95 protein-coding genes, 1 pseudogene and 3 riboswitches (1 of these 99 running past the window's edge) are annotated in these 115,343 nt (G+C 49.8%); of the genes and pseudogenes, 28 read left to right on the top strand and 68 right to left on the bottom strand.

The annotated features are described in order from the left end of the window. Positions 1–1,344, bottom strand: partial view of an extracellular solute-binding protein gene (locus tag ACYUJT_RS00480; protein ID WP_460317943.1) — the 5' portion only. The gene continues 183 nt to the left of window position 1, outside the view; the window shows 1,344 of its 1,527 coding nt (coding positions 1–1,344); it begins with the start codon at positions 1,342–1,344; its stop codon lies off the left edge, out of view. A gap of 222 nt (positions 1,345–1,566) precedes the next feature. Between ACYUJT_RS00480 and ACYUJT_RS00475 the strand changes: the two genes are divergently transcribed. From ACYUJT_RS00475 to ACYUJT_RS00440, 8 genes are all read left to right on the top strand, one after another. Next, on the top strand, positions 1,567–3,897 hold the full coding sequence (locus ACYUJT_RS00475) for a helix-turn-helix domain-containing protein (RefSeq protein WP_460317942.1): 2,331 nt from the start codon (positions 1,567–1,569) through the stop codon (positions 3,895–3,897). Between the two features lie 110 nt (positions 3,898–4,007). After that, complete coding sequence (locus ACYUJT_RS00470; RefSeq protein WP_460317941.1) at positions 4,008–5,003, top strand: LacI family DNA-binding transcriptional regulator; 996 nt, start codon at positions 4,008–4,010, stop codon at positions 5,001–5,003. 130 nt (positions 5,004–5,133) lie between these two features. Next, entirely contained in the window at positions 5,134–6,546 is a 1,413-nt protein-coding gene (locus tag ACYUJT_RS00465; protein WP_460317939.1) for a tagaturonate reductase, read from the top strand. Between the two features lie 14 nt (positions 6,547–6,560). After that, the gene (locus tag ACYUJT_RS00460) at positions 6,561–8,048 is read left to right on the top strand and encodes a UxaA family hydrolase (RefSeq protein WP_460317937.1); all 1,488 of its coding nucleotides are present in this window, start codon (positions 6,561–6,563) and stop codon (positions 8,046–8,048) included. A 46-nt stretch (positions 8,049–8,094) separates the two neighbouring features. Beyond that, on the top strand, positions 8,095–9,495 hold the full coding sequence (gene uxaC / locus ACYUJT_RS00455) for a glucuronate isomerase (RefSeq protein WP_460317935.1): 1,401 nt from the start codon (positions 8,095–8,097) through the stop codon (positions 9,493–9,495). Between the two features lie 14 nt (positions 9,496–9,509). Beyond that, entirely contained in the window at positions 9,510–10,331 is an 822-nt protein-coding gene (locus ACYUJT_RS00450) for an alpha/beta hydrolase (RefSeq protein ID WP_460317934.1), read from the top strand. Next, positions 10,331–11,029 (top strand): rhamnogalacturonan acetylesterase, encoded by a 699-nt coding sequence (locus ACYUJT_RS00445; RefSeq protein ID WP_460317933.1) that lies wholly within the window; start codon positions 10,331–10,333, stop codon positions 11,027–11,029. The genes ACYUJT_RS00450 and ACYUJT_RS00445 overlap by 1 nt, the downstream gene beginning before the upstream one ends. After that, positions 11,026–11,868, top strand: coding sequence for a sugar phosphate isomerase/epimerase family protein (locus ACYUJT_RS00440; RefSeq protein ID WP_460317932.1), 843 nt, complete (start codon positions 11,026–11,028; stop codon positions 11,866–11,868). The genes ACYUJT_RS00445 and ACYUJT_RS00440 overlap by 4 nt, the downstream gene beginning before the upstream one ends. 148 nt (positions 11,869–12,016) lie before the next feature. Here the strand turns inward: ACYUJT_RS00440 and ACYUJT_RS00435 are convergent, their stop codons facing one another. Next, positions 12,017–12,586: a helix-turn-helix domain-containing protein gene (locus ACYUJT_RS00435; protein WP_460317931.1), complete on the bottom strand. Its 570-nt coding sequence runs from the start codon at positions 12,584–12,586 to the stop codon at positions 12,017–12,019. Between the two features lie 113 nt (positions 12,587–12,699). On the opposite strand from ACYUJT_RS00435, the gene ACYUJT_RS00430 reads away from it, so the two are divergent. Together ACYUJT_RS00430 and ACYUJT_RS00425 are read left to right on the top strand one after the other, a co-directional pair. Then, positions 12,700–13,284: a LysE family translocator gene (locus tag ACYUJT_RS00430; RefSeq protein WP_460317930.1), complete on the top strand. Its 585-nt coding sequence runs from the start codon at positions 12,700–12,702 to the stop codon at positions 13,282–13,284. 604 nt (positions 13,285–13,888) lie between these two features. Next, the gene (locus ACYUJT_RS00425; protein WP_460317928.1) at positions 13,889–14,557 is read left to right on the top strand and encodes a phosphatase PAP2 family protein; all 669 of its coding nucleotides are present in this window, start codon (positions 13,889–13,891) and stop codon (positions 14,555–14,557) included. Between the two features lie 115 nt (positions 14,558–14,672). On the opposite strand, the gene ACYUJT_RS00420 is transcribed toward ACYUJT_RS00425, so the two are convergent. From ACYUJT_RS00420 to ACYUJT_RS00405, 4 genes are all read right to left on the bottom strand, one after another. Next, the gene (locus ACYUJT_RS00420) at positions 14,673–15,554 is read right to left on the bottom strand and encodes a DUF6612 family protein (protein WP_460317927.1); all 882 of its coding nucleotides are present in this window, start codon (positions 15,552–15,554) and stop codon (positions 14,673–14,675) included. Between the two features lie 1,171 nt (positions 15,555–16,725). Then, positions 16,726–21,729, bottom strand: a complete 5,004-nt coding sequence (locus tag ACYUJT_RS00415; protein WP_460317925.1) for a choice-of-anchor I family protein — start codon at positions 21,727–21,729, stop codon at positions 16,726–16,728. Positions 21,730–21,909: 180 nt separating this feature from the next. Then, a complete protein-coding gene (locus ACYUJT_RS00410; RefSeq protein ID WP_460317923.1) occupies positions 21,910–22,803 on the bottom strand; it encodes an SGNH/GDSL hydrolase family protein in 894 nt (297 codons plus the stop codon). Between the two features lie 148 nt (positions 22,804–22,951). Beyond that, a complete protein-coding gene (locus ACYUJT_RS00405; protein ID WP_460317921.1) occupies positions 22,952–23,932 on the bottom strand; it encodes a DMT family transporter in 981 nt (326 codons plus the stop codon). A 128-nt stretch (positions 23,933–24,060) separates the two neighbouring features. Beyond that, a riboswitch (FMN riboswitch) is annotated at positions 24,061–24,213 on the bottom strand. Between the two features lie 243 nt (positions 24,214–24,456). Between ACYUJT_RS00405 and ACYUJT_RS00400 the strand changes: the two genes are divergently transcribed. Together ACYUJT_RS00400 and ACYUJT_RS00395 are read left to right on the top strand one after the other, a co-directional pair. Beyond that, entirely contained in the window at positions 24,457–25,209 is a 753-nt protein-coding gene (locus ACYUJT_RS00400) for an ABC transporter ATP-binding protein (protein WP_460317919.1), read from the top strand. Beyond that, positions 25,197–25,952, top strand: coding sequence for an ABC transporter permease (locus ACYUJT_RS00395; RefSeq protein WP_460317918.1), 756 nt, complete (start codon positions 25,197–25,199; stop codon positions 25,950–25,952). The genes ACYUJT_RS00400 and ACYUJT_RS00395 overlap by 13 nt, the downstream gene beginning before the upstream one ends. A 96-nt stretch (positions 25,953–26,048) precedes the next feature. Here the strand turns inward: ACYUJT_RS00395 and ACYUJT_RS00390 are convergent, their stop codons facing one another. The 18 genes and pseudogenes from ACYUJT_RS00390 to ACYUJT_RS00305 form a co-directional block, all read right to left on the bottom strand. Then, positions 26,049–26,894: a MetQ/NlpA family ABC transporter substrate-binding protein gene (locus ACYUJT_RS00390; RefSeq protein WP_460317916.1), complete on the bottom strand. Its 846-nt coding sequence runs from the start codon at positions 26,892–26,894 to the stop codon at positions 26,049–26,051. A gap of 61 nt (positions 26,895–26,955) precedes the next feature. Beyond that, positions 26,956–27,639, bottom strand: a complete 684-nt coding sequence (locus tag ACYUJT_RS00385; RefSeq protein ID WP_460317914.1) for a methionine ABC transporter permease — start codon at positions 27,637–27,639, stop codon at positions 26,956–26,958. Next, complete coding sequence (locus ACYUJT_RS00380) at positions 27,632–28,396, bottom strand: methionine ABC transporter ATP-binding protein (RefSeq protein WP_460317912.1); 765 nt, start codon at positions 28,394–28,396, stop codon at positions 27,632–27,634. Before ACYUJT_RS00380 ends, ACYUJT_RS00385 begins: the two co-directional genes overlap by 8 nt. 229 nt (positions 28,397–28,625) lie before the next feature. Beyond that, the gene (locus tag ACYUJT_RS00375; protein ID WP_460317910.1) at positions 28,626–29,369 is read right to left on the bottom strand and encodes a stalk domain-containing protein; all 744 of its coding nucleotides are present in this window, start codon (positions 29,367–29,369) and stop codon (positions 28,626–28,628) included. Positions 29,370–29,619: 250 nt separating this feature from the next. Beyond that, complete coding sequence (locus ACYUJT_RS00370) at positions 29,620–31,899, bottom strand: outer membrane protein assembly factor BamB family protein (protein ID WP_460317908.1); 2,280 nt, start codon at positions 31,897–31,899, stop codon at positions 29,620–29,622. A gap of 96 nt (positions 31,900–31,995) precedes the next feature. After that, positions 31,996–32,325, bottom strand: coding sequence for a thioredoxin family protein (locus ACYUJT_RS00365; RefSeq protein ID WP_460317906.1), 330 nt, complete (start codon positions 32,323–32,325; stop codon positions 31,996–31,998). Between the two features lie 20 nt (positions 32,326–32,345). Beyond that, positions 32,346–32,483 (bottom strand): annotated as a pseudogene (locus ACYUJT_RS00360) (SDR family oxidoreductase); the annotation flags it as partial. A gap of 13 nt (positions 32,484–32,496) precedes the next feature. After that, complete coding sequence (locus ACYUJT_RS00355; RefSeq protein WP_460317904.1) at positions 32,497–32,790, bottom strand: SDR family NAD(P)-dependent oxidoreductase; 294 nt, start codon at positions 32,788–32,790, stop codon at positions 32,497–32,499. Between the two features lie 68 nt (positions 32,791–32,858). After that, positions 32,859–33,683 carry a carbohydrate ABC transporter permease gene (locus tag ACYUJT_RS00350; RefSeq protein WP_460317902.1) on the bottom strand — a complete coding sequence of 275 codons (825 nt, stop codon included), beginning with the start codon at positions 33,681–33,683 and terminating at the stop codon, positions 32,859–32,861. After that, complete coding sequence (locus tag ACYUJT_RS00345; protein WP_460317900.1) at positions 33,680–34,573, bottom strand: carbohydrate ABC transporter permease; 894 nt, start codon at positions 34,571–34,573, stop codon at positions 33,680–33,682. Before ACYUJT_RS00345 ends, ACYUJT_RS00350 begins: the two co-directional genes overlap by 4 nt. Before the next feature lie 127 nt (positions 34,574–34,700). Further along, a complete protein-coding gene (locus tag ACYUJT_RS00340; protein ID WP_460317898.1) occupies positions 34,701–36,017 on the bottom strand; it encodes an ABC transporter substrate-binding protein in 1,317 nt (438 codons plus the stop codon). Between the two features lie 491 nt (positions 36,018–36,508). Continuing rightward, positions 36,509–38,344: a cache domain-containing sensor histidine kinase gene (locus tag ACYUJT_RS00335; protein WP_460317896.1), complete on the bottom strand. Its 1,836-nt coding sequence runs from the start codon at positions 38,342–38,344 to the stop codon at positions 36,509–36,511. Further along, complete coding sequence (locus ACYUJT_RS00330) at positions 38,344–39,900, bottom strand: response regulator (RefSeq protein ID WP_460317894.1); 1,557 nt, start codon at positions 39,898–39,900, stop codon at positions 38,344–38,346. The genes ACYUJT_RS00335 and ACYUJT_RS00330 overlap by 1 nt, the downstream gene beginning before the upstream one ends. Positions 39,901–39,984: 84 nt before the next feature. After that, positions 39,985–41,130: an ABC transporter substrate-binding protein gene (locus tag ACYUJT_RS00325; protein ID WP_460317892.1), complete on the bottom strand. Its 1,146-nt coding sequence runs from the start codon at positions 41,128–41,130 to the stop codon at positions 39,985–39,987. A gap of 138 nt (positions 41,131–41,268) precedes the next feature. Then, entirely contained in the window at positions 41,269–42,231 is a 963-nt protein-coding gene (gene yjfF / locus ACYUJT_RS00320) for a galactofuranose ABC transporter, permease protein YjfF (RefSeq protein WP_460317890.1), read from the bottom strand. Next, a complete protein-coding gene (locus ACYUJT_RS00315) occupies positions 42,224–43,261 on the bottom strand; it encodes an ABC transporter permease (protein ID WP_460317888.1) in 1,038 nt (345 codons plus the stop codon). The genes yjfF and ACYUJT_RS00315 overlap by 8 nt, the downstream gene beginning before the upstream one ends. After that, entirely contained in the window at positions 43,258–44,778 is a 1,521-nt protein-coding gene (locus ACYUJT_RS00310; protein WP_460317886.1) for a sugar ABC transporter ATP-binding protein, read from the bottom strand. The genes ACYUJT_RS00315 and ACYUJT_RS00310 overlap by 4 nt, the downstream gene beginning before the upstream one ends. 91 nt (positions 44,779–44,869) lie before the next feature. Continuing rightward, the gene (locus ACYUJT_RS00305) at positions 44,870–45,928 is read right to left on the bottom strand and encodes an ABC transporter substrate-binding protein (RefSeq protein WP_460317883.1); all 1,059 of its coding nucleotides are present in this window, start codon (positions 45,926–45,928) and stop codon (positions 44,870–44,872) included. A gap of 279 nt (positions 45,929–46,207) precedes the next feature. Between ACYUJT_RS00305 and ACYUJT_RS00300 the strand changes: the two genes are divergently transcribed. The 4 genes from ACYUJT_RS00300 to ACYUJT_RS00285 all read left to right on the top strand — a co-directional run bounded on the left by ACYUJT_RS00300 (position 46,208) and on the right by ACYUJT_RS00285 (position 51,387). Further along, the gene (locus ACYUJT_RS00300) at positions 46,208–47,977 is read left to right on the top strand and encodes a cache domain-containing sensor histidine kinase (RefSeq protein ID WP_460317881.1); all 1,770 of its coding nucleotides are present in this window, start codon (positions 46,208–46,210) and stop codon (positions 47,975–47,977) included. A 3-nt stretch (positions 47,978–47,980) separates the two neighbouring features. Then, positions 47,981–49,720 carry a response regulator transcription factor gene (locus tag ACYUJT_RS00295; protein WP_460317879.1) on the top strand — a complete coding sequence of 580 codons (1,740 nt, stop codon included), beginning with the start codon at positions 47,981–47,983 and terminating at the stop codon, positions 49,718–49,720. Beyond that, a complete protein-coding gene (locus ACYUJT_RS00290; RefSeq protein WP_460317878.1) occupies positions 49,692–50,672 on the top strand; it encodes a sugar ABC transporter substrate-binding protein in 981 nt (326 codons plus the stop codon). The genes ACYUJT_RS00295 and ACYUJT_RS00290 overlap by 29 nt, the downstream gene beginning before the upstream one ends. Positions 50,673–50,748: 76 nt before the next feature. Then, positions 50,749–51,387, top strand: a complete 639-nt coding sequence (locus ACYUJT_RS00285) for an NAD(P)-dependent oxidoreductase (protein WP_460317876.1) — start codon at positions 50,749–50,751, stop codon at positions 51,385–51,387. Positions 51,388–51,506: 119 nt separating this feature from the next. Here the strand turns inward: ACYUJT_RS00285 and ACYUJT_RS00280 are convergent, their stop codons facing one another. Beyond that, positions 51,507–52,064 (bottom strand): glutathione peroxidase, encoded by a 558-nt coding sequence (locus ACYUJT_RS00280; protein ID WP_460317874.1) that lies wholly within the window; start codon positions 52,062–52,064, stop codon positions 51,507–51,509. Between the two features lie 586 nt (positions 52,065–52,650). Here ACYUJT_RS00280 and ACYUJT_RS00275 point away from each other — a divergent pair. Beyond that, entirely contained in the window at positions 52,651–52,854 is a 204-nt protein-coding gene (locus ACYUJT_RS00275) for a hypothetical protein (protein ID WP_460317872.1), read from the top strand. Between the two features lie 8 nt (positions 52,855–52,862). Here ACYUJT_RS00275 and pgmB read toward each other — a convergent pair whose 3' ends face one another. From pgmB to ACYUJT_RS00225, 10 genes are all read right to left on the bottom strand, one after another. Continuing rightward, on the bottom strand, positions 52,863–55,871 hold the full coding sequence (gene pgmB / locus ACYUJT_RS00270) for a beta-phosphoglucomutase (RefSeq protein ID WP_460317870.1): 3,009 nt from the start codon (positions 55,869–55,871) through the stop codon (positions 52,863–52,865). Between the two features lie 53 nt (positions 55,872–55,924). Continuing rightward, positions 55,925–57,016: a carbohydrate ABC transporter permease gene (locus tag ACYUJT_RS00265; protein ID WP_460317869.1), complete on the bottom strand. Its 1,092-nt coding sequence runs from the start codon at positions 57,014–57,016 to the stop codon at positions 55,925–55,927. After that, positions 57,017–58,099 (bottom strand): carbohydrate ABC transporter permease, encoded by a 1,083-nt coding sequence (locus ACYUJT_RS00260; protein ID WP_460317867.1) that lies wholly within the window; start codon positions 58,097–58,099, stop codon positions 57,017–57,019. It abuts the gene before it with no gap. Between the two features lie 498 nt (positions 58,100–58,597). After that, positions 58,598–60,007 carry an ABC transporter substrate-binding protein gene (locus ACYUJT_RS00255; protein WP_460317865.1) on the bottom strand — a complete coding sequence of 470 codons (1,410 nt, stop codon included), beginning with the start codon at positions 60,005–60,007 and terminating at the stop codon, positions 58,598–58,600. A gap of 259 nt (positions 60,008–60,266) precedes the next feature. Continuing rightward, positions 60,267–61,271 carry a LacI family DNA-binding transcriptional regulator gene (locus ACYUJT_RS00250; protein WP_460317863.1) on the bottom strand — a complete coding sequence of 335 codons (1,005 nt, stop codon included), beginning with the start codon at positions 61,269–61,271 and terminating at the stop codon, positions 60,267–60,269. Positions 61,272–61,470: 199 nt separating this feature from the next. Then, positions 61,471–63,255 (bottom strand): cellulase family glycosylhydrolase, encoded by a 1,785-nt coding sequence (locus ACYUJT_RS00245; protein ID WP_460317861.1) that lies wholly within the window; start codon positions 63,253–63,255, stop codon positions 61,471–61,473. A gap of 289 nt (positions 63,256–63,544) precedes the next feature. Next, complete coding sequence (locus tag ACYUJT_RS00240; RefSeq protein WP_460317860.1) at positions 63,545–65,098, bottom strand: hypothetical protein; 1,554 nt, start codon at positions 65,096–65,098, stop codon at positions 63,545–63,547. Further along, entirely contained in the window at positions 65,095–67,434 is a 2,340-nt protein-coding gene (locus ACYUJT_RS00235; protein ID WP_460317858.1) for a C40 family peptidase, read from the bottom strand. Before ACYUJT_RS00235 ends, ACYUJT_RS00240 begins: the two co-directional genes overlap by 4 nt. Positions 67,435–67,475: 41 nt before the next feature. Then, entirely contained in the window at positions 67,476–67,829 is a 354-nt protein-coding gene (locus ACYUJT_RS00230; protein WP_460317857.1) for a DL-endopeptidase inhibitor IseA family protein, read from the bottom strand. Positions 67,830–68,075: 246 nt separating this feature from the next. Further along, the gene (locus ACYUJT_RS00225) at positions 68,076–69,776 is read right to left on the bottom strand and encodes a hypothetical protein (RefSeq protein WP_460317856.1); all 1,701 of its coding nucleotides are present in this window, start codon (positions 69,774–69,776) and stop codon (positions 68,076–68,078) included. A 203-nt stretch (positions 69,777–69,979) separates the two neighbouring features. Between ACYUJT_RS00225 and ACYUJT_RS00220 the strand changes: the two genes are divergently transcribed. After that, positions 69,980–70,216, top strand: coding sequence for a hypothetical protein (locus ACYUJT_RS00220; protein ID WP_460317855.1), 237 nt, complete (start codon positions 69,980–69,982; stop codon positions 70,214–70,216). A 103-nt stretch (positions 70,217–70,319) separates the two neighbouring features. Here ACYUJT_RS00220 and tyrS read toward each other — a convergent pair whose 3' ends face one another. The 6 genes from tyrS to ACYUJT_RS00190 form a co-directional block, all read right to left on the bottom strand. Beyond that, positions 70,320–71,579 carry a tyrosine--tRNA ligase gene (gene tyrS / locus ACYUJT_RS00215; RefSeq protein ID WP_460319711.1) on the bottom strand — a complete coding sequence of 420 codons (1,260 nt, stop codon included), beginning with the start codon at positions 71,577–71,579 and terminating at the stop codon, positions 70,320–70,322. A gap of 366 nt (positions 71,580–71,945) precedes the next feature. Further along, positions 71,946–72,227, bottom strand: coding sequence for a hypothetical protein (locus ACYUJT_RS00210; protein ID WP_460317853.1), 282 nt, complete (start codon positions 72,225–72,227; stop codon positions 71,946–71,948). Beyond that, on the bottom strand, positions 72,228–72,527 hold the full coding sequence (locus ACYUJT_RS00205; protein WP_460317852.1) for a DUF2089 family protein: 300 nt from the start codon (positions 72,525–72,527) through the stop codon (positions 72,228–72,230). Positions 72,528–72,760: 233 nt separating this feature from the next. Beyond that, positions 72,761–73,342 carry a hypothetical protein gene (locus ACYUJT_RS00200; protein WP_460317850.1) on the bottom strand — a complete coding sequence of 194 codons (582 nt, stop codon included), beginning with the start codon at positions 73,340–73,342 and terminating at the stop codon, positions 72,761–72,763. Between the two features lie 400 nt (positions 73,343–73,742). After that, entirely contained in the window at positions 73,743–74,222 is a 480-nt protein-coding gene (locus ACYUJT_RS00195) for a GyrI-like domain-containing protein (RefSeq protein ID WP_460317849.1), read from the bottom strand. Positions 74,223–74,305: 83 nt separating this feature from the next. Next, positions 74,306–75,208: a helix-turn-helix transcriptional regulator gene (locus ACYUJT_RS00190; protein ID WP_460317848.1), complete on the bottom strand. Its 903-nt coding sequence runs from the start codon at positions 75,206–75,208 to the stop codon at positions 74,306–74,308. Positions 75,209–75,334: 126 nt separating this feature from the next. On the opposite strand from ACYUJT_RS00190, the gene ACYUJT_RS00185 reads away from it, so the two are divergent. Next, on the top strand, positions 75,335–77,716 hold the full coding sequence (locus ACYUJT_RS00185) for a polyprenyl synthetase family protein (RefSeq protein ID WP_460317847.1): 2,382 nt from the start codon (positions 75,335–75,337) through the stop codon (positions 77,714–77,716). A 107-nt stretch (positions 77,717–77,823) separates the two neighbouring features. Here the strand turns inward: ACYUJT_RS00185 and ACYUJT_RS00180 are convergent, their stop codons facing one another. Beyond that, on the bottom strand, positions 77,824–78,213 hold the full coding sequence (locus ACYUJT_RS00180) for a (deoxy)nucleoside triphosphate pyrophosphohydrolase (protein ID WP_460317845.1): 390 nt from the start codon (positions 78,211–78,213) through the stop codon (positions 77,824–77,826). Positions 78,214–78,327: 114 nt separating this feature from the next. Continuing rightward, positions 78,328–79,302 (bottom strand): EamA family transporter, encoded by a 975-nt coding sequence (locus ACYUJT_RS00175; protein ID WP_460319710.1) that lies wholly within the window; start codon positions 79,300–79,302, stop codon positions 78,328–78,330. 84 nt (positions 79,303–79,386) lie between these two features. Beyond that, positions 79,387–79,499: riboswitch (purine riboswitch) on the bottom strand. 224 nt (positions 79,500–79,723) lie between these two features. Here ACYUJT_RS00175 and ACYUJT_RS00170 point away from each other — a divergent pair. Beyond that, positions 79,724–80,269 carry a sigma-70 family RNA polymerase sigma factor gene (locus tag ACYUJT_RS00170; RefSeq protein WP_460317843.1) on the top strand — a complete coding sequence of 182 codons (546 nt, stop codon included), beginning with the start codon at positions 79,724–79,726 and terminating at the stop codon, positions 80,267–80,269. Continuing rightward, entirely contained in the window at positions 80,262–81,554 is a 1,293-nt protein-coding gene (locus tag ACYUJT_RS00165; RefSeq protein WP_460317841.1) for a DUF4179 domain-containing protein, read from the top strand. The genes ACYUJT_RS00170 and ACYUJT_RS00165 overlap by 8 nt, the downstream gene beginning before the upstream one ends. A 112-nt stretch (positions 81,555–81,666) precedes the next feature. On the opposite strand, the gene ACYUJT_RS00160 is transcribed toward ACYUJT_RS00165, so the two are convergent. Together ACYUJT_RS00160 and ACYUJT_RS00155 are read right to left on the bottom strand one after the other, a co-directional pair. Beyond that, the gene (locus ACYUJT_RS00160; protein WP_460317840.1) at positions 81,667–82,695 is read right to left on the bottom strand and encodes a Gfo/Idh/MocA family protein; all 1,029 of its coding nucleotides are present in this window, start codon (positions 82,693–82,695) and stop codon (positions 81,667–81,669) included. Between the two features lie 47 nt (positions 82,696–82,742). Further along, a complete protein-coding gene (locus ACYUJT_RS00155; RefSeq protein ID WP_460317838.1) occupies positions 82,743–83,639 on the bottom strand; it encodes a sugar phosphate isomerase/epimerase family protein in 897 nt (298 codons plus the stop codon). 128 nt (positions 83,640–83,767) lie between these two features. Between ACYUJT_RS00155 and ACYUJT_RS00150 the strand changes: the two genes are divergently transcribed. Continuing rightward, entirely contained in the window at positions 83,768–84,685 is a 918-nt protein-coding gene (locus ACYUJT_RS00150) for an AraC family transcriptional regulator (RefSeq protein WP_460317837.1), read from the top strand. Positions 84,686–84,924: 239 nt separating this feature from the next. Here ACYUJT_RS00150 and ACYUJT_RS00145 read toward each other — a convergent pair whose 3' ends face one another. Together ACYUJT_RS00145 and ACYUJT_RS00140 are read right to left on the bottom strand one after the other, a co-directional pair. Continuing rightward, positions 84,925–85,143: a hypothetical protein gene (locus ACYUJT_RS00145; RefSeq protein WP_460317835.1), complete on the bottom strand. Its 219-nt coding sequence runs from the start codon at positions 85,141–85,143 to the stop codon at positions 84,925–84,927. Then, on the bottom strand, positions 85,095–85,436 hold the full coding sequence (locus ACYUJT_RS00140) for a DUF1492 domain-containing protein (RefSeq protein ID WP_155609639.1): 342 nt from the start codon (positions 85,434–85,436) through the stop codon (positions 85,095–85,097). The genes ACYUJT_RS00145 and ACYUJT_RS00140 overlap by 49 nt, the downstream gene beginning before the upstream one ends. A gap of 184 nt (positions 85,437–85,620) precedes the next feature. Between ACYUJT_RS00140 and ACYUJT_RS00135 the strand changes: the two genes are divergently transcribed. Then, on the top strand, positions 85,621–85,833 hold the full coding sequence (locus ACYUJT_RS00135; RefSeq protein ID WP_460317833.1) for a hypothetical protein: 213 nt from the start codon (positions 85,621–85,623) through the stop codon (positions 85,831–85,833). Positions 85,834–86,207: 374 nt separating this feature from the next. On the opposite strand, the gene thiE is transcribed toward ACYUJT_RS00135, so the two are convergent. The 5 genes from thiE to ACYUJT_RS00110 all read right to left on the bottom strand — a co-directional run bounded on the left by thiE (position 86,208) and on the right by ACYUJT_RS00110 (position 90,798). Continuing rightward, positions 86,208–86,891: a thiamine phosphate synthase gene (gene thiE, locus ACYUJT_RS00130; protein ID WP_460317832.1), complete on the bottom strand. Its 684-nt coding sequence runs from the start codon at positions 86,889–86,891 to the stop codon at positions 86,208–86,210. Continuing rightward, positions 86,888–87,700: a bifunctional hydroxymethylpyrimidine kinase/phosphomethylpyrimidine kinase gene (gene thiD, locus ACYUJT_RS00125; RefSeq protein WP_460317830.1), complete on the bottom strand. Its 813-nt coding sequence runs from the start codon at positions 87,698–87,700 to the stop codon at positions 86,888–86,890. The genes thiE and thiD overlap by 4 nt, the downstream gene beginning before the upstream one ends. Beyond that, entirely contained in the window at positions 87,697–88,542 is an 846-nt protein-coding gene (gene thiM, locus ACYUJT_RS00120) for a hydroxyethylthiazole kinase (protein ID WP_460317829.1), read from the bottom strand. Before thiM ends, thiD begins: the two co-directional genes overlap by 4 nt. 66 nt (positions 88,543–88,608) lie before the next feature. Beyond that, positions 88,609–89,298 carry a thiaminase II gene (tenA, locus tag ACYUJT_RS00115; RefSeq protein ID WP_460317828.1) on the bottom strand — a complete coding sequence of 230 codons (690 nt, stop codon included), beginning with the start codon at positions 89,296–89,298 and terminating at the stop codon, positions 88,609–88,611. Positions 89,299–89,457: 159 nt separating this feature from the next. Then, positions 89,458–89,561, bottom strand: a riboswitch (TPP riboswitch). A 64-nt stretch (positions 89,562–89,625) separates the two neighbouring features. Continuing rightward, the gene (locus ACYUJT_RS00110) at positions 89,626–90,798 is read right to left on the bottom strand and encodes an SEC-C metal-binding domain-containing protein (protein WP_460317826.1); all 1,173 of its coding nucleotides are present in this window, start codon (positions 90,796–90,798) and stop codon (positions 89,626–89,628) included. Positions 90,799–91,268: 470 nt separating this feature from the next. Between ACYUJT_RS00110 and ACYUJT_RS00105 the strand changes: the two genes are divergently transcribed. The 3 genes from ACYUJT_RS00105 to ACYUJT_RS00095 all read left to right on the top strand — a co-directional run bounded on the left by ACYUJT_RS00105 (position 91,269) and on the right by ACYUJT_RS00095 (position 93,924). After that, positions 91,269–91,661, top strand: a complete 393-nt coding sequence (locus ACYUJT_RS00105) for a hypothetical protein (protein WP_460317824.1) — start codon at positions 91,269–91,271, stop codon at positions 91,659–91,661. Continuing rightward, the gene (locus ACYUJT_RS00100; RefSeq protein ID WP_460317823.1) at positions 91,661–93,244 is read left to right on the top strand and encodes a DUF2339 domain-containing protein; all 1,584 of its coding nucleotides are present in this window, start codon (positions 91,661–91,663) and stop codon (positions 93,242–93,244) included. The genes ACYUJT_RS00105 and ACYUJT_RS00100 overlap by 1 nt, the downstream gene beginning before the upstream one ends. 152 nt (positions 93,245–93,396) lie before the next feature. Next, positions 93,397–93,924: a hypothetical protein gene (locus ACYUJT_RS00095; RefSeq protein ID WP_460317822.1), complete on the top strand. Its 528-nt coding sequence runs from the start codon at positions 93,397–93,399 to the stop codon at positions 93,922–93,924. Between the two features lie 1,057 nt (positions 93,925–94,981). Here ACYUJT_RS00095 and ACYUJT_RS00090 read toward each other — a convergent pair. After that, complete coding sequence (locus ACYUJT_RS00090; RefSeq protein ID WP_460317821.1) at positions 94,982–95,854, bottom strand: DUF6612 family protein; 873 nt, start codon at positions 95,852–95,854, stop codon at positions 94,982–94,984. Positions 95,855–96,066: 212 nt separating this feature from the next. Here ACYUJT_RS00090 and ACYUJT_RS00085 point away from each other — a divergent pair, with 212 nt between their 5' ends. Then, complete coding sequence (locus ACYUJT_RS00085; RefSeq protein WP_460317820.1) at positions 96,067–96,672, top strand: SLOG family protein; 606 nt, start codon at positions 96,067–96,069, stop codon at positions 96,670–96,672. Positions 96,673–97,194: 522 nt separating this feature from the next. On the opposite strand, the gene ACYUJT_RS00080 is transcribed toward ACYUJT_RS00085, so the two are convergent. From ACYUJT_RS00080 to ACYUJT_RS00030, 11 genes are all read right to left on the bottom strand, one after another. Beyond that, complete coding sequence (locus tag ACYUJT_RS00080; protein ID WP_460317818.1) at positions 97,195–97,695, bottom strand: CYTH domain-containing protein; 501 nt, start codon at positions 97,693–97,695, stop codon at positions 97,195–97,197. A 53-nt stretch (positions 97,696–97,748) separates the two neighbouring features. Further along, complete coding sequence (locus ACYUJT_RS00075; protein ID WP_460317816.1) at positions 97,749–98,348, bottom strand: response regulator; 600 nt, start codon at positions 98,346–98,348, stop codon at positions 97,749–97,751. Then, positions 98,345–99,481, bottom strand: coding sequence for a sensor histidine kinase (locus ACYUJT_RS00070; protein WP_460317814.1), 1,137 nt, complete (start codon positions 99,479–99,481; stop codon positions 98,345–98,347). The genes ACYUJT_RS00075 and ACYUJT_RS00070 overlap by 4 nt, the downstream gene beginning before the upstream one ends. Before the next feature lie 113 nt (positions 99,482–99,594). After that, complete coding sequence (gene desA / locus ACYUJT_RS00065; RefSeq protein WP_460317813.1) at positions 99,595–100,647, bottom strand: Delta(5) desaturase DesA; 1,053 nt, start codon at positions 100,645–100,647, stop codon at positions 99,595–99,597. A gap of 233 nt (positions 100,648–100,880) precedes the next feature. Continuing rightward, on the bottom strand, positions 100,881–102,050 hold the full coding sequence (locus ACYUJT_RS00060; protein WP_460317811.1) for an aminotransferase class I/II-fold pyridoxal phosphate-dependent enzyme: 1,170 nt from the start codon (positions 102,048–102,050) through the stop codon (positions 100,881–100,883). Positions 102,051–102,127: 77 nt separating this feature from the next. Continuing rightward, a complete protein-coding gene (locus ACYUJT_RS00055; protein WP_460317810.1) occupies positions 102,128–103,576 on the bottom strand; it encodes an aminotransferase-like domain-containing protein in 1,449 nt (482 codons plus the stop codon). Between the two features lie 548 nt (positions 103,577–104,124). Next, positions 104,125–105,177, bottom strand: coding sequence for a putative RNA methyltransferase (locus ACYUJT_RS00050; RefSeq protein WP_460317809.1), 1,053 nt, complete (start codon positions 105,175–105,177; stop codon positions 104,125–104,127). Positions 105,178–105,455: 278 nt separating this feature from the next. Next, complete coding sequence (gene htpG, locus ACYUJT_RS00045) at positions 105,456–107,330, bottom strand: molecular chaperone HtpG (RefSeq protein ID WP_460317807.1); 1,875 nt, start codon at positions 107,328–107,330, stop codon at positions 105,456–105,458. A gap of 113 nt (positions 107,331–107,443) precedes the next feature. Beyond that, positions 107,444–108,301: an RNA polymerase sigma-70 factor gene (locus tag ACYUJT_RS00040; protein WP_460317806.1), complete on the bottom strand. Its 858-nt coding sequence runs from the start codon at positions 108,299–108,301 to the stop codon at positions 107,444–107,446. Between the two features lie 14 nt (positions 108,302–108,315). Continuing rightward, the gene (locus tag ACYUJT_RS00035) at positions 108,316–109,515 is read right to left on the bottom strand and encodes an NAD(P)/FAD-dependent oxidoreductase (RefSeq protein WP_460317805.1); all 1,200 of its coding nucleotides are present in this window, start codon (positions 109,513–109,515) and stop codon (positions 108,316–108,318) included. Positions 109,516–109,699: 184 nt separating this feature from the next. After that, entirely contained in the window at positions 109,700–109,969 is a 270-nt protein-coding gene (locus ACYUJT_RS00030; protein WP_460317803.1) for a NifU N-terminal domain-containing protein, read from the bottom strand. Between the two features lie 157 nt (positions 109,970–110,126). On the opposite strand from ACYUJT_RS00030, the gene ACYUJT_RS00025 reads away from it, so the two are divergent. Next, positions 110,127–110,519 carry a hypothetical protein gene (locus ACYUJT_RS00025; protein WP_460317801.1) on the top strand — a complete coding sequence of 131 codons (393 nt, stop codon included), beginning with the start codon at positions 110,127–110,129 and terminating at the stop codon, positions 110,517–110,519. Positions 110,520–110,634: 115 nt separating this feature from the next. Here the strand turns inward: ACYUJT_RS00025 and ACYUJT_RS00020 are convergent, their stop codons facing one another. The 4 genes from ACYUJT_RS00020 to ACYUJT_RS00005 all read right to left on the bottom strand — a co-directional run bounded on the left by ACYUJT_RS00020 (position 110,635) and on the right by ACYUJT_RS00005 (position 114,974). Further along, positions 110,635–111,666 (bottom strand): LacI family DNA-binding transcriptional regulator, encoded by a 1,032-nt coding sequence (locus ACYUJT_RS00020; protein ID WP_460317799.1) that lies wholly within the window; start codon positions 111,664–111,666, stop codon positions 110,635–110,637. Positions 111,667–111,776: 110 nt separating this feature from the next. Then, a complete protein-coding gene (locus tag ACYUJT_RS00015) occupies positions 111,777–112,613 on the bottom strand; it encodes a carbohydrate ABC transporter permease (protein ID WP_460317798.1) in 837 nt (278 codons plus the stop codon). After that, complete coding sequence (locus ACYUJT_RS00010; RefSeq protein ID WP_460317796.1) at positions 112,613–113,455, bottom strand: carbohydrate ABC transporter permease; 843 nt, start codon at positions 113,453–113,455, stop codon at positions 112,613–112,615. The genes ACYUJT_RS00015 and ACYUJT_RS00010 overlap by 1 nt, the downstream gene beginning before the upstream one ends. 127 nt (positions 113,456–113,582) lie before the next feature. Further along, entirely contained in the window at positions 113,583–114,974 is a 1,392-nt protein-coding gene (locus tag ACYUJT_RS00005; protein WP_460317795.1) for an ABC transporter substrate-binding protein, read from the bottom strand. Between the last annotated feature and the right edge of the window lie 369 nt (positions 114,975–115,343).

Below are 115,343 nucleotides of genomic sequence, written 5' to 3'. Positions count from 1 at the left end.
TGTGTCAGAGCTTAAACGAACCGTCGGATCCGTAACCAGGAAGGATTCATTGTCTTTGCTGAGGCGTTCCGCTATCGCGGTCAGTTCTTCCTTCTGCACTACCTCCAAAATGTTCTCGTTGCTAATATTGGCAATCATCAAAGAATAGAGCGGGTTGACCTCATCTACACGCAGCCTGGAGGTCTCCTCGGGGAGAATAACCTTCCCGTCCACGATTTCGTAATGGCGTCCCTCGACCCCATACATCATGAGGTTAGCTACATCTGTATCCATAGTCCGGTCGAAAAAGGCGAGCACCTGCTTCAACTCTTCTTCTGTGGCTATCGCTTTTTTGGAGAAAAGATATAGTCCGTTATAGTTAGGAATGGACCAAACCTTGTAGCCTTTCGGCCCTTTGATCCGGTTGATCAGCGCCAGCTTGACCTTAGGATTCACTGCATGCGCTTCAATGGACAGACGCTGAATGTCCGTCATGCTGCCGATGTAAACGCCTGCAAAACCTCGGATAAAGCTGTCTCGCTGCAGCTCTTTGCTGGTAAGGGCAAAGTCCTGGTTAATCAATCTCTCGCCATACAATTTCTTCATGAAATTCATCGTGTCCATGTATTCTTCCGTCTCAAACTCAGGAATGAACTCGCCGCCCACCAGCTCCCAATTGTTCGGAGTTCCGAAATAAGAGCTCAGCGTCTTAAATACCCCGTATACTAGATCATTCCGGTCGACTAGGCCGATCGTGTCCTGCTTCCCGTTCTGATCTGGGTCATTATACGTAAATTGCTTCAACACTTCGTACAGCTCATCTAACGAATGAGGCTCCTTCAGGTGAAGATTCTCCAGCCAATCCTTGCGGATAATAATCCCTTGCCTTGAGGACGGGCGCTCGGTGTACAATCCGTATATTTTGCCTTCTACGGCCGTTTGCTGCAGTATCGAAGGGCTCAGCCTTTTTAAGTTGGGAAATTCGTTGAGATAAGGCTCGATCTCCCAGAACTCCCCGGATTTTATGGCATTTTTGACCAGGCCATAATCAGTAAACTTTACGAATGTAACCTTTGCCAACGAGTTGGTCGTGAGCGCCGTATTCATTTTATCGGTGTATACCCCTTCAGGAACCCAGCGGATATCAAGATCCACCCCCGTCAATCCCTCCAGCTCGGCAATTACTTCTTTGGAGGGCTGCTGCGGAAAATGTAAAGGTGCTATAATCGATATATAGGGACGTTGATCCCGGGCTTCCTTTTGAACCGACCGAACATCGCTGCAACCAATCAATAAGGTGAAAAAGAGCATGATCGGCACATACAACATGCGTCGCGTTGTCCTTCTCGTTGACACTCTAGGCATTCCAGTTCCCCCCAAAAGTAATGTAAAATTTGTCTTCCCGCTCTCACCTGAAGAAATTTACAATACAACCTATTACTTGAAATCATTCAAATTTATAGCCATAATTAGAGGAAATGATTATTGCGTTATGAGATGATTATTGTTATTATTCATCAAAATGCAGGTTATACTGACTACTTCTACACGAGCAGAGGTGCAAGTTTTGTGAGACCACTAAGTTTCTTGAGTAAACTGACGCTTTTCGCCTTTGTCATCAGTACGCTTCCCGTGTTGTTCATCGGTTCATTTTCATATTTGACGTCTTCTAACGAGATTCAAAAAAATGTGAACAAAAGTAAAATGGAACTTATCCTGCAAATCAATTCAAATGTAGAGCATAAATTAGCAACAGTCAATCAAACTTTAAATCAAGTCGTTAACTCCAGCGTATTAAAAAGGGCACTTGACAATCCGTTAAATGAGAGCGATTTCATTTTGTATAACGATCTGAGAAACGAAATCCGCAACATGCAGTCCTTTGATACAAAGCTCGAGGACGTCGTTCTCATCAATCAGCGCAAAAACTGGATGATCAAAAATTCCGGGCTGTACCGTCTGGATCAATACAAAAATTATGAACAGCTTGCTAATTTGATTAACACTCCGGATAATACGTCTTGGGTCATGACCCCCTCCGCTTGGTTCTATAGCGAGGAAAGCCTGAATGTTGCGAACTGCGATTACAATATTAGCCTGATCAAAAGGCTTCCGACATCCAAGCTGCATAAATACGGGCTAGCGATGGCCAACATCCCTGTCTGCAGCTTGAAGGACTTCATCAACTCGGAAATCCAGCCTTTCGACAGCATTATGATTGTGGATGAACATAACCGTATTCTTCTTCATCCAGATAATTCAATGATTGGCAAACCTGTAAGTGAAAGCGGATTCAATGAAATCTCCACGATTTCCGATTCCCCTGCGCTTTCAGGGCAATTCAAAACGTTCATCGATAAAAAAGATTATTCGGTTACTTACCTGAAATCACAAATGAACGGCTGGGTCTACCTGTCGGTAACCTCCATTGAGAGCATGACCAAACAATCGGGTAAAATCGGTACGTTAACGCTGTATGTCTGTTTATTTATGCTGCTATTGTCCATCTCGATAGCCTGGCTCGGTTCCCGCCGCATGTATTCGCCGATCGAGAGATTGCTTAACCAGATGGGACAGCGCAAATCAGACATCAGATCCAAGCATGCCAACGAGTTTCAAGTGATTGGGGAGCATGTTCAGCATCTCTTCCAATCCAAATCGCAGCTGGAGAAGGAAGTCCGCCAGCATATTCAGCAGGTTCGTACCTTCTTCCTGATCAAAGCGTTTAATGGACATCTCAAGAAAAGAGAATTGATCGAGGAACTGGAGCAGTTTGGTTACCTGACTCAGGTTGAGGAATGGAAAACGATGGCTGTATTTACCTTGTCGATCGATTTCTGCGATGATTCCGCTTATGAGAAACAGGATCTGAATCTCCTGCTGTTCGCTGCCCATAACATGATTGAGGAACTGATGCCTTCCAGCCAGCGGCTTGCCCCGGTCATGATTGACCAAACGGTAGTAACTTTGATCGGCAGCACCGATGCGGACGAGAGTTCGTTCCACCAGACGCTGTATTCGCTTACGGAGAAGCTGCAGCAGGAAATCAACAACTATTTGAAGCTGCAGGTCAGCATCGGCCTAAGTTTGCCCTTCCATTCCGTGCATAAGATATCGACCGCATACCGGGAGAGCCTGGAAGCCTTAAAGCATCGGATCAAGCTCGGCAAAGGCGTCATCATTCAGTATGAGAACATTAACTCGGGCAAGCATTATTTGAACTTGAATTATCCGACTCATAAAGAAAATGACTTGATGGACGCGATCAAGCTGGCGGAAACCGATAAAGCGAAGGAACTTGTGCGCCTGTTGTTCAAATCGATCTTTACGCTGGAGCTTACGCCGCAGGAGTATCAAATTCCGCTGACTAGGCTCTTGAACAACTTGCTGATTATGATGCAGGAGTCGGGAATCAGCCTGAATCAAATTTATCATGCGAACGGCTCCTTATTCGAAGAGATGCTGGATCTGCATACCGTTGCGGAAATCGAGGACTGGTTCTGGACCGTAGTTATCCATCCGATGATCAAAATATTCAACAGCAGGCAAAATGCCCAATATCACAACATTTCTGAGAAGATCATCGATTTGGTTCAGCACTATTACGATACGGATCTTACGCTAGAAGAGTGCGCATCCAGGCTCCATTATAACGCCAACTATATTAGCAGCATTTTCCGCAAGGAGACGCAGTACAATTTCAGTGAATATCTGACGATGTACCGATTCAAAATGGCCAAGAAATGGCTTGAGGAAACAGATATGCCGATTAAGGATATCGCCGCCAAGCTAAGGTATAACAATTCTCAGAACTTCATCCGGTCGTTCCGGAAGCAGGAAGGCATGACGCCGGGGCAGTATCGCGATGGCCATGCCGCGTCCAAGAAGCAGAATTCAGGATTGGACGAAACGATGTAATCTGCACAAAATTTTCACGTGTGCATAACATAAAACGCTTGATTTATATGGCGTGCGGATATACAATGAAATCGTTAACAATTACTGAGATTCAAAAATAGTGAGGTTCTATGATTACAATTAAAGATATTGCCCGGGTAGCCGGTGTATCTCATACGACCGTCTCCCGGGCGCTAAACGGCAACCCTCTGATCAAGAAGGAGACCCGGGATCGCATTGAGAGGATCGCCGCTGAACTGAATTATGTGCCGAACTACAACGCTAAGAGCCTGGTGATGAAGAAATCCTATACAATCGGCCTCTTCTTCTCCAGTATCGACCAAGGAACCTCGGCCAGCTTTCTCGTGGAAGTCATCAAGGGAATCAACCATGTGCTGGACGAGAATTACAACCTGTCCGTGAACGGAATCGATAGCATCCACAATCTGGACAGCATCATCCCCCAGCGCTTTGACGGCATTCTCGTGATGAGCCAGAGCGATGCGGACAACGCCTTCATCTACCACGTAAAGAAGATGGGCATTCCCTTGGTCGTCCTGAATCGGCAGTTGGAGGATCCAAGCATCATGAACGTTATCGCGAATGACCGCGAAGGCGTCAAGGAAGCGATCGATCATGCGATTTCCCAAGGCCACCGCAAGCTGGCGATGATCGAAGGCAAGACAGGCTTCAAATCCTCCACCGAACGCAAGCAGGGTTTCCTGGACAGCATGATGGAGCAAGGCCTGCCGCTTGTTGCAGATTATTTCGTTAACGGCGATTACAGCATCGAGAGCGGCTACACGGCGATGTCCCGCTTGTTAACTTTGCCTGATCCGCCTACGCTCGTGTTTTGCGGCAATGATGACATGGCGATCGGCGCGATGAATGCTTGCTTTGCCGAAGGTATTCCCATCCCGTCTCAGTTGTCGCTCATCGGATTCGACGACATCGTCTTCGCCCGCTACACGAACCCTGCCCTAACAACGGTTCGGAGGCCGATTGCCGATATTAGCGAGCTAGGGACCAAGAAACTGATCGAACTAATGCAGCAGCCCGACAGCAAACCGGAGCAATTGTTCGTCAAGACGGCGTTAATGGTCCGGCAAACGGTAGCCACAATTTAAGCCTTATAAGTCTAAGGCGGCAAATCTTCACATATTTATTCTTAAAAAAAAGAGATTACTCTTTTTTTTAAATACAATTGTTAACGTGTGCATTATGACGTTAATCACAAAAAGGAGACAACGATCCATTATGACACAACAACAACTTTCCAGAACTACCTTTCCTGACTTGCCCGTGTATCCAGAAAAAATGATTCAATTCGGCGAAGGCAACTTCATGCGCGCCTTCGTGGATTGGCAGCTGCAGCAAATGAACAAGAAAGGATTGTTCCAAGGCAGCGCCGTACTCGTTCAGCCGATTGAGCAGGGCCTGGGCGAGATGCTGGCGAAGCAGGACTACCTGTACACTGTGCTGTTAAATGGCATTATGCAGCAGCAAACAGTAAACGACCATGAGATCATTACTAGCGTCAGCCGTGTCATCAACCCTTATTCCGATTACGAAGGTTATCTCGCATTGGCGGAAAACGATGAGCTTGAATTCATCACATCCAACACGACAGAGGCCGGGATCGCTTACCGTCCTGAAGACCGCCTTGCCGACGCTCCTCCAAAGAGTTTCCCTGGAAAATTGACGGCGCTGCTTCATAAACGTTTTCAGTTAGGCAAAAAAGGCTTTACTATCATCCCTTGTGAACTGATCGACCGCAACGGCGAGAAGCTGAAGGAAATCGTACTGCAATATGCGAACGATTGGCAGCTAGGCGATGCTTTCATTCAGTGGCTCGAGCAAGAAAACACCTTCTGCTGCAGCTTGGTTGACCGGATCGTGCCGGGCTATCCGCGCGATAAAGCAGAAGCTCTGGCGGAGGAACTGGGCTATCAGGATAATTTGATGGTTACGGCTGAGCCGTTCCTGTTCTGGGTTATTGAAGGACCTGCCTCCTTGTCCGAGCGCCTGCCACTGGCTAAAGCCGGATTAAACGTTGTCGTTACCGATGACATGACTCCTTACCGGGAGCGCAAGGTTCACCTGCTCAATGGACCGCATACGGCCATGGTTCCGCTGGCCCTGTTGGCCGGACTGGAGACCGTAGAGGACGTCATGAACGATGCTACGTACTCCCTCTTTGTAAAGAAGCTGATCGAGGACGAGTTGATCCCAATGCTCGATCTGCCGAAGGAAGAACTGCAATCCTATGCGGAAGCCGTGCAGGAGCGCTTTAAAAATCCGTTCATCCGTCATGAGCTGACTTCGATTTCATTAAACAGCATTTCCAAGTTCAAAACGAGATTATTGCCTGTGTTGCTTCGTTATCAACAGGAAAAAGGAGAGCTTCCAAAGCTCACTACCCTCTCCTTTGCCGCTTTGCTGTTCAGCTACCGCGGCGACAAGATCGAGCGCCAGGACGGCGCCGAGGTTATTGCTGTCTTTGACGAAGCTTGGAGCCATCCAGAATCGTTAGCAGCAACGATCCTCAAAGACGAGAGCTTATGGGGCGAAGATTTGACCAAGGTACCAAACCTTGTGCAAGCCATCGAAGGATATTTGCAGCAGTTGGAAGCATCCGGCAGCCGGGCTGCACTACAACAATTGATTTAGGAGAGATGATGAATATGCAACGACTAACGAAGATGAATCCCCGCGATACCGTAGCCGTCGCTTTAAGACCGATCAGCGCAGGGGAAGAGCTGAATTTCGACAATGAGGTACTCAAGGCGCTCGAGGATATTCCGCAAGGCCATAAAATCGCCTTAACCAGCTTCGAGCCTAACGATGTAGTAACCAAATACGGATACCCAATCGGGCATGCCACTTCCGCAATTCAGCGCGGCGGATGGGTGCATACGCATAATTTGGCGACGAACCTGGCGGGCGAAGAGGAATATGAGTATGTTCCAGATCTCCATCCGGTGACGCACCCGAAACGCGATTTGACCTTCCAGGGCTATCGCCGCAAGAACGGCAAAGTCGGCATCCGCAACGATCTGTTCATCGTTCCTACGGTAGGCTGCGTCAACGGGGTTGCCGAGCTGATGATTAAGGAGTTCAAGGCGATCCATCCGGATCTCGGTACCTTTGACAATATTACTGTATTGAAGCATCCTTACGGCTGCTCACAGCTCGGAGACGATCACCGTATGACGCGCAGCATTCTGGCGGATGCGGTCTATCATCCGAACGCCGGCGGCGTACTCGTCTTTGGCCTCGGCTGCGAGAACAACATCGTCGCTGAATTCCGCAGCATATTGGGCGATTATGACGAAGAGCGCGTCAAGTTCCTCGTTGCCCAAGAAGTCGGAAATGAAGTAGAAGCCGGCTTGCAGCTGCTGGAGGAGCTTTATGTTGCGGCGCAAAATGACCACCGTGAGCCTGTACCGCTTGCTGAGCTTAATGTCGGCCTTAAGTGTGGCGGTTCCGACGGCTTCTCAGGCATTACGGCGAATCCGCTGCTCGGCGCATTCTCGGACTTCTTGATCTCTCAGGGCGGAACATCCGTATTGACGGAAGTGCCCGAAATGTTCGGCGCAGAGAAAATGCTGATGGGCCGCGCAGAGAACAAGGAGGTCTTCGAGGATATCGTACACTTGATCAACGATTTCAAGCAGTACTTCCTGTCCCACGGGGAATCGGTCTACGAGAATCCTTCCCCGGGTAACAAAGCCGGCGGCATCAGCACACTGGAGGACAAATCACTTGGCTGTACGCAAAAGGCCGGAACTGCTGCGGTCGTCGATGTATTGCAGTACGGCGAGAAGCTGCGCAAGAAAGGGCTTAGCCTCCTGCAGGCACCGGGGAACGACCTTGTCGCCTCCTCTGCTCTCGCTGCCTCCGATTGCCAGCTCGTTCTGTTTACGACCGGCCGGGGAACGCCGTTCGGCAGCTTCGTGCCGACGATGAAAATCGCTACCAACAATGACATTTATAATAACAAGAAGCACTGGATGGACTTCAATGCCGGCCAGTTGCTTGATACGCCGATGGAACAAGTCCTCGAGGAATTCATCGATTACGTAATCGACGTAGCCAGCGGCCAGCCAACTCGCAACGAACAGAACGAAGTGCGCGAGCTGGCGATCTTCAAAACCGGCGTCACGCTGTAAATGGACTTATAGGATATCTCGAATAACCATAAAGGAGCCAAGCGGTATGTTTCTAAACGATAACTTCCTGTTAACGACAGATATGGCCGAGTCGCTGTTCCATGACTACGCTGACAATATGCCGATCATCGACTATCATTGCCATCTTGACCCGAAGGAAATCTACGAGAATAAGAACTTCAAGAATATTACCGAAGCGTGGCTCTACGGGGATCACTACAAATGGCGCCTGATGCGCGCCAACGGCGTGCCGGAATCCCACATTACCGGAGACGCATCGGACTACGATAAATTTCTCGCTTGGGCAAGAACCGTGCCGAAAACGATCGGCAACCCGCTGTTCAGCTGGACTCATCTGGAACTGCGCCGCTTCTTCGGCATCGATGAGCTGTTAAACGAACAATCCGCACCGCGAATTTGGGAGAAAGCGAACGAGAAGCTTGCCTCCCCGGATTTCCGGCGCCGCAGCCTCATCAAGGCTTCCAAGGTGAAGATCATTTGCACGACGGATGACCCGGTTGACTCCCTGGAGTATCATCAAGCCCTGAGCAAAGAGGAGCAAGACTTCCAGGTGTTCCCGACCTTCCGTCCGGATAAGGCGCTTAACATCGACGCACCGGGCTTCAAGGACTGGATCGGACGCCTAGAGCAGGCAGCCGGCACTTCAGTAGCTTCGTATCCCGACTTGGTCCACGCGCTTAAGAATCGCGTGCAGTTCTTCCATGAGCACGGCTGCCGCCTGTCGGACCATGCCCTTGACGTGCTTCGTTATCAAGCCGGGGATGCGGGCGCCGTAGAGCGTATTTTTACGAAAAGGCTAGCTGGGGACGATCTTTCCAAAGAAGAAATAACGATTTATCGCACAGAGCTTCTGTCCGCATTGATCGGCATGTACCATGAAATGAACTGGACGATGCAGCTTCACATCCATGCATACAGAAACAACAACACGCCGATGTTCAACAAGCTAGGTCCTGATACCGGCTATGACGGCATTAACGACCTGTCGCTCACCGAGTCGCTCTCGCAATTGCTGGATCGCGCAGAGAGCACGCAAGGTCTGCCGAAGACGATTCTGTACTCCTTGAATCCGAACGACTACCCGGCGATGCTGGCTTTGATGGGCTGCTATCAGAAAGATACGCCAGGCAAGCTGCAGCTAGGATCGGGCTGGTGGTATAATGATACTCGTAGCGGAATGCGCCATCAGCTCACAATGTTTGCCGATAACAGCGTATTGGCCAACTTCGTCGGGATGCTAACCGATTCGCGCAGCTTCCTGTCCTACACCCGCCACGAATATTTCCGCCGAGTCCTATGCGAGCTGATCGGCGAATGGGTGGAGCGCGGAGAAGCGCCAAATGACGTTGCGCTGCTCGGAAAGCTGGTTGAGGACATTTCCTATAACAACGCAGCTAACTATTTTGGCTTCAGTTCTGCCAAGTAAAGGAGACGGCGCTCATGCTTTTGGTTTGCGCAAGCAACGAGCAGTTAATTAAAGAGGAAGGGAAGTTTCCGCTGGAAACCTCCCTTCTCTTTCTCTATCCTGTAACAGAGTCTAGCGGGGACTCAGACACCACGGACACGGAGCACAGTATGGCTGAGGATAGCGGCGAAGCCCGTCCCTTCATCCTCGTATTGCCCGGTGGCGGTTATGAACATTTGGCTGGCCATGAAGGCGAGCCAATCGCCCGCTGGCTGAACAGCCTGGGCATTCATGCCGGTGTGCTGCATTATCAGGTGGGCGATTTCGAGTTTGCCAACCTGATCAAGGATGTAGAGGATGCCCTCAAATGGGTGCGGGAGGCGCCTAAAAATTGGAATGTTATCCCTGACCAAGTCGGGATAATCGGTTCCTCTGCGGGAGGTCATTTGGCTTCCATTGCTGCGACTACAGGATCGGTGAAGCCGAATCTGCTGCTGCTCTGCTATCCTGTAATCTCGCTCCATGAACCGTATACCCATGAAGGCAGCCGGCGGAAATTTCTGGGGGCAAGTCCTGAGAAGGAATTACTGGATGCCTGGTCATCCGATCAGCGTGTTACAAACGACACTCCTCCTACTTTCATCTGGATGACGGCTGATGACAGCGTCGTGCCCGTCGAGAACAGCTTGCTATTTGCGGGGGCCCTGTCCCGTCATAAGGTTCCTTTTGAACTGCATGTATTCGAGGAAGGACGCCACGGCCTCGGCCTCGCGGACGATCATGCCCACGTGCGGCAATGGCTCCCTCTTGCCGAGAATTGGTTGAGTCAACACCACTATGTAAAGAAGGGATTATGATGAGCCATACCTTGTTTATCGCCGGCGATTCCACCGCCGCTCTGAAAGGGGCTGCCGAGAAGCCGATGACCGGCTGGGGCGAATATTTGCAAGGGTTCTTCCAATCCTCCATTCGCGTGGATAACCGGGCCATTAACGGACGAAGCACGAAATCGTTCCTGAATGAAGGACGGCTTGCGGATATTGAAAGCGATTTCGGAACTGGCGACTACCTGTTCATCCAATTCGGACACAATGACGGTAAAATAGAAGACCCGAGCCGTTACGCCGACCCGCAGCAGGAATACCGCTTAAATTTGCAGCGTTTCATTAACTCCGCCCGCGAGCGGGGCGGTATACCTGTGCTGCTGACCTCCGTCAGCCGCCGCCGCTTCTTGGAAGATGGCACCCTTGACCCATTCGCAGTAGGCGAGTATCCCTCCGCGATGAAGGAAGTCGCATCAGAGACTGGCACGCCGCTGCTTGATATTTATGCGGCTTCGCAGCAGCTTTACCAATCATTAGGGGCAGAAGGTTCGAAGCAGTTGTTTATGCACCTGCCGGAGAAGGCCCATCCGAATTACCCATCCGGCATTATCGACGACACCCATTTCTCGGACGAAGGAGCACGGAAAATCGCCAGGCTCGTTGCACTAGCCATCCGGCAATCAGCTGAACTATCTGCTCTAAAGCAGCATTTAAAAGGAGAGATCACATGACGGTTCCCTTTCATCTCGGCGTTCGCGCCCATGATTTCGGAGAAATTCCATTGACGGATCTTATTCAGAAGCTGCAGCAATACGAGTTCTCGCATATTCAATTTGCGATTAAGAAATCTTTTCCGGAAAGCGCTCCCCGCCTTTCCGCTTTGAGTCCGGGGACAGCGACTTACTACGGCAACGCCTTCCGGCGGGCAGGCATTCAAATTGCCGTGCTGGGCTGCTATGTCAATATCGTAGCACCCGATCCGCAGACGGAAGCCCAAGCGCTGGCCGACTTCAAGACCAATATCCGCTTAGCCAGAGATTTTGGTGCCAGCCTTGTAGGCACGGAGACGGGCAGCGTCGGCAATGGCTATACGACCGACAACTTCACTGAGGAAGCCTTCCAGAGGGTCATCCCTGCGGTACGGGAAATGGTTGCCGAAGCTGAACGCTTTGGCGTCACGGTAGGCATCGAAGCGGGGATAAATCACCCCCTTCACACCGCCCCATTGGCCCGGCGCTTGCTGGATGCGATTCCTTCGAACAATTTGCAGATCATTCTCGACTGCGCAAACCTAATGTCGCCGGACAATTATATGCGGCAAGACGAAGTGGTTGCCGAAGCGCTGGAGCTGTTGGGTGATCGTATCGCAGTCCTCCATTTGAAGGATTTCGTCGTGAAGGACGGACGAATCGAAATAGTTCCCGTCGGCCAGGGCATGCTCAAATTCAAGCCGATTCTCCGCTATATGAAATACGAACGGCCTCATATCCAGGGCCTCATGGAGAGTACGACCGAACCGCATTTGGCGGGGAGCGTCGAGTTTCTAAGAAGGTTGTATGAAGAAGTGTAGTGTAAACAGAAGCCTTGAAGTGTCAGCACCACTTTTGAACATAAAACCATGGCGCGAGTAGTCGCGTTAAGCACGTCAAAACCCCCGGTTCAGCCCGCGTTAGCGGTAATCTGAACCGGGGGTTTTTGTAGGGTCTTGTGAGCCTAACTTAAAGCTCATGTGACGGCGGTGCATAATAGATCGTCATGCTTAGCCGGACTAGCGATTTTCCAGCATTAACATAAGTATGCGGCCTGTCTGCCCTAAACCTGATGGAATCACCCTGCTGCAATTTATATTCATCTTCATTAACGCGGAGGATAAGCTCGCCATCATAAACCATGATGTATTCCTCCGTTGCCTCTCTGTGGGCCTCCGACTGCAACGTCCCCTCGGGCTCAATTTCTACCTGGTAAAGTTCAAAGCGCCGATCCTCCTGGAAAGGAAAGCAGGGATACACTTTATACTTCCCGTTATCCTCCGTCAATGCTTGTAATTCATTTCGTATAACGACTTCCGTCTCCGGCTGGGACTGTTGGACGAGCGCAGTAAAAGAAACCTTCAGTCCATTAGCGATTTTCCAAATGGTCGTAAGGGTCGGGCTTGATTCGCCACGCTCGATTTGTCCGATCATCGTCTTGCTTACGCCGCTCAGCTGAGAAACCTTCTCCAAGCTTAACTTTTCCTTTTCTCGAATGGCCTTTAAATTTCGCGCAAGAATAAGATGGATTTCCTCCATATGCCTCCCCCTTATATACAATATAACGTCCGATATGTATAATATAGAGCACAACGGTCGTTATAGCGTCCGTTAAGTATATCTTAACATATAATCTTGCGAAGGAGATCTTTATGCCCGTCATTTCGTTTTTGCTTTTTGTATTCATATCCAGCTTCACCCCAGGCCCCAACAACATTATGGCTATGGCCATGGCTCATCGGGGACTAAAAAGAACCGTGAAATTCAGTATGGGCGTGGGCAGCGGATTTTTCATAATCACCTTGCTATGCTGCAGTTTCTTTAACCTCCTGCTTGCCAGCGTATTGCCCGTGATTGAACTTCCTTTAACCCTGCTTGGCGTAGGCTACATGCTGTTTTTGGCTTATAAAATATTGACCAGTAAAGATATGGGAGAATCAAGAGATAACAGAGAAAGCAATCTCTTCATCACCGGCGCCTTGCTGCAATTCGTCAATCCGAAAGGCATCTTATTCAGCATTACCTTAGTGGGGACCTTTATCGTACCCTATTACACCTCGTACTTAAGCTATTTTCTTCTCTCCGTATTGTTAGGTGTCACAGGTTTCCTGAGTACCTTCACCTGGAGTCTATTCGGCTCTATTTTGCAAAAGGTCATCATGCGCTACAGACGGCCGTTTAATCTGATCATGGCTGTTTTATTGGTTTACAGCGCTTTTGCGATACTTGTTAAGTAGTGGGTAGGGGAGATTTTGCGAAAAACAATAAACAGGTCGATTATGGTGATTTCCATAATTGACCTGCCTATTGTAACTCTAACTTAAATTGGTTATAGACACTTGTTACAATACCACATTGAATCATATAGCCTACTTAAATTTTTTTCTAGATCATTCAACGTATCTTCTATCCATACAATCATTGTGAATGGATTTGTAGAAAAGGAAATACAAACTGTAATATGATTTCTTCACTTTGATATATTTCATCAATAACTAATGCATTAAAATATACTTCATTTCTATCATCCAAATCCAACTCCTATATTGAAACTCAGGTTACGAATCACCTCTAATTTTTTAAGAGCTTTATTTCCACCATTATGAATAATTTCATACCTGAATAACCCGTATTACACATTTCGGCTTACTTTTTAGGGAAACTTACCCATAAATAATAAACTCCCCCTTTTTAGTGCTTAAGAACCATAAGTTGTTTTGAGATTTCATTAATGATTTCTTAAACAAATCTTAGACAATTTTTAATGGTAATCTTCCTGCACATTTGATATACCTATGGAGTAGCATATATACAGAAAATGGTGATAAGGGGTCGAATGGATTGAAGAGGAAGCTTGCGGATTACAAGCCGCTATTATGGATTTTGGCCATTCCGGTGCTTAATATTTTTTATGGGGTATTGAATCACGGCAATACGACGGTGAGAAGCCTGATGATCCCTTGGGATGACCACATCCCTTTCATATCTGCTTTTATTATTCCGTATATTCTGTGGTATCCTTTCATCATCAGTATGCTCTTCGCTTATTTCATTAAAAATAAAACAACGTACTATCGCACGCTGCTCACGCTTTGCCTGGGACTCGTCGCCAGTTATATCACTTTCTTTTTCTACCAGACGACTGTAGGCCGCCCGGAAATTACCGAAACGGGGTTGACCTACTGGCTGGTCAATTTCATTTACATGACGGACGGGCCGTACAACTGCTTTCCCAGCATTCATGTCCTGACCAGTTATTTAATGCTTAAAGGGCTGGCCGAATGCAATTGGTCCGCTTTGTCCAAGTGGACGATTATTATTGCGTCCTGGACGATTACGGCTTCCACGGTGTTCGTTAAACAACATGTACTCCTGGATATTGTTGGGGCCATCGTGCTGGTCGAAGTGTTGTATTTCGTGGTGCGAAGATGGGTTTTCGCGGTGAGCCCAAGCCCTTCCCCAGCCAATCCGATCGTACGGGAATCGGCCCGCGAAATTTCGAACAGCTAATAGGTATCGAAAAAAGATTAATGTCTATCGACGTATATACCAAGAAGACTCCAGGTACTTATACTTTCTAATATCTTCACAAAAAAACGCACCCCGTAATGGGGTGCGTTCTAATTTATGGGGCTGCCAACACTTCCTGCGGTATGTTGATTTCTTTAATTTCACCATAATTGGAGTATTTGCTCCGCCTTTCGGTTTCAATGGAAAACGTGTTACCTGACATCGTTACATCCATGTCCGTGGATAAACTGATTTCGACCGGGTAATAAGTGTCTTTGTGAACGGTGTACACTAAGTTTGCCTTTCTGATTTTTAAATCAGAGTAATTATCCATCAGCGGCTCTCCGTGAACATTGGTCTGGTTTCTGTAGCTTTCGGCGAACTTTAACAATTGGCTGTCGTTTAGCTTAGCTCGAATAACATAGTGCTCCCCTTCTTCACTGACTTCCATGGCGTCCTCCACGGATCGATACGGCTCGAGCTGCCGCCAGGGATAGCCTGCTTCCTCCATACTTGGCATCGCTTTGACTCTCATCTCTTCATTCATCTTCATCCAGTCTTTCCCTAACTTCATGTATATGGCATCTTTCGTTACGTACTGTTCCATATTCATGGACATGTCCTCGGTGTGCATTTTCGTCTGGGTGCTTGAATGGATCTGAAACGGCTCTTTAATGATATCGCTTCTCGTCAACGAATCGACAATTTGTTCCGTAGATGCCGTATTCGAAACTCTGTTAACAATAATCTGATACACATCCTCTTCGGTCGAGAAGCTATTGAGTTCCTTTCCAGCCTCGTTCATCCGTTGTATAAGCACTCCCACCTCCGGTAAGCTTGGATTCGAAGTGGTGGTATTCACATTCGAGTCTTTGTTGCTCTCGCTCCCCCCAACTGTTGTTGGATTAACCGCCTCTAGATTTGAGTCCGCTGTGCAGCCTGAAACGACCACCGCCGCGATGAGACCCGTCAATAAAATCGCCATCCATTTGTTCAAGGTAAATATCCTCCTACAGTAAAAGACATTTTTCCAGTTCTTAACGATCATTTCTATTTAAGGTAACCATACGCCCTATCGTTGTCAATAACAAGAAAGATCCTTCACCATCTCGCTAGCAAACCATTGCTGCTGCACATAAGTGGCAAACTATGATACTGAACCTACACGAGACGTGAGGACGTGGCGAAAGACCGTGGCGTAAGGCTGAAACGTGAGACCGAACGTGAGACGCAGGCACAAGACCGAGAGCGTGGCCGAGACGTGGCTTAGAACGTGAAACTAGCGCGACGCACAGACATGAGACTGTAACTAACTTAGACTGTAACTGAGACGTGACTTGGATCGAGAATGTGACTTAGAACGAGAAATTGCGCGACGCACAGATATGAGACTGTAACTAACTTAGACCGTAACTGAGACGTAACTTGGATCAAGAATGTGACTTAGAACGAGAAATTGCGCGACGCACAGATATGAGACTGTAACTAACTTAGACTGTAACTGGGACGTGACTTGAATCGAGAATGTGACTTGGAACGTGAAACTAGCGCGACGCACAGACATGAGACTGAAACTAACTTAGACTGTAACTGAGACGTGACTTGGATCGAGAATGTGACTTAGACCGTAACCGAAACTTTTTAACGATTCTCACGATCACTATTTGTCTAAAAATAGCCTCTGTCAGAATGTAACGACACTAGGGAACGCTATTTCAATCTTTACTGCTCCAAGCAGAAAATAAACCGTAAATAGCGTGGCTGACAGTCGTTAGATGTAAAATAAGCGCAAATTGGTACAAATAACGTGGATGAGAGTCGTTAGATTCGAGCTACGAGCTAATTGGCTCACGGGCGGCTAACGAGCTAATTGGTTAACGGGCGAGCTAACCCCAACAGTCGGGTACCTCCTTCGAAATGCATAGTAGATCGTCCACACGGCCAAACCCCTGACCTTATCACTGTCGCCCTTGCAAAAAATAAGCTTCAGCCACAAGAACAGAAACCAAAAAGGACGCCTCCCGGCGTCCTCTCGTGTGCCCAATCCTATGCTTCTTATCCACTTGGTTCTGTTCCCTGTGCTTCCTATCCACTTAGTTTCGTTCCTAATGCTACCTACCCACTTGATCTCCGTTCCCTATACCACCTACCTACTTGATCCCCGTGCCCTATGCTGCATCCACAAATTTAAGCTCTCGGAGCAAATTCAGCAAGATCACTGCAGCTTGGGCGCGAGTTACCTTCCCTTGTGCCTCGAACTTGCCCTGCGGGTTGCCTTTCACGATTCCACGGTCCGCCAAATAGGCGGCCCCGGGCTGCACCCAAGCAGGAATGGCGTGCAGATCCTTAAATATCGCCAACGAGCCCGGCACATTACTTCCATCGCTGCCGTCCACAAGTCGGAGCGCATGGGCGACCATGACGACCATCTCGGCGCGGTTTAACTCTTTCTCCGGATTGAAACGGCCGGATTCATCGCCGGTCACAATACCGTACTGTGCAGCAGTGCCGATCTCCCCGGCAAAAGGCGTATTTGGCCCGACATCAGCAAATTGGCTGTCCCCGATTGCTGTAACCGAGGCCAATCCCAGACCCCGTATTAGCAAAGCCGTAAATTCGCCTTTGTTCACCGCTTGCCCCGGGGCAAAGGTAGATTCGTCCGTCCCCATGACGATCATTCGCGAAGCCAAGCCCTCGATGGCCTGCTCGGCCCAATGCCCATGAATATCCGCAAACGATTTGCGGTGTTCCAGCACAGCATAAATGCTGTTGCCGGGGCGTTTGATTTCAAGTGCTATTCCTTCATCCGTGCGTATTCTCACCGCAGGCACGAAGAGCAATTCATCCGTCGTTTCATCATATTGCACCGCCGTTAACGGCTTATCGGCAAAGTGATCGGGAATGTCAATCGTCCGACTGACATAAGTTAGCCCGAAATAACTGATCTCCCGCTCCTCGTCTTTCCCGGATAAGGTCACTTTAAAGTCAATGACCGTACCCTGCACGATTGCCGCTCCCTGTGCCGCAGCTTTACCGTTAATCTGCTGCAACTTCTCCCCTGCAACGGGGGCCAGGATAACATTGACCGAAACACCCCCATCCCCCAAATCCAGTGCGCCGTTAGCACCCTCTAACTGCTGCAAACCTAGCACATGCAGCGGAAGTCGGTAACTCGCCGATGCGGTACGGATGACCAAGACAAGATTCTTGTCTCTAGCGGCCGCCGATGCCAGCGCCTCTGCCGGAAGTGAGACCTTCACTGCCTGCAAAGCGGAACCCGATCCCGCAGCGCTCTTATCCTCCGCCTGTATGATGATCTCACGGTTCCCTTTCTCAGCGGCCGCCAGAACGGCTTCAACGTCAGACAGCCGCGCGGTAATCCGGATCATTTCCGTGCCGTCCGCTGTTATTTCTTTCGTCCGCTGCAGCTGTTCACCAGACAGTACATGCCCACCCTGACTGCCGTTTCCACCGGCGCCATTAGCCTTATCCGGCTCATTCTTGCCAGTTCCCTGGCTCCCGCCAACGGTACTGCTGCCTCCATTTCCATTTCCAGATCCGCTTCCATTCCCATTCCCATTCCCATTCCCATTGCCGCCACCAGCATTGCCGCCCCCGCTACCATTTCCAGGATTGCCTACAGGCTTCGCTTGTTCAACAATGCGTCCTTCTACACGGGGACTGACCGTCCCGCCCCGCTGCTCCACGTGCTCGATAAAGATTTCATAGTCGGGATATCCAAGATCCTCATAGTACGCACCAAGCGCAATCGCTTCGGCAAAAGATACATAACCGTCTCCCCCATTAGCCACGAAGCTATTAGTTGCCAAACGGTAAGTTGCAGACTCGTTCAGCGGGATGTACCGATCGCCGCTTTGAATCTGGATATCGTACACTTTGCTGCCAACCGGAGCTCCCGGGTCCCACTTGAACTTCATCCCAGCGACCTGCGGAAATTTACCCGGCAGATCGGCAAGCTTGGCGCCGCTAACGCCATTTTCAAGTCCATCCTTAAGCTGTTTGCCGGTGACATCCAAAATAAATAGCGTGTTCCCGAACGGCATCACCGTGCGCAGCTCGCCCATCGTAATTTCGCCTTCATCAATGGAGGCGCGAATTCCCCCGCCATTGGTCAGCGCAATGTCCGCATTTTTGAGAGCCTTCGCTTTCGCCAGCATGCCATCGGCAATGAAGTTCCCCAAATTCGTCTCTCTGGAGCGCACATGCTCACGCTCACCGTCGAGCGCAACGCCGGCATTCCCGATCACCTGCTTCTTGAGCACGTCCAGTTCGGCGTTATACGGCTCCAGCATCGCTTTCAGCTCACGATCTTCCTCTACCTGGCCGTCTACGGGAATGAGCCCTCCGGACGTTTGGCCCGCTCCCGTCAGCACGACGCCGTCACGATCGAAATAAAGATCGACGCGGCCCAAGTATTTTCCCCATTCATTGGCCTGCACGATTACCGTCGGCGCACTGCCGCCCGGGTTCAGGACGATTTCCGGCTCATCCAGCTTCGTATGGGTATGGCCACCAACAATCAAGTCGATCCCTTCCACCGCGCCAGCGAGCTGTTTATCCCGGCTGTAGCCCAGATGGGACAAGGCGATAATGATCTGAATTCCTTCTTGCTCCATCGCCTTTACCGTCTCAGCAGCAGCCTCCACAGCAGGAAGAAACGCAACGTCCTTACCAGGACTTGATGTTTCCTTCGTATCTTCCGTAGTCAAGCCCATCACGCCAACACGTTTGCCGTTTACCTCAAATACGACATACGGATACACGCCGGCATCCCCGGCCGACTTAGGAATGCCAGCTGCCACCGTCTTGGGTGATTTAATCCATGAGCTCATATGTTTATCCTTGCTGAAATCAATATTCGAGCTCACCAGCGGAAACTGTGCCTGGCTCACAAAATCGGCAAGCACGGCCGTTCCCCGATCAAACTCGTGATTGCCAAAGGTCATCGCATCATATTGCAGTTTATTCATGAATGCCAAATCGGCAAGCCCCAGCCACTTAGTAAAATAAAGATCTCCCGAGAACACGTCCCCAGCATCGACCAGCAGACTGTTTCCGGCCGTCTCCTCGCGAATTTCCCTGACGAGTGTTCCGCGTCTCGCGACATCGGCTAAATGGGCATGCGTATCGTTCGTATGCATAACCGTCAGCTTCCAGTCTGCATCGGCAGCCTCACTCACTGTAACTTTCGCCATAGCCATGCCATAGCCATCGTCGCTGATTGCCGTAACCTCTGCGATCCCGGCAGAAACAGGCGTAACGAGTCCATCAGCATTTACTGCAGCAACACCGGCATTGGAGGAGGTCCACTTCACGCCAATTTGGCCAACGCCGACGGCATCCACCACAGCCGTCAGCTTCTCCCCGGCTTCGCCTAAATTAAGATGCAAGTCCGTCTTATTCAAAGTTACCTTAGTAACCTCCAACTCAAGGACGGCCACGGTGCCGCCTACCTCGTTTGCGACGAGCAGCAACGGGCGGCCTGTCGGACTGTCTGGCGCAGCAATGAATTCCAGTCCCTCCGGACCTGTATCGGTATCCAAGCCCGCGCCGAAATCGCGCGTATTCGTATAATTGACAAATTCCGGCGCTGCCGGGTTAGTCACATCATAGGTCATAACGCCGCCGATCCGCTCCAGCCCGATGAAAGCAAACACTTTGTCCCCGACCCGGCCTACCGTGACGTATTCGGGCTCTGGCCCTTTTTTGCCGCTGCGGTCGTCCTTCTCTGTCTTGCTGTGACTCGCATTGAAATTATCCGGGAGGCGCTGAGCCGTAATTTGCTCAAAATCATTGCCGCTATCATACACAAGCCGCATATCCGCAGCATTCCATATGGAGAAAGAACGTCCCCCGAACAAATAAACCCCGTCACTTCCCATATCGCCCGCGACTTCGACTTTATCGTAAACCGTTCCGTTTCCTTCTAGAAACTGCGCCGCCGCAGAGCCGGGGTTCAGCCGGGTTCGCAGCTCGCCAAGCGTTGTGCCGTTCATCCGGCCTGGCCATTCGGTGACGTCTCCTTCATTTGCCGTAAACAGATAGGTTTGGCCGCCAAAATCATAGGCAGCGACTCCGTCCGGCATATATTGGCCGAAGAAAGGGACATTCTCCAGCTTGATCGTCCCATCCTTCACCAAGTCCAATGAATTGGCCGGGTCGCTTAAATCTTTCACGCCTAGCCCCCGCACGGCTGTTACCTTCTTGGCAGCGATATCGATCTCAGCGATCGCGTTGTTCTCCTGCAGCGACACATAGGCAGTCTCTCCATCTGCCGATAGGGCAATGTACTCCGGCTCCAAATCGAATACGGCGTCCGCCTTTGTCCCCGGACCGGTGATGCTGCCGTCTGCACCGGAAGCTCCTCGGATGTGAACCGCATCGTCAATCACCGCAGGATCGTCAAATTTGACATGCGTCACTTCTCCAGTCAGCGTGTCGACGATTGTAACACTGCCTTCCGGATCTACTCCGGCGAGGCGCGGTTCTCCTTCATCCGCCGTCAGTATATAGCGTCCGTCCAGCGTAAACAGAACCATGTCCGGCTGTACGCCGGCCTCGTAGGACGTCAGCAAATTCCCGTCCTCATCCATAACGAGAATTTTGCCCGCTTTGGCTGCATCTGCTTCCTGCACCGCTACGGCTATCCGCTTTGTTTCTGCATGAATATCGACACTGGTCAAATCTCCGTATTGAAAGCCGTCCGTTTCCGCCAATTCCTTAACTTGAATCGTCTTCTCCTTCGTTAAAACTCCGCCAGCCAGCTTGACGATATCGAGGCTCGGCGGATTAGAAGAACCGTTAACGAGATAGAACCTTCTGTTCCCCTTATTGTATTTCACAATCTCGGCCACGCCGCCATCCTTGTTCGTAGAGCCGACCTGGTATGAACCGATTTTGCGAATATAGAGCTTGTCTGTAAAATCGTAAGAGGCCGCCGCATTGTAGACATTTTGCGTTACAGAATATGCCGCCGCAGCTTGTTCATAATCCGCTTGTCCGGCATCAGTTTTGGGGATTTCAACGTTTGATACTTCTAATGCTGCACCATAATCCTCGGCATAAGCTGCAGCCCCCGTAAATAGAGAGCCGGCAAGAAGCTGAACTGCCAGCAGTAAAGATATCGTTCTCCCGCCCGTATTTCGTAACATAATGTCCCTCCCCGTGTTATGTTCATAATCGCCCCCATCATATAGAACGAATGTTATCTCTAACGCTTTAATATTGCCGCATTATGTAAATTTCCCAGCTGATCGCAAATACAAAAAGCCAGCAGGCTTCTTCTTGTAAGGAAGATGAATCCGCTGGCCTTGTTATACTTTATTGCCATATCACTTGCGAATATGACAGAGCTCATCCAATTTCACAGTCATTTGCTCCGCGATTCGCAGCGCCTCTTTCAGTGGAGGCGTCTCTGCTTTGTACGCATTGCTGTGTCCCACATGCTCTCTCCATGCAGTACTTAATAAATAACGCCGTTCCGTCAGCAGCCGGATGAATTCTCCTTCATTGCTGGCCGCCCACTCGGGAGTATGTTCCAACTCAACATGAAATACGGAATGGAGAATCGCTTTCGCCATCACCCAATGCCCGTCGTCTTCAGGATGAACGGCATCGCCGTAAATGTAGTCAGGGTCTTCTTCCCGGCGGGATTGAATATACGACATGACCGCATCCCGGAGATCGACGACGGTATAACCCGACTCCCCACCGAATTGGCGTATATACTGGGCAAAGCGCCCAAGCACATCGTTATATCCTTCGTAAGGAGTGTCATACCCGTACACCTCTGCGCCTTCCCCAAGCGGAGTCCGCTCTGCCGGAACCGACGATAAATCGAACGGCGGCGGAGTCATGAGAATTACCCTTGCCCCTGTCTCCCTTACCCGGTCAACAGCTTTGCGGATCCCGCTGCAATACGCCTCGTAAATGTCCTCCCGGTAAGAATAGTAAATTCCGTCATTCATGCCGTAGCAGATAAAAACCCAATCCGGGCTGCTCTCCTCCAGCGCGCGGTCAAGCCGCTCGAACAGCCATGGACGAGGCTCCTCGAGACCCGGTTCGGACATCCCGGCAACCATCTCTCCGCCAACGCCGAGATTGATGAACTCCAAATCCCCTTGCGGCGGATTTTCCAAAAAATACGCTTCCAAATATCGAATGTATCCCCCGTTTTCCGTGATGCTGTCGCCTAGAAATACGATTCGCTTCTTTAAATGGCCCATACCGTCATCACCTTTCCTGCCAACTTAGGTCTAAAAGTATTTTACCGTACATTGCGGGGGACTGTCGCTAAAAAAATCGATCACCACCTGCCTTCCACCAGAAGACAACGATGATGATCGATCTAAAAAGCAATCATTTCTATATGAATTATGAAGACTTAAGTGCTGCATCAGGCGCCGCCTGAGATTGTCGGGAAATAACGAACAGCGTGGCCCAAATCAGCATAAATCCGAAGGCCTGAGCGACCGTGACCATTTCCTGAAAGGCAATCCAGTTGATAAGCACCCCGACCATCGGGAAGCTCAACTCTGCAAGCGTGGCGACGGAGGCCTTAGTCGTAGTCAGCCCTTTATAGTAGACGAGCAGGCTGAGCAGGCCTGGCAGCAGCGCTTGACCGAGCAAGTTCAAAGATACGGCCGCAAAAGCACCAGACTCCGTAGGAATGTTCCAAGCAGCCCCTTCGTTCCAGGTGATCGCGAACAACAATGGCAATGCCAGCAGGAAACGAAGCGAGGTTACTGTCTCGTATTTCATTTGGCCTACCATCAGACGGCCCATCACCGTAGAACCGCCCCACAGAGCCGCCGCGCCAAGCGACAGCAGGCTGCTGACGTGCACGATTTCACTCCAGTGCCCGATCGGCAGCGTAAAGCCGAAGGTCAGCAGATAGGTACCGCCCAGAGCCAGAATAATCAGCCAAGAAAAATGACGCGGCAAGCGTTCCTTCAGCAGCATCCTTGCCAGCACGATCGCAAACAGCGGCTGGAGCTTCTGCAGCAGCAGGACGGCATTCGGATTGCCGTTAACGAGTCCCATCGTGAACAAAATGGTAGCTATGGCCGATCCGCCCCATGATATAAAGAGCAGGGCCCCGGCTTGCTTCCAGCCCAATCCTCGCAGCTCCTGGCGATTCTTCCACATCACCGGAATGGCGATTAGTGCGATAATGATATGCTCCAGCAGCACGATTTGTGCGGATGTAAGCGACTTAAGCAGTATGATGCGAAACAACGGATCGGCACCCCAGAGGGCAGCTCCGAGAACGACCAGCCAGAACCCGCTTTTCGAGCGGGCGGCTTGCAGCGGCAGCGAAGGTTTGATTTTGACTCCTACAGTTACGTTTTCCATCTTGCGGTCTCCTTACCTTGAATACGGAGTCTTATACGCAGAAAACCCCCGTGATCGACAACGTCGACCTGTACGGGGGCTGATCAAATAAGCTTGCCTGGACATGACAAATCCACAGCATGCTTATCCTTGATCTTCTCCCATCCGGACTTTACCGTCGGCCCTGGAATTTCACCAGATCAGTCCCTGCCTAATTCAGACAAGGAGTCGCGGGCTGAAGGCCGTTCAAGGAACGGACTATCACCGCCGGTCAGGAATTTCACCTTACCCCGAAGATCCATATTCAATTTCGTTTTTTGTATTTCAAAAATTGTCTTATTGCTTTGAATTTAGAATACTACAAATTAACGCTTATTCCTATGAAGGAAGTCACATTTGAAATCATATCATGATATATTTCATGTAAATTCATTTCACTTTCAACTATTATAACATTTTTTCACACGTTGTGTAGCCACTTTTTATTCTAAAAAGATTTGTTAAAATGTTCTATATAAATATCCGGAAAAAGAGGTGCCCATCATTTGCCTAATCTGCTTGAATTGGAACAATTGAAGAAGAGCCATGCGGACTCGCCTGGATCTCTTCTTTTTAGCAATGCCAGCGCATCCGTGGCCAGCCACGACCGCGTTGCCCTCCTTGGCATGTCGGGACAAGGGAAAAGCACCTTACTGCGAATCCTGTCTCTGCTGGATGCAGCCGACGAAGGCGATATCCGCTTAGAGGGCATATCCTCCAGGCAAGTCGACCCTATAGAGTGGCGTAAAGCTGTCTGCTACGTGGCCCAACAGGCCGTCATGCTGCCCGGCAGCGTCGAGGATAATTTGCGGACGGTACATCAATTGCACCGCGTTCCTTACGACGCTCCGTTTGTGAGCAAACTGCTTGCGCAAGCAGGCCTTGAAGCGATCGACCTCAGCAAAAATGCGGCTGATTTATCCGGCGGAGAGAAGCAGCGCATCGCCTTGATACGTTCTCTCCTGCTGCGGCCAAAAATACTTTTGCTCGACGAAATCACGGCTTCGCTGGATCAGAGCAACGCTCAAAGGATTGAAGAACTGCTCCGAGCATGGCACCGCCAGGAAGGCACCGCTATGATCTGGGTGACGCATCAACTGGAGCAGGCTGCCCGGATCAGTGATCATGTCTGGTTTATGGGTAATCACACCTTGTTGGAGAAAACACCGATGAAGCAATTTTTTGAGCAGCCCGAGACAGAACTTGCCCGTAAGTTTCTGAACCAGCCGCTGGACAGGGGTGAATTATGTCTCTCTTAGCACTCAGCTTTACGATTATTTTCGTGATGGTCACGATGCTGATCTCCGTATGGCAGAAGCTTGGTTTGGAAAAAGATATCGCCATCGGAACGATCCGCGCCGCTGCGCAGCTGCTGCTCGTCGGTTACGTGCTTCAGTTCGTATTTAACAGCAATCATCCGTTATTCATCATAGCTATCGTCATATTCATGATTACCGTCGCTGCCAGCAATGCCGCCAAGCGAGGCAAAGGGTTAAAAGGTATCTGGTGGAGAGTAGCCATCGCCATCTCGGCGACGGAATTGCTCATGATGGGTCTCTTGCTGGGTCTGGACATCATAGAGCCAACCCCCCAATACATCATTCCGATCAGCGGCATGACCATTGGCAACGCAATGGTGGTAGCCGGGTTGTTCCTGAATCAGTTCAAACGCGATATCCACGCTTCGCGCGGCGAAATTGAAACGCTCCTGTCCCTCGGCGCAACCGCTCGAAGATCGGTTCAGGATGTCATGAAGCGTTCCGTGAAATCAAGTATGATTCCGACGATTGACGGGATGAAAACCGTGGGACTCGTCCAACTGCCGGGCATGATGACCGGTATGATCATTGCCGGAGCCGATCCCGTCGAGGCGGTTCGCTATCAAATCCTGATCGTGTTTGCCTTTACCAGCTCCGCAGCCATTACCAGCATCCTGCTCAGCACGCTCAGCTATCGCCAATGGTTTACGAAGGATTTGCGTCTGCGCCGCGTCGAATTATAATGATGTACGCCAGAGCGTGAAGCATTAATAATATGATTTAAAGCAAAAATCCGGGGCCTTAGAAGTCCCGGATTTTTCTTTGATCGTCGCTTATAATCATTCGAAAGCAGGAATGGCGATTTCATCGTAATTGTCCTGCAGGAACTGCTTCACCTCTGGACCGGACATAGCCTTGGCCAGCTTCTGCACCGCTTCGGAATCTTTGTTATCCTCGCGTGCTACCAGCGTGATCGCAAAGTTGGATTCCGCCGTTTCGGTCAGTAGCGCGTCCTTCTTCGGCGTCAAGCCGAGCGGGCTGGCATAGGCAGGTGTCATGAGCACAAGATCCGCGTCATCGAGCATCCGTGCCAGCATGAGCAAATCCATTTCCTCGAACTTGTAATTTTTCTCATTCTCGATAATATCTGCTTGCGTCGCCTCAATGCCCACGCCTTCCTTCAGCTTGATAATACCGGCTTTATCCAGCATATCCAGCGATCGTCCGATGTTGGACGGATCGTTAGCGATGGCGATCACCGCGCCCTCCGGCAGCTCTTCCATCGATTTATAGCGCTTTGAATAAGCGCCATATATAGCGTGGTAGACCGGCTGAACGGCTACTAGATTAGCGTTCTTGTTCTGGTTGTACTGCTCCATATACGGGACATGCTGAAAGAAGTTGACGTCCACTTCCTTGTTCGCCAGCGCATCGTTCGGCTGGATGTTGTCCGACAATACGACAAGCTCCAAATTAACGCCTTCTTCCTTCAACAGCGGCTGAACGAGCTCGAGGATTTCAGTCATCGGCGGAATGAGCGTTGCCACTTTAAGTGTGACCTCCTCCTGCTGCTGCGGCGATTCCGCTGGCGAAGCTTCCTTATTCACTGCGCCGTTATCCGCTTGTTTACCGCAGCCGGCCACAACAACCATAAGTAATGAGAGCATAAGTATCCATTTTTTCATCGTATGTTTCCCTCCGAATATTTTTCTAAGTATGTTGTAAAAAAACAATTAATCTCCTCAGCTATGACCGCTTATCCAGTATTCTGGAAATCGTCGTGCCTGCATACTGAATGCCCTGCACCAGCACAATCATCAATAGGATCACCCCGGTCATCAGCTCCGTCTCAAATCGCTGATACCCATAGCGAACGGCAAAATCGCCAATCCCGCCGCCTCCGACGATTCCCATGACAGTCGAATAAGAAATGAAGCTGATCGTCGACGTAGTTAACCCAAGTACCAGGCCCGAGCGGGCCTCCACGTACAAAAACTTGACGATCATCTCCAGCTTGGACGCGCCCATCGAGCGCGCCGCTTCGATCACGCCGCGCGGCACATCGAGCAGCGCCTGTTCCACCTGCCGGGCATAGATAGCAATCGCCACGACCGACAAAGGAATCGAGGCCGCCAGCGTGCCAATCGCCGTACCGACGATCATCCGGGTGAGCGGAATCATGAAGACGACCAGCAGCAGGAACGGGAAGGAGCGGATGACATTAACGAGGCCGTTGAGCACCCACGACCAGGTGCGATTCTCATAGATCTGGCCTTTGCGGCACAGGAACAGCAGCGTACCGACGGGCAGGCCGCAGAGGATCGCGGCGACAACCGAAATTCCGACCATGAAGAACGTCTGGCCGATCGCCTTCCTGATCTCGGCCTCGTATTGAATCATGCTGTCCAGCATTACAGAAATATCAAACATCGCGGAGACCCTCCGTACCTAGCAATTGTTCCCTGTACGATTTCGGAGACGGAAGCGCGGCAGCTTGATTCCGCGGCTGCAGTGCAAAGCTGTCCGTCAACCGGCCGTCCTCCATCACGGAGACCCGATGACATATTTGCGCTACCACGTCCATCTCGTGCGTGACGATAACGATCGTGACTCCCAGAGTCTCGTTCACATGCCGCAGGACGCCAAGGATATCATTTGTCGTCTTCGGATCGAGGGAAGAAGTCGGCTCGTCGCAGAGCAGCACCTTCGGGTGATTTGCCAAGGCACGAGCTATCGCCACGCGCTGCTTCTGCCCTCCGCTGAGCGCCGCCGGGTACTCCTCCGCTTTGTCCGATAACCCGACAAATTGCAGGCACTCGCGAACCCGCTCCGATCGCTGCTTCCTCGGCAGCCCGGCCAGTTCCAGGGGAACGGAGACATTGCCGCTTACTGTACGATTCTGGAGCAGATTAAACTGCTGAAAAATCATGCCGATCGATCTTCGCGCCTGGCGCAGCTCGGCTTCGCTCATGCCGGTCCAATCCCGGCCTGCCACGATGACCCTTCCCGCATCCGGAGCTTCCAGCATATTCATCAGGCGCAGCAGCGTGGATTTCCCTGCACCGCTAGTTCCGATAATTCCGTGAATCGATCCTTCCTCAACCGCGAGAGTTACCTCCTGAACCGCAGCCAACCTGTCATTGCGCTGCTTGCTATAACTCTTGCTTACCTCCTTCAGGGATATCATCCGATTCTCCCCCTTTGACCACCCTAAAATTGTATCACTAATATTAAACGACTGTTATACCCATGATCTTCTTATGATTATACGTGATTAATATCACTGTGTCACTAATTTAAATAAATACAACAACCCATTCAGGCGTAAATACAGGACAAAAAAACCGAAAGACGGCCGCACACATGCGGTTATCTTTCGGTTTTAATGCTGATTATTTGCATAGAAATAATTGAAATTAATTCTCCAGCCAGCTTTCGTCCCAAATGACATAGCCCGTGGAATCTTCCCCGGCCGGTCCGATAAATTTAACGTACAGCTCGGTTGTGTTGTTAGGCAGTACCAGGACGTTCTCAACTACGGTGCCGTTATCGATTTTACCTGTAGCAAAGGCTTGTCCGTCCTTGTCGGCAATCGTGTACGTTCCGGAATATACTTTATCAGACTTCGGCGTCTTGAAGCCAACCAGCACGCCGACTTTTTTCGTGCCATTCTGGACCTTAAAGGCAACGCCTTGTCCGGCGCTGTTCACGCCTGTAACCGTGAACGCCGCTTCGTATTGCGTCTCTCCGAACTGCAAGTCTGCCTTGTTGCGAGTGATGCCGCTTGTATAGTAGCTCCATTTGAAGTGAGATACGTTATTTACGCTAAAAGGACTGCGCTCTCCCTTGCCCGGAGTTTCGGCAATCGGTCCCGTCGTAATCGAAATTTGCTGTTTGGCCGCATCGTAGCGAATGTCCGCGCCGGTAGCCTCGGCCACAGCACGCAGCGGTACGTAGGTCGTCCCTTTATAGCTGATTGGAACAGCCTTCGCCCCGTTTGCATCTTTAGCCGTCCATGCCTGTCCGTTCAATAAAAACGAAATGCCGTGATTCAGGTTAGCCTGAATGCGCTCCAATGTGGAAGCCGCAGACACGCCGGCGGAGAAAGTCAATAATAGAACAAGCGCCATCCCGATCATTGCCGTCTTTTTGGTTTTCATTTTCAAGAGTCATCTTCCTTTCCCAAAATATGCTATGTATTTAGTTCTACATAATAATACATTATTCTACATTCTTCTTGAATGTGTCGAAGTCCCCAATTTCCAGGCAATTCCTTTAGAGAATCAAGGGAATATCAAGGCAATCACGACAAAAAGGCCCATCGAAATCCTTCGATCGGCCTATAAAGCATACTTGTCTTTATTGTTTTCAACTATCGTTAGACACTTGGCGAATTGTCTGTTTATGCGGCTATTTGTCTAGTTCCTTTAATTTAAGTTCCAGTTCCTTCACGCTCAGCCGGGTAAATGCACCATTGGCCGATCCTGCGTATATTTCGTCTCCCATCATGTTCAGCAGGCCGCTTCTAGCTCTTTGCTCCCTTAATTCTGCGTATCCCATCCGGATGTCCTGTATGCGGCCCGCAATATGTCCATCCTTCTTGCCGAGCGCAAGTAGATCGGATCCGTAGGGCAGCAGGACGTATTCAGCTAGCAGCACGTAGCTGCCTGGCGCCATGTTGGACAGATCCTGACCAGTGTTGACGGGAAGCATCCATACGACCCGTCCTGTCAGCAGCTCCATTTTTGCCGGGACGCCGTCCAGAACCAAATACATATGTTTCCCTTCGATGATGCCTTTCGATGCTTGCCCCGGTAAAGTCCAAAGCTCCTTGGCGGCAACCGCATCATATAATATTGATTCATAGCTCTCAGCGGAGGACTCTGATGACTTGGACTTAGCTGGCAGCTGTCGCTGTACAAGAAGGTATTGCTCATTCAGCACCTCAAAGCGTTCTCCCGCCTTCACCGGATACCGGGCAACCTCGCCTCCCGTTTCCAGATCGACGAGCAGCCACTGACCTCCATGAAGAATCCATCTTCGTAAACTGCTCTCCGGCACAAAAGGATCGAGTCTCGGGCCGCCGGCATAATACGGATATAAATGAGGGTCTTCGCCGGTAACGGTGTCCGCCTTCAGCGTCCAGGCTATTTTACCGGTATCCGTCCCCCTGGCTTGCAGCAGCTGGCCTGCCTGGATGAGCACATACGGATCGTCTGCTCCGGAGTTCAACACCCGGTAATCGCCTTCTATAGTAATTTCCCACTTCTGCTTCCCTGTCATCCTGTCCACCACGGCCAAATGGCCTGTTTGGCGGCCCATATCCGGCCGATCATAAATGATGACGGAGTCCTTGGCCCCGCCGATTTCCAGGAATCTTCCTTCCTCTCCATCCTCCAGCCTCGATTCCCAGAGTACTTTTCCATCGGCAAGCCGAACCTGGCGTACCCGGTCCTCATACGCTTGCTTCTCTGGACTGAACGATGTATAGACGGTGACCGAATCATCCGTATTCCCCATCATGGTGAGCAGCCTGCCGTATCCGACATCGATTTGCCACAGCTTCTCCCCCGTCAGCCGATGAACGCCATATACGTTAGAATCGTCGTGCATCCCGCTGAAACGGCCATCATCCCCATGAACCAAGAGGACTTCATCGCTAGCCCCGGTTAAGTAGGCGTACTGTAAGTCTCCCTGATTCCGCCATACGGAGGGCATTTCCAGTGTGGCCGGGAGCGAACCCGTCATGAAATGATGGGTGAAGAGGTAGTCTTCGCCGGTATACAGCCAGCTCATCGGCTTATCGCCTGCCGGCCATATCCACTTGGCTGTCTCAAGTCTGCCCGCCGGGGAGAAGTAAGCGATGAAATGCCCCTCTGGACGTACAAATCTCCAGCTCTCGCCTAGCAGGAACGTGCGCCCCGCAAGTTCAACATTCCCTGAATGCTCCTTCACGGCGGGCTGACCCAGGAGCCTTGCTGTTTCCTCAGCAGAAGCTCCCTTATGAAGCAGCAGCAAGGCGATATCTCGGACCGCTGCAATGGGAACAGCCGAGCGTTGCTCCATTAATCCTGCGGAAATCTCTTCTTGTTCCACAACCTGGCTCTCATGAACCCACAGCAAGATAGGCCGGTTAATGATATAGTCTTCATGCCAATGTGCCGGGCTTGCGACAATGCCATACCAATCGTCCCACCTGGCAACCGATATCGGGCGTTCTTCCCGATTCCCCAGAGCGCTGGCGCTCCACTGAACCGAGCTGCCGGGTGTCAACGACAGCTTTGTCTTTGCGCGGAGTCTTACGTAGGCCGGTGCGGTATTCACCACCCGGCTTGAAGCCGCCGTCGTATACCATACCGGAACCCATAGCTTCCCCCGGGATGGATCCTGCAGCGATACCATTTCGCCCGATACGGCTTGCACGGCAAACGACTCCCCTTGGTGACCGATATAATTCACCTTGAAACTATCGATGGGCTCCTTCCCGGTTAGCGGATCAGCAAAATAGGGAGCTTCCTGCTTGAGCATAAGCTGATCCCCCGCTCGGATATGGGCATTCGCTTTCTGAGCTTGGATTTGATTCCCCGGAGAATTACTGCTGCCTCTCACGTTCGCTGATGTTGGCGCATCTGCCAATAGCTGCGTCAACAGAATAGCCGTGCAAATAACCATGAAACCGCGAATATTCACAAGGATTCTTCCTCCTTTTTCCAAAACCTGTCTACATCTTAGACGCTCAGAAAGCAATTAAGTTGCCCTCTCCCATTTACTTAGCACTCAGCGTGTTCACATCTCCTCTAAAGCCCCTTCATACCTTTGCAGCACTTGCTCCAGCTCATCCATGCGGACAAAGCGAGCTTCCCGGTAAACTTCCTTTCCTTGAAAAAAAAGCAGCAATGTCGGTGCAGACAAGGCCAAATATTCCGCCGCTGTATCTGGAGCATCCCCCATAAATACGTAGATTCCCCTAACATTCGCATAGGACTCCAGCAAGTCGGTAACCTTCACTTGAATCGATTCACATACGCCGCATTGGCTCGTCTTGATTAGAAGCAGCACCAAAGGGTGCTCCTGGATCGTCAGTTTAATTTCGCTCAGTTGATATAATCTCTGCATGCGAACCCGCCTCTCTGCTATTAAATGGAGGGCATCACGTTTCCGCCGCTTACCGGAATATACGCTCCCGTAATGAAGCCCGCCAAATCGGAAGCCAGGAACGCCACCGCATTCGCAATATCCTGATCTTCCCCCCGGTGCTTCAGAGGAATCTGCGCGACATATGCCGCATCATGCAAATCGCCTGCGCCGCGATCCTGCTCGCTGATCGTCCAGCTCCGCGCAGATCCGTTCCTTCATCTCCAGTATGGAAGACTCCTTCGTAACATCTCCTTGTACGATGATAGCCGATCCTCCTGCGGAGTTGATTTCCTGCTGCAACTCCTTCGCCTTCACTTCATTATTATTGTAATGAATCGCAATATTGGCTCCACACTCGGCAAGCGTTCGGGTTATCACTCTCCCGAGCTGCCCTGTCGCCCCCGTGATCAACGCTATTTTCCCTGTCAGATCGATTTGCATCATGTCCTTCGTCCCTTCCGTTACCCTTAGTCATTCTCCCCTTTGTTTTAGATTATAGAATAGATAAGCATCTATTTCACCGAACCCATCATCCCCGCCACAAAATGCTTCTGCATCAGGAAAAATACCAGCGCCGTCGGCAGCGTCGCAATGACAATCGCCAGCATGATAAGGCCGTAATCCGGTGAGTAACCCGACCCCAATGTGGAAATGAGCAGGGGGATCGTCTTCTGCTCCGGCGATTGCAGCACGATGAGCGGCCACAAATAATTGTTCCAGCTCGACATGAATGTGATGATGCCCGCAGCAGCGTAGGTCGTCTTCATCGTAGGCATGAATATTTTGAAAAATATCCCGAGCTCGCTCAGCCCATCCATGCGCCCTGCTTCCACCATATCCTTGGGGAACATTTTCGAATTCTGCCGGAAAAAGAAAATCAGAAACGCCGTCGTAATCGTCGGCAGCATGACCGAAGCCATCGTATCGATCCCGATCGCCGGAAGGGTGCCGGAAATGTTGGCGAACATCCGATAGAGCGGGATCATCAGCGCCGCAAATGGAATCATCATCGATAACAACAAGATGTTAAAGACGATATCCTTCGCCCGGCTGCGGAAAATTTCAAACCCATAGCCGGCCAGCGACGCGATGACAATCGCCAAAACCGTCGTAAACACGGATATTTTCGCGGAGTTCCACAATGACGTCCATAGATCAGTTGATTCAGCCAGCTTCCGGAAATTGTCCAGCAAATGACTGCCGGGCAGCAGCCGGCCCTTCGTGACATCAACCGACTTGTTCGTAGCGCTCACGACCATCCACAGGAAGGGAAAAATCGAGACGAACGCCGCGCCGCCAAGAAAAGCGTAGGTGAATACGCGCTTCAGCTTCCTCATTTTTTATCACCTGCCACTTTAAATTGTAGGATAGACAACAGAACGATGATGACCACGATAGAGTACGATACGGTTGCCGCATACCCGAAGTCCGCTGTGTACTTGAAGGACAGATTATAAATATATTGCGAAATCGAGAGCGTAGCGTTGCCGGGCCCGCCCTTCGTAATGTTCATGACCTCGTCGAAGAGCTGCAGCGTACCGATCGTGGATGTAATCGAGGTGAAAAGAATGATCGGTTTCAGCATCGGAACCGTGATTTTCGTAAATTGCTTGAACGATGATGCCCCATCGATCCGTGCAGCTTCATAGATAGAACTGTCGATATTTTGCAGCGCCGATAAGTAAAAGATCATGTTATATCCGGTCCAGCGCCAGGTAATCGCAACAATGATCGTAATCTTCGCCCAGAACGGATCGGTAATCCACTGGATCGGCATCTGGATGACGGATAGCTTCATGAGCAGCGAGTTCACCAGCCCGTCTGCCGCAAACAAATATTTGAACACGACGGAGTAAGCAACAAGCGAGGTAACGCATGGCAGGAAGATCGCCGTCCGGAAAAACCCGCGAAATTTCAGCTTGCTGTCGTTCAGCAGCACCGATATGAACAACGCGAGAAGGATCATGATCGGAACCTGAATGATCAAATAAATGAACGTGTTTGATAAGGCCGTCAGGAATGTTTTGTCGGATAGCAGCCTTACGTAGTTGGATCCTCCCGTATAAGTCAAATTGCTCCCCGTTCCGGTCTTGAAGGACAGGATCAGCGCCTGAACCATTGGATAGAAATAGAAGGTCGCGATCATGACCACGGCAATCAGGATGAAGCTCCACCCGGTTAAATTGCTTTTGGCGCGGATGCTAAGGCTTGTTCTGTCCGCTTTCATCGTTAGCAAGAGCCCCTTTCTGCCTTTAAAATAACCCCGGGACGCTTAGGCCTCCACAAATCTAGGTGCAGCTCAGCGCCCAGGGGTTCTGGGTATTTGTTATGAAATGAGCGGATATCCCGCTGCTTTATTTAACCTGAGCTTCTGCCTGTGCCTGCGCATCGCTTAGCGCCTGATCGATGCCCTTGCCATTCAAGTAATTTTGCATTTCGACGATCAGGATATCCTCGATGGCATAGGTAGAAATTCCGTAGTTCACCTTCGGAATCTCGGCCGTCCACGCTGCGAAATCATTGACGATCTGCTGGCCGCCGAAGAAATCGTCCGGCTTGGCGTAAGCTTCACCGGAAGCAGCTGCCTTCAGCGTGCCGATCGCGCCTACGTTCGTCAGCAGGTTCTGATACATATCCACATCCGATCCGAAGGTTTCGGCCAGGAAATCCGCAGCCGTCTCCGCACCCGGAATGTTCATGACATACCAGGAACTGCCTCCTAAGTTCGTCGCGTGCACAGAATTCGGCGTTTGTGGCAGCCTAGGAATCGGCAGGATTGCCCACTGCTCGGCTTGGGAGGCTTCCGCCTTCACGGATGGTGTAATCCAGTTGCCCGTCGGTACGGTAGCGACATCCCCGTTGTTGATGTTGGCGATGAACTGGCTCCAGTCCGCATTCACCTTTACGACGTTCGCTTCCATCATCTCCTTGTACAGCTCGAACGCTTCCTTCAGCGCCGCATTACCTGCCAGATCCGGGGTCTTGCCATCCTCCGCCAAATACCATGATCCGCCGGATTGAATCATCATGCGGATGATTCCCAGGTCGTTCGGATCCAGCGTAATGATGTCCTTGCCGGTCTTCTCCTTAACGACCTTTGCGATCTCGATATATTGCTTCCAATCGATATTCTTCAAATCGTCCAGCGTGTATCCCGCCTGCTCAATATAGTCTTTGCGGACATACATGCCCGTGACCCCGGAATCGAACGGTACACCGTATTGCTTGCCGTTCAGGCTGGTCGGCCCGATTTTGTAATCCGCGAAATCCTCGGAGCGGATTTTGCCGCTGAGATCATAGAATGCGTCCGGGTAGGATTGCAGGAACCCCTGTGCCCGATAGTCCTCGATCAATACGATGTTCGGCAGCCCTTTCGTCGTGCCGGAGTTCAGTCCCGTATTCAGCTTCTGGATAATGTCCGCTTGCGCGAATTCCACGATATTGATTTTGGCGTCGGGATTTTTCTTGCTGTACGCTTCCTTCGCAATGTTCAGCGCTGCAATGTTGAACGCCGGATCCCAGGCCCAGATCGTGATTTCCTCCGCCTTGCTGCCGGAATCGCTGCCGCCGCTATTGCCTCCGCTTCCCGCTGGCTCTTTGCCGCCTCCGCCGGATGAGCAGCCTGCGAGAATCACCATGCAGCTCAGGAATAAAGCTAGTACTTTCTTCATCGTTTCAGCCCCTTTGATCGTAAATGAGTTCTCTTTCCCCTGCTGATGAAGCCTCATCTTGCAAACGCTTACCACAGGATCTGAATTTATCGTAGCACCGGGCCAGAAAGCAGCGTTAGCAATTCCTTTACAGAGATTTGTCATTTTATTGTCCGAATGAATGCGCTTTCACGGAGTGTCTGTCTTTTCTTTGGATTCTGGTAATTTTATTGGCTTTCTTCTAAGCTGTCCTCATCAATTTTTATCGTTCAGCTAGTAATAGGTGGATTTATAGTAGTTAGTTTCTGTAGCAAGGAAGTGAAGATAAATTTAAATGGATTTCATGTCGTTAGAAGAAGGGATATTGCCAATGATGGCTTGTTTCTCGATTTTAGGTGCGTAAAATCCATCTAATCCCCTGAAACATCCGCTTAGAGCATAATTAGATACATGAATTCCATTTAGTGAATAACAGTTTCGTGACCAGCTATTAAGGCTATTTGCAATGGAAGTCAATTTGTTGCAATGAGCGGCAGCGTAATGCGGACGCGGGTGCCTTCGCCGAGCTTGCTCGTGATTGTCACGCCATACTCCTCCCCGTAAAGCAGCCGGATGCGGTCGTTGACGTTGGCCACGCCGATGCCTGAGAACAGCTTGCGCGAACCTCTGGATTTCGGCCCGGCTTGAGTCTTGTCCGCCCCTAAACCGGCCTCTTTAGCCGACTGCCGAACTCTGTCCTCCGCCCCATGCTCCAGCTCATACGCCGCCATATCCATGCCATCGCCATTGTCGGCCACCTCGCAAACCAATTTTTGGCCTTCCTTCGCTACCAGCACATGGATCACACCTTCCCCCTTCACATTGAAGGCATGGAAAAAGCCATTCTCCATAAACGGCTGGATCATCAGCTTCGGCACCTCGTAATGCGCGCAATCCGGCGCGACGTAATAGTTCACCCGAATCCGCTCCCCATAACGGATATGGTTGATGAACACATAGGCTTTAAGATTCGCCAGCTCCTGCTCTACGGTAATCGTCTCGCTGACGTTGCTGATCGTATTTTGCAGCAGCGAAATAAGCGCATGGATCGTCTCCACCGCTTTGTCCTTGCTGCCTTGCTGGACGAGGAATTTAACCGAAGCCAACGTATTGTACAGAAAGTGAGGGTTGATCTGCTGCTGTAAAGCAGCAAGCTCCGCCTTCCGCTGCCCCTTCTGCGTCTCCACCAGCTTGTCGACATATTCATGGATCTCGTCGAGCATATAGTTATAAGCCCGGCCCAGCTCGCGAATTTCGTAGCCGCCCGAGACGTTGACATAGTTATGGAAATTCCGCCGTGTCACCTTCGACATTTGGCGTGCCAGCAAGGTGAGAGAGCGTGTCATTTTGCGGGATATCAAAAAGACCACGACCAGTGCAACCAGCACGATCGCCAAACAAATAAGAACGACGCTTCGCGTATTGACCATTTGGCCAAGCACCATTTGCTGGTCGATCATGTTCACCAGATAAAAATCATAGGAAGGCAAATACTGAGCCAGCATGAGCTGGTCTTTGTCCATGAGGTTCACTTTTTTTACGTCCAAGCCCCGCTCTTCGATCTCTTCAGCATAGGACAGCAGCTCATAGCTTCTTCGCCCGGTCAGATCCGGCAAATTGCTCGTCATCACCGTCCCGCTCTTGTCCATAATGACAACATCGTTTCCTTCGCTCGTAAAGCTGCTGTAGAAGGGTTTGAAGTCATTCTCGTCAATGACGATATAGAGCATGCCGTATTCCTGGCCCGTCGTCCGCTCCAGCAATACCTTGGTCGCCACGATGAACTGCCGACCGGCTGCGTCGCGGTACATTTGATACATCAGCTTATCCGGGTGCGCCTTCGCCTTGGCTGTAATTTCGCTCTGCTGCAGCTCAAGGGCCGACGGCTTCACCAAGTTGACATTGCCCGAATAGCTCCGCCCGTTCTTCCCGACGATCGCCACCCCGACGGAATAGGCGTCCACCATCGACTGCACTCGTTTCATCTGCTGAGTCATGTTGTAATAGGAATTCATCACGCGAATGGATTGCGGCGCTTCGGCCTCCGTCAGAAAGGTCTTGAGCGTCCCGCTCTGCTGCGCTTGATTCGCGGCCAGCACGATCGAATAGTGAAACGCTTCGAAATTGTTATGAATCTGGTCAATGACTTTGGAATTCGTAATGCTGAACGTTTCAAGGAACAACTGCTCCGTCATACGCAGGTTCGTCCACACGACGGACACCGTAATGGTTACGATGCAAATGACCATTACGACAAACAATTTTATAAATAATCCATGAAATTTCAGCCGCTCAAACCTTGCCCTCATCATAGCTCCTTCTCCGCTCGTTCGGCGTATTGTCTCCGGTATTGAGTCGGGGACAGCCCTGTGCTTTTCTTGAATACTTTGCAAAAATAACTGTGATCCCCGTATCCGACCCTGCTGCTGATTTCCGATATTGGGATATCCCCCATGCGCAGCATATCGGCCGCCTTGTCGATCCGCACCCGGTTCAGATGCTCCTTGAAGCCCTCATGATGGTGCGCCGCAAAAAAGCTGGACAGGTAAGACGGATTGAAATGGAAATACCGCGCCATCTCTGTAAGACTGATCGGCTCGGCGTAGTGCTCATCGATGTAATCAAGCAGCAGCTTCATGCTGGGGTTGCCCTCCTGCAGGGCTTGCTGTGCGGACTGTACGCAGTCCCCCGCCTGCTGCCGGAACTCCTCGAGCAGCGAAGTAACCCCGCTGACATGCCGCGCCTCGTCTATGGCTTTAAAGTACGCATATTTAGCATCTTCTAGCGCTGTAACATCGAGGTTCAAGCTGCCAAGCATATGTATGACGTTAAACAGAATATTTCCGATCAATGACTTAAATTCAAACACCTCCGCCGTATAGGCTTTGGTATGCCAGGCAATATAACGCTCCAGCTCATCGAACCCTTCCGCCAATTGCAGCCTGCGAATCTGCTCCATAAAGGCCTGAAGCGCAAACTCCTTCGCCTCTTCCGCCTCCGGCAGCTCGCTTGGCATCAGGAGGGTATTCAGAGGCAAAAAGAATCGGAACTGCAGCAGCTTCAGCCAGCTGTCCCGGTAAACGCCGCCAAGCTGATCCAACTCGTGAAAGGAGTCGCTGAGCACCCATGACAGCTCTCCTTCCTCCGTTAACGAATCAGGATGCAGCACCTTCAGTTTGGGCGGCAGCGCCTCCCGCCCCTCTTCGTCAACATTCAACACATACACGGACAGATCTGGATAGCCGGCAATCGGACCGCAGGGAAGCTTTGCCGCAGCCATTCGTGGGAAGAGCGCTTTCAATTCATCCAAAACGGATGCATCCCCACAGCTCCCCAGCACATAAAAATAAGGATAAGGAAACCATTCGGCCGCTTGGGAGCGATCCAGCTCTATTTCATATTCCGATAACAGCTTTTCAAGCGTTTGCTGCATGGAAGCCGACTGAGTATTCTGGCGCACGGCTCGGCTTGGAGCCGGCAGCTTCTCCGCTGTTTTGCGCAGCACCTCAAGCAGCATTCCCGTCTCCAAATGCGGCTTCAGAATATAATCGGATACCCCGCTCTGAAAGGTCGAGCGCACATAATCAAATTCACTGAAGCTGCTAAGCACTATGACTTCAATCTCCGGCCAGTTATGCTTGATGAGCCGGGTCAGTTCCTCGCCGTCCATAACCGGCATCACGATATCCGTCAATACGATATGCGGGCGCAGCGTCTCGATCAGTTCCACCGCTTCCTTGCCGTTTGAAGCCTCGCCAACAATCTGAAAGCCCTCCTGCCCCCAATTCAAAATATGCTTGATGCCCTGCCGCACCAGAATCTCATCGTCCACAACAAGTATTCTGAACAGTTCGCGATTCCCCATCTCTACTCTCTCCTTCAAGCAACGTCCATCGATGCACCCTTGCTCCTTAATCGTACTCCTGCCCCCTAATTGCAGGCCAGCTCCCTAATATTTGCGGCTGCTTACTTCCCGCTCCGCCGTCACTTCCGTAAACACACTTTCTGAGGTAACGATCCGCTTGGGCAGAGTGCGCCCTTCCATGATTTCATTCACCGCCTGCATCAGGTTCGGACCCAGCAGCGGGTTGCATTCCACCACACAGTTGATGTTGCCCTCGATCAGTTGCTCTAGCGCCTTGCGCGTGCCATCCACAGACACGATAACGATATCCTTGCCCGGCTGCAGGCCATATTCCTCCATCGCTTCGATGGCTCCAAGAGCCATATCGTCATTATGCGAAAATAGAACGTCGATATCGCCGCCCAGCCTGTGGAGCAAAGACCGCATCGTCTTCTTGCCCTGCTCATGGGTGAAATCGGCGTATTCGCTTCCTATAATTACAAACTTGTCAGTACCCGTAATTGTATCATGGAATCCCCTGCCCCTGTCGATCGAAGGCGTTGAGCCTTCCGTCCCCTTCAGCTCGACGATCCCTACAGGACCGGCGGAGGCCGCCATTTTATCCAGGACGTACTTCCCGGCCTTCTGCCCCTCCTCATAGAAATCCGACCCGATCAATGTCACGTACTGCGAGGCGTCGGCTGTATCTACCGCCCGGTCAACGATGATTACCGGAATGCCCGCTTCCTGTATTTCGTCCAGGATGCCCTCCCAGCCGGACTGCACGACCGGAGCGATAGCGATGACGTCGACCTTCTGCCGGATGAAGCTGCGGATCGCCTCAAACTGCTTGCCCTGCGACTGCTCGGCATTGTCGAAGATCAGCGTGATGCCCGCTTCCTTCGCCGCCTCCTTCACGGACTGGCTGTTGGCGTAGCGCCAATCGCTCTCCGAGCCGAGCTGCGAGAAGCCAAGCACGATCGGCCGAGAAGGTGTCACGATGCCTTCAGGCTGGCCATCTCCATGAGGCGGCATGATTCCGGCGGAAGGAAGGCTTCCGTCTAATGCTGGGTCTTCTGCAGACCTTCCGGCCTCGCCCACCCCGTTCTCATGCATATGCGGACCAGCCGCACCCTCATTCCCCATGTGAGCCGAGCTGCAGCCTATGGGCAGCATCACCAGACAGACCGCCAAAATAAGCTTTAGCAGCAGCAAGACGCGTGGCTTCAAATCTTTGCGATACTCTTTCACCGCCCAGTCCCCCTTATCGCTTTGCACCTCTTTATTTTGCAAGTCTAACATGTTTCCCGGCCATTTTCAGGCAAAGAAAGGATATCCAAGGACAAGATGCATGCCCCATAGATATCCTTCAAAATGAAAGCTTCGCCCTCAGCTTCGCCCCGCCAGCCGCTGCTCTCCGAGCAGCCTTTGCAGCAAAATGAACAGCAGCAGGAGCACACCGATGACGATTCTCGTCCACCACGAGCTCAGCGTGCCTTCGAAGCTGATGATCGTCTGAATGACGCCTTGGATCATAACGCCAAAAAATGTGCCGAAGACAAAGCCTACTCCTCCCGTGAGCAGCGTGCCGCCTATGACGACCGCCGCGATGACGTCGAGCTCCATGCCGCTGGCATGCAGGCCGTATCCAGAGAGCATATAGAAGGTGAACACGACACCGGCCAGCGAGGAGCACAGGCCGCTAAAACCGTACACCATGATTTTCGTTCGGGCCACCGGCAGACCCATCAGCAGAGCCGATTGCTCATTGCCGCCGATGGCATACGTATTGCGGCCGAACTTCGTGTAGTGGGCCATGTAAATGCCGAGCACGACGACCAGCAATGCGATAATGACGCTGATCGAGATGAACGTGTTTCCCGGCAGCCTGATTTTCGTCTGAGCCATCGTGGTGTAGAAGGCATCATCGATCGTAATCGTATTGATGCTGATCACGTAACACAACCCTCTGGCCAGAAACATTCCCGCCAGCGTGGCGATAAACGGCTGAATGTTGAAATGATGGATCATCGCCCCCATCGCGGATCCGAACAAGATGCCAAGTGACAGCACGAGAGGGATGACAATGTACGGCGGCCAGCCCTGCTGCAGAAGACTCGCTGAGATCATCGTCGTCAGGGCAATCATCGAGCCGACGGACAGGTCGATTCCTCCTGACACGATGACAAAGGTCATGCCAACGGCAGCAATCAGCAGGAACGAATTGTCGATTAGCAAATTCATCAGCACCTGGAGGGAGAAAAAACCTGTGTACCTGAACGATCCGGCAGCAAACAGCAGGACAAACAGGCCAACCGTCACTAACAACGGAATATACTGGCGCTTAAGCATGGGGATTCACCTCCCGGTTCGCCGGATAATTGCCGGCCTTGCCACGCCCTCGTCGTCCGCGGAACAGTCCCCGGAATTTATCCGATTGGACCAGGCAGACGGCAAGCACGACGACCGCTTTGACGACAAGCGTAATTTCCGGCGGAACGCCAACCATATAAATCGTGGTCGTCAAGGTCTGGATCATCAGCGCGCCAATCAGCGTCCCCGTTAAATGGAATCGGCCGCCGTTCAGCGAAGTCCCGCCGATGACGACAGCCAGGATAGCATCCAGCTCATACCACAGCCCGGCATTGTTCCCGTCAGCGCTGGACACATTGGAGCTTAGAATAAGCCCGGCCATCCCCGCGCACAGGCCGCAGAACATGTAGACGGCAAGCATTACTGTCTTTGAGCGGATGCCCGCCAGCCGGCTCGCCGTCGGCTTGCAGCCAACCGATTCGATGAACAGGCCGAGCGCCGTCTTCCGCGTCAGCAGCGAAGCGATCGCAAACATGACGGCCACGATAAAGATCGAAAACGGCAGGGTGAACAAAGAACCAGCCCCGATATATTGATATTTCGGACTGAGCACGGTTATGATTTGCCCATTCGTGATCAGTTGGGCGATCCCCCGGCCGGCGACCATCAGGATGAGCGTCGCGATGATCGGCTGAATGCCGAATCCCGCCACGAGCAAGCCGTTCCACAGCCCAAGCAGCGCAGACAATACAAGGGCGACCACGACGGCAATCAGCACCGTAATCAATGCGTTCTGGTCGGCGCTGCGGCTGACGCTGAGGCAGGCCATGGCTCCGGTAATGGCAACGACCGAGCCAACCGACAAATCGATGCCGCTCGTCGCAATCACCAGCGTCATTCCTATCGCTACCAGAATCAGTGGCGAGCCGAAGTTGAGTATATCGATGAGGCTGCCGTACAGATGGCCGTCTCTCATTTTAATGGAGAAGAAATCCGGCGAATAAACGAGATTAAATAGCAATAATCCGGCTAACATGCATAACGGCCAAAACAAACGATGCTTGATCATCCCTGCTCCCCCCCTGCAATCGCCTGCATGACTTGCGGCTGGCTTGCTGTTCCGCCTAGCACTTCCTGCACTTTGCGGCGATCCCGCATAATGGCCACTCGATCACTCACTCGCAGCACTTCCTCGAGCTCGGAGGAAATGAACAGGACGGACATTCCCTTCTCCGCCAAAGATAAAACGAGCTTCTGGATTTCCGCTTTGGCTCCGACGTCGATGCCCCTTGTCGGTTCATCCAGAATCAAGAGGCCTGGCTCGGTGAGCAGCCAGCGTGCCAACAGCACCTTCTGCTGATTGCCCCCGCTTAAGTGACGGATAAGCTGCTCGGGGGCCGGTGGATTGATGTTCAATAAGCGGATGTACTCTTCGGCGATTTCATCCTGGCGTTTGCGGGATATTGTACGGAACCAGCCCTTCGTCGCCTGAAGGGCGAGGATGATATTCTCCCTCACGGTCAGATCGTCGATAATGCCCTCCGTCTTTCGATTCTCCGAGCAAAAAGCGATCCCCAGGTCTATAGCTTGCCGCGGGTTGGACATCATTCCATTGAACCCGCCAAGCCGGACATGGCCCTCATCGGCGCGATCGGCACCGAACAACAGCCTGGCGAGCTCGGTGCGCCCCGAGCCGAGCAGTCCTGCAACGCCTACAATCTCGCCTTTATGAATGCGTAAATCAAACGGATCAATCGAACCTCGCTTGCCAAGGCGGCTCGCTTCCAGCATGATCTCGGCGCACCGCTCCGGCCCCTCGCCTGGCTGTTTGGGCAGCTGTTCGAGCACGGAAAGCTCCTTGCCGATCATTTGCGATACCAGCTCTATGCGGGGAAGTTTCTGTGCCATGTATTCCCCGACAAATTCTCCATTACGGAGAATGGTTATTCGATCTGAAATTTCATACACCTGGTCCAGAAAATGCGTCACAAACAAAATCGCCAAACCTTCGTTTTTCAATTTGCGCATAATTTTGAACAGCTGTGCAACCTCGCCTTGATCGAGACTTGATGTCGGCTCATCCAGTATAAGCACCTTGGCCGAGACGCTTAAAGCCCGGGCAATAGCTATTAATTGCTGAACCGCTACCGAGTAAGACTGAAGTGTTCGCGTGACGTCAATTTGCAAATGCAATCTGTCCTGCAGAAGCCGCTCAGCATTCCGGTTCATTTCCTTCCAACGGATACGCCCCAGGCTGCGAGGCTCATTGCCGATATAAATGTTCTCGGCAACGGATAGATTAGGACATAGATTCACTTCTTGATACACCGTGCTGATGCCAGCGTGCTGAGCCTCCTGCGGGTTGTGAACCGCAATCGCCCGGCCGTTCATTTCCACGCTGCCTGCATCGATCGTGTACACACCGGTGAGTACCTTGATTAGCGTCGACTTGCCCGCGCCATTCTCGCCCATGAGCGCATGAACTTCACCCGGGAATAGCCGGAAGTTAACGCCGGACAACGCCTTGACGCCGGGGAACTGCTTATGGATGCCGTTCATTCGTAAAATAGGTTTGTTCTCTATCATTTGCACAGTCCTCTCCCTCCCCCATAGTAAGCAGCTCCGAACGAATGGCCAGGCCAGTCGTCCGGAGCGCCATTTCCCCTTGCCACCCCCGTCAGTACTGGCGGTTCGGCAGCTCCCGCTTCGCATCCTCCGAGGTGAACACCCCTTCGACCGTAACGATCCGTTTGGCCAGATCCTTACCGTTCACCACGTCGCGTACCGCATCCATCAATTGCGGGCCGAGCAGCGGATTGCACTCGACGATAAAGTTGATTTTGCCTTCGCTCGCCGCGACGAATCCGTCCTTGACGCCGTCTACGGTAATGATGATGATATCCTCACCCGGCTTCAGACCCGCGGCTTCAATCGCCTGGATCGCACCCAGTCCCATATCGTCGTTGTGTGCATACAGCACGTCGATCTTTTTATGCGCCTTCAGGAACGCCTGCATGACTTCCTTCCCTTTAGCCCGTGTGAAATCGCCCGTCTGGGAAGCGATCACCTTCAGCTTCGGATTGAAGGCGATCTCCTCGGCAAAGCCTTTCTGCCGATCGATGGCCGGAGCAGAGCCCGTCGTGCCCTGCAGCTCCACGATGTTGATCTCTTCCTCGGTATCCTTGTATTGCTCGACCAGCCATTTGCCAGCGCTGCGTCCTTCCTCAACGAAATCGGAACCGATAAACGTTTCATACAGGGACGTATCTTTGGAATCCACCGCACGGTCCGTCAAAATAACCGGGATGCCTGCGTCCTTCGCTTCCTTCAACACGGTATCCCAGCCGGATTCAACGACCGGGGAAAAAGCGATAACATCAACCTTTTGCTGAATGAAGTTGCGGATCGCTTTAATCTGGTTTTCCTGCTTCTGCTGCGCATCGGAGAACTTGAGTTCGATTCCGGCATCCTTGGCCGCATTCTGGATCGATTTCGTATTGGCCGTTCTCCAACCGCTCTCCGCCCCCACCTGTGAGAAGCCCAGCGTAATTTTCTGGTCGCCGGAATTCTCCTTGTTCACCGCCGGCTCTTGGCCGGTCTGGGTTGCCGCAGGCTGCTGGGCATCCCCGCCGCCATTGCCGCTGCCATTACCGCCACTTCCGCCGCCGCAAGCTGCGGACATGAGCAGCATCAGCGTGGCCGCCAGAATAATTCCTGATTTCCTGAATACCTTCATTTTTGTATCCTCCCCTTTTGCAAATCACCAATTTTGGATGGCGTGACCCGATTATAAAACGCTTCCAAAACAGGAGGATACGGAGTTTCATCGCGGTTTGATGCGATTTTTTTCGCATTATTGCCGCCTCCCCATATTTTGTTTGTTTTCTTGTGAAAATGGTTCAATTTTTTATTATCGATTGCGTTTTTATAGGGGATCATTCATAATTTGATTTACATTATTTATAAGGAAAGGGTCCGACTTCCGATGAAGCTGATCCACTCGTTTTCCTCAAGCTTGCGCGCGAAGCTGCTAGCCATGTTCGTACTTCTGACCGTCATTCCGTTAATCGCGATCGGACTGATCTCTTACCAGAAATCGTATAATACGGTGTATGAGAACAGTAAGGCCGGCGCCGTGTTAATCGCCGAGCAGTTGGCTCAGGATTTGGAGATTCTGTTTACGGATACAGGCAAATTGCTGGAACTCGGCAAGCATCCACGGGTGCTTCATTTTCTCTTTTCGCAGAACGATACCTACGAGGATGCCAAAGAAGTGCTCAGATTAATGGATTCATATAGGCAAACCTATAAATATGAAAGCGTTCTCAACATTTCGATGATCAATTTGTACGGTCGGGGAATCAGCGAGCGCCGCGGTGTCTTCCAGCTGGATAAAAATCCGCTGCGCAATCCCCACTTTACTTTTTTGCTCCATCATCCGGATGCCGTGCTCTACATTCCGCCGCCGGATGCCGATCCGCTGGACCGGCTGGACGGCTTCGCCGAGCCGCATGTCATATCGATCATGGCTGCTGTGAAGCAGCGGATTACGCACGAGGTGATCGGCTTCATCGTCATCGATCTGGACGATGCCGTCGTCAAGCAGTTTTGCGACAATGTCACCATCGGCGAAACGGGGTTCTTCTACGTCATCGATCAGAGCGGGAGACCGATCTTCACACCCACACGTTCGGACCGGGAGATCCAGCTCCCTGCGCAGGACAATTTATCGAGCCTGGCCGCTGGCTCCATGACAAGCTATGTAGATGCCTCTCGAGGAAGCCCTAAATTTATCTTTACCTCCGCTTCCAAGGCCACCGGCTGGAAGATCATCGGACAAGTGCCGCTCCAGGAGATCGTGTCCGAAGCGAATTCCATTCGCCAGCTGATCGTCGTTAGCGTCATATTAAGCATCGTGTTTGCGGTGTCACTCCATTTTTTCATCTCATCCAGACTCACTAGACCACTCCAATTGTTAAAAAATAAAATGCGGCTGGCCGCTTCCGGCTTCTTGGAATCGAAGGTCGCTCCTACAGGCAATGACGAAATCGCCGATCTCGGCCAGAGCTTTAACATTATGCTAAGCAAAATCAAGACGCTGCTGGAGCAAAACATCCGGGAGCAGGAGGAAATAAAGAAGGCCGAGCTTCGGGCGCTACAGGCGCAAATCAATCCGCATTTTCTGTATAACACGCTGGATTCGATTCTTTGGATGGCCGAGGCCGGCAAGACCGATAAGGTGATCCGCCTCGTCGAATCGCTCTCCCGCTTATTCCGAATCAGTCTGAGCAAGGGAAAGGACTGGATCAGCCTGGAGAAAGAAATCGAGCATGTGCACAGTTATTTGATTATTCAGCAAATGCGTTATCGCGATATTCTCGAATACGAGATTGAAACAGAGCCCCAGCTCCTCGGGGCTCCAACCTTAAAAATGCTGCTACAGCCCATCGTGGAAAACGCGCTTTACCACGGAATCAAGAACAAGCGGGGCAAGGGCCTCATCCGAATTAGCGCCCGTGCCACTAACGACGGGGGAATGGAGCTGAGCGTCCAGGATAACGGCTGCGGAATGGATGCGCACAAGCTTGAACAGCTGCGCGTCAATTTGGCGAATCAGCGGCTTCCGGCAGAAACCGGCGAGGAGGTCTCCGGCGGCTTCGGACTGCATAACGTACAGCAGCGAATCCGGCTGTATTACGGACAGCAGTACGGCGTCCAGGTGGACAGCAGCGAAGGAGAAGGTACAACTGTGACGATGCGAATTCCGATGAGAGGACGTGATTGAGCGATGAAAAAGGTCTTTCTAGTCGATGACGAAATTCTGATCCGGGAGACGATCCGGGACTGCGTCCATTGGGAGCAGGAAGGCTTCCTCTACTGCGGCGATGCCTCGGACGGCGAGGTCGCGCTGCCGCTAATCGAGAAGCTTCATCCGGACATTCTGATCACCGACATTAAAATGCCTTTCATGAACGGCTTGGAGCTGTGTGCTCTCGTCCGCCAGCGTATGCCGGATATTAAAATCATCATTCTGAGCGGACACGGCGAATTCGAGTACGCCCGGAGTGCGCTCAGCATCGGGATCGAAGAATACTGCCTGAAGCCGATCAGCTCTGCGGATTTGACCAGCCTGCTGCGGAGCGTCAGCCGGAAGATCGATAAGGAACGGGGCGAGCAGGCGCAGCTTGAACGTCTGCGGCAGAACGAGAGCATGGGCAGGGCGCTATCCCAGGCAAAGCTGCTGGACGATTTATGCAGCGGCTTCCTCACGACGCCGGAGACGCTGCATGCCGCGTCCCAGCTGGAGGTACCGCTGATCGCCCGTTACTATGCGGTCGCAGTGATGGATCTGCGCGATGGCGATGACCAGGCGGGCGGTCACGCCTCGGATCAGCAAGCCACCGGTGAAATGGCCGGAGTCACAATGGAGGGACCGCTCCATGATGCTAAGCTCCTGTTCGGGCAGGCTGCTGCACTGAACACGGCGGATAAGCAGCTGATGCAGCAAATCTGTTCCTGGAAGGATGACACGGCCCTTCCCTTCCGCCAGAGCCGGACGAAGACAGGCTGGATTGTTAAAGGCGATACGATCGATGCCCTGAAGGAACGGATCGAGCCGTTCCGAAGGCTGCAGGAGAGCGCAGCCGAACAATCCCGAAGCTACGTCATAGCTGTCGGTATCGGCTCGATTCAGGACCGGCTGCAGGGCGTTCATCTGTCCTGTCTGGAAGCGGAAGAGGATATGCACTGGCAGCGGCTGTCCCGGCAGAACCGCCGAAATTTATGGGAGGCGACCCGCAGTACGCTGTACAGGAACATTTTTCTGGACCGGCAGGCCTTCATAGGATTTCTTAAGGTCGGCTCTCCCTCGGAAACGCCGGGCTTCATCAGGGATTTTGCAGCGGTACTGCAGCCCATTGACTGGAACACCTCATTGATCGGTTACTATATTCTAAACGACATCACGCTAGAAGTAATTCGCACGGCAGAGGAGTTGTATCGCCAGCCCGAGTCCCCTGACAGCTTCCTTCGGCCGTTCCAGAGCGAGATTGAGTCGATCCGAGCCTGGGAGGATGCGTGCGCTTATTTGACCCGGCTGGCTGAGCAATTCTGGCTTTGGCGCACCCGCTCCTCTGACCGCTACGCCCACCTGCTCGTCCAGGTCAAGGCCTACATTCAGGCCAACTACGACAAGGACCATATTTCTCTTCAGGACGCGGCTGATTACGTAAATGTAAGCCCTAGTCATCTCAGTAAAATATTTAGTCAGGAGACGGGACAAACGTTCATCGAATTTCTGACCCAGACCCGGATTCGCAAAGCGATGGAGCTGCTGCATTCCACTCAGGCCAAAACGTATGAAGTCGCCTTTCAGGTAGGTTATAGCGATCCGCACTATTTTTCTAACCTATTTAAGCGAATTACCGGGATGACCACGACGCAATTCCGCAGGAAGGGAACGCTCCCTGCGGCGCTATACCGGGCGGAAGGAGCAGCAAATGAGAGCAGCCAGACAATTTCTCTATAGCCGGGTACTACCTGTCACAGTTATGCTGTTCAGCTGTCTTGTCTTTACAGGCTGCCAATCTGCCCTGAGCACGGAATCCAAGCCCCCATCCATCAAAGCTGCTGCTGCGAGCGAGGAAGAAGCGCCGCACTATACCTTCGGCATCATTTATCCGGTAGCGCATCTGTTCTATGAGGAGATTACCCGTTTAGCGGAGGAAGCGGCAGCTCCTCATTCCATACGGCTTATCGTTAAAGCGCCGGAAAGTTTCAGTGCCGACCAGCAGATTCATATGATGGAGACGATGATCCAGCAAAAGGTCGATGCCATAGCCATTGCTCCTATCGATGCGGCCGCCTTAGCTCCAGTGATCAACAGGGCGGTTGAGGCCGGAATTCCGGTCATTTGCTTCGAGTCGGACTCGCCGGGAAGCCGGCGGCTCTCTTTTATCGGCACGGATAATGTCAAGGCCGGGGAGCAAATGGGCCAAGTAATTCAGCAACTGCATAAAAACAAAGGAATGCTTCTCATTGAATCCGGCGTGCAGAGCATGAAAGTGAATCAAGAGCGTCTCGGCGGCTTGCTCCGGTATTTGCAGGATTATACGAATATACAAGTGCTTGAAATCCGCTACCATGGAGGTAATAGCGACAAGGCCTTATCCGATTTGGAACAAATGATCGACGATCACCCGCATTTCGATTCGTTAGTGTCGATCGACTTGATCTCCAGCTCGACTTCCGTACTCGTCTGGAAGGCCAAAGGCTTGAACCGGCTTGCACTATCTTTCAACATGACCCCGGAAATGAAGGAAGCGATCCGCAATGGACAGATCACCTCCGTCATTTCTCATCACGAACAGGACTGGGGGCACCTGCTCATTGAGCATCTGCTGCGGGCGGCCGAGGGCGAGCATCTTCCTCCTTTCGTCGACACAGGAACCCAAGTAGTACAGGGTCTGTTATCGGAATGAAACATTGCTGTATTATAATTGGATTACAGAACTAGTGTTTGGATATTTTAACGAGAACGTGAATAGGGGCGTATTTATGACAAATAACCACAAAATAGCCATCATCGGCGGAACGGGAAAAGTCGGACGTTATATCGCTGCAGCCGCGCTGCGGAAAGGTTATCAGGTTCGCATGCTCGTAAGAAATCCGCGGAAACTGGACGGCCATGATGACAGAATCGAAATCCTGCAGGGCAATGCGGAAAATAGAGATCATATACGACAACTGCTCCAGGATTGTGATGTTGTGGTGAACGCTTTTGGCCAACCGCCTGGAGATGTTCCGCTTTATAGCTCCGTAACCAGCATGGTTCTCGAAGTAATGAACGAGCTGGAAATCAGCCGTTATATCGGCGTAACGGGAGGCTCTCTCACCTTGGAGGGAGACCGGAAACGGCTCATGAATAAGATTGGTGCGCTGCTGTTCAGAATCTTCTTCCCTGCGATGATCAAGGACAAGCAGAAGGAAGCGGCCATCATTCAACAATACTGCAACATCGAATGGACGCTGATTCGGCTGCCGTTCGTCGTCGAAGGTGCCGAAAGCGGCGGTATCAAAGAAAATCTAACCGATATGCCCGGAAACAAAATTACGAACAAGGACATAGCGAGCTTTATCGTTCGCCAGGCCGCAGAAGTCAAGTACATTCATAAAACCCCTTTTATCGCTACATAGAGATTGCACGCCGGGGAACAAGAAAATCCCCGTCTCATATTCATGAGATGGGGATTTCAAGCTGGCTTCAAGTCCGATCTTGATTTCGACTTGATTTGGATTTGGATTTGGAATTGGTATTAAGCCAATTGCAGTAATTCCTGAATGCTCGATTGGATGACGTCGATGGAATCCGTCGGCTCAAAGCGGCGCACAACTCGTCCCTGCCCGTCGATCAGAAATTTGGTGAAATTCCATTTGATCGCGTCGCCTACCAGCCATTCCGGCGCTTTTTCAGACACCATCAGCTTCAGCAGCTTCGCGTTAATATCACTTTCATCAAAGCCCTGAAACGGGGCAGCCTTCTTCAAATAATCAAACAAAGGATGAGCCTGCTCACCGTTCACATCTACTTTCGCAAACATCGGGAATTTCACGCCATAATTGATTTGGCAGAAGGACTCCGCTTCTTCATTCGTACCTGGCTCCTGCTCCCCAAACTGATTGCAAGGAAATCCGATGATCTCCAGCCCTGCGGCGTGATACTGCTCATAAACCTTCTGTACGTCGTCAAACTGAGGAGTAAATTTGCATTTGCTAGCCGTATTCATGATCAGGACCGGCTTGCCCTCCAGTTCATATAAGGGAAACCGCTCACCATTCGTCTTAAGCACGTTAAAGTCATAAATTGTTAGCATGGATTTCTGTCACCTCATGATAGTATGTATTGATTTTCAACATATAATAGATTTGCGAGAAATGCAATAAAGCCGTTCCAAAATGAGCGTTGTAACACACTTATCTCTCCATCCGATTAGTGTGACCAAATGCTTACGGACATGAGATCCCCTATTTGCATGTAAAATGGATTGTTTACTGTGCTTACGGACACAGGATCAGCTATTTGAGCTTTTTCACCGGTTTTGCTGCTGTTAAGGTGGAATAACGGAAACTGTGTCCGATAGAATGTGAAATTTGCTGATTTTGGACAAATAGCGGAACTAGGGTCCGTTGGCGAGATGGCTTGCGACATACGGGCTTACAGCAGATAGGCGTGTGCAGCTAGCAGGCGTATAGCTGGCAGGCGTGCAACTGGCAAGCGTGCAACTGGCAAGCGTGCGGCGTGGTGTTTCACTGGATTCAATAATAAACCAGCGGCAGTCTTGGACTGGATAATAAAATCCTAGACTGCCGCCAGTTGATAGAACTACCTTGGCTCACGTAAAAAATTGGCTTTGCTGCAACTTGAAATTGTTTCCTCTTCAACGGATTTAGCGGTACAGCTTGAAACGCGCTGGCCAAAATCGTTCTTGCTCGCCTATACTGCTTCTGGTCGTGCAGGTGCGTCGCCAGATTGTCGAGCGCATCGGACCAGCCGCCGTACATTGTACTTATCGCCGGGCTGACCGGCGAATCCGCGCAGGTGGGAGATCATTCGGTGCGGTTGCCCTGTTCGGTGAGATTCAGCGTCACGACAGGGGAGTTTAGGCCCAAGGCTAAGCCATCAACTGCTGCAGCTTGTCCAAGCTCAGCTCGGCCGTCGAGGCGAGCAGCAGATCAGCGGCGCCAAGCTGAGCGGCGCTTCCGATGCCGACGGCCTTCATGCCAGCGGCCTGGATGGCCGCAACACCTGCCTCGGCATCCTCGACGCCGAGGCAGTTCGCCGGATCTACGCCAAGCATTTCTGCGGCCAGCAGAAATATTTCCGGATCCGGCTTGCCTTTGCGGGCGCTGCCAGGGTCAGCCACCGCCTGGAACCAGGAGCTGGCTCCTAGCCGCTCCAAGATGAACGGCGCATTGTGGCTGGCCGACGCCAACCCGACCGCAATTCCCTGCTCTTGCAGACTGACGAGCAGTTCGCGGATGCCCGGCAGCAGATCGGCTGGCGTGATATGCTCGATCATCCGCTTGTAGCTGTCGTTCTTCCGCTTGGCCAGCTCCGCCTTTTCTTCCGCTGTATAGCTCCGCTCGCTGTCCTCGAGCACGATCTCCAGCGACTCCATCCGACTGACGCCCTTCAGACGTTCATTCTTAACGCGGTCAAACGGAAGGCCTAGCTCCTCAGCCAGCTCTTTCCAGGCCAGATAATGGTATTCTGCCGTATCGGTAATCACGCCGTCGAGATCGAAGATCACGGCCTCCAATTTTTTCACAAATGGCATGCTCACCGGTACTCCCGGCAGCAGTTTCAAGGTATGCCCTTTATGCCTGATCTCCAAGCCCTCCGTACCGTCGCTCTCTAGCAGTTTATACACAACTTCCTCACGATCGACGAAAATTTCGATCAGTTGACCGCAGCTCATCACCTTAAAGCGATAGCTGTCCCACTGCGCCGGCAGCTTCGGATCGAAGCCCAGCACTCCGTCATAGGCGCGCATACCGCCAAAGCCGTTTACGATCGACATCCAAGATCCCGCCATAGCCGCGGTATGCAGACCATCCTTGGCATTGCGGTTCACGTCGTCGAGGTCCATGCGGACCGTGCGGTCGAAATAGGAATATGCGCTCGCCAAATCCCCAATTTCCGCGGAGATAATGCTGTGAATGCACGTAGATAACGAGGAATCATGCGTCGTCAACGGCTCATAATAATTGAAGTTGCGGATTTTATCCGCCAAGGAGAACCGGTTGCCAAGCAGGAACATCGCGAGCACAAAATCGGCCTGCTTCAGCACCTGATGGCGGTAAATGACCAACGGGTGATAGTGCAGCAGCAGCGGGTATTTATCTGCCGGTGTGTTCTCGAAATCCCATTTTTTCTTCGTTAAAAATGTATCGTCCTGCCCATAAATGCCCAGTTCGTCATCAAACGGAATAAACATCTTCTCCGCCGCATTGAGCCATCCTTCAATTTCTTCCTCCGTCAGCCCAAGCTCCCGGCATAACCGGTCGTAATCCTGCGGATACTGTTCCCGCAAAAGTGCCGCCGTCTCATAAGCGTAGGCCAACTGTTCCTGCACCATCAGATTCGTGTACGCATTGTTGTTGACGATCGCCGTATATTCGTCCGGTCCGGTTACGGCATCGATGCAGAAGGCACCGCCGCGCGCCGGGTTGTAATGGCCAAGGTCAGCCCAGAAACGGGACGTCTCAAACAGAATTTCGGCTCCTTTGGTAACAAGGAATTCGATATCCCCGGTCGCCTGCACGTACTGCTTCATCCCGTAAGCGATATCGGCGTTGATATGCGCCTGGGCCGTGCCCGCCGGAAAGTAGGCCGAATTCTCGGCGCCGTCGATGGTACGCCAAGGGTAGAGCGCTCCTTTCTGCGACATGACGGCTGCCCGCTCCCGTGCTTTATCCAGCGTGTTATATCGGAACTCTAACAAGGTCCTGCCGATTTCGGGCTGTGTATACGTGAAGAACGGCAAAATATACATTTCCGTATCCCAGAAATAGTGGCCTTCGTATCCCTCTCCGGTAAGACCCTTGGCTCCGATATTCGTGACGCCGTCGCGGCCTGCCGATTGCAGCAAGGCAAAGGCGTTGAAGCGGATCCCTTGCTGCAGCGCCACATCGCCGTTAATTTCCACGTCGGCCCGCTGCCAGAATCGCTCCAAATAAGCGCGCTGCTCCTCAGCCAGCAGCTCAAAGCCGCTGTCACTCGCCTGTCGCAACATTTCATTGCTGCGGCTGACCAGCTCCTCCTCGGCATAATCCCGGGTCGTATGATACGAGATGTATTTCGTCAGCCTGGCTGTCTCGCCGCTTTTCAGCTGAAGATTATATTTCGCCGACATCCGCTGCTCGCTCTGCTGCACCGACATCTCGTATCCCCAAGGGGCTTCGATGCGATGGCTGATTGCAGTAAGGAGAGCAAATCTCGTATAACGGGTACGATGCCTCATCCATAACATCGCTTTCTCGTGCCCGGTCTCTTCCAGCAGCAAATTCGGCTCGGAGCGGGCTCCGCCAAGACGAGGATCATCCGTCGCTTCTGGCTCGGCAATGTTGCCGTCCATTGCGGAAATCAGCGCGACATTGCCCTCGAAATTCAGCGCGGTCACCTCATATTGGATCGCCGCCAAATGTTTATGCTGCAAAGCAACCATCCGCTGAATCCGGATCATCATACGATGCCCCGCTGGCGATTCCCACTCAATTTCACGCTCCAAAAGGCCCTTCTGCATATTCAGTTGCCGTTTGGAGCTATGCACCTTGCCCGTGTGAAACTGAAACGGATGCCCTTCGACTCTCAGCTCGATCAATTGCGCGTTCGGAACATTTAACATGGACTGATTGCGCGACGGGTACCCGTAAGCCCCCTCGGGATAGATAATCGGCTCGGAATCGTAGAAGCCGTTCAAGTAGTTGCCGACGACCGATTTTCCCTTCTTGCCGTAATATCCTTCCTCAAAATTGCCGCGCATGCCGATATATCCGTTGCCTAAAGCAAATATGCTCTCATTTCTTTGATTGTTCTCTTCATCATAGGATTGTTCAGTAACGTACCATTCCTCATAAGGATACAGTGCCTTTGAATGTACGTATGGCTTCATTTTCATCTCTGCCAGGCCCCTCCAATTCCGTAATCATTCTCTTGTTGATTGCTACAGTGTTAGCCCTTGAGCGATCCGCCCATAAGTCCTTTGACAAAATATTTCTGCAGTAGGAAGAAAATCGTCAGCGGCATCAGCATCGAAATAAATGCGGCCGAGGTCAGCAAGTGCCAGTCGTTGCCCCGTGATCCGACGAGGTCGGCAATCTTCATGGACATAACTTGTACGCCCGGCTGGTTGCCGATGAAGATCAGCGATACGAGATAATCGTTCCATACCCACAGGAATTGGAAGATCGCGATCGATGCCAAGGCAGGCACGGACAGCGGCAGGATCAATCGACTGAAAATGGTAAAGTGGCTTGCGCCGTCAATGAATGCCGACTCGAATAAATCTTTAGGCAGCTGGCTGATGAAGTTATACATAAAGTACGTCACGAGCGGCAGACCAAACGCGGTATGTGCCAGCCAAATACCCAGGTAGCTGCCGTTCAGGCCGAGCGCCGTGTAATCCTTCAAGATCGGAATAAGCGCAACCTGTATCGGAATGACGAGCATAGCGATAATAACGACAAATAGTGTCTTGCGGCCCGGGAATCGCAGCCAAGCAAAGGCATACGCCGCAAACGAGGCGATCAGCACCGGAATAATGGTTGCCGGCACAGCAATCGTCAGCGTGTTCCAGAAGGCCTGGGACAAGCCGGTTCCTTTTTGCACCGTTTCACTGCCATCTCCGAGCTTCAGCTTATACTCCTTCCCGGACAATACGTTCTTGTAGTTGTCCAGCGTAAAATTGGGCTTCACTTCCCAGCCGCGCTCCTGCATATTGACCGTGCGGGCTCTGCGGTTCTCCCATACCAGGCGATGGTCGCCCTCGCTCACGCCAGCCTTCAACTGGTCATCAGTGTAGGTTTTGCCATTGACCTCAATCGGCTCGCGCAAATCGACCTCTTTGGACAGCTGCAGGGTCTCTCCAGCCTTCCATTCCTGGTGAGGAAACACCTTCCACCAGCCAGTCTGCAAAATATCCGCCGCAGGCCTGAATGAGGAGATGAATAATCCTAGTGTTGGAAGCAGCCAGATAAAGCAGATAATGCCGAGCACGACGTTGACTACAGTCTTGCTTCCTTTTCTCTTTTTACGGCCGACCATTTAGAATCCCCCCTGCTTGCGGAACTGGCGCAAATTGATAATGATTACAGGCAAGACCGCGATCAGCAGCACGATAGCCAGCGTGGAGCCGTAACCGAAGTTGCGGTACATAAAAAACTGCCGGTAGAACTGCGTCGCTACAACCTCTGTATCGTATTGACCTCCCGTCATCACCATGACGACGTCAAATATTTTCAAAGTGAATACAATAATGGTCGTGGTGACCGTCAAAATCGTAGTAGAGATATATGGAATCATAATGCCGAAGAAAATCTTCACTTCGCCCGCGCCATCCACGCGCGCCGCCTCCAAAATATCCTCGGGGACGCCCTTGATCGCAGCGGAGAAAATAACCATCGCAAATCCCGTTTGCATCCAAATAAGTATCATGATCAAAAAAAAGTTATTCCATGGCTGGAGCATACTTGTCCAGGCCTGCGGCTCGCCGCCAAAAAATGTAACGATCGCGTTCAAAATCCCGATTTGCTCGTCACCAGGCTGATAATAATAAACGAACTTCCAAATAACGCCGGCGGCCACAAAGGAAATCGCCATCGGCATGAAGATGATCGACTTGGCGATCTTTTCGTAGCTGCTGCGGTCAGCCAGAATCGCAATCAGCAGACCCAAGCTTACGCAGGCCAGCGTTCCGACGAACACCCACAGCAGGTTGTTGCGAAGCGCCGTCGCGAGCAGCCGGTCAGTAAAGATGGCTGCATAGTTGGCCAGACCGACGAACTTATCCGAGGATGCATTGAAGAAGCTTAGGTAAAGCGTCCGCAATGCGGGCAGAATAAGCAGCCATCCCAGGACGAGAGTTGCCGGACCAACGAAGACGTAGGGCAGAACTTTCCGGCGGACATGCTCCGGGTACTGCTCCACCGCCCAGTTAAACGAATAGTAGATTTGATAGACGCCGACGACTCCCCATATCACGGCGAATATTGCCGTCAGCAGCGGGTTAAGCGTAGAATCGCGGAAAAACAAAAATATCAAACCGTGTACGCCGATATTAATTATTAGTACAAGCAAGGATAAGAGCACGGCTTTCATGCTAATTCTTGGTTTTGCTTGTGCACTCATAATAGCTCCTCCTATAAGTTTTGCGGAGCAAAACTGTCTTCGTAAGCATACGCTTGTTTTGCGGAGCAAAACTGTCTTCGTAAGCATACGCTTGTTTTGCGGAGCAAAACTGTCTTCGTAAGCCTTGAACTACTTCGTGATCAAAAGTGTCAACTTTTCAGCACCGAAGCCTAAGCTTTCGATGCACGTTTTTTCAAAACGTTTTAGGTTGCACGAACCCTGTTGCCTATGCTCCCGATGTGAGTTTTGCTTTGCAAACTTTTAAGAGGAGCGGAGTGTAGGAGAAGCCTACATGAGCACCTACAATGTTTCCAAAGGAAACATACTACGGAAGCATATGCTCTTCAAGGGTGAGTGCAAGATTCGATGCCGATTAGCACCTTGAACTACTTCGTGATCAAAAGTTGATTAGACAAGAAAAGAGGAGCAGCTAGCAATCGAACCATAGTGCTCCTCTTTACCAGTTAACAACGTATTAAAAATGATGATAATAACAGACTAGTTATCCCAGCCGGACTGAATTTGTTTCAATGCTTGATCCAGAGTTGCCGTACCGCTCACGTAGTCGGTCATACCTTTCCAGAACGTACCAGCGCCAACTTTACCAGGCATCAAGTCAGATCCGTCAAAGCGGAGCGTGGATGCATCCTGTACGAGCTTCGCCATGCGGCGGTCGGATTCAGAGCTGTACCAGTCAAGGGATGCGTCGTTCATTGGCGCGATTACGCCGCCGGATTGAACCCAAGTCTTGATGGATTCGCCTGTCGTGAAGAATTCCATGACTGCACGAACTTCCGGACGGTCATTGAACATTGCATAAATGTCGCCCGCTACAAGTACTGGCTTGCCATATTCTTCATCAATGGATGGCAGGTAGAACCAATCATAGTCTTCATCGACTTTAACCGTTTCCGGGAAGAAGCTGGTGATGAAGTTACCTTGACGGTGGAACCAGGCTTTTGGAGGATCCGTAAACATTGGAGCCGGAGCATCACCGAATGCCGTAGTTACGATCGATTTCGTACCGCCGTATACATAATCTTTATTCATCCAAATGTCAGACATGATTTCTACAGCACGCTTCACTTCAGGAGATGTGAAAGGAAGCTCGCCGCTTACCCATTTGTCGTAATTCTCTGGAGTCGTAGTGCGGAGCATGATGTCCTCCACCCAATCCGTAGCCGTCCAGCCTGTTGCTGCGCCGCTCTCGATACCGATGCTCCAAGCAGGGTCGCCGTCCTTGGCGATTTGCTCGGTCAAGGCCATCATTTCATCCCATGTCTCAGGAATTTTATACCCTGCTTCTTCAAACTGCTTCTTCGGATACCATACCAAGCTCTTCACGTTACTGCGGTTCCAGATCCCGGCCAGAATTTCGCCGTCCTTGCCCACCATCGTTCCCATGTCGAGCCAGCTTTGGTTGTAGTTCGCTTTCAATTTGTCCTGGTCAAGAATGTTGGTCAAGTCGATGACTTTGCCCGTTTTTGCGATAGAAGCCAGCAGACCCGGCTGCGGGAAGTCAGCGATATCCGGAGCATTTCCACCGTCTACGCGGATGTTGATCGTTGCTTCGAATTCTTTGGAGCCTTCATATTGAATGTCGATACCGGTTTTCTCCTCGAATTCTTTAATACTGTTTTCAAATTTCACTTGGTCAGCATCTACGAACGGACCGAACATCGTTACCTTCGTCCCTTTATATTCGCCTTTCAGCGCCAGCTCCAGCGGAGATAGATTCTCGTTGCTGCCTTCATTTGCCGCTCCCTGGTTGTTGCCTCCAGTCTGATTATTCGCTGGCGGCTCATTCTTCGCCGTATTGCCGCCTCCACCACAGGCGCTTAGCACCATCGTGAATGACAGCAATAGTACGAGAAGCAATGACATTTTGCGTCCTACAGCGTTCTTCATCTTATGAACATCCCCTTTAGTTTATTAAGTCTTGCGTCCCTCGTTGTAGGGTCATACTATTGTTTGCTTCTTGCCCGCTAAACGGATCATTCTTTTCCAGGATCACCCCCTTAAAGAGCTTCAATAGTTGTTCCTCAAGCTAAGCATATCATGATGTACAAGGGTGTATGCGTTTGCATTTTGCCGATTGCCCATTCAAATTTTTACGTTTTCCTGGATCTGAAAAGCTTTTCAGACACGACAGAAAAATAAGTAAAACTTACTTTTCTCTGCAGGAATCTCGTACAATGAGCCGATGGGCTACTTTTTCCCGTAAAATGCCGTTGCTTCCCGTCGTAACCAGTTCATGCACCTTCTCCGCCGCGCGGTAACCCAATTCGTAAATCGGCTGCGCAATCGTCGTCAGCTTCGGAATGTACATGCTCGCTACCCGCAGGTTATCGAAGCCTATGACGGATACTTGATCCGGAACGCTGATGTTCCGATCGTTCAAATAAGATATGGTCCCCATCGCGAACTCGTCAGCTACACAGAAGACCGCAGTGATATCCGGGTATTCCGCAAACAGCTGGTCTGCCGCCTCATATGCATGCTCAAAACGGTGATTCGCATATTTGACCTTCTTGATGTTATACTCCAGTCCGCACTCCGTAAGCGCTTGCACAAAACCTTGGTACCGGGGTGGTCCGGATATGGAATTATCATGGTTGAAGCCGATCATGCCGATATCGGTGTGGCCCAGCCCAATTAAGTATTTGACCGCATCATACGCCGCAGTCTTATCGTCAATCTCCACGCTCGGAATGTCGTATTCATAGGAGTGGGAGGAGACGAGTACAAACGGGATCCGGCTTCCGGCCAGCTTCTCGTAATACTCTGGAAAAATGATATCACTAGCAAAAACGATTCCATCCACCTGCTTCTCATGAAACGCGTCGATGTAGGACAGCAGGCGATCCTTGTCGCGGTCTGTGTTGCAAATCATTAGACTGTAGCCAAGCTTGATGCAAGCATCCTGTACTCCTCGAATGATTCCAGAATAGTAAATATTCTCGATATCAGGGATCAGCAGGCCCAGCGTAAAAGACTTCTTGTAAATCAGGCCGCGCGCAAAAGAGTTCGGCTGATACTGCAGCTCTTCGATCGCATCCAACACGCGCCTCCGTTTACTTTCAATCACTGTATCCGGGGCGTTCATAACACGGGATACCGTGCTGATGGATACCTCTGCCATCTTGGCAACATCCCGAATTGTAGGTTTCATCTTCGTCTACTTCCTTTTTTGAAAAGCTTTTCAAGGTCATTATAGCAAGCCCTTTTTGGTTTGACAAGAACTTTTTAAAGCGCTTTCAAAATAATAAAAAAACATGCTTATTCATATCATTTAAACACAATTAATTGCATAATAAATACCCCTGATCTACAAGATATCAAGGGTATTTATTATGTCGATCCAGTTCTGATTAAGGCTCGATTCCCCAGGCCAGGACACCGTTGTTGTACAACGTTACTTTGTTCCAGTCAGTGTATGAGGTCTTGGTGGCATCGAAGGAGTAGTCGTTATTCTCATTGAAGTTGGACCAGTCGGATTTGGACATTCGCAACTGAATGTCACCGGTCTGCCCGCCCGGAGCAATGGTGCCTGCTGCGGCTGTGAAGCTGAGCTCGACATAGGTGTCTGCATTGGTGCCGGAAACGCTTCCGAAAGTCGCTTGAATGTTGCTCGTCCCCACCTGAGCCCAATCGACCCAGGCGTTCATCGTTTGATTGCCATCTTTCGTGAAGTAGTAGCGAATCTTCAGGTTACTTAGATTGACTGCGCTCGTTCCGTTATTTTTGATGTTAAAATACGGCTTGATTTGATTATCGCTAGCGTTAGTGTCTCCAGCCCGGTACTGTAAAACGAGTGAGCTGGAAGGCACTGGAGTGCCTTGCGGAGTTACGCTGACCTGAGAGGAGTCGGTGCTTGATCCCACGTTGTTCGCTGCGCTCACCACATAATAATAAGTGCTGCCGTTCGTCAGTCCTGTATTCGTGTAGCTAGTAGCCGTAACGTTGCTGGCAATGGTTGTGTAAGGCCCGCCGCTAACTGCTGCTCTTTTTACCGTATAGCTTGTTGCTCCGGAGGAAGCATTCCAGCTTAGTACGGCTTGTCCATTCCCTGCCGCAGCCGTTAGGCCTGTAGGAGCGGCTGGTGCAGTCGGCGCAGGAGGATTACCGTTATCCGGAACTGGCTGATAACCAGGTGTCGTATAAATTCCGCTAAGCTGAGACGTGGCAAGGGTGCCGTATGTGCTATTCACCACGGTTTTACCCCAGTCTGTCAAGCTTCCTGCCGGGCCAGTCACCAGATCCAAGTACTCGACGCCTCCGCCGTTGCCGTACCAGGACCAGGCAAGCCAGCCGACGCCTTTTTGTTGGGTATAACTCAAGATGGTGGCCTCATCGACATCGCCGCTAGTATGCTTATGGCCAAACTCCCCGATGATGACAGGTATATTCAGAGCCAAGGCATTATCGATGTTGCTCTTTACAGTCGCAGCGTTTCCGCCGGCGTATTCATACATATGAATGGAAAAGATCGTATTTTTCAGCGTATCGGTGCTGGCAACGGCCAATCCTTTCTCAAAGATAGAGTTCGGGTACTGTCCCCAGCCTGCGGCATCCACTACGATCGTATTCTTAATGCCTGCATTGCGGAGAGCCGGAATTGCTGCCTGGTACCCGCTTGCCCACGCATCCGAGCTCCACGATCCAAACCATTCATTGGCAATGTTGACGATAACGCGATCCTCTTTCCCGATCAACGCATCTTTAATGCTAATCCAATAGTCCACGGCGCGATTCAGCGTAGTAGTGGAATCCGAGCCCGTCGCATCATGTACTTCGAGCATCGTAATGAGCTTATATTGATCACATAAGGCGATAATATTCTTAACAGAAGCGACATCGTCCTTCGTCCACTGTCCCCCATCCGACAATACGATCCGCACGGTGTTAGAGCCTGTCGCGGCGATCGCAGGAATGGCGGCTGCCAAATCATTCTTGAACCAGGTGTGGGCGTGATTAACCCCTCTCATGACGAAAGGCTTGCCCGTCGCATCATAAAGCGTCGTACCGCTAACATAGAATCCCTTTACGGGCGTGGCTGCCGCAGATGCTTTCCCGCCGGGAACAATGGCCGAAGCTGCGATGACGGTCATGGCAAGAAGCATCGTAGCAAAAGATTTCAACAGTTTTCTACTCATAAATAGAACCCTCCAATTCATAGTTTCGATATTAGGTAAGCGCTTACTTATCTGGCGTTACTAGAACCTCCTTTCTTCGAACAAATAGATAGAAATGGAAATTTCACTTTTCATCATACATTATTTGTAAACATAATTCTACAGTTTATTATATTTTGTTAGCGTTTTTATGATAACAAATATCACGGTATGTGGGAGCAGAAACCTTTGCAGCAAAGACGTAGCAAAAAAAGAGTTATCCAGCTTATAAAGCTGCTAGATAACTCTTTTACTGTATCTGTCTCTTATGCTATTCATCAGTATTATATCTGCTCAAATCCTCCAACAAGTCAACGGCCGCATGATTTGGCGTAATGTTGTCCATTATAGTGATCAACCTATCATATGATTCAACCAATTGCTCTTTTGCTTCATCTACTAGAGCCTGATCCTCTTCGTTTAATGCCTGAACAGAGTTCTGACGATAATAATCACGGTACTCGGATAGCTGCTGTAACAGCTTGTTAAATTTTTCGTTTTGAGAGGCCTGCCCCTTCTCAGAACTCTGCTGCCTCAAATAGCCGTAAATAGTCGCATCAATTGTGCTGCCTTGTCTGACGGACAGATGCGACCACATGGTTCCTCCCCCATCCGCATAATAATGCAACTCGAACCAATAAGTATTGACGTCTGAAATGCTTGTTCTCAATTCGGCTGCTAGATTCTTCGATGAGTTATTTTCCGCTATGAAATCGTTCAGCTTATCCGTATAACATTGCCCAAGCTCCGAATAAGCATCATCGATTCCCGCTTCGGAGTAATTCTCAACATTCTGTTCTAGCCAGGCTTCAAAGATTGCATCAACTTCCCCTACTTTCGTAATATCTACAGCTTGGCAAGCCTTGGATGGCGCGTTCTCAACATCAGTCTCTTGTGATTCCCATTTAAAAGTATCCAGCATCTTATCTACCTCAGACCTCATAACACGATATTGTTCCGCTTCTTTCTTGTTAGCAGGTTCGTTAGACCATAGTTTTGCGGTAATCAGTACATCCTCGTTTTCAAAAACAACCTGAACATCGTCTGGCCGGCTCAGCCCATCGCTTGGGTGGGAATATTCGATTTGAACCAGGGGATAAGCCCCCTTTTGACCCAAAAATGAAATAAGCTGCGTTTCCACGCTATTCTCTAATGAGATATGTCCTACCCAGTTTTCCGGAAGCTTAAAAGCCCCGTAATAGGAACGAATCTCCGTTGCACTAAATAATGTAGGCTCTTCGTCATAATACCCCCAAGAGCTCACCATCATCTTGGCTGATTTCTCAAAAACCTGTTCGGATGAAAAGATTACGCTTGCCCCTTTCACTGGATAGATCAGGTTGAATTCCTTCTCTTCCTCTTCGTCGGAAGGTACGGCCATAATCATCGTTTCTCCAGCTCGTTGCATAATCTCCGTAAATGACATTCCGGCCTTAACCTCGCCGAAGTGAATCGGGCTGATTTCGGCAATATCCACATGACTAATGGGAACTCCCTCCTCCTCCGTCAAATGAAATACCAGTCCAGCCTTCTCCAGCTTGAGCCATGCTGCCCCTGCATCGTCCGCTCCCTCTACAGGTGCTTCTTGAAAATCCTGCTGAAGCGTATCGATCAAAGATGCTTTATCCATTTCCATATAATGAATAAAGCGCTCGTAGAAGTCCTGGTTTTTCAAGTCATATGCAGCATCGAATTTAGCCCTAGTATCACTATTAGCAGTCGATGTTACCTCAGTCCCTCCTGACTTCAATGCTTTCCCTCCGCAAGCCGTTAACATAATGACACTTAATGAAATCAGCGTCCAGAATAATATTTTTCGTTTCACTTGATAGTTCCCACCTTTTTACTATTTTGACCGTAGACATTTCCGTCATCTGCAATAATTCGACGTACCGAAATGGGTTTTTGAGTTTTCAGCCAATACCCCTTAAGTTCAGATATTTTCACATTTCCTCCTTTGGAATTCGATCCACTTTCGTGAATAAACTTTCCATTCCCCAAATAGATTCCTACATGACCTACCTGGGATGAATTAGGCGAAGTAAATAGGATTAAATCCCCCTTCTTCAAGTTAGAAATATCGAAACTTCCGGCATCTTTTTTTCCAGCAGTCCACACTTCTAATCCAGAATTAATTTGAGTACGTGTATTAGCGCCAATGTCTATGTTTTCGCCTACATCCAGATCACGAAGGATCGTTCGATAAATAGCCGACGTAAAATCTGAACAGTCCATGGCTTTAGGAGGTGACTTGGGATCCATATACTTTGGCCGATTTCCGTCCATATAGTAGGGCACTTTACCTTCGAATTGTTTGGCCAGTTCGAGCACTTCTTCTCTTGCCCCCTCAGTTCCCTTTTTTGGTATATTAGTCGAGCCTGGGCTCGCAGGGGGAACGGAAGGAATCGTTTGGGGACTCTCTTGCTTAGGTAGATCTAGATCTATGATAGACAACAACATGACTGCAACCCCCGGGTTTTTATCCACCACAGGTCCATAGGTAAAAACACCGTCTTTATAGTACTTTCCTTCCAGTGGAATGTTCGAACCGCTAAATACATATACGCTGTTAACCTTATGATTAATGTAGCCCAGACCGTTATAATACTCAGCAAATGTCATCATTTGGGCGACATCCTTGGAAGTCTTATCTATGCCTACGGCATCACGTATGTATTTCTTTTGATTCAGCGCATGAATTGCCGCCTCTTCCCAATCTGTAAAAAAGATACCCTTGGGGACATTTACAGTTTTTTTGCCAAGCGGATCCCCGTTATGTAGATACTTACTAAAATCACCCGAGCTTTCTCTCCAATGTATAGCCGCAATCAGCTCTGGAGGAACACCCGTTTTTTGGGAAACTGTCTCGTATTTTTGTTTGTTTTTTGCATAGTGCTTTTGAAACATCTCTAATGAGTTCATAACTGCTTTATTGGATGTGTCCCGGGTTATATACGGAACAAGCCATTGATTGCGCTCGTATATAGCCTTGATCTTTTGGGTATTTCCTTTTATATTTTTGATTTTTACATTGGTCTCTGTCAATTTAGATAGATCAAGATTTTCCGGTGGCTTAGTTACTACATTCTCTGTTTCCGGCACCCTCAAATAATTCCCCGCAGGCCCCGCTCCCGTCCAAAAATGCATATAGCCTATGCCATCGACCATCGCCGGGGACAAGGCATACTTGTCCTTCAGAATCCCGCGAACCTTCTCCGCGTAAGCGTGGGCGCCGTCCATTTCTTTCGTCATGCCTTTGGCCTTGTACTCATGCCAGGCGACTTGGGCTCGACCAATCTCACCTAGCTGCTTATGTATTTCATTCAAATGCTTCTGTGCCCAGGCTCCTTGAGCTTCGCCCTTCAGAACCAAGCCAAGTAAGTATTGGTACTGGTTATCTTCCGGCATGAGGATCTGCACAAACTTGCCATCCTTCACGATCTGCATCGAAGGATCGTACGAGCACGCTTCGAGCGCACTTCCTTTAAAGTATTCACTTATGTTGACATGCGCGCTGTAGAGCTCCTCGTTAATGCCATAACCCTTCAAAACCTCTCGCTGCTTCGTCGCTTCTTTATGTGCTTGCTGCATCAAATATGTATTTCCAAACGCCTTATATACAGAATAAGCGACCTGGGCACGGGCAATGGTATTCCTCGCTTTAAAAATCGCATCAATCTTCTCCTTGGCCTCCTTCTTCTCTTCCTCCGTGCCATGGAGGGCAAGCTGATGCAGCTTCTGGACCTCGGGATCTTGAAATAACGCATCCTCTAAATAGCTGGAGAGACCTTCTCCAGTAAGTCCGCCATTTGCAGAATAATAAGAGGATGGGGGGATAGACTGATACTTCTGCTTCTTCGTACTGATTTTTGCCGTTTCCTCATCTTTTCGATAGCGTGCCGCCGCCTCTGTGAGCACCTTCGCTTTGTCCCGAAGCCCCACCGAAATGGCTTCTGCTTGTTTCTGAATCTCCTTCAAGAGACGCTCTATCTCATTCAGGTCACTCCTACCGTACAACTCCGGGTACTGGCTCTGCGTCTCACGTACTAGCTGGGAAATGGATTGATAGACATTCCGCTCCTCTCTTTCAACGAACTCTCCGAATCGTTTGGTTTGTGCAGATAGCTCATCTACTTTTTTGGGATCAACCTTAATACTCATTCATAGCTTCCTTTCAATAGATTCTTATGGTCTCTAGCAAGCTATATGTACTCCCATGGTGCGGTATCCAGCTTCCACTTACCCTCCATAGTCTCATATACGGCGTCTACTATAATAACTTCAGTCTCTCCATCGACATCAGGCACCTCAAACGTAATTTCACTTTTCTCTTTAAAATCCGTTATGCCAATCACTTTGGCCTCTTCCCATTCACGCAAGGAACCCACTTCATAAGGCAAGTAAACAAGCTTGTCGTTAATAACTTTGATTCCATTGGTATCTAACATTTCTCTGACCACAGATTCCGTATAGCTCGTTCTCAGATAGGCAGTTAACTTCTCCCTCGAATTTAAATCATCACAAAAGTAATAATAATACTCCTCTGCATCAGCCAACCTCTCCTCTAGAGAAACATTGCATTCTCCTCACGCAATTCCGCTCCCTTACTCTAACTGGAATGAGCATAATTATTGTAAATAAAGGGTTGCCCCATTATTTTCCTTAAACAAATAGTATAAGTTTTTTGAAGAGCTATAGCATGTGCCATTTTCCTTATTTGTAAAAAAAAGAACATGAAATATCCCTATTTTTATGAATAAAAGGCCACAGTCACCATTTTCGGTGCTGTGGCCTTTTCAACTTTATAGCGGAATCGTATAGAAAATACGCTTGCCTTTTTTATCCGCAAACCAAACCATCTGGTCGTTCATAATAATCGGGTCGCATTCGGAAAGTACGAATTTAGGAATACTGTTGATTTCACCAACAGCATTACCGCTGCCGTTAATTTCTACATACTTCACGCCAAGCGGCGTATGCTCATAATCAAATTCCTGCCACAGTACCATAAAACGATCATCGTTTATTTTTACTAGTTTTGGGATAGAACCAATATGATCCGTACCTGATGCATATTTCGCTATAGTTATGTTGCTAACTGCACTTCCGCTCAAATTAGAACGTGGCACAACAGCAAGCATGATATCGCGAACATCCTTATCAAGCCCGACCATATCGAAATTGGTATATGATTGCACCTTAGAGTGATCAACCTTGTTATAGGCAGTTATATAATGGGTAGAGGAAATCTCCAATCCCCCGAGAGAAACCCCCGTCATGTTAGCACCAATACTTCCAGGAATACGAAATAAATCTACCTCTTTATACTGTGATCCGTTCCCTTTATGAAGCACGATCGACCGGGGATACGCATCACCATGATCGACCAAGACATGTTCTTTTCCATCATATTTTACAAACTGGTCAAAGGAATGACTGACATGATTCTTTTGAAATTCCCCTGTATAGTTGGTTATGCTCATATTGGACGTATTAATCATTAAAGTAAGCTGGGACTGATGATTCTTACCATCTGAGGCTGTATATCTCAATCGTGACATATGTAATACAAGTTCATCGCCATTTTCAGCCATTCTGGGGGCTGCTGAACGGAACGGCTGTATTGTGTAGCTTTCCCCGCCTTTAACCGAGACACTGTCGATTCGATTAAAGCTTTTATCATAGCGAACAACTCGAATTACTTCCTTACTATCGTTCTCTTCCTCATTATCTTGTCCATAAGCAATATAGTTATATTTCTCCCCACTGTAAAAAGCCCCATAGTATGGCAATTCAAGAGGAAGCTCTTTACTTGAAATTGCTTCATAGTCCTTATTGTATGACTCGATTCGAACCTGCCCCTCATCTACGGTTACACTGCTGAACGTGCCATCGCTATTATTTATTAAATGGGAACGGATGGGCTCGCTCCATCTTGAGAAGTAAGGCTGAACAATATTGTCTTCCCCCACTCTTGTACCTGCTGCTTGATACGCATTCTCGGGCTGGTATGAGTCTACAACAATACTATTGGTTCCTGAATCAAAAGAAACATCAAATTTTAATACTTTAGCCAAATCCCTTAACTGAAAATAAGTGTTGTCCTCAATATTATAAGCCTGTATGGAATGAAGCTGCCCATCAATCATAATCTTTGCCGTGGATAGGTTGGCTACATATAGCTTGCCAGAACTAAAGTAAGGGGTACGGAAAGACTCATCGGCTGAATAAGCCTTGCCTGTCGTTAATTCAATCACATTCTGGCTATTGTTCCAGGTTATATCGAATTGGCTATCCGTCCCTGATAAATGACTTGCCAAATCACGCAAACGAAAATAATTGTAATTCTGAATGTTAAAGCCGGAGCTGTGAACAACCTCCCCATCAATGACCACTTTACTAGCGCTCACCGTAGCGGATACATTCCCTTCTGCATAACTCGCTGATACCCCTATAAATAAAAAGAGACATAGCGCTAACAACAACGTACAAATCTTTCTCATCTTGGCCTCCACTATTAAACTAAAATATTATCATCCCAATATCATAACATTATATAGTGGATATATCTGCTAGTATCGTAGTCATCGATTTGGTGGTTAAGGCTTCATTCTACTATTTGTCCATTTTTTCTCTTTTAGGAACGGGAATCCTAACGCCAACATATTCTAGTGTATGCCATTGCGTTCCAAAGGAGTGACTGCGTGTGAAGCGTGTGAAACCTATAAAAAGTCATGTGAAACAGCCGGCTAGAAAACATACTAAACCCGTAAAAATACGAAGTATCAGCGGTGGCGGTGGTGGCGGCAGTACGATTTCAACGAGCCAAAGAAACGAAATCGCGCTGCTTTCCGCCATTTTGTTTCTAATCGCCGCCGCGCTCAGCTTGTATGTGGCTTGGAATGATTTGAGATCCGGCGGTACCTCCGAAACGCTTATCTAACTGCGCAAAGACGCCAAGTAGACCGGGCGTCTTTTTGCATGAAATCAAATAAAGCACAGCACCCTCCCTCAAAAGGAAAATGCTATGCTTATTCTTCTACCCCTTAAACCAATTTCACCAAATGGTATTTCTTCTTCCCTTTGCGGACGATGATAAAGCGGCCTTCAATCGCCAGGTCGGCGGTAATCTCGAACTCCAGCTCATTGACCCGCTCCCCGTTCAGAGAGATCGCCCCACTCGTAATATCTTCACGCGCTTGACGCTTCGATGGTTCAATGCCTACGTCAACGAGCCAATCGACGATATTCTTGGACTCTTTGGCCGCTTCGAAGGTCGGCATTTCTTTGAAGCCTTGTTCGATTTCATCGGCGCTCAAAGACTTAATATCCCCGCTGAACAGAGCCGCGGTAATTCTCTTGGCTTGCGCCAGCGCATCCTCACCGTGTACGAACCGGGTCATTTCCTCGGCCAGCGTAATTTGCGCTTCGCGCTTATGTGGCTCGGTCTGCACCTTCTCGGCCAGAGCCTCAATCGCCTCTTTATCTAGGAACGTGAAGTACTTCAAGTATTTGACGACATCGCGGTCATCGGTATTCGCCCAGAATTGGTAGAACTCGTATGGCGTCGTTTTCTTCGGATCAAGCCAGACCGCACCGCCGGCCGTTTTGCCGAACTTCGTCCCGTCGGCCTTAAGCATGAGCGGAATCGTTAGGCCGAATGCTTTCGCTTCAGGGCCTACTTTTTTACGGATGAGATCCATCCCGCTTGTAATGTTCCCCCATTGATCGGAGCCGCCGATTTGCAGCTGCACATCCTCTTCCTGATACAGATGCAGGTAGTCCATCGACTGCAGGATTTGATACGAGAACTCTGTGAACGAAATTCCACTATCCAGGCGGCTTGCTACCACATCTTTGGCCAGCATCGCATTGATGCTGAAATTTTTCCCGTAATCCCGCAGGAAATCAATCACGTTTAACTGATGCGTCCAATCGTAGTTGTTCACCAATCTCAGCTCATTGTCCCCGTCGGTCATGAACAGCTTCTTCATTTGCGCGGTTAGCGCATCAACGTTAGCCTGCACCTGCTCCATTGTCTGCAGGCTGCGCTCGGATTGACGGCCGCTCGGATCACCGATCGTTCCGGTCGCGCCGCCAATGAGAATGACGGGCCTATGCCCTGCCAGTTGGAATCTTTTCAGCACGATAAAAGGAATCAAATGCCCGATATGCATGCTGTCTCCCGTCGGGTCCACCCCGCAATACAACGAAACTGCCTTCTCTTCGGTCAGTTTGCGGAGCCCCTCTGCATCCGTCTGCTGATTAATCGCCTCGCGCCATTCCAATTCATCGATAATATTCAACATGTTCAACTCCTATATTCGATAAAATAAAAAAACGTCCCCTAGTCTGTTTCAGACTAAAGGGACGATTGAATTAACCGTGTTACCACCCAATTTGTACGATGATATCAATAACCGGCAGCCGGCTCGTCATCATACCACTCTCAGCTCGTTATCGTGAGCCAACCCGCTTGGCATTACCCAAGATACTCCGGAATGTAATTCGCAAGGGATCAGTAATGCTGCCAGGTCGCATCGACCCCTGGCTTTCTGAGAACAGTGACTGCCCGCTACTTCGTTCCATCATCGTAACCACATATAAGTTTACAGAAAGTATATTGAATTGAAATTCAATTGTCAAATGTATTTTCCCCCTCGGGAAATGAATCATAAATCTTTGGTTATCATGATATCCATTTCCTTCTGCTGACGCTTACGGAGGTATTTCCGGCCTCTTGCCCACTCTTCTATCAAAATAATCAATCCAATTATAAGTAATACAATATACGCCGTCTTAGTTTCAATTCTGTTGGTTGTAAACATCCATGTTATCACAGCAGTGAACACTAGAGGGATGATGGCACCGAGTATGAAACTATTCCTGCTAGCCATAAAATACTGAACAGCCGACATACCAACAATGATGAAGAACACCGTTAAATCCGGCATCTATATCCCCTTCCTCTCTGCATTATATTTCTCGATAATAAGTCGTGCATCTTCTAAGGTAATACGTTCCTCAATGGCTAGTTTCTTAACGAAATTAACCAAAGGTTGTGATTCATCATCCTGAGCTAATTCAATTTTTTGAATCAGCCTGTCTAATCTGATGCGAACAGTAGGATAAGAAACCTTGTACGCTTTTGCAAGATCCTTCAAGGAACCAGAATTCATAATGAACTTACGCATAAATTCGATATCCTCTGCATCCAAGGATAAAATCCACGAAGGAATATTTCTCTCACCCATCTATCTCCCTCCCTTGTTTCCTAGGATAACCAAAATATTAATAAAAGTAAACATTATTTACGTTTATTTTTTAACTTTATTTAATTATATTTAATTTTATTCAATAAATCAGGAGTTGTAAAAGGAAAATTGTTAATGGAATCTTGGGGGTTACAGGAATGTTCAACCAGAAAAATTAATAAAGAAGGGGCTGTTTAAGCCCCTTCTTCATCGTATTAATCGGTATTTTTTATTTAGCTCGACTGCTTCCCGTCAATTGCACATAACAAGACGCTTGCAGCAAGTCCAAGGCGGCGATCAAGCGTGTGAGACGGGTCGCTGGAGAAATCCACATTAATTTTCGTGACCAACGGATTGAAATTTTGCTTAAAAGTAGTCACCGTACTGCCATTTATTTCTACGTTATAAGTTTGCGGAATTAAGCTGCTGAGGAACCGCCGCAGCAGTGCTAGTAGCCTGCTATCCTCTTTGATCCGCCCGATCTCGGCCTCGCCCGTATTCAGTATGATCCATTCATCTTTCAAAATAGACTTAAATCCCTTTCTGCGCAGGCTTCCGACATGCTCGCCCGTACGCGCATCCTGAACATCGTAGGTCGCGGAGAAATCGATCACGTTACGCGCCTTGATCGTCAGCAATTCCTCACTCATGCTCTCATCGCTGTACAGCCGAATATCCTCCTTGAGCTTAAAGGCCTTCATTTGGGAATACATGACGAGCTCTTGATTGGCATTATAAATATGGAACCTGGCACCCAGTACGGAAATTATCTTTTGTCTTACCAAATATTGATCATAACTGAACTTATTATCCACTTTTCGCGATGGCCTCCCATGAACTTTATTATTGTTTATAATACGTCAAGCTAGAGGCTCTGTATATAAAGTCCATGGCAAATTTTCCGAATTATAGTTGCTAAAGAAATGTGTTGTCCCAGTGGACTTTTCATGCCGAAATGTCTTTCAAATAGTGGACACCTGAAATATATCTGCGCCATCTGGGAACATCTATATATAGATTTCTATAATATTCAAATACAATATGTAGTCAGCGCAATGAGGTGGATGTTGTTTTTCTTAGTGTCCACATTTGCATGGACATTCATTGTTAAGACGTCCACACTATACGCACAAAAAAACCATCCCCCTCTAATTTAATAACGAAATTCCCACCCCGTCGCGCCCCCAAGTTAACGTTTAGTTTAGTTAATTTAATTTAATTCAATGCAATATAAATGTGAATTTCGGCGTTCTCCATGTCTCCACCGCTTTGATACTCCTCAAAATCGCTGCTGAATTTTCTATCCAGCTCCATTGACCACAGCTTCATCCAAAATTCAGCCACCGCCTGCTGCATATGACCTCGCACAATAAATTTAGCATATTTCCCCGCAGGGATCGTTTCGATCTGAATCGCAGCCTCTTCTAAACTTTGCTTGGCATCAGAGTCCCCCGCTCCTAGCACTTCGCAGCATACGATCACATCATATTCGCCACGAACATCCATCTCATAATGGGTGTATAAGCCAATGCTTTTATCATTCCGTTTGCCAGGTATCGAGTGGTAAATTCCATCCTGATAAAACCTCTGCCAGAGTTCACCTATCTTTTGGCTCATATGAGGATCGTTGTTGCTGGTTCTGATCTGGATCCCTGCGACTGTTTTTTCTTCTACATGCACTATTTCATAATTCATGGGCTATACCTCGCTTCATTTGATATTGAGGTCAGTATAGCAGCCCTAATTGGACAACAGTATGTCATATTATAAAAAATAGCTCATGAATATTTTCCTAAACTGGCCTCCAGCTTTCGCTTTATGATATTCCGGACATGCTCCGGTTCTATCACCTCAGCGGCATCACCATAGGACATGATGTACCCGTACACCCATTCATCCTCAACATAGGTAACCTCTACATTAAAGCTTCCGTCCGGATTTTTAGTGATACCATGCTGGTCAAATTCATCATAAACCCTATAAGCCATGCTGGGCTCAATTTTTAAAACAAGCTTTACCGTTCGATGATTCATATTGGAAGGATAACTCCAAATTTCCCCCGGCCTCTCTCTGATAAATGTTTCTTGAGAGCAAGCCAGATTTTTGATTCGGCTCACTTTGAACATTCTAAAGTCATTTTTCAACCTGCAAAATCCATAAATATACCAGCCTTGTCCTTTAAAAATCAGCTTTACAGGCTCTGAGATTCTCTCGGTTTTTTCTCCATAGGAACTATAGTAGTCAAAGGCCACTACATTTCTGTTCAAAATCGCCGTTTTCAATAAGTTGAACTTCTCCTGCTCCGAAGCATCAGAGCCCCATCGGGAGAAATCGACATCAATCCAGCTGGTGGACTCTTTGTTGAATATGGCTGCGAGTTTATTCAGCACGGGCTCAACATCTGGAACATTCAGGGCATTCAAGCCTTGAAGCGAAGAGAGGATGTCCACCTGCTCCTTGTCTGACAGCATTGATTTGCCCAGCACAAATTGATCAAGCAGACGAATACCTCCGCCCGTCCCCTTACTCGTATATACAGGGATTCCCGCCGCGCTTAGTGTATCTACATCCCGGTAAATCGTCCGCTGCGATACTTCGAACTGCTCGGCTAATTGCTTGGCGGTTACCTGCTTTTTGTCCAATAAAATATACACAATTTCAAGCAGTCTGTTTATTTGCATCTTTCGTCACCCCAGCCTATTTTACCCAAGTGTATGGGCCGATGCTGTAACCAATAATCTTCTTTCACGTATATGATGTAAGCATCATCCGTCCACTAAACAACTAGAAATTGAGGGAAGCCAACAATGAATGAGGTAATTACAATTCAAGCCAATACATCGTATCAACGGGCTGAGCAGAAGGCAGTTCAGTATTATGCCTCTCTCCAAATGCGGGCTATGGATGATACGTATGTTCAAACTTTGACAACTGATATTCAACTATGGAAAAAAAGCCATGTTCCTCGCTCCTGGCATGATTGGCTTCCACGTGGCAGCAAGACGCCCGATGCACTGGGCTATCATAAATATATCGGCTGGCTGAATCGCACCGGAAAATTAGACGGCTATCTAGATCGAAGCATTTCTTATATTTACATGCGTGACCTGGGCAAAGCTCTGGATTCTTCAGATACCCAAGCTCGCATAGAGCGTACAGCAGCAGATGTTAAAAAGTACCTGCTTCGCTACACCGGCTCCAAACAGGGAGACCAGCCTGAATTTATGAATATGACTGGACTTTACCGATGGGCCCAGAAAGAGAACATAGAAGACGCAGTAATCTGGCTAATCGATAAACTGAACAGCGTATCCTCTCATATCCCTCAGGGAATGGATGCGGAGCATGCCCAGAGAAAACTGATGAAAATCATCATCGGCGTCGTACTTCATGTCATGGATGAGATGACCGATAGCCTGCCGGCTGATGAGCGCTCGAAGCGGCTTGATGAGGCGATCCGCCTCGGTTACTCCTATGGCCTGACCTATCCTTTTATCGACGATCTCCTTGATTCTCAAATTTTGAATGCTGAGGAAAAAGAACAATATTCCCGTATGATAAGAACCGCCCTGCTTACCGGCTCTGTTCCGGATTCTGGGGAGTGGGACGGCGAGCACAGGAATTTCATCCATTATGTATATTCGGAGCTTCGGGAGGCTTTTGAGTATATTAGGAGCTGCCAGTCGCCGGAAAATATAAATACTTTCTTTGAGCAAGCCTATGTATTTTTTCATGCTCAGGATCTGGACCGCGTTAAGGAGCTGTCCAATCCGGCCTACACAAACGAGGAGCTGTACCTGCCTGTTATTTTGAAATCATCTTCTTCCCGTTTGATTGTCCGTTCTGTCATTGGCGCACCCGAGGATGAAGGCTTTGAGCAGCGAACGTTCTATTACGGAATCTATAACCAACTCGCTGATGATTTTGCGGATATGTTTGATGATATAAAGGCGGAAGCCATAACGCCCTACACGTATTATTTGCAATACAGCAAGCAGCGTCCGGACCTGATGAATCCCTATGAATTATACTGGACGGTCATTTCCTATCTGATCCATAACGTGTATCGTTCCGATGCCAAGGCCCGCGAGGTCATCCTGAATCGGGCCATCAACGGGTTAAAACGCTTCAAGGATCGCCTTGGGGAAGCCAAGTATAACGAAACCATGAGCATCTTCGCCTCGGGAGCTCCGGAGTTCAACCGGCTCATACAGCGTATGGTTCAGCAAGCGGACGATGTGGACTTTCTTGACAAACTGCTGCGAGATCAGATCGTAACCGTACTGAGAAACAGCAGCAAAGAGAAGGATAGCTTTCTCGATACGGTCCAGGCTGTCCGCCGCCAGATCAATCAACAGTTGCAGATCCCTAAAGAAGGAGCGATCCCGCCCGTCACAGATTCGTTAATTGATGCCGCGAACTATAGTCTTCAAGGGGACGGCAAGCGCCTTCGGCCTATTCTAACATGGGTCATGGGGGTACAAGAATACGGGCTCAAGCCTGCGGCGATCATGCCGCTGCTGAAGTCTTTGGAATATATGCATACCGCTTCTTTGATCTTCGATGATCTGCCCTCACAGGATAATGCGCCTACCCGCCGGGGACGCCCGACTCTCCATCAGGTTCATAATAGCGCCACTGCGGAGCTGACGGGTCTGTATCTGATTCAAAAAGCCGTTGAAGAGCAATCCTCCCTGAGCAGTTTTGATGCCAAAGCCGTACTCGCCCTGATTCGATATTCATCCCAAAAGGCCGGCGAAATCTGCATGGGTCAGGCCATGGATTTAGAAGCCAGAGGACAATTGTTAACCCTTGAGCAGTTGAATACGGTATGCTTTTACAAAACAGGGATCGCCTTTGAAGCCTGTCTGGTGATGCCTGCCATTCTAGCTCAAGTCAATGAGACGGAAATAGCATCATTAAAAAAATATGCTTACCATGCGGGCATCGCCTTTCAGATTAAGGATGATTTGCTGGACCTGGAAGGCGAAATGAGCTTATTGGGAAAGCCCGTTCGTCAGGATGTTGAAAACAACAATTCGACCTTTGTAACCCTTCTAGGTCAAGATGGAGCCCGTAGGGCGATGTGGGAGCACTATTGCCTGGCGATGGAAACATTGAATGAAATACCGCGAAACAACGTTTTTCTTAAGCACTTATTAAATTATATGGTGAGCAGAGATAGATAAGGTGCTGAATGCTCCATTCCGTACGTTAGATCGTCATGATTCTGAGGGTTCGTTTAAAAGAGGTCGAATATCAGATCAATGACGTCTAACGTATTTATCTTTAGAAACTAGCGGCTCCCTCCATGAAGCTCCTGAACAAACACTTTATCCGCCTCAGCAAACTCAAATGAGCCAAGCTCACTCTTCCCTACCCAGCAGTACTCATCATGATCGACTAATGTAATTGTCCCAGCTTGATACGTTGACTTCCAGGCAAACAGCCGGATATGTACATCTCCATACCAATGGTCATTTACGCCAACAAATTCATAGGGTTCAATCTCTATGTTCATTTCTTCCCTAAGCTCTCGGCGAAGGCACTCCTCACCGGACTCGCCCTCTTCGATCTTCCCGCCCGGAAATTCCCACAGCCCTGCTTGGGACTTTCCCTCTTTTCGACGTGCGATTAGCAGTTGCCCTTGCTTATTCTCGATTATTGCTGCCGCGACTTGGATCATGCAATCACCTCACATTAATTCTGGGACAAGTATACAACAAAAAACACACCCTCCTCCAATCGAACCAGCCGATCTAAGGAAGGTGTGCCGACAAACATGATATACGCAACAATGCTAAGTTAAACGCCCCGCTATTCTTGCTCTCATCTTATAGAGTTCCGGCAGCATGACCCCAAGCAAAACGATGATGACACCGCCCCATTGCAGCATCGTCACATGCTCGCGAAGAACGAACGAGGAGAGCAGTACGGCAACCGGCAGCTCAGCAGCTCCCAGTATTCCCGCCATTCCCCCACCGATATGAGGGACGCCTATCGCAAACAGCACCGGAGGGATGAAGGCTCCGAACAAGCCGAGCAGGAAACCGAATAGCAGCAGCTGGCTCCACAATAAACCGTTAAATAAGAAGTACGGCGGAAACAATATGAACACCAGCACCAGCCCGCCGGTAATCATCCAAGCGCTGCGGTAGGCCGGGTGAACCGCCGGCATCGCTTTGCCGCTAAATAGAATAAACAACGTGTAGCTGACAGCCGATAGCAGCCCAAGCGCAATGCCAATCATGGGGAAATGCGCCTCTTTCTGCTCCATAAGTCCAGCCGCGAGCAGCGTACCTCCGAGCAGCAATACCAATGTAAACAGCATGATTCCATTCGGACGCTGCCGCTTGCTAACCGCTTGGATCAGGACACTGATCCATGTGAATTGAAAAAGCAGCACAATCGCCAGCGAAGCGGGAATATAACGTAGCGAATGATAATATAGCAGCCCCGTAATCGCAGTCGGCGTCCCGGCCAGCATCAGCAGCAATCTATACTTCCAGGTTAGCTTGGGCGAATGATCCGCCGATGCTGCCGATTTCGCCGAACCTGCTGTCGACTCCGCTGCTGCCCCCAGTCGTTTGTCCTTGTTGCGACGTTCTTTCAATGCGGTATACATCGCCAGCAGCCATGCCAAGATGCAGCCCGTCAACAGTTGCGTCCCCACCACTTCACCAAGTTGATATCCTTGACCATATGCGAGTACAACAATGGTCGACAATATGCCATAGCTGCTCGCTCCAATTAATACGGATAATAGGTATTTCATTTTCATTTCCTTGCAAATCCTCCCTAACCTAAATCAAAATATGCCCAGAAACACAAAAAATCCTAGCTGCGAAATAAGAATCGGCAATGCCATTCTCATTATCGTAGCTAGGAAGTTACGGCTTCCAGTAGAAACCCTCGCACCGTTCTATCATGCTAATTCAGCGAGGTTATACGAAAAAAATATATGCGATTGTCACTAACCATGTCACATCTTACACGACAAGCAAGAAGGTGTCAATCCTTATAAATTTCCATCCATTCCGTAAGCCGCAGCAGCTCCACGGAGTAGATAGGTTAGCAAAAAAGCGATTCCGGTATGTCGCAAGTAGAACGATGTATACTTTGAGGTAGCAAAAAAATTCTTAATAAATGAACTTTTCCCCAAGGTCGTGACTCTTATAGGGGAGTGAGGTGAAGCAATGAATGTGGTTCGATACGTGAAAAAAGCAAAAAAGGGGAACAAAGAAGCGCTGCTCCAATTGATCATGGCCGAGAAAGACGACTATTACAGGCTCGCGCTCACCTATATGGGAAATTCGCATGATGCGATGGATGCCATGGAGGATATGATCGTCAGATTGTACGAGAACATCGGTCAGCTCAATAAAGTGGAAGCCTTCTACAGCTGGAGCAGAACCATTCTGGCCAACAGCTGCAAAGCCTTGCTTCGCAAGCGGCAAAAGCTGGTGCCTCTGGACGATGTGGGCATGAACGTCGAGCTGGCGGCAAACCATGCCCTTCCAAGCGATCCTTATCGGCATAGCGATCAGCAAATGGATATCCGGCAAATGCTGCTCTGCTTAAATGAACAGCAGCAGGAAGCGATCCAATTGAAATATTGGCATGATCTCGATTACCAGACGATTGCGGACATGATGAAAGTACCCGTCGGCACGGTGAAATCGCGTATTTTTCAAGGATTAAAGAAACTGAGAGATCTCTATGGAGGTGAAACGGATGGATAGTGTCGAGAAGCAGTTAGCGGAAGAAAAACAGCGCCTGGATGTCATCGCCGCACCGGAAGAGCTGGAAGACAGATTAAGAAGCGCCCTGAACGGAGCAGCCCCAGCGAAAAGAAAGCGGATATCCCCGGTCTGGAGGGCCGTGGCAGCCGCCCTAATATTGATCGTTATCTTCGGTTATAACTACAATGCCTTCGCCTTCTACGGCAAGAAGCTGCTTGGCTTCGATGAGCTGATCAGCAGTACACTGCAGGAACTGAACGATCAAGGGATGGGGCAGCTTGTAGACAAGAAGACGACCTTGAGCGACGGGACAGAGCTTACGATCAATGGCATCATGGCCGATGCCAACCAATTGATCATGTATTACACCTTGACAAATCCCAAGGGGATCGATAATTTTAGCGATAATCCGTTTAAGCCATCAAAAATTACCGGTTTTCTTACGGACTCCCAACTGGAGAGCGGTGTATCGCAATCAAATGCGGACAAAACCGAGGTCAAGGGAACGTTTACGTTTGAGCCCGTAAGCTCTTTTGCCAAAAGGCTCATGCTGCATTTTTGGGATCGGGGGCAAAATAACCAGCTCATCGACCACACCCTCTCCTTCGCCTATGACCCGAATCAGGCGATGCAGACCGAGGTGAAGCAGTCCATCCGTAAGAAAGCACAAGTAGACAAAGGCACGATAAACTTCCAGTCGATCACCGCTACGCCGACGATGACTATGATCGAGGGCTCGTTAAGCGTAGATAACTTTGACCGCCTCCCTAGGGCATTAGACGGGATCGAGCTGATTGCCAACGGAACACCTGTAGAGAAGATCGGAAGCGGTCATGGATCTTCAATTGGAGGCAGAAATTTTGACCTTCGATACAATCCGCTGCCTAAACCTTTGAAGTCCTTGGAACTCGTCATGAAGGATTTCGTCGGTTATCAGCAGTTGGATCAAAAGCTGCCTCTCATCTCAACTGGCGAAGAGCCCTTCACCTTAGAAGGCAAGAAGGAGCTATGGGTAAAGAAAGTATCTGTCACATCTCAAGGTGTGGAAATCACGATCGCAACTGAAGATGATGTTCTGCTCGACGGCGTCTCGATCGAGACGCAGGACGAAACAACAACTTTAAGAACTACCATTGGCCAGATCGAAACCAAGCTGGAGGACGGAACCTTCCTGAAGGAACGCACATTGTTGTTCGATACGCAGACCAAACCGGAGTACCTGTACATCAAAGGGATGCATTACATGAAGGAATATAATGTTGTTGTCGCAATCCCCGTCGATTAACTCTAGCCGCCGCCTTCGGCGGTTTTTTCTTTATCCTTATGCAAAAAATAAAGAGGGAGCATATGCTGCTCCCCCTTCAATCCAAACCCTTTCCATCGAACCGCTCGCTGTGTTACCCCAGCATGACCTTTCGCCCGCTCTTCGCACTCTCGATCGCTCCGAGAACCATAGCGATGCTGTGGATGTTATCGCGGCAATCAGTCTCGGCCGGACGGCCTTCCTTCAGGGCAAGGAACATTTCATCCAAGCATCCCTCATGCCCCAGCTTGCCGTTCCAGCTCAATGGCGCCTCCACACGCATTGTATCGCGCATGAACTTCTGCTCCGCTTGTTCACCAGAGCTCACGACCTCCGCATAAGGCGCATGGACTCCGTCCCAAATCGCCGTCCCCTTCTCGCCGATGATCCGCCAATCAGCTTCCCAGGACGTCGGAGCGCCTTCTGCGCACCACGAGCCCCGGTAGCTGAACACCGAACCGTCCGACATCTCATATATGCAGACGGCCGAGGCATTGCCCTCGTACCAGGAGCCCGGAGGGTTAAACTCATGGCAGTAGACCGACACCGGGTCGGCATCGATGATAAACCGGGCTTGGTCAAAGGTATGGATCGCCATGTCCAGAATCAGCGGACTCTCCATCACATCGCGGAACCCGCCGAAGTGCGGCCCAAGGAAAAAGTCCGCATTGATCATGCCGGGCCTGCCGATCGTGCCGGATGATATCAGCTCGCGAAGCGCGCGGATGTTGGCGTCGTATCGGCGATTCTGCATAACGGACAACGACCTGCCCGTGGCATCCGCTGTTTCGATAATTTTCCTGGCCTGCTCCATCGTGGCGGCCATCGGCTTCTCGCCAAAGACGTGGCAGCCATGCTTCATGGCGGTCGTGCTGATCTCGAAATGGCTGTCCGGGATCGTTACATCGATGACCAAATCCGCACATGTATCGGCAATCGCCTCCGCCAGCACGGTATACGTGCCGCATGCCAGCCCATAAGCATCCCGGATTTTCTCGGCCTGGCTGATATACACATCGACCAGCCCGACAATGAGAGCATCGTTCCGCTTCAACAGCTCCTTGATCCACACATTCGACATCCCGCCGCAGCCGGCAATCACGATCCTGTGCTGCTTGCTCATTGTTCACACCACCTATGATTCAACTCATATTTCGGAGTCAATTCTCTTTACACCGGATTCGGGACGAAAGCTCCGCCGCGGCACTGCTTCAAGTAATTCAGCGCATGCACCTGGCCGGTCATCTCCAGCTCGCCCTGATAGACCGGATCATGCCAGCCCTCGATATCGATCGTCCCTTTATATCCAGCTTGACGTAATATCGTAATAATGTCCGTCCAGTTCGTGTCGCCGAATCCCGGCGTCCGATGCCAGACGAATTCCTTCGGTCCGTGAATGCCGTATTCCTTGACGATATCCCAAGCGATTGTCGCGTCCTTGCCGTGTACATGGAATACTTTGTCCACCCACTTCCGCAGCTGCGGAATCGGATCGATCAGGCTAACCATCTGATGGCAAGGCTCCCATTCAAGGCCGAGATTGTCGGCCGGAACCTCGTTGAACATCATCTCCCAGGCCTGCGGATTATGAGCAATATTCCAATCTCCCTTCCACCAGGTGCCGCCCATATCGCAGTTCTCGAACGCGATCCGCACGCCGCGGTCGGCCGCACGCTTCGCCAGCTCCCCGAATACTTCCTTGAAGCGCGGCAGCGACTCATCGATCGGACGATCCGTCAGACGGCCGGTAAAGCCGCTGACGATATCCGCTCCGAACAGATGCGCATGATCGATCACCCGCTCCCAGCTGGCCAGCGTATCTGCATTATCCCCTTCTCCTGTCAGCGGGTTGCCGAACACCCCGACGCTGGAAATGACTACCCCGTGCTCATCTATAATCTCTCGCACCTGCTTGGCAAGCTCCGCCAAATCGATGCCGCCCGTTGTTTGCCAGAAAGTGAGGCTGAAAGACTCGAAGCCATGCGGCAAAATTTGCGGAATGACCCGTACCGCATCCTGTCCGCCAACCAGCGTGCCTATACGTAACAAATGATTGCCGTTTTGCATTTGCCAACCACTCCTATATTGAGTATATTGTGAAGCATAAGCCCATTGTATAGCGCTTCCCTGAATATATCTCTATACAATCTTGTGCTTTTTTGGTTCTATATTGCGCTAGAGGAGTGTTGCCTGAAATGACCCACCCTCAGGAATTGCGGGAGCATACGTATTTTAACGATCCGGCCTATCCCTTTAATATATTTCGACTTCGCGAGAAGCAGCAGCAGAAAGGAGCCCCTTCGTTCTATTTGCATTGGCATGACCATTTCGAGATTCTGTTGGTGGTTGAGGGAAAGGCCGTATTCTTTATCGACAGCAACCCCTATGAAGCACAGCCCGGCGATATTATTATCGTCCCCTCCGGCGCTCTGCATGCGGGTTACGCAGCTGACGAAGGACCACTGGAGTACTACGCCATCGTGTTTAACGCGGCGATGCTCCGGCATGGCAAAACCCCCGATCCGAAGCACGCGCTCTATATAGCGCCCTACCTGGACGGAGGCCTGCTTTTTCCTATCCAACTAAGTCATCAAGATGCCGCGAATCTGCGGTTCAAGCATGTTCTGGAGGAGGTTATCAGCGAATTCGAAGGCAAGCAGCCCGGATACGAACTAATGGTCAAAAGCCAGCTGTACATGCTGTTCACTCTGCTCTCCCGCCGCTTCATGCCCGGCGAACAGCAAGGGCGGGCGAATCTGGCCCATACGCGTAACACGGATCGCTTCAAACAGCTCCTGCTCCATATCGATGCGCATTATGCGGAGCCAATCACCGTATCCAAAGCGGCGTCGATGATGAATCTCAACCCGTATCATTTTTGCAAAATATTCAAGAAAACGACCGGCTCCACGCTCATTGAATACGTCAACTACATTCGCATCAACGAAGCGATGAGGCTGCTCAGCGGCAGCGATCTCACCATTACGGAAATCGCCGAGCAGATCGGCTGCGGCAATCCAAATTATTTCACCAAGCTGTTCAGGCAATATAAAGGCGTTACGCCCTCCCAGTGGCGGAAGGAGGCTGCGGGACCTGGATTGCAGCGCCAATAAGGCCGGAAACACAGGCTCCATGTTAAAGTCTTAGCCTTACGGTATCGCGGCCTTACGGACATACGGACTTACGATCTCAATGCCTTGCGGCCATACCGCCGCCATAACCGTTTTTTTTGCTCCCAATAATAAGGGTAAATCCGGTCCGGCGATTACAACCACTGTTGCAATTTTTTTTACAAAAACATTTGCAGTCCATATAAAAAAAAAGGCAACCCCCTGATATCACAGGGGTTTGCCTACTCCTTCCGCTCCTTAATCAATTCCAGAAACTCTAATATAATATCCGAAACGGCATCTTCCTCCGACGTGTGAATATACTTACTTACCCGTAGAATGTCCCCTTTATAGAGCTCGATGAGCTTGAGGGTGGATTCCTTATCGTTTTGCCTTGCTTTATCCAGCAGGCTCAGGAACTCACCATCCGGGACAATTCTTTGATCATCTTTCGCTTCCATTTGTTCACCCCTTGCTGACTCATGTTCAACTCACGGGCAACCTCCTGCTCAGTCTTGTCTTGGATATAGATCTTGAAGATAATCGATCGGCCCGTGTCAGACGGGAGGGCATTAATCAACTGTCTAACGACGATTTTATTATCAGAAGATGAGGTGAAACTGGTTGTGGCCGGTTCCATTCCGCCAAATGAACACTCCCGCTTCCGCACGACCTTTGCTCGATACTGAATCCGCCAGGCGATCCGATACACTTCTCTCCGATATTGCTCGTACACGGTTTGTTGTTCTTCCAAAGCTACCTCCCCCTTTCAAAATCATCTTCTACCTATAGGGAAAAATTCTTAAAAAATTAACAACTGAGAAATCATCTTATTTATTGAAATTATAACATTTATTTCTAAATCTTTGGTTGTAATTCTCCCTGATTATTTTCTCTATATTAGTGAAAGGACATTTAGAAGAAAGGAGGGAGCGATGATGCAGGTTGCTGATATGGTCACGCTGATCACGAACGTCGGTTTTCCCGTTACTCTAAGCTTTATTCTGATCAAATACCTACTGCAAACGATGGGCGAAAAGCTGGATAAAATGGACGATACGATTCACCTCTTAAGCCAGCAGGTCAAGAGCCTCGAAGCTCATGCAGACACTGCAAAAGCTGCAGAACATGCTGAAACGAAGACTAAATGAGGAAAACAGGCAACGGAAACGGAAGTAGACTCATAAAGCTGCTGCTCGGGAAGCAATCCCCCTTAAAGCATCGCTCCAGGCGGGTTGCTTCCTTTCCTATCATCTTGTTCGCAAATTCTCTAGTCTTTATTAAGCCTCATAGAGTGCGGCATAGTTTGTACCGAAAAAAAGGGGGCATCTGTTTATACATTATATGTGCGTTAGCGGAAAAATATGACTCGTGTATAATTAGACGTATAATTCCAATTTTTGTTTCTAAAACCAAATAACTGATTGATCTTCGGCTTACCTGCAAGCCAATATAAAAAAACTACGGCAAAAAGGCCGCAGATTCCAAATATGAATCTGCGGCCTGCTTTGTGACTCGTACAGTTCTATTGTCGCTCAGCCACATCGGCCGCCTCAGCTACCTGCTCCAACAGCTCTTCTGCGGCTTTACGCACATCCGCCGCCTGCGTGACCGCTGAGATGACGGCAACGCCGTCCGCGCCTGCACGCACCACCTCGGCGGCACGCTCTGCGGTAATCCCCCCAATGCCAACGATCGGCAATTTGATCCCTTGCGCCCGCATCTCCTGGATCATGCCTGTACCCTGCACCGGGCTCGCGTCATCCTTGGAGATCGTCGGGTAGATCGGGCCAACGCCGATGTAATCGGCGCCGTTAACAAGCGCCGTCCGCGCCTCCTTCACCGTGTGCGCGGACACGCCGAGGATACGGTTGCCGATCCGGGCGCGAACAACGCCCGCGGATTCATCATCCTGCCCAACATGGATGCCGTCCGCCCCGATACGAGCGGCGAGCTCCACGTCATCGTTGACGATGAAAGGCACCCCGGCGCGGCGACAGGCCGCTTGCAGCTCGAGAGCGAGCGCAAGCTTGGCCTCCCCGGTCAGCGCGCCAGGGCCCTTCTCGCGGAACTGGATCATCGTTGCGCCCCCGCTTAACGCTTCTTCTACGACGCGCAGCGGCTCCTCCCGGCAGTTCACACTGCCGACGACCAGGTACATCCGCAAGTACCGGCGCATTTGCTCAGGAGAGATGCTGCCGCCGCTCATCGCTCCTGCTCTCTTCTGCGGCGATACGCCCAATGGTTCGTCGGGCCATGCCCCTGGCCCAGCTCTAGGCTATCCTCGATCGCTGCCTGGATATAACCGCGGGCCATCTGCACCGCCTCCAGCACCGGCAATCCCTTCGCCAGTCCGGCCGTTATCGCTGCAGAATAAGTACAGCCCGTTCCATGCGTGTGAACGGTATGAATCCGTTGTCCCGTCAATTCCGTGCACGAAGCTCCATCATAGATCAGGTCAACCACCTGCTCGCCGTCTTCATCATGCCCGCCCTTGATCACAGCGACGGCCGGGCCATAAGCGCAGATGCGCTTGGCCGCCTCGCGGCGATCCGCCATCGTGCGGATGCTCATGCCGGACAATGCCTCGGCTTCCGGGATGTTCGGCGTGACGATCAGCGCCAGCGGCAGAAGCTGCTCCTTCATCGCCCGTACCGCCTCCGGCAGCAGCAAATCCGCTCCGCCCTTAGCGATCATCACCGGATCGACGACGACATTGCGCCAGCCATGCTCCCGGATGCGTCCAGCCACCGCCTCAATAATCTCGGCGCTAAACAGCATCCCCGTCTTCAGGGCATCGACGCCAAGATCGGTGCTTACCGCATCGATTTGCTCTGCAGCAGCTTGTGGCGGCAGCGGGTACACGCCCTGAACGCCCAGCGTATTCTGCACCGTGATAGCCGTAATGGCCGACATGCCGAAGACATCCAGCTCCTGGAACGTCTTGAGATCGGCCTGTATGCCCGCACCGCCTCCGCTATCCGACCCTGCAATGGTAAGTGCTCTGGCTATGCTCATACAAGTTCCTCCCCTGTGGCGGAAGTCTCAAATTCGCGTACCGCGGCATGTCCCTTCAGGGAATGCGGATGCAGCTTGGCCAGCTCGTCGAGGAAGGCGATCTGAAAGCTGCCGGGGCCGATTTCAGATGTGCGCTCGGCCGCCCGGGAAGCCGCAGCGCCGTAGAATGCCAGCCCTGCCGTGCCGGCCAGCAACAAATCCTTCTCCACCGCAGCAAAAGCGCCCAGTACCGATGTCAGCAGGCAGCCTGCTCCCGTCACCTGGGTCAGCAGCGCATCCCCGCCGCTGACGACCCTGCACCGGCTGCCGTCTGAAATGACATCTTCCTTGCCTGTAATCGCTACGACCGCATTCAGTTGCCGCGCTGCCCGCAGCCCTAGCTGTGCGTTCTCATTGTCGGCGCTGTCTCCAGCGTCAACGCCCTTGATCTCGCGCGTCTCGCCGATGAGGTTGGCAATCTCCGCCGCATTTCCCCGCACGAGGGATATCTTTACCTCGCGGAGAATCCGCAGCGCCGACTCCGTGCGGAACGCCGTAGCCCCGACCCCAACCGGATCCAGCAGCACCGGTACGCCATGCGCATTCGCCGATTTTCCCGCAATGATCATCGCCTCGACCTGCTCCTTCGTCAATGTGCCGATGTTGAGCACGAGCGCCCCGGCGATTTGGGCCATGTCGGCCACTTCCTCCGGCGCATAAGCCATGACGGGAGACGCCCCAAGAGCATACAGCCCGTTCGCGGTAAAATTGGTCACAACCACGTTGGTCATATTATGAATGAGCGGTTTAGTTCTCTGAACCTTCGTAAGAAGTGCCGTTATATCGTTTTCAAGTGTACTCATTATGATCTGCCTCACTTCTTTTTGTAAGAATGATAGATTATGCCTTCGACATATAGGAGCCTTCCCCTACAGGGCGTATTCAGCCGTACTCATGGACACTGGCCAATCCTGAACGTTATAAGCCATATCCCAGAACATGTACTCGAGCTGGCAGCTCAGCAAATAGTGCTCGGTCATTTTTTTGCGCTCCAGCTCGGTCGTAATTTCCGCCCATTTGTCCAGACGCTCACAGAACTTAGCAGTCGTATTCGTCCTTGTCGCATAGAAATGAATCCACTCATAGAAAGGATGCGCTTCGGTTGGCTGCACTTCTTTCATCAGCTTCTCACCGATCTCCAGGTAAGTCCATGGACACGGCAGCAGCACCGCCATAATTTCAGCCAGGCTTCCTTCATGCGCAACATTCAGCATATGGCGGATATAATGATGCGCTCCCGGAGCCAGTGCATATCCTTGCATTTGATCATAGCTGACTCCGGCAACCGCACAGAAGTTATTATGCGGATGAACTTCGCTGTTCAGAATAAAAGAAATTTGCTGGTTAAACATTTCGATCTCATCGCGGCTCGAGCATTTGGATATGGCAATGCCGTAAATCCGCATATAAGCCGTTAAATACTCATGATCCTGCTTGACGTAATGAATGAGCTGCTCCTTCTGCAAGTCGCCGTTAGCGATTCCTCTCACAAAAGGGTGTTCAAAAATTGCCTGAAAAATACCATCGGCCTTCTGTCGAAGCTCCTGCGTAAAACTCATTGTTCTCCACCTCCGGATATAATGTGAACATGACCAGGAAGCCATTAGGGATGACGCCGCACATTTTTAAATACCAAAAAGGCCGCTCCATCAATGGAGCGGCCTCATTCAACATCACCTTTACACGGACAGCAAGCTGCTGTAATAAGTGTCAGACATTGGATTCCGACTCCACTTTCCTACGCTAGTACGAACTAGATCAGGTTCAAAGGGTCCAAGATAAGATCTTGTCTCAGCCGCTGACGGCTCCCCTAGTGGACTTCCTATTCATTTTCACTATTACTGTATCTGTCTTTACAAGAGTTGTCAAATTTTTGATATTTCAAATTATTTGCCGCAGCATTTTTTGTACTTGAGGCCGCTGCCGCATGGGCATGGCTCGTTGCGGCCGATCTTGGTGACGGACACCTGGCTTTTGTTCAATGGACTTAGCTGGCGATGTGCCGATCTCAGCTCCACATTGCCGAAAATCCGGTTCATCGCGAACGGAGTATGGCCTCTATGGATCCACAGTCTTGTATGGTTATATACATCGTTCATCAGAGCGACAACGGTATCGGCCTGCTCCATGCTTTGGAATTTCAGACCTCGTCTCTCAAATTCATGGATCAACTCGCCCGAAGTCGCTTGCATCGTACAGGCTAGCTGAATATCGTCGATAAGATAGTCGACCAATTCCGCATCCCGGGAAATTTCCTTCATCACATACGCTCTCAGCTTCGATAGCTGCGGCGTCATCTCGAAGTAATCTTCTTCGGCATATTTCAACAGCTCTTCGCGCTTCGGAATGAAATGCGGCTTGCCTTTAATCTGCGACAACAGCTCTTTAAAATCTCCTTGCGATTCCTCAAGAGACAAATATCCATCAATGATGAAACCCTCAGCTATCGTGTAATTCTGTTCTCTGCTCGTTAGCTCTCCGAATAGCTCCTTGAATCGTTTCTGATCGAGCTGCTCACTGTTCTGCGCATTATAAATTTCAATAAGCTTGTCCGGCTCAATCGCGCCGAATAAGTGGGTTGTAGCTAATATATACTCATGAACGAGCTGCGCACCCGCTCGTTGTTGGTGGAAATTCACGTGGTCCAGCTTGGCGTAAGCTTCTCTAATCTCATCCGGCATGACGATATAAAGCTGGCCCTCGCTGAAATAAGTAAATACGAGCCCACGGTTCATAAGATACCAATAGTGCTCGATCAGAATGAGATTGTTCTGCAGAACAGGTTGACGAAGAAGCGATTCGAACAATTGCCATTCCAGGCTGCTGGTCATCAGCAGAGCTGATTGCAAATGCTCCGCGTCGGTCATATAGGCTGTCAGCGCTTCTATTAATTCCTGCTTTTTCATCTTGGAACGTCCAGGCAAATTGCAGGCCGAAGCAAGCGCAGACAAACGAACCTTCGTCAGATCTTGAAGAATGTCAGGCAGACTTGTCGTTACTTCCCCGATAATCGCATGCTGGATATTCATTTGTTCAAGCATTTCATTATAATCTTCCAAGTTCAGTTCTCCTCTTTCAATTCCTTGTTTCCTTTGTATTTCCCATTGTATCGCATCAGTCATAAATCCACCGGATATCCCACTATTTCGGGCTCAACTACATATACTACCACACAAATGGCGTCTAGGAGAGGAATTCTCAGCAAATTTCATAATTTTCATTAGCAGAAATTATTGTTCGCGGTGTTATTAATAGCATATAATCCCTTTAAAGCCAAAGTATTCACTTCCAAAATATGGACTTGAAGGATTGCGGGCCATCCGTTATCGTCAATGGTTGATCAGGTATCTTCGTCAGATCGTTCAAACATTTTCAACAAACAGAGGTGATATGAACTTGGATAGAGACAACAAGATCAGAGAACTGGAGGAAGATTTACGAAGGATAAGCGAACAACTGTCTGAGCTGAAACACGGCCAGGGATATGCATCATCCCCCCTGAACCCGCCCGCTGAAAAGGAAGCAGTCCATGATCCGGCCCTTGAATCGTCTCTTCGAGCGCAGCAGCAGGGTCAGCAGTCCGGGCCGCCGCCGTGGAACCCGCAGAGCTCACAACAGCAGGAGCACCAACACGATCAACATCTACAACAGCAACAACTGCATCAGCAGCAAGTGCCGCAACACATTCAACAACAGTACGATCAACAAGGGCAGTCCCAAAATCATGGCACCTTCCCTGGCACGCAGCAGTATGATCACCAGCAATCTGACCAACCTGCGTGGAACCCTCAAAACCCGCAGCAGCAACAACTGTATTACGAACAACAACAACAACAACAACAACATCATCATCATCATCATCAACAGCAGGACCAACACGGCCAACCGCATCAAGCACAGCTCCAGAACCAAGCCCCTTTAATGGGAGCACCATATCAAGGCCAACAGCTGGAACTCCAGCAGCCCCCGTATATGAGGCCGCCAGCGAATGCGCCGCGTTCATCGCGCGATTGGGAATACGCCATTTCACGGGTATGGCTGCCGCGGGTATTCATCGTCGTGCTATTGCTTGGCGTGCTATGGCTGTTTATGGCCGCGGTCAACGCTGGATATTTAAATGAACCGGTTCGCTGCCTGCTGGGAGCCGTTCTGGCCGCAGCTATGTACTGGTTCGGAGACAGGCAGGTTCGCCAGCAGCGTGAGGCGCTGGGGCAGGTCCTTCTGGGCGGCGCAAATGCCGTCTTAGTTCTCACTCTTTTTGCCGCGCATATGCTCTATGACTTGATACCGCTTGGCATTGCTTTCGTGCTATACATAATGTCCATTGCCTTTGGCGTGTTCATAGCGGTTCATCATCGATCGCAAACGCTGGTTATCATCGCCTTGCTATCAGGGTATCTGATACCGTTTCTGGCCAAATCCCCGGCTAATCCGTGGATGTTCTTGCTGTATGAGGCCGTCTTCTCCATCGCCATGATGCTCGTAGCAATCCGTTTCAATTTCCGGGCTGCTTATATTGTAGCCATTTCTGTCCTGCATGTACCGCTCTTAATCTTGTATGCGCAAGGCCTTTACGATAAGAGCAAATATCTTTTCTTAATCGCCATATTATTGCAGCATTTCGTGCTATATGGAATTACGGTGGCTCGCCGCTACCGGCACAAGCTGGATCAGATGATTTTGCTGCCGATTGGCTTTTTCCTGCTCTCCCTCTGGATGATCGGACTTTACTCCGGAGAGGAAGGATACACATTCAGTATTCTGATGGCCTTATTGTCTATTCTATACAGCGTTACCACCGTGCTGTCTTTAAAGCACAGAGAAATGTCGCAGCTATTCGCTTCCATCGCTACGTACGGCTGGGTCGTATTCATCGTCGACAGCGTAGGCAAGGATTACAAGGCCAGCGTACTGCTTGTCTTGGGCATGCTCTCTTTCGCGCTCGGCATTAAGCTGAGAAGCCTGCTGCAGCAAATCGTCGGCTTAACCCTGTACTTGTTCAGCGCATTGCTTATTTTATTCAGCCTCATGCCTGCATTTTTCTCCAGTGAGACGCTGGCCTGGTTCTTGCTCGTAATCAGCATGCCAATTCCGTATTTTATGGTGAGGAAAGAACAAGAGCCCAAATGGGTGAATTCACTCTGGAACGTCTTCAACTGGGTTGAGGCAGCGCTTTGTCTCATTTTCGTGACCCAGATTGCTTATGTGTTAAGCAAATCCTTCAGCAGCGATGTCCAGCATTTGAGCTTGTCCGGCGCATGGATTCTTTATTCGGCCGGCCTGATTATCTTCGGGCTGATCACGAACCGCTCCCGCGTCAGACTGGCAGGCGTCATCTTCTTGTTCGTCATTTTGCTGAAAGTCGTCATTATTGATTTGCCATGGGTATCGATCGGCGTAAGAGCCGCTCTCTTTATCGCCTTGGGGCTCGCAGGAATAGCTACCTCGAGACTGCTTTACAAGAAGAAGCAGGATGAGGATCAGCCCGTATCCCCGGATGCATAAGTAAACATTTTCGATCGATTGGCAACGATTTAGAACCGTCTTACAGGCGGTTCTTTTTTCTGCAGCACAACCATGCTCCGCATATAACTATTTAATCGGATTATGATATAATCACGGCACAATGAATTTATGTAATTTTAGGGAGGCTTTACATGCTCACGTTCCAACAAAAAATCCAGATTCTAGAATCCTTCCCCCAGCTTGAACGCCGGGACGTATCGCTAGGTCGTGTCAATTTCCACTATGAAGGCAGCGTTCATGACAAAAAAACAGTCGGATATCATCTGCATCCGAACGGCAACGGCTTTATTTATGCCGGGCTGCTCGATCACCTCGACGTTAACGATAAAGGCTTCGTCAACATTCGCGACTTCACTGAACCCGAGCTTCGCCAACTGGTGCAGCAGTCGATCGATTCGCTGTCCGGACTAAGCACAGGTTATTCCAGTTCCCCCGTGCCTGCTGCAGCAAGCGGAGGTATAAGCGGTATAGACGAACAATCCGCAGCTTCAGGCCATAATTCCGGCGAAGAGCTTTGGCATGACCCGGAAGGTACCAGCCTGCTGCTGAAGCCTGAGGACGATTTATGGTACGTTTACGCCGGATCCATCGTTGAAATGGTTTTCGAGACCCGGGAGGAAGCGGAGGAATATTTGCGCGAGGAAGGCTTTACGCCTTAGGGGAAGGTATGATCGTCCTCCTTATATAACTTCAAAATGCTGCTGCGGCAGCTGCATAACCACAGTCCGATTCGCTATGATCGGCTGTGGTTTTTTTGCATCCAAATAACTTTTGTCAACACAGATTAAAAAAGTGTTTGAAATTAGACACAAAATGTTTAATAATATGTAATAAGGGTGACACAAATTGTTCACAAATTAGTAATTCAGCATTCACAAGGAGCTGATCCGTATGCAAAAGCCAAAAACAGAGTACAAAAATGAAAGCAACCTGTTTGCCTGGATTGTCGCAGTTGGTGCATTCTATACAGTGTTCTATACGACGTTTACGATCTTGGCCATTCACGGATAATATGTCAGAGAGTTTGCGATAGTATATATAATTGAATCCGAGTCCTGTAGCGTAGAATGCGGGATTTTTGGAAAAAAGGAGCTTAAGGCCTTTCTGAGAGCAGAAAGGTCCTTTTTGCGTTGAGTAATCTTAAGCACTGTAGGAGATATTCGGGGAGATTGATGCATTAGCGGCACGGCCTTAAATATGGAGTCGAGTCTGCCCTAACAAAATCGGGTTGACCTGTCCCAACTCACAAATCATTCATTGATAATTTAAAATCGGAATGTATTTTATACAGTTAGTTAAGCTCTTTTATCAAAAATACATGCGATAAATGTAAAACATGCAGTTAGTTTCCCTGAATGGAGCTCATTCTTCGAAATCACTTAAAACTAAATGTAGGTTTTGCAGTTAGTTCCCTCTAACACGGCCAAAACCGCTGAACTAACTGCAGGAAATACATCTAGTTACTTCTCCTGGCCATCTAGAACAGTCATAAATCAGCATCGGACACCATTATAGCGCTCCTTAAAGCCTCTAGCCGAACAGCAGAGCACCTAATGCACGGCCGCCTCCATTCAATCATCGGCACACGGTCGCCCCCCTCGCCGTTAAGTAGCACGACCACCACGCCCGAAGGCTGCCAAATGCGCTTACCTGGCTACCGGTACAAAAAAAACCACCGAACCCGTAGGTTCGGCGGCTGTCTCGTGATCGGAGCGATTAAGCTTCAATCGCGCTGTCAATAACGTCTTGCGGAACTTTGATGTCTTCCAGTTCATTGTGCTTGGAAAACTCGGTCTTCATGATCATAATTAAGGATACGGATTGCCCTTCGACTTCCATGTCCATTTCCAAATGCACATCAGTTCTTGTTGGAAGATATGTTTCTTTATTTACGGCGTTGCTGATTTTGATGCTCTTGATATCCATCATTTCCATCATTGCCGCTACTTGTTCCTCATTGCCGCTAGCTGCCTGGCCCATCAAATTTTTGGCCATTTCTTTAAGCCCGTCTCCGGACAGGTCGGCAGACAATATGTACTCATTACCTTCTTCGGTTACTTTGGCGTCATTAGCAATCGATTTGAATTGCTCCAATTGAGCCTCCGGATTAGCTGCTGCTTCCATTTCCGCAACCATAGTATCAATCATTTCGTCGGGAAGCTTAACCCATGTACCGTCTGCTTGAGAGTAAATCCCATCTTTTGTGATATATTGCTTGATGTCCGTCTTGCCTGCATCCCCCATATCCATCGTCAGCTCTTGATATATAGCGATTGGATCCTGTTGAACGTCCATAGTCATAGCAATGTAAACGTCTTGGTTCATGACTTGATCGCCTTGCTTGATCGTCATCTTCTGGTCAATATCCGCTTGCATCGAAAAGCTCTTCAGCTCTTTGCTAGCTTCGGCCGATTTTGTGATCAGATCGTCTACCGTAGGCAGAGCGCCTTCAGCGGATGCTGGCGCAGCTTCGTTCACGCTCGCGTTCGTTGCCGGTGCGATTGCGTTTCCAGCCTCTTTCTCCTTTCCGCAAGCGGTGATGCTTACTAGTAGAATTGCCCCCAATAATACTGCTGTAAATTTCTTCAAGATGTCTTCCTCCTAATTTGTGTAAGTACCTTAAATATCTTAACCAAATTCCACCAATAGTCAATAAGGCACATAGACCCATATGATTACATTTACAGACTTAATTACCCAGGATAATAGAACTATTTTTCTTATCAAGTAGCTATCTCGCGAAGCCTATTCTATGATAATAAATAATCAATAAATTTATTTTTTAATGAAGGAGTCCCACATTGAAGAACTTATTCGTGACTGGTTATCGGGCTCATGAGCTTGGCATTTTCAACAATAAACATAAAGGAATCCCCTATATCCAGCAGGCAATCCGTAAAAAGCTGATCCCTCTTCTGGATGAAGGATTGGAATGGGTGATCACCCCAGGGCAGTACGGCGTAGATCTATGGGCATGCGAAGCCGCCATTTCACTCAAGGCCGAGTACCCGCAGCTCAAATGCTCCATTATTACTGCCTTCAGTAATCCAGAGGAAAAGTGGAGTGATGAGAAAAAAATGTATTACGAGCAGTTGCTGCGAAGCATTGATCATTATGCTGCAGTGAGTAAAGAGACTTACCAGGGCAAATGGCAATTTATTGCGAGGGATGAGCTGCTCTTGCGCAAAACAGACGGCATTCTCCTCGTCTATGACGAGGAGATGGGCGAGGCCAGCCCAAAATTCATCAAGCAGCGTGCCCTCCGCAAACATGCGGAAGAGGATTATGAAGTCATTACCATCGGAGCCGAGGAGATTCAATCCCTAGCCGAGGAGGAGGCGGAAACTCAGTTTAATGATGTGCAAGCTTATGAATTGCTTGATCCTGGGCAGGAATCATCAACATAAACGGATGGTCACGGCTCTAACAACAAGTAACCTTACTCAACCGGCGAGTGAATTTATTGCTTTTTGGCCAGGAGCATCTCGGTCAGTGGGAGCCATTGCTCCTTCAACCAGATCTATTGCTTGATTTAATGCTCGGTTCTCTGACTATCCAAATTTATTGGATTTTGTGTATTTATTCTGTTCTGACCAGCCACTAACGAAAAAATAGATGGATATCGTGTATCTAAAAATGCTGTATTCATCTGATTCGCTTTTTTTCTTCGCTATTAGTGACACGAAATCCAATTAATTTCGCGCTTTACGCCAGCCTGTATATTTTAAATACCAAAAATCCATCCATTTTTCATTCATTTAAGCTGCTCGAATTTTTCGATGGCTATTATCGGAAATGACAGCATTTACCGACTCCGTCTGTACGAGCGATAGCAAAAATATACCCGAGAAGGCGAAGACTCCATGTTTTTCGCAAAAAACCGTCCCCCAGCCCAATCCGGCCAGTAAGACGGCATCAATTCTAAAAGTTCAACTTGAGCGCTCCTGCAGCTCCTTCCAAACCTTCTTATTACTGTACTCCTTATTTGTGCTAATATCCGGACCGAACCAATCCGGAGCAGCAAACTGGACCGCCTCTTCTTCGGAGGCAAACTCCACCTCAAGGACCATGAGATCGATTTGATCATACAGATCGATTTCGATGGTTCGTCCACTCCATAGCGCCGTCACTCGATTCTTCGTTAGTGGAACTGCCCGATGAATTCCTGTTATCTGTTCATAGATCCCTTCTGAGATTTGATACTCTACTTCCTCGCGAAGCAATCCGTGCCCCTTCTTAAAGGTATGCGTATATGTAACCTCACCCGTAGCCAAGTCCTTGATTTTGCGCACGCGCAGCTCCTGATCGCCGGCGAGTGCCAGATAGGTCTGCTCGATTCGATGCTCCGATTGCAGTTGCAGTTCTCCTTCTTCGATCAAGGATTGTGGAAGCTCCGGGAGCAGAAATTTACGTTCGATTTCAAATGACATTTGTAAAACATCTCCTTCTCTAAGATGACTTAAGATTGAGGGTTGCCCCGCAGCTACTTAAACCATCCCTTCTCTTTAAAACGGGTAATGGCCTCAATTCGGTTGCTAACCCCCAGCTTATCCAGGATAACGGAAATGTAATTGCGAACCGTCCCCGCAGTAATGAACAGCTCATTGGCAATTTCCTTCGTATTTTTCCCGTCAGCAATAAGTCCCAGCACTTCCTTCTCCCGTTGGGTCAGGGGATTCTCGTCCCCGTAAGCTCCGTCGACTAGCTCTGATGCATATATTCTTCGGCCGGCCATAATACTGCGAATGGAAATCGCCAATTCCTCGCTAGGACTGTCTTTCAGCAAATACCCGCTGGCCCCGGCTTTAATCGCCCGTTCAAAATAACCAGGCCGAGCGAAGGTCGTCAGTATCATCACTTTACAACCAGAGCCTTTAAGCTCCTCCGCTGCATCCAGGCCATTCTTTACGGGCATCTCGATATCCATGATGCAAATGTCCGGCTTATGCTGTTGAACGAGCCGGACCGCATCTTCTCCATTGCCAGCCCTGCCGACAACCGTCATATCCTCCTCCAAATCAAGGATCGAGGCAAGAGCGCCGAGCAGCATACGTTGATCTTCGGCAATCACTATTCGGATCATATCGTTGTCTCCTCTACCGGTTGTTTTAATGAGCTGGGCACTTTAATCTTAAGCTGCGTTCCTTGGTTTGAGGCAATCTCCATGCTCCCGTTAACAAATTCAAGACGTTCCTTCATCCCCCGCAGACCATTTCCTTTATAATAAAACGATTCTAAGGGAACGCCTACCCCATTATCTTGTATCGTAACGGTTAATTCGCCGCGGGACGGTTTGATCACAATGGAACAGGCCGTAGCGCTGCTATGCCTCACGATGTTCGTCACGGCTTCCTTCAGACACATGCCAAGCACATTTTCATTCATCAATGAAATATCCAGTTGAGCAGGATTCCCTTCCAGCGTGAACTCGATCTGAGCCGCCTTCAACATTTGCCTAATTCGGAACATCTCGTCCTGCAAACTCGTTCCTCTCATTTGCGTAACCAATTCGCGAACTTCCTTTAACGCAACCCTGGCCGTCTGGCGCACATCATCAATCTCAGCTCGTGCCCGGGGCGGATCTTCGTCCATCAATCGGCCTGCAAGATCACTCTTCAGACCGATTAAAGATAGCTTCTGGCCAAGCGTATCATGCAAATCCCGAGCAATTCGCTGACGTTCCTCCAGCTTCACCAGCTCCGAAATCCGCTTATTGGCATCCTCCAACTGTCCCTGCAATCGATCGCTTTTATTGCGGTTATACGTTGTGACGGGAAGAAGGATTACACCGATCAGACTGACGAGGACGAACGGAAGCTGTGTTATAAACCATGAGGTTTTCGTAAGAAATCCCCAGTTTATCGTCACCACCGACGTCACGAGATGAATCGTATACAGTGTAATAAAGCCTACCTTGTTCTTAATATTTCCTATGAAAAATGCGAGAAACAAGGAGAAATATACATAGCCGAACAGCAGTGTCATCGTAATTGAAATAGCGATCTGCAAACTGGTCCAGAAATACACCTTCCAGCCTCTAGACACAAACGACAGGACATAACAAGCGAAGAAAGCAACGATCAACAAGCTGCCCAAAACAATCTGGTAAGGAGCCGATGACCGAAATATAAAATAAAAGGGCAATATGTAGAAAACAACCCAGATGTACGGGCTTAAACCGGTATTTCTTTGAAAAATCTGGTGCCATTTCTGCATCGTTCCCACCACCCTTTGTACAGATTAATTAAATTTTCAGGCGCTTCATATATGTAGCTAGTATAAACAAACAACAAGCCCATTACCATCAAAGTAAGGGGCTTGCTCCTCTTTTATTTCGCTTGAACACTTGGCAATGGGCTTGGGCTCACAGCTACGCTAGATTTCTGCCGAACATTCTTAAGTTCCTTGAAGGAAATAAACGTTTTATTTTTCTCATCCCACAGACGGAAGCGCAACGATTTAAGGCTCGTTTTAAGCGTGATTGTCGTAGCCTTATGCAGGGGCGGGGTCGCCTGATGCGCTTTCTCCAAATTATAGTTCGGCACCTTCGGGCTCAAATGATGAACATGGTGAAACCCGATGTTCCCGGTAATCCATTGCAGTACTTTAGGCAGCTTATAGTAAGAGCTTCCCTCCACTGCGGCATTAATGTATTCCCATTCCTCATCATGCTCGAAATAGGAATGCTCAAACTGATGCTGAACATAGAACAACCAAATACCAAGCATACCGGATACGAAGAAAATCGGAAGCTGGACCAGCACAAATGCCTGCCAACCGATCGCCCAGCATAGCAAGGCATATAGCCCGACTATAGCGATATTCGTTACGTAATTACTAACTTTCTCTTTTCTCTTCGCACCCTTGCGATTGAAACGATAGGACACGAGAAAAATATATATTGGGCCAATAATAAACATCATGACCGGATTACGATACATGCGATAGACAAATTTCGTCCAGGCAGGCGCTGCCAAATATTCATCTATCGTTAGCAGCCACATATCGCCGACCCCGCGCTTATCCAGATTACTGCTCGTGGCGTGATGGATCGCATGGGTATTTTTCCATTGCTGATAAGGACAGAGTGTAAGGACGCCGGTAATGGTTCCTAATATTTCATTGGCAAGGCGGCTCTTAAAAAATGACTGGTGACAGCAGTCATGAAATATAATAAACGTTCTCACCAAGAAGCCGGCGGCAACAATTGTAATCGGAAGGGTCAACCAGTACGACACGGACAAGCTTAAATAAGCTCCATACCATAGCAGTATAAATGGCAGCAAAGTATTTATCAGCTGCTTGACGCTGGATGGTGTATCGATTTCCTCGTAAGGAGCTACGTTTTTTTTCAATTCTGGCAAACTGTTGGACTGAGCCATATATTATCTTCCTCCCGGCTATGACGCACGCAGGTACTCTTCTCGTAACGTCAGACTCATTGATGTATCTTCATTATAAAAAATACATCCCCGTCGTCCCAGATATAAACGTCAGCTTGTGAACATGATAAATGTCATATACCCCTGCCATTTGTTGCCTATTGAATTGCTATGGCAAGCACAACAACGCCCGCCTTCCGGCGAGCGTTGGATTTTAAGCTATAGCAAAGCTTCTACGAAGACTGCCGCAGCGGCAGCCTTACGAAGCGCCCGATCCGCTCCACGGCCTCTAGCAGCTGGGACATGCCCGTGGCATAGGAGCAGCGGATATAGCCCTCACCGCCAGCCCCGAACACCTGGCCAGGGACGGCGGCCACGCCCGCTTCCATCAGCAGGCGCTGCGCGAACTCCTGTGAGCTGAGGCCGGTGTCGGCGATTGAAGGGAACACATAGAATGCTCCCGCCGGTGCGTGGCATGGAAGGCCGATATCCCGCAGTGCTGAGACTAGCCACTGCCTGCGCTGATCATAGGCACGGATCATCCCCTCCATCTCCTGCATACCGCTGCGCAATGATGCGATCGCTGCCACCTGTCCCATCACCGGTGCGCACATCGCCGTATATTGATGGATTTTCAGCATGGCCGCGATCAGTTCGGCAGGGCCACATACATAACCGACCCGCCAGCCGGTCATGGCAAAGGCTTTGGAGAAGCCGCTAATAACGAGCGTGCGTTCCTTCATGCCAGGCAGGGAGGCAATGCTGACGTGACGCTGCCCATAGCTCAGCTCCGCATAGATTTCATCTGAGATGACGATGAGATCATGGGCGATGGCCAGCTCAGCAATCGGCACCAAATCCTCTCTCGTCATGACGGCCCCCGTCGGGTTATTCGGATAATTTAATATCAGCACCTTGGAACGGGGCGTGAGATGACGCCGAAGATCCCGGGCGCGCAGCTTGAACTCTTCCTCTGCCGAGGTCGGCACCTCTACAACCTTGCCTCCATGCAGTTGAGCGATAGGCGTATATGCGATGTAGCTTGGCGTCGGTACGATGACCTCATCCCCCGGCATCAGAATGGTGCGAAGCGCCAGATCGACCGCCTCGCTGCTGCCTACGGTCACGAACATTTCATGCGCTGGGCTGTAGCTTAAGCCAAATCTCGCCTGCAGATAGCTGGCGATTTCCTCTCGAAGCTCCATGAGCCCGGCGTTTGGGGTGTACCCCGTCGTCCCGCGGTTCAGCGCCGCAATGCAAGCCTCGATGACAGGTCTTGGCGTTACGAAATCCGGCTCGCCTACAGCGAGGGATATGACATGCTCATCCGCCGCTCCCACAAACGCCCTGATTCCAGATGGAGGTATCTCCTGCACTACCGGGTTAATCCAGTCATTTCTCATTTCAGCCCACTCCCGTCCCATTCATTTACTTCCTGCTGCGCGGATTGATCATCACCAGGATAGAAGCGCGATTACTCCTATGCGAACAGCTCCTTGGCCGCTTCACCGATGATTCTTATTCCCGTTTCAATATCCTCGTCGCTTACGCGGGAGAAGCCAAGCCGCATCGTGTGCTGCCCAGTACCATCCGTATGGAAAATATCCCCCGCCGTAAAAATGACGCCCCGCTGCTTGCACAGTTCTAGCAGCCGCCTTGTATCCGCTCCTTCGCCGAAGGCTACGAACAGATGCAGTCCCCCGTCACCTGTCAGCTGGCTATAGGGTAAATATGATTCGCAGCACTGCTTCGTCCATTCGTATTTCCGCTTGTATTCCGCTCTGGCTTTGCGCAAATATTTGTCCAGATTGCCATTTAGCAAATATTGATACAGTATCGATTGATCCAGCGTCGATGTATGGATGCTGCGGGCCCGTTTCAGGCTCTCCAGGTAGTAGATCAACTCCTGATCCGCCAGAATCCAGCCTACCCTCAGACCGGGAAACAGCACCTTGGAAAAGCTGCCCAGATAAATCACCCCGTTGCCCTGGCCGGCCGCCGCAATCAGCGGAGACACATGGGAGCCGGAGTAGCGAAGCTCCTCGTTGAACCCATCCTCGATGACAGGAACCTGATAACGGGTTAGCAGCCTCATGAGCTCGAGCCTCTTCTCTGGAGACATAACGATTCCCGTCGGATTGTGGTAGGAAGGCACCATATAAGCGCAATCAAAGGGTTGGCGCGATAACGCCTGCTCCAACTGCCCCAAATCGATGCCGTCTCTTTCCATGCCGATGCCAGTGATCTCGTACCCGTGCAGCCGCAAATTTTTGATTGCAGTATGATGGGTCGGATTTTCGCAAATAACCGCTCCGCTACGCTTCGTTAAAGCCGACAGCACCAGATCCAGGCCTTCTGTGAAGCCGTTCGTAATGAGCATGTCCTTGCCGGCCAAGTCCACGCCTTTTTGCTCCATATATTGCTTCAACAGATCAATCAACGGCTTGTAGCCTTTGGCATAACCGTAATTCAGTAGAACTTCGCCTTCCACCGCCATCCGGTCGAGGAACGCCCGCTTGACGTTACCGAGATCGAATAGCTTCTCGTTCGGGGCAATGCTCGTAAAAGAAATCGTACCTCGCTCCGCGCGGATGCCGTGCTTCATCAAATCCATTTCCTCGGCCAGCCGCGCTTGTTCGTTCATGCGCTCCTGCCAATCCAGCCGCCAGGAAGGAGCAGCCGGACTAGCCGCGATTTGGGCTATGTAACTCCCTTTCCCCTTCACGGTGTAGACCAGGCCCTCTTCCTCCAGTCCGAGATAAGCCGAAATAATCGTATTGCGGCTCACGCTCATCAGTTCGCTGAGCTCCCGAGTCGAGGGAAGCTTCTGATGCGGCTGGAGAACGCCTTTCATGATCATTCGCTTCAAGTATTCCTTTACCTGAACGTAGGCCGGACGGCCTTCCGCTAATTTGAAATCCTGATACATCTTTATCTCTCCTATCCCTATACTGGCATAGAACTTATATTGGCAAAAGAACCACAGCCCTGCATTGTTGCCAAGGTTGTGGTTCCTTTTATCTTAAATCGTTCCGTTTATAAGTTGAACAATTAAAATGGTTGTAGTTGCCTGCACCCTACTTTTTAGTTCATCTTATATAAGCAGCGTGCCACTAAGCTGTGTCGTATACTAAATGGAATTCATGTATCTAATTATGCTCTAAACGAATATTTCGGGGGAATAAATGGATTTTATGCACCTAAAATCAAGAATCCAGCCCATGACGGCCATCTTTCTTCTTCTAATGACATGAAATACATTTAAATCTGCTTTCCCTTCCTTGACGCAGAAACTAACTGCTAAGAATCCATTTATATTAGTTGAACAATTAAAATGGATGCGGGGCAAGTACGTAAAATGTTCCTACGATCGCTGTTGTTCCGGAATTTCTTGGATGATATAGGTTCATAATAGGTAGAAAGCTTTCAGTTTCTTCGGAATCATTTTTCTCCCTTGCCTGCATCCTACTTTTTAGTTCATCTTATATTCTTCTTGCCTAGCATTATCATAAAATTGAATGTTATGACTGGCTTTTCGTCCATCGCCTGCAGTGAGCGCAGCTCTTCCTCGGCAGCCTGCCAGGCCAGTGGAGTCATCTGCAGCAAATCCGCAAAATACTCCTGCTCGAGCAGAACCTCATACCTTACCTGCTTCATATCTATGAGCTCAAAATGGCGGCGAAACAGCCCAATCGTCCTGTCATTGGAATACGTCCGCCGATTCGTTTCACTATGCAGCGCCTGCCGTATTTCCTGCAAATACGTTTGGCCAGGGATCACCTTGATTACTAAGCCATCATCCGCAAGCATACGGTGAAACTCGGCATAATTGGCCGGGGACAATATGTTCAGAATGATATCGAAGGACCGGTCGGCGAAAGGACACTTCGCAAGGTCAGCAACTCCCCACAGCATTTCGGGATTTGTCTTGGCCGCCAATTGGATGCCCGCTTTGGAAATATCTATCCCTGCGGCGAGTATCCTGCCCTCGGTTCCCGCGTTGACAAGTTCGCCCCCTGCCGTTTCTGCCAACTGACGCACAAGCGCCGATAGATGGGAGCCTTCTCCACAGCCTGCATCCAATATCGCAGGAGCAAAAAGGCGCTTGCCTCCCTCCGGGCTTAGCCGCAGCTTGGCTTGCTCCGGTTTTTGCCGCCAGAGCACTTGCTGTTGAGGTCCTTGCTGTTGAGGTCCTTGCTGTTGAAGTCCTTGCTGTTGAAGTCCTTGCTGTTGAAGTCCTTGCTTATTCCGCCGCCTCTCTTGCCGCTCCAGCTCTTGCCGGACTATCTCGCCTAGGCGGTCGGTCAACCCGTGAAACGCACCTGCCTGGCTAATCCGCGCGCGCGATTGAAATAGACGCTTATCGTATTTCTCCTTCAGAGCTTGCAGCAGGAAGTTGACGTACCCCTGCTTCGCAATATCAAAACAATGACGGCTGCCACAAATCAGACTATTTCCCTGCAGCCTCAGCGCACCCGCGCACATTGGACAAATGACCATGCCGGCGGGTATGGTATGAAATTTTAACATGCTATCGCACCTCATTCATTCGTATTGATTCAATGAAAAAGGCACAGCTAAATAAGCCCAGGCATCCTCGTTCTCAAAAAAAGCCGGGGTTATCTCTCTGTACCTCTCATTAACGCAACCGAATGTAATGGATCATCTGATAGCAACCTCTTTCCTGATATAGCTCATGCATACTTCAACATGGCAAAAAAATAACGGAAGAAGCTTAGAACAAAAGCTCCTTCCGTCATTTTAACTTAAAGCCGATCCAATTGTAAAACCAGGGATTAAATCAGTGATTACACCATGATTTTGCAGATGTCATTTGTGAATTCCACCGGATCCTGCACAGGCAAGCCTTCGATTAGCAGCGCCTGGTTGTACAGCAGGTTCGTATACAGGCTCAGTTTCTCCTTATCGTTCTCATTCGCCGCCTTAAGCGATTGGAACACCTCATGGTTCACGTTGATTTCGAGCACTTTGTCAGCCTGGACGTCCTGGCCGCTCGGCATCGCCTTCAAAATCTTCTCCATCTCGATCGATAGATCTCCCTCGGTCGAGAAGCAGACCGGATGGGATTTGAGGCGCTTCGAGGCTTTGACACTCTTCACTTTGCCGCCCAGAATGTTCTGCATCGCCTCAAACAGCTCTTTGTTGCTGCTCTCGTCTGTTTCCTGATCCTTCTCGTCCGGCTCGATGCCGAGGTCGCCGCTCGATACCGATTTGAATTCCTTCTCTTTGTAGTTCAGGATCGTCTTGAGCGCAAACTCGTCGATATCGTCGGTGAGGTACAGGATTTCGTAGCCTTTATCGGCGACAAGCTCCGTCTGCGGCAGCTTCTCGATCCGCTCGATCGATTCGCCGGAAGCATAATAGATATACTTCTGGTCCTCAGGCATTCTCGAGACATAATCGTCCAGCGTAACCAGCTTCTTCTCCTTGGAAGAGTGGAACATAAGTAGATCCTGCAGATCTTCTTTATGCATGCCGTAATCGTTGTACACGCCAAATTTCAACTGGCGGCCAAAGGAGTTATAGAACTTCTCGTACTGCTCTCTTTCATCCTTCAGCAGGCTTTGCAATTGCCCTTTGATCTTGTTCTTGATGTTGCGGGCGATCAGCGTGAGCTGGCGGTCATGCTGCAGCAGCTCTCTGGAAATGTTCAGCGACAGGTCCTCGGAATCAACCATCCCTTTGACGAAGCCGAAGTAATCCGGCAGTAGGTCGCCGCATTTGTCCATAATCAGCACGCCGTTCGAGTACAGCTCCAGTCCTTTCTCGTACTCCTTCGTGTAGTAATCAAAAGGAGTGTTCTCCGGAATGAACAGGATCGCATTGTACACGACTGCACCGTCCGCGCTAATATGGATATGCTTCAGCGGCTTGTCGAAGCCGTAGCGCTTCTCGTGGTAGAAGTTCTCGTAGTCCTCCGTGGTCAGCTCGCTTTTATTTTTTCGCCAAATCGGCACCATGCTGTTGATCGTTTGCTCTTCCTTGTATTCCTCGAACTCGTTCTCGGCGCCTTCCTTAGGCCACTGTCCGCTTACGTCCATCTTGATCGGATAACGGATGAAGTCGGAGTACTTCTTGATGATCGCTCTTAGACGGTACTCTTCCAAGAACTCGTCGTATTGATCTTCTTCCGTGTTCTCTTTGATTTGAAGGATGATATCGGTGCCTGGCGTCGTTTTGTCGTAAGGAACGATCGTGTAGCCGTCGGCCCCTTCGGATTCCCACTTGAAGGCTTGGTCGCTGCCGAACGGCTTGCTGATGACGGTCACCACGTCGGCTACCATGAATGCCGAATAGAAGCCTACGCCGAATTGGCCGATAATGTTGTGGCCATCCTTCGCTTCGTTCTCTTTTTTGAACGCCAAAGAGCCGCTCTTCGCAATGATCCCGAGATTGTTCTCCAGATCTTCCTCGGTCATCCCGATCCCTGTATCGGAAATCGTCAGCGTGCGGTTGTCTTTATCGGCCGTAATTTTAATAAAGTAATCCTCGCTGTTGAACACAAGCTTATCGTCGGTCAATGCCTTGTAATATATTTTATCGATCGCATCACTGGCATTGGATATAAGCTCTCTTAGGAAAATCTCTCTTTGCGTATAAATGGAGTTGATCATCATTTCCAGCAATCTTTTGGATTCCGCCTGAAACTGCTTTTTTGCCATGAACAATAATCCCCTTTCGTTCCTTTGATTCACCTTGTTAGCACTCAAGTTCGCAGAGTGCTAATTCTTTCTTTTATATACCATATAGTAAAATTTAAAGTCAACCCGTTGGGCTATATATGCGCTAACTTATCTGGATTTCTAACAAAATAGATGCGGCGGGCTGCGCCATCCTCAACTTGCAGCAGTACAATCGTATCTACGCTGCCTGACGAGCGAACAATTACGCCGGTATCTCCATTTATTGAAGCCAGCTCGAAGCGTACATCCCCCAGAAGGTCTAGTTGCCGCATTAAACCAAGCAGGAAGCGGCTGACATGATCCCGCGATGTGATCGGACGGACTGCTGCCGCAACTTTGCCCCCTCCGTCGGAGAGAACGACGACATCTTCGGTAAGCATCGCTAACAATACATCCATATCCCCCTGCTCCAGCGCCTGCAAGAAGGCCTGGACCCAACGCTGGCCTGCCGCTTCACCGCTGTTTATGAGCCCGGCATCGTCAATCCCCATTTTCCCCCGGGCTCTGCTCATCAGCTTCCGGCAATTCGTTTCGCTCTTGTCCAGCAGTTCAGCGATTTCAAAATAATCGAAGCCGAGCGCCTCTCGAAGCACGAAGACAGCCCGTTCTGCTGGAGACAATCGCTCCAGGAGAACGAGCATAGCATACGACAGCAGCTCATTGCGCATCAGCGTTTGCAGCGTATCCTCTTCCGGCGTTGGCACAGGCTCGGGCAGCCAGGGGCCAAAATACTGCTCGCGCTGCTTCCGGGACGATCGCTGCAAATCCAGGCAGCGATTCGTCACCATTTTGCATAAATAAGCTTTGGGTTCCTCGATATGGTCCGTGTTCATCGCATAGACCTTCAAAAATACTTCCTGCACCGCATCCTCCGCATCCGCTGCCGAACCAGTCAACTGATAGGCGAGAGTAAACAGCAGTCTTCTGTATTTTTCATAAAGCTCATGCATTGCGCATCGTCCTTTCACGGTTTCCGATGGGGTTGCTTCAAGAGGCTTGCGATATCCCAAGTGTATTGGCGAATCTTCCATCCCAGCCTGCCTGTAATTATCATATCCAGTCCCCATTGCCGCGTCCAGACCATCCCCCGCTCCCCTCCCAAGCCGAAGCAATACGCATCCATGTAGCCCTTATGCTGTGGAGCAGGGCGGCCGTTCAAGTCCGCCAGCATAATCGCTCCGAGCCTGGACGCCTGTGCGCCTCCTTCTTTGCATGTCATTGTGTCAGCGCGGCCGGTAGCCGGATCGACGATTCTCGCGCAGTCCCCAATACTGTACATCCCCGGCATACCTTGCACCCGGTAGCTTGAATCTACGATAACCTGCCCGTCAGCCGTAAGCGGCAGACCCATGTCCTTTAGTGCTGGATTTGGCAGCAAGCCCAGTGTCCACACGCATAATCCTGCGGGGATAACCTCACCGCTAGATAAAGAAACCATCCCTTCCTTTTCCTGAAGCGCCTTGACTTCATGCATCACGGTTACGCCATAATTATGAAGCTTGTTTTCCAGCCTGTGACCCACTTTGGCAGGACCATCCGGAAATAGCCTCGCTTGCGCATTGATCAAATAAACCTTGATCATTTCCAGATCGATTTGCAGAGCCCTGGCCTCTTGACGCATGAACAAGGCCAGTTCAGCCGAAGTCTCGATTCCGCTAATGCCTGCCCCGGCCACTACCATCGTCAGCAACCGCTGCTTCTCCCCGGGATCGGTCTCCTCTGCAGCTTGGCGCATATTCTCCTGCCACTGCTGACGAATTGCCGCAGCCGCCTCCAGCTCCGTTAGAGCGATCCCTCCTTGATCAGGTTTAGGCCGTCTTACGATACTGCCAACCGTAACTATAGCAATGTCATACGCAAGCGTATGATCGTTCCCATTACCATCCCGATAGTTAGCCTGTTTCTTTTCATGATCAATCCTTCCAACAGTTCCTCTAATAATTTGGATATCCGGAAACATGCGTGCAAAAGGAATCGTGATCTCCTCTTTATAGGCAGCAGGCTTAAATAGCAGCACCTTCCGCAAATGGTAGGGCTCCTTATCGATCAGAACTATTCGTATCTTCCTTGTCTCACCAGCCTTTTGAAATGCTTGCTGAATGGAGCGGATCGCATTTATTCCTGCGTAACCCCCGCCTACGATCAGGCATGTTAATTCGTTCATTCTTCCCATCTCCTTTGTGTTGTTTCCCATGGGACGGCAAAGGAGCCGGATTTGTGACACATAGCAAAAGAAAAAAGGCGATTCCCTTAAGGAACCGCCCTTTTTCTTTTACAGCGTCATCGCATTTTTACCTAAAGATAAATCCGTATGACTTATCGTAGGTTTATCGTAAACCATCTTTCTATTAACCGTAAATCTTCTTAAACGCTTCTTCCGCTTGTTCCAGAATCGGATCCCAGTCCGCTTCCGGCTTCTTCGTAATCGTCACAAAATCTCTCAATCCAAAAATGTTGTCAACGCCTTCAATGCCTAGAAGGGCGCTAGCCAGTGGATGATCCGTTGCATCTCCGCTCTTCAAGGATATGCTGCGAGTGCCCTCGAACAGCGTCGCCTTCGCGCTGATCTTCACGGCGTTCGGATTCGGGGTGGCCTGTACATCGACTTCCAATGCCATTGCTATCTCACTCCTTTCCATTCCCCGCTATTGTAGCATGCTTCGCCTAGCTTGACGAATAACTCATCCTTACTGCATCGACACACTTTGTTCATATTGCGTTCATAGTACTGATATATTTTGGAGGGGTCACTATAAAAAATTCGGGGAGCATATCATGGCAAAGTATAGCAAATGGTTAATCCGCATTGCGGCAATCTATTCCTTCATCGGCGCGTTGATCGGTGCGGATATGGCTGGGCGATATGATTACACGTTAACTCCCGCTCATGCTCATATTCTCGTTGTCGGCTGGCTAACCTTGTTCGCCTACGGCATGTTCTACTACATCTTCAAAGAGATCAGCATGGTCAGGACGGCTAAATTGCACGTATGGTGCAGCATCATCGGCGGCGGACTGATGCCCTTCGGCATGCTCGTCTATTACAAAATGCAGAATCCGGCGACCCTGCTTGCCTTTATCCTGCCTGCCTGCGTCCTGCTGCTCGCCATCGTCCTGTTCATCATCCTATTATTCTTCGATAAAAGGCTGTTCCGGGCCAATAGCTAATCGTGAGTACCGTCCTCATAAATAGAGCCCTGTTCACCCTCAACAAGGGAGACAGGGCTCTTCTACATTCCGCCGATTCCAGCGGGCCTGCCGCTAGCGCAACAAACCGCTAGCGCTAGTTGAGACGCTTCGTCGAATTTCGGATGACGAGTTCACCGGGGAATGTTTTGTGGGCGTGAGTTATTTTTTTATCTATTAAATCAAATAAGATCTTAATCGTCTCTTGCGCTATTTCCTCTGTCGGCTGCTTGATGGTCGTAATTGACGGATTATAATAGAATGAAATATCCAGCCCGTCAAAGCCTACGACGGAATAATCTTCAGGCACGCTTAAGCCGGCTTCGAATATCGCTTTGCACGCCCCGATCGCGAGGCTGTCGGATACGGCATAAATCGCCGTGAACTCCTCGCCGGACCGCAGCAACTCCTTGGTCACCTCGTATCCATTCTCCATGGAGTAGCTGTCAATGTCCTCCCGCATGGAGCGCACAAGCCGCTCATTGTATTCGATCCCATGCTGCTTCAAGGCCTTCTTATATCCTTCATATCTCAGCTTACCGATACTTACGTCATCCATCGGCGCGGTTATGATCGCAATTTTGCGATGTCCTTCATTGCATAAATAATCGACGATTTTGTAGCTCTCCTTGACGTCATCGACCGAGACGGAGGAGTAATCGTTAGGATCGAATTCTTCCGTCATTCCGATCGTACTGAGCACGAACGGCACGGTTAACTGATCCAACTTCTCTTTGGAATGCGAGAAATACCCGCCGAGGAACACAATGCCTTTCAGCCGCTTCTCCTTCTCCAGCTCAATCGCCACTTCGATTTCATCCTGCTTCTCGTCGACGCGCTGCAAGATGAATGAATATTTCTTCCGCTGGATCTCACGCTCGAACACCTGAATCATCGGGTTGAAAAACGGGTTCGTAATCCCCTTGATCAGCACGGCGATCGTCTTCGACACCGAGCGCTTCAAATTTCTCGCGCTATTGTTCGGCACGTAATGATTGTCTTTGATGACCTGCATGATCATCGACTTGGTCTCTTCGCTGATATCGGGATGGTTATTGATCGCTCTTGAAACCGTAGTCACCCCGACTCCGCACATTTTGGCAATATCTTTAATTGTAATAGAAGCCATACTTGTTCTTCCCTTACATCGTAATTAAACCGCTATACCAGGCATTTCATAAGGATAGCAGTTAAAGTTCTAGAAAACAAGGCAGATTTCGTCCGAAAACACAGCAGCCGTCAGCCTTTTACTGCCCCTGCGACAACGCCTTCTATAATATACTTCTGGCAGAGCAAATAGAATATGACGATCGGCACGATTGCCAGCACGAGCATCGCCATCATGGCGCCCATATCGATGGAGCCGTATCCGCCTTTGAGATACTGGATCGCAATTGGAATCGTCTTGTACTCGCTCCCGATGATAAGATCAGGCAGCAGGTAGTCGTTCCATACCCACATAACGTTCAGAATAGCGACCGTGATCGCAATCGGTTTAAGGATCGGCAGCACGACCTTGAAGAAGGACTGTACGGGATTGCAGCCGTCAATCATGACCGCTTCCTCGATTTCAATAGGGATCGATTTCACGAAGCCGCTGAACAGGAAGACGGATAATCCCGATCCAAAGCCGAGATAAATGAGAACGATGCCGATCGGATTGTCGAGATTCAAGACGTTGGCCGTCTTCGTCATCGTAAACATAACCATTTGGAACGGCACGATCATGGAGAATACAAAAATGTAATACAGCAATTGATTGAACTTCGTCTTAACTCTCGTAATATACCACGCGGTCATCGACGTAAACAGAACAATGACACCCACGGAGAAAACGGTGATAAACAGCGACATGCCAAACGCCGATATGAAATCCGTCTTGGCGATCCCGCTCGTATAGTTGGTGAGCCCGGAGAACGTCTCGCTATTGGGCAGCAAGAACGGGGTATCGCTGATAAAGAACTTTCCTTTAAAGGAGTTCATCAAAACGATCAGGATCGGAGAAATGAATGCAATCGCCAATAGGAACAAAATTAGAAAGATGAGCGTATCTGCTCCTTTGTTTGTCTTTTGCATCAGCTCTCAACCTCCTTCCTTCTAGTAATCAGCAGTTGAACTAGCGCAATCAAGGCCACCAGAACGAAGAACACGACTGCTTTAGCCTGACCCACGCCTTCCCAACCCGTCTTACCATAGAAGGTGTTGTAAATATCCAATGCCATCATCGCCGTCTGCTTCGCGGGCGCGCCCGCCGTCAGAGCCAAGTTCTGGTCAAACAGCTTGAACGAGTTCGACAACGTCAGGAACAAACATATCGTAATCGATGGCATCACCAACGGCAGCGTAACGTTGCGCAGCACCTGGAACCGGGAGGCGCCATCAATCTTAGCCACCTCGATGACATCCTTGGGTACGTTTTGGATACCTGCTACGTAAATAATCATCATGTAACCGATCAGCTGCCAGTTCATTAGTACGACGAGTCCCCAGAAGCCATATTTCGGATCAAACGTCAGGGTGAGATCAAATTTAAACAGTACACCGTTAATGATCAATTGCCAAATGTAACCAAGCACGATCCCGCCGATCAGGTTCGGCATGAAGAACACCGTGCGGAACAAGTTCGTTCCCTTCTTCCCGCGGGTGAGCAGCATAGCGAGAATGAAGGCGAACACATTGATAGAAAGTACCGATACCACAGTGAATTTCACCGTAAACCATAACGCATTCAAAAAGTCCTGATTCGAAAACGCTTTGATGTAATTGCTTAATCCTACCCACTTTGCATCGTTCACGGTCGTAAATTCCGTGAAGGAGAGGTATACACCTAATATGAACGGTATAACAAAAGCTACCCAAAAGGCGATGATCGTAGGCAATGCAAAAAGGGCAAAATATTTTTTCATCGACTTTTGCATGGTTTTCTTCTCCTATCTCAGTATTAAACATGATGATTCCGGAATACTTATCGATCATCGGATAGATATGGTATTGATGCCACTGGGCTTCTATCTGTAACCCAGTGGCATCGCATTACACCCGACGTTATTTTGCCTTTTCAGCTTTCCAGCTCTCTGTGAACACTTTCACGACTTCATCCCAGGTTTGGTTGCCTTGAACGTATTGCAGCAAAGCATCGCCGAACTGATTCTTGAACTCTTCACTCGGGAACGCCGCGAACGTCCAAGGAACAGAGGTCACATCCTTCTCCATCCAGGACATCACTTCTTTTGCCAGAGGATCAGCCGGCTTCTCGTTTTCATTAAACGTATTGAACGGTGCGATGAAACCTAATTCCTGTGTTACGTAAGCTTTTCCTTTGTCGCTGGTGAACAGCCATTCCAGGAAATCGATCGAAGCCTGCTGCTTCTCAGGCGACACTTTGCTATTGATCGCAAGGTAGTTCTCGGTACCGATGGCCAGACCTTGCTTCTCTTCGCCGTTCACTCCTGTATAGATCGGCAGGAACTTGATATCCTCCGCTTTAACCACGTTGCCGCCTACTTCATTGATTTGGCCCCAAGCCCAGTTCCCGTTCTGAACCATTGCCGCTTGTCCAAGGGCAAATTCAGCCATTGAGTCGGCTACGGATTTGCCTCCCAGCAGCGCTCCCTTCGTCACCGAATTGTTCGTATACAAATCAAAGATGTTCTTGAAGTTTTCTGCATATTTGAACTGCACTTCATTCGCTGCCAGGCCTGCCATCACAGTGTTGTCGAACTCCGCGTTATCCTTGAATTCATAGTACAGCGGCAGGTTGGCCAAGTGCGTCTGCCATCTCCACTGCTCACCAGCGCCAAGCGAAGTAGATGCGAATACACCTTTGATGCCAAGCTGGTCCTTCTTCGCTGTCATGTCCTCGACAACCGCTTTCAAAGTAGCGAAGTTGTTGATTTCGGACGCGGAAGAAATGGAGACCGCTTTGTCCGGCAGAGCAAAGTATTTCTGCATGATCGCATCATTATAAATGATGCCGTAGCCTTCCACGACGTAAGGAATGCCGTACACGCCGCCTTCACTTGTCACCGCAAGGCTTGGATCGGATAAGTAGCTGTAAAGCTTCGTGTCTTTAAGATCCAGCGTGTAATCTTTCCATGCTTGATAGCCGACAGGTCCGTTGATTTGGAAAATCGTCGGCGCATCCTTCTTGGAAATTTCCGATTTTAATTTCGTTTCGTAAGTACCGCTTGCTGCCGTAACGACTTTTACCTTAACCCCTGTTTCCGCTTCATAGTCTTTCGCGATCTTCTCGTATACTTCCGCAATCTCTGGCTTGAAGTTCAGGAAATAAATTTCTTTGGCTCCACCAGAAGCTCCTTCACCTTTGGCGCCATTCTCCCCGGCAGCTGAATTATCACTCTTGCCGCACGCTGCAGCCAGCACAGTTACCAGAGTGAATACAAGCATAATCCCCAGCAATTTCTTAAGCTTGTTCATCGTCTAGACCCCTCTTCCTTAATGAATATCATCCGTCATGAAAACGCTTTGAAAATATTATGATAGCGTTTTCGGAAACGTTACCGAAAATGGGTTTGGTATCCTTATCGGTAACGTTTTCGGTGACAAGGCTATAGTAGCACAGGAAACCCAAAGTCCGCAATCCTATTTGCTTATTTTCAAGACATGTAATTCTTTCAGTAAGCTTTCAGCGTCCATTCAATTTGAATTAAGCCGGTTAGGCTACATGGGCCTGGTCGCCAGCTAACACACGCTAACGGACAGGATGGACTTCTGTCAAGAAAGTGGACACTCACGCCGCAGATTTTCTGTTAAATTGTTCAGCAAAACGAACAGGTGAAAGATAGT

The sequence above is a fragment of the Paenibacillus sp. YSY-4.3 genome (assembly GCF_054767475.1).
The sequence above is the reverse complement of the archived record's forward strand: the minus strand, read 5'-3'. Positions and strand labels throughout refer to the sequence as shown.

What these genes read in the sequence shown, in the direction of transcription:
- ACYUJT_RS00290 (WP_460317878.1), top strand. Translation starts at nt 49,692, where the DNA reads ATGAGAGCAGCCAGACAATTTCTCTATAGCCGGGTACTACCTGTCACA.
- ACYUJT_RS00035 (WP_460317805.1), bottom strand. Translation starts at nt 109,515, where the DNA reads ATGAACGAATTAACATGCCTGATCGTAGGCGGGGGTTACGCAGGAATA.
- ACYUJT_RS00405 (WP_460317921.1), bottom strand. Translation starts at nt 23,932, where the DNA reads ATGGAAAACGTAACTGTAGGAGTCAAAATCAAACCTTCGCTGCCGCTG.
- ACYUJT_RS00330 (WP_460317894.1), bottom strand. Translation starts at nt 39,900, where the DNA reads ATGGGGAATCGCGAACTGTTCAGAATACTTGTTGTGGACGATGAGATT.
- ACYUJT_RS00460 (WP_460317937.1), top strand. Translation starts at nt 6,561, where the DNA reads ATGCAACGACTAACGAAGATGAATCCCCGCGATACCGTAGCCGTCGCT.
- ACYUJT_RS00450 (WP_460317934.1), top strand. Translation starts at nt 9,510, where the DNA reads ATGCTTTTGGTTTGCGCAAGCAACGAGCAGTTAATTAAAGAGGAAGGG.
- ACYUJT_RS00365 (WP_460317906.1), bottom strand. Translation starts at nt 32,325, where the DNA reads ATGCAGAGATTATATCAACTGAGCGAAATTAAACTGACGATCCAGGAG.
- ACYUJT_RS00100 (WP_460317823.1), top strand. Translation starts at nt 91,661, where the DNA reads ATGGGAGCACCATATCAAGGCCAACAGCTGGAACTCCAGCAGCCCCCG.
- desA (WP_460317813.1), bottom strand. Translation starts at nt 100,647, where the DNA reads ATGGCTCAGTCCAACAGTTTGCCAGAATTGAAAAAAAACGTAGCTCCT.
- ACYUJT_RS00050 (WP_460317809.1), bottom strand. Translation starts at nt 105,177, where the DNA reads ATGTTAAAATTTCATACCATACCCGCCGGCATGGTCATTTGTCCAATG.
- ACYUJT_RS00190 (WP_460317848.1), bottom strand. Translation starts at nt 75,208, where the DNA reads ATGCAAATAAACAGACTGCTTGAAATTGTGTATATTTTATTGGACAAA.
- ACYUJT_RS00410 (WP_460317923.1), bottom strand. Translation starts at nt 22,803, where the DNA reads ATGGGCCATTTAAAGAAGCGAATCGTATTTCTAGGCGACAGCATCACG.
- ACYUJT_RS00250 (WP_460317863.1), bottom strand. Translation starts at nt 61,271, where the DNA reads ATGAAACCTACAATTCGGGATGTTGCCAAGATGGCAGAGGTATCCATC.
- ACYUJT_RS00205 (WP_460317852.1), bottom strand. Translation starts at nt 72,527, where the DNA reads ATGGGTGAGAGAAATATTCCTTCGTGGATTTTATCCTTGGATGCAGAG.
- ACYUJT_RS00355 (WP_460317904.1), bottom strand. Translation starts at nt 32,790, where the DNA reads ATGATGCAAATCGATCTGACAGGGAAAATAGCGTTGATCACGGGGGCG.
- ACYUJT_RS00375 (WP_460317910.1), bottom strand. Translation starts at nt 29,369, where the DNA reads ATGAAAACCAAAAAGACGGCAATGATCGGGATGGCGCTTGTTCTATTA.
- ACYUJT_RS00080 (WP_460317818.1), bottom strand. Translation starts at nt 97,695, where the DNA reads ATGTCATTTGAAATCGAACGTAAATTTCTGCTCCCGGAGCTTCCACAA.
- ACYUJT_RS00145 (WP_460317835.1), bottom strand. Translation starts at nt 85,143, where the DNA reads ATGGAAGCGAAAGATGATCAAAGAATTGTCCCGGATGGTGAGTTCCTG.
- ACYUJT_RS00280 (WP_460317874.1), bottom strand. Translation starts at nt 52,064, where the DNA reads ATGCTAACAATTTATGACTTTAACGTGCTTAAGACGAATGGTGAGCGG.
- ACYUJT_RS00040 (WP_460317806.1), bottom strand. Translation starts at nt 108,301, where the DNA reads ATGCATGAGCTTTATGAAAAATACAGAAGACTGCTGTTTACTCTCGCC.
- pgmB (WP_460317870.1), bottom strand. Translation starts at nt 55,871, where the DNA reads ATGAAAATGAAGCCATACGTACATTCAAAGGCACTGTATCCTTATGAG.
- ACYUJT_RS00185 (WP_460317847.1), top strand. Translation starts at nt 75,335, where the DNA reads ATGAATGAGGTAATTACAATTCAAGCCAATACATCGTATCAACGGGCT.
- ACYUJT_RS00160 (WP_460317840.1), bottom strand. Translation starts at nt 82,695, where the DNA reads ATGAGCAAGCAGCACAGGATCGTGATTGCCGGCTGCGGCGGGATGTCG.
- ACYUJT_RS00345 (WP_460317900.1), bottom strand. Translation starts at nt 34,573, where the DNA reads ATGAAAGCGGACAGAACAAGCCTTAGCATCCGCGCCAAAAGCAATTTA.
- ACYUJT_RS00135 (WP_460317833.1), top strand. Translation starts at nt 85,621, where the DNA reads ATGCAGGTTGCTGATATGGTCACGCTGATCACGAACGTCGGTTTTCCC.
- ACYUJT_RS00070 (WP_460317814.1), bottom strand. Translation starts at nt 99,481, where the DNA reads ATGCAGAAATGGCACCAGATTTTTCAAAGAAATACCGGTTTAAGCCCG.
- ACYUJT_RS00055 (WP_460317810.1), bottom strand. Translation starts at nt 103,576, where the DNA reads ATGTATCAGGATTTCAAATTAGCGGAAGGCCGTCCGGCCTACGTTCAG.
- ACYUJT_RS00255 (WP_460317865.1), bottom strand. Translation starts at nt 60,007, where the DNA reads ATGAAGAACGCTGTAGGACGCAAAATGTCATTGCTTCTCGTACTATTG.
- ACYUJT_RS00225 (WP_460317856.1), bottom strand. Translation starts at nt 69,776, where the DNA reads ATGAGAAAGATTTGTACGTTGTTGTTAGCGCTATGTCTCTTTTTATTT.
- ACYUJT_RS00445 (WP_460317933.1), top strand. Translation starts at nt 10,331, where the DNA reads ATGAGCCATACCTTGTTTATCGCCGGCGATTCCACCGCCGCTCTGAAA.
- ACYUJT_RS00465 (WP_460317939.1), top strand. Translation starts at nt 5,134, where the DNA reads ATGACACAACAACAACTTTCCAGAACTACCTTTCCTGACTTGCCCGTG.
- ACYUJT_RS00060 (WP_460317811.1), bottom strand. Translation starts at nt 102,050, where the DNA reads ATGAGAAATGACTGGATTAACCCGGTAGTGCAGGAGATACCTCCATCT.
- ACYUJT_RS00075 (WP_460317816.1), bottom strand. Translation starts at nt 98,348, where the DNA reads ATGATCCGAATAGTGATTGCCGAAGATCAACGTATGCTGCTCGGCGCT.
- ACYUJT_RS00415 (WP_460317925.1), bottom strand. Translation starts at nt 21,729, where the DNA reads ATGTTACGAAATACGGGCGGGAGAACGATATCTTTACTGCTGGCAGTT.
- ACYUJT_RS00305 (WP_460317883.1), bottom strand. Translation starts at nt 45,928, where the DNA reads ATGAAGGTATTCAGGAAATCAGGAATTATTCTGGCGGCCACGCTGATG.
- ACYUJT_RS00285 (WP_460317876.1), top strand. Translation starts at nt 50,749, where the DNA reads ATGACAAATAACCACAAAATAGCCATCATCGGCGGAACGGGAAAAGTC.
- ACYUJT_RS00195 (WP_460317849.1), bottom strand. Translation starts at nt 74,222, where the DNA reads ATGAATTATGAAATAGTGCATGTAGAAGAAAAAACAGTCGCAGGGATC.
- ACYUJT_RS00440 (WP_460317932.1), top strand. Translation starts at nt 11,026, where the DNA reads ATGACGGTTCCCTTTCATCTCGGCGTTCGCGCCCATGATTTCGGAGAA.
- ACYUJT_RS00180 (WP_460317845.1), bottom strand. Translation starts at nt 78,213, where the DNA reads ATGATCCAAGTCGCGGCAGCAATAATCGAGAATAAGCAAGGGCAACTG.
- ACYUJT_RS00015 (WP_460317798.1), bottom strand. Translation starts at nt 112,613, where the DNA reads ATGCAAAAGACAAACAAAGGAGCAGATACGCTCATCTTTCTAATTTTG.
- ACYUJT_RS00030 (WP_460317803.1), bottom strand. Translation starts at nt 109,969, where the DNA reads ATGGCATTGGAAGTCGATGTACAGGCCACCCCGAATCCGAACGCCGTG.
- yjfF (WP_460317890.1), bottom strand. Translation starts at nt 42,231, where the DNA reads ATGCTTAAGCGCCAGTATATTCCGTTGTTAGTGACGGTTGGCCTGTTT.
- ACYUJT_RS00260 (WP_460317867.1), bottom strand. Translation starts at nt 58,099, where the DNA reads ATGAGTGCACAAGCAAAACCAAGAATTAGCATGAAAGCCGTGCTCTTA.
- ACYUJT_RS00105 (WP_460317824.1), top strand. Translation starts at nt 91,269, where the DNA reads ATGATCCGGCCCTTGAATCGTCTCTTCGAGCGCAGCAGCAGGGTCAGC.
- ACYUJT_RS00020 (WP_460317799.1), bottom strand. Translation starts at nt 111,666, where the DNA reads ATGGCTTCTATTACAATTAAAGATATTGCCAAAATGTGCGGAGTCGGG.
- ACYUJT_RS00150 (WP_460317837.1), top strand. Translation starts at nt 83,768, where the DNA reads ATGACCCACCCTCAGGAATTGCGGGAGCATACGTATTTTAACGATCCG.
- ACYUJT_RS00095 (WP_460317822.1), top strand. Translation starts at nt 93,397, where the DNA reads ATGCTCACGTTCCAACAAAAAATCCAGATTCTAGAATCCTTCCCCCAG.
- htpG (WP_460317807.1), bottom strand. Translation starts at nt 107,330, where the DNA reads ATGGCAAAAAAGCAGTTTCAGGCGGAATCCAAAAGATTGCTGGAAATG.
- ACYUJT_RS00430 (WP_460317930.1), top strand. Translation starts at nt 12,700, where the DNA reads ATGCCCGTCATTTCGTTTTTGCTTTTTGTATTCATATCCAGCTTCACC.
- thiM (WP_460317829.1), bottom strand. Translation starts at nt 88,542, where the DNA reads ATGAGTACACTTGAAAACGATATAACGGCACTTCTTACGAAGGTTCAG.
- ACYUJT_RS00245 (WP_460317861.1), bottom strand. Translation starts at nt 63,255, where the DNA reads ATGAGTAGAAAACTGTTGAAATCTTTTGCTACGATGCTTCTTGCCATG.
- ACYUJT_RS00395 (WP_460317918.1), top strand. Translation starts at nt 25,197, where the DNA reads ATGTCTCTCTTAGCACTCAGCTTTACGATTATTTTCGTGATGGTCACG.
- ACYUJT_RS00010 (WP_460317796.1), bottom strand. Translation starts at nt 113,455, where the DNA reads ATGCAAAAGTCGATGAAAAAATATTTTGCCCTTTTTGCATTGCCTACG.
- ACYUJT_RS00335 (WP_460317896.1), bottom strand. Translation starts at nt 38,344, where the DNA reads ATGAGGGCAAGGTTTGAGCGGCTGAAATTTCATGGATTATTTATAAAA.
- uxaC (WP_460317935.1), top strand. Translation starts at nt 8,095, where the DNA reads ATGTTTCTAAACGATAACTTCCTGTTAACGACAGATATGGCCGAGTCG.
- ACYUJT_RS00350 (WP_460317902.1), bottom strand. Translation starts at nt 33,683, where the DNA reads ATGAGGAAGCTGAAGCGCGTATTCACCTACGCTTTTCTTGGCGGCGCG.
- ACYUJT_RS00315 (WP_460317888.1), bottom strand. Translation starts at nt 43,261, where the DNA reads ATGATCAAGCATCGTTTGTTTTGGCCGTTATGCATGTTAGCCGGATTA.
- ACYUJT_RS00470 (WP_460317941.1), top strand. Translation starts at nt 4,008, where the DNA reads ATGATTACAATTAAAGATATTGCCCGGGTAGCCGGTGTATCTCATACG.
- ACYUJT_RS00175 (WP_460319710.1), bottom strand. Translation starts at nt 79,302, where the DNA reads ATGAAATACCTATTATCCGTATTAATTGGAGCGAGCAGCTATGGCATA.
- ACYUJT_RS00155 (WP_460317838.1), bottom strand. Translation starts at nt 83,639, where the DNA reads ATGCAAAACGGCAATCATTTGTTACGTATAGGCACGCTGGTTGGCGGA.
- ACYUJT_RS00435 (WP_460317931.1), bottom strand. Translation starts at nt 12,586, where the DNA reads ATGGAGGAAATCCATCTTATTCTTGCGCGAAATTTAAAGGCCATTCGA.
- thiD (WP_460317830.1), bottom strand. Translation starts at nt 87,700, where the DNA reads ATGAGCATAGCCAGAGCACTTACCATTGCAGGGTCGGATAGCGGAGGC.
- ACYUJT_RS00385 (WP_460317914.1), bottom strand. Translation starts at nt 27,639, where the DNA reads ATGTTTGATATTTCTGTAATGCTGGACAGCATGATTCAATACGAGGCC.
- ACYUJT_RS00025 (WP_460317801.1), top strand. Translation starts at nt 110,127, where the DNA reads ATGGCAAAGTATAGCAAATGGTTAATCCGCATTGCGGCAATCTATTCC.
- ACYUJT_RS00390 (WP_460317916.1), bottom strand. Translation starts at nt 26,894, where the DNA reads ATGAAAAAATGGATACTTATGCTCTCATTACTTATGGTTGTTGTGGCC.
- ACYUJT_RS00265 (WP_460317869.1), bottom strand. Translation starts at nt 57,016, where the DNA reads ATGGTCGGCCGTAAAAAGAGAAAAGGAAGCAAGACTGTAGTCAACGTC.
- ACYUJT_RS00310 (WP_460317886.1), bottom strand. Translation starts at nt 44,778, where the DNA reads ATGATAGAGAACAAACCTATTTTACGAATGAACGGCATCCATAAGCAG.
- ACYUJT_RS00340 (WP_460317898.1), bottom strand. Translation starts at nt 36,017, where the DNA reads ATGAAGAAAGTACTAGCTTTATTCCTGAGCTGCATGGTGATTCTCGCA.
- ACYUJT_RS00210 (WP_460317853.1), bottom strand. Translation starts at nt 72,227, where the DNA reads ATGCCGGATTTAACGGTGTTCTTCATCATTGTTGGTATGTCGGCTGTT.
- ACYUJT_RS00380 (WP_460317912.1), bottom strand. Translation starts at nt 28,396, where the DNA reads ATGATATCCCTGAAGGAGGTAAGCAAGAGTTATAGCAAGCAGCGCAAT.
- ACYUJT_RS00295 (WP_460317879.1), top strand. Translation starts at nt 47,981, where the DNA reads ATGAAAAAGGTCTTTCTAGTCGATGACGAAATTCTGATCCGGGAGACG.
- ACYUJT_RS00165 (WP_460317841.1), top strand. Translation starts at nt 80,262, where the DNA reads ATGGATAGTGTCGAGAAGCAGTTAGCGGAAGAAAAACAGCGCCTGGAT.
- ACYUJT_RS00170 (WP_460317843.1), top strand. Translation starts at nt 79,724, where the DNA reads ATGAATGTGGTTCGATACGTGAAAAAAGCAAAAAAGGGGAACAAAGAA.
- ACYUJT_RS00005 (WP_460317795.1), bottom strand. Translation starts at nt 114,974, where the DNA reads ATGAACAAGCTTAAGAAATTGCTGGGGATTATGCTTGTATTCACTCTG.
- thiE (WP_460317832.1), bottom strand. Translation starts at nt 86,891, where the DNA reads ATGAGCGGCGGCAGCATCTCTCCTGAGCAAATGCGCCGGTACTTGCGG.
- tenA (WP_460317828.1), bottom strand. Translation starts at nt 89,298, where the DNA reads ATGAGTTTTACGCAGGAGCTTCGACAGAAGGCCGATGGTATTTTTCAG.
- ACYUJT_RS00235 (WP_460317858.1), bottom strand. Translation starts at nt 67,434, where the DNA reads ATGAGTATTAAGGTTGATCCCAAAAAAGTAGATGAGCTATCTGCACAA.